Annotated in this window: 63 protein-coding genes, 1 tRNA gene and 1 pseudogene; 43 read left to right on the top strand and 22 right to left on the bottom strand. The window is 74.5% G+C overall.

Annotation, left to right across the window (positions count from 1 at the left end):
- The 14 genes from IF61_RS0124115 to IF61_RS0124050 all read left to right on the top strand — a co-directional run.
- A partial coding sequence (locus IF61_RS0124115; RefSeq protein WP_030368610.1) for a bifunctional ornithine acetyltransferase/N-acetylglutamate synthase occupies nt 1–216 on the top strand: 216 nt, incomplete at its 5' end.
- Complete coding sequence (gene argB, locus IF61_RS0124110) at nt 213–1,103, top strand: acetylglutamate kinase (RefSeq protein WP_030368609.1); 891 nt, start codon at nt 213–215, stop codon at nt 1,101–1,103. The genes IF61_RS0124115 and argB, both read left to right, overlap by 4 nt.
- Nucleotides 1,100–2,317, top strand: coding sequence for an acetylornithine transaminase (locus IF61_RS0124105; protein WP_030368608.1), 1,218 nt, complete (start codon nt 1,100–1,102; stop codon nt 2,315–2,317). The genes argB and IF61_RS0124105 overlap by 4 nt, the downstream gene beginning before the upstream one ends.
- A gap of 82 nt (nt 2,318–2,399) precedes the next feature.
- On the top strand, nt 2,400–3,845 hold the full coding sequence (locus IF61_RS0124100) for a lysine N(6)-hydroxylase/L-ornithine N(5)-oxygenase family protein (RefSeq protein ID WP_078660445.1): 1,446 nt from the start codon (nt 2,400–2,402) through the stop codon (nt 3,843–3,845).
- Between the two features lie 445 nt (nt 3,846–4,290).
- Nucleotides 4,291–4,527, top strand: coding sequence for a phosphopantetheine-binding protein (locus IF61_RS0124095; RefSeq protein WP_030368606.1), 237 nt, complete (start codon nt 4,291–4,293; stop codon nt 4,525–4,527).
- Between the two features lie 50 nt (nt 4,528–4,577).
- Complete coding sequence (locus IF61_RS0124090; RefSeq protein WP_030368605.1) at nt 4,578–5,555, top strand: ABC transporter substrate-binding protein; 978 nt, start codon at nt 4,578–4,580, stop codon at nt 5,553–5,555.
- Between the two features lie 67 nt (nt 5,556–5,622).
- Nucleotides 5,623–18,945: a non-ribosomal peptide synthetase gene (locus tag IF61_RS33510; protein WP_052392979.1), complete on the top strand. Its 13,323-nt coding sequence runs from the start codon at nt 5,623–5,625 to the stop codon at nt 18,943–18,945.
- Between the two features lie 410 nt (nt 18,946–19,355).
- Nucleotides 19,356–29,015, top strand: a complete 9,660-nt coding sequence (locus tag IF61_RS0124080) for a non-ribosomal peptide synthetase (protein ID WP_052392978.1) — start codon at nt 19,356–19,358, stop codon at nt 29,013–29,015.
- Between the two features lie 36 nt (nt 29,016–29,051).
- Nucleotides 29,052–29,264, top strand: a complete 213-nt coding sequence (locus IF61_RS0124075) for an MbtH family protein (RefSeq protein ID WP_030368602.1) — start codon at nt 29,052–29,054, stop codon at nt 29,262–29,264.
- A gap of 103 nt (nt 29,265–29,367) precedes the next feature.
- Nucleotides 29,368–31,296 carry an ABC transporter ATP-binding protein gene (locus IF61_RS0124070; RefSeq protein ID WP_052392977.1) on the top strand — a complete coding sequence of 643 codons (1,929 nt, stop codon included), beginning with the start codon at nt 29,368–29,370 and terminating at the stop codon, nt 31,294–31,296.
- Nucleotides 31,289–33,001 carry an ABC transporter ATP-binding protein gene (locus IF61_RS0124065; RefSeq protein ID WP_030368600.1) on the top strand — a complete coding sequence of 571 codons (1,713 nt, stop codon included), beginning with the start codon at nt 31,289–31,291 and terminating at the stop codon, nt 32,999–33,001. The genes IF61_RS0124070 and IF61_RS0124065 overlap by 8 nt, the downstream gene beginning before the upstream one ends.
- A gap of 144 nt (nt 33,002–33,145) precedes the next feature.
- A complete protein-coding gene (locus tag IF61_RS0124060; protein ID WP_030368599.1) occupies nt 33,146–33,973 on the top strand; it encodes a siderophore-interacting protein in 828 nt (275 codons plus the stop codon).
- Nucleotides 33,970–35,058, top strand: a complete 1,089-nt coding sequence (locus IF61_RS0124055; protein WP_397945260.1) for a FecCD family ABC transporter permease — start codon at nt 33,970–33,972, stop codon at nt 35,056–35,058. Before IF61_RS0124060 ends, IF61_RS0124055 begins: the two co-directional genes overlap by 4 nt.
- Nucleotides 35,055–36,176 carry a FecCD family ABC transporter permease gene (locus tag IF61_RS0124050; RefSeq protein WP_030368597.1) on the top strand — a complete coding sequence of 374 codons (1,122 nt, stop codon included), beginning with the start codon at nt 35,055–35,057 and terminating at the stop codon, nt 36,174–36,176. The genes IF61_RS0124055 and IF61_RS0124050 overlap by 4 nt, the downstream gene beginning before the upstream one ends.
- Here the strand turns inward: IF61_RS0124050 and IF61_RS0124045 are convergent.
- Nucleotides 36,128–36,733 carry a GNAT family N-acetyltransferase gene (locus IF61_RS0124045; protein ID WP_078660444.1) on the bottom strand — a complete coding sequence of 202 codons (606 nt, stop codon included), beginning with the start codon at nt 36,731–36,733 and terminating at the stop codon, nt 36,128–36,130. The two genes, IF61_RS0124050 and IF61_RS0124045, sit on opposite strands and share 49 nt — an antisense overlap.
- A 154-nt stretch (nt 36,734–36,887) precedes the next feature.
- On the opposite strand from IF61_RS0124045, the gene IF61_RS32605 reads away from it, so the two are divergent.
- Nucleotides 36,888–37,067 carry a hypothetical protein gene (locus IF61_RS32605; protein WP_043190420.1) on the top strand — a complete coding sequence of 60 codons (180 nt, stop codon included), beginning with the start codon at nt 36,888–36,890 and terminating at the stop codon, nt 37,065–37,067.
- Nucleotides 37,068–37,114: 47 nt separating this feature from the next.
- Here the strand turns inward: IF61_RS32605 and IF61_RS0124035 are convergent, their stop codons facing one another.
- A complete protein-coding gene (locus tag IF61_RS0124035; RefSeq protein ID WP_397945271.1) occupies nt 37,115–37,636 on the bottom strand; it encodes a DUF6624 domain-containing protein in 522 nt (173 codons plus the stop codon).
- 220 nt (nt 37,637–37,856) lie between these two features.
- Here IF61_RS0124035 and IF61_RS32600 point away from each other — a divergent pair, with 220 nt between their 5' ends.
- The 3 genes from IF61_RS32600 (at nt 37,857) to IF61_RS34485 (ending at nt 39,856) form a co-directional block, all read left to right on the top strand.
- Nucleotides 37,857–38,741: a DUF2127 domain-containing protein gene (locus IF61_RS32600; RefSeq protein ID WP_052392976.1), complete on the top strand. Its 885-nt coding sequence runs from the start codon at nt 37,857–37,859 to the stop codon at nt 38,739–38,741.
- Nucleotides 38,738–39,544 (top strand): maleylpyruvate isomerase family mycothiol-dependent enzyme, encoded by an 807-nt coding sequence (locus IF61_RS0124025; protein WP_030368593.1) that lies wholly within the window; start codon nt 38,738–38,740, stop codon nt 39,542–39,544. Before IF61_RS32600 ends, IF61_RS0124025 begins: the two co-directional genes overlap by 4 nt.
- Nucleotides 39,545–39,688: 144 nt before the next feature.
- Nucleotides 39,689–39,856, top strand: coding sequence for a CsbD family protein (locus IF61_RS34485; RefSeq protein ID WP_078660443.1), 168 nt, complete (start codon nt 39,689–39,691; stop codon nt 39,854–39,856).
- Nucleotides 39,857–40,175: 319 nt separating this feature from the next.
- Here IF61_RS34485 and IF61_RS0124015 read toward each other — a convergent pair whose 3' ends face one another.
- On the bottom strand, nt 40,176–42,806 hold the full coding sequence (locus IF61_RS0124015; RefSeq protein WP_030368592.1) for a SpoIIE family protein phosphatase: 2,631 nt from the start codon (nt 42,804–42,806) through the stop codon (nt 40,176–40,178).
- 331 nt (nt 42,807–43,137) lie between these two features.
- Here IF61_RS0124015 and IF61_RS0124010 point away from each other — a divergent pair, with 331 nt between their 5' ends.
- The gene (locus IF61_RS0124010) at nt 43,138–44,592 is read left to right on the top strand and encodes an MFS transporter (RefSeq protein ID WP_052392975.1); all 1,455 of its coding nucleotides are present in this window, start codon (nt 43,138–43,140) and stop codon (nt 44,590–44,592) included.
- On the opposite strand, the gene IF61_RS0124005 is transcribed toward IF61_RS0124010, so the two are convergent.
- Entirely contained in the window at nt 44,546–45,331 is a 786-nt protein-coding gene (locus IF61_RS0124005; protein WP_030368590.1) for an enoyl-CoA hydratase/isomerase family protein, read from the bottom strand. The two genes, IF61_RS0124010 and IF61_RS0124005, sit on opposite strands and share 47 nt — an antisense overlap.
- Nucleotides 45,332–45,539: 208 nt before the next feature.
- Here IF61_RS0124005 and fabG point away from each other — a divergent pair, with 208 nt between their 5' ends.
- From fabG to IF61_RS0123960, 9 genes are all read left to right on the top strand, one after another.
- Nucleotides 45,540–46,361 carry a 3-oxoacyl-ACP reductase FabG gene (gene fabG, locus IF61_RS0124000; protein ID WP_078660440.1) on the top strand — a complete coding sequence of 274 codons (822 nt, stop codon included), beginning with the start codon at nt 45,540–45,542 and terminating at the stop codon, nt 46,359–46,361.
- A gap of 122 nt (nt 46,362–46,483) precedes the next feature.
- Nucleotides 46,484–46,735 carry an acyl carrier protein gene (locus tag IF61_RS0123995; RefSeq protein ID WP_030368588.1) on the top strand — a complete coding sequence of 84 codons (252 nt, stop codon included), beginning with the start codon at nt 46,484–46,486 and terminating at the stop codon, nt 46,733–46,735.
- The gene (locus tag IF61_RS0123990; RefSeq protein WP_030368587.1) at nt 46,735–47,958 is read left to right on the top strand and encodes a beta-ketoacyl-[acyl-carrier-protein] synthase family protein; all 1,224 of its coding nucleotides are present in this window, start codon (nt 46,735–46,737) and stop codon (nt 47,956–47,958) included. The genes IF61_RS0123995 and IF61_RS0123990 overlap by 1 nt, the downstream gene beginning before the upstream one ends.
- Nucleotides 47,955–48,797 (top strand): SDR family oxidoreductase, encoded by an 843-nt coding sequence (locus tag IF61_RS0123985; RefSeq protein WP_052392972.1) that lies wholly within the window; start codon nt 47,955–47,957, stop codon nt 48,795–48,797. Before IF61_RS0123990 ends, IF61_RS0123985 begins: the two co-directional genes overlap by 4 nt.
- Nucleotides 48,794–50,002 (top strand): AfsA-related hotdog domain-containing protein, encoded by a 1,209-nt coding sequence (locus IF61_RS0123980; protein WP_030368585.1) that lies wholly within the window; start codon nt 48,794–48,796, stop codon nt 50,000–50,002. The genes IF61_RS0123985 and IF61_RS0123980 overlap by 4 nt, the downstream gene beginning before the upstream one ends.
- Nucleotides 49,999–51,000, top strand: a complete 1,002-nt coding sequence (locus IF61_RS0123975) for a 3-oxoacyl-ACP synthase III family protein (RefSeq protein ID WP_078660439.1) — start codon at nt 49,999–50,001, stop codon at nt 50,998–51,000. The genes IF61_RS0123980 and IF61_RS0123975 overlap by 4 nt, the downstream gene beginning before the upstream one ends.
- Nucleotides 50,988–52,493: a coproporphyrinogen-III oxidase family protein gene (locus tag IF61_RS0123970; protein ID WP_078660438.1), complete on the top strand. Its 1,506-nt coding sequence runs from the start codon at nt 50,988–50,990 to the stop codon at nt 52,491–52,493. Before IF61_RS0123975 ends, IF61_RS0123970 begins: the two co-directional genes overlap by 13 nt.
- Nucleotides 52,494–52,498: 5 nt before the next feature.
- On the top strand, nt 52,499–53,407 hold the full coding sequence (locus IF61_RS0123965; protein WP_043190444.1) for an alpha/beta hydrolase family protein: 909 nt from the start codon (nt 52,499–52,501) through the stop codon (nt 53,405–53,407).
- A gap of 16 nt (nt 53,408–53,423) precedes the next feature.
- Nucleotides 53,424–54,755, top strand: a complete 1,332-nt coding sequence (locus IF61_RS0123960) for an FAD-dependent oxidoreductase (protein WP_052392971.1) — start codon at nt 53,424–53,426, stop codon at nt 54,753–54,755.
- Here the strand turns inward: IF61_RS0123960 and IF61_RS0123955 are convergent.
- The 3 genes from IF61_RS0123955 to IF61_RS0123945 form a co-directional block, all read right to left on the bottom strand.
- On the bottom strand, nt 54,727–55,386 hold the full coding sequence (locus IF61_RS0123955; protein WP_052392970.1) for a 4'-phosphopantetheinyl transferase family protein: 660 nt from the start codon (nt 55,384–55,386) through the stop codon (nt 54,727–54,729). The genes IF61_RS0123960 and IF61_RS0123955 overlap by 29 nt on opposite strands.
- Nucleotides 55,387–55,406: 20 nt before the next feature.
- A complete protein-coding gene (locus IF61_RS0123950) occupies nt 55,407–57,464 on the bottom strand; it encodes a phosphocholine-specific phospholipase C (protein WP_030368579.1) in 2,058 nt (685 codons plus the stop codon).
- A 737-nt stretch (nt 57,465–58,201) separates the two neighbouring features.
- Nucleotides 58,202–59,170 carry a CapA family protein gene (locus tag IF61_RS0123945; RefSeq protein ID WP_030368578.1) on the bottom strand — a complete coding sequence of 323 codons (969 nt, stop codon included), beginning with the start codon at nt 59,168–59,170 and terminating at the stop codon, nt 58,202–58,204.
- Nucleotides 59,171–59,282: 112 nt separating this feature from the next.
- On the opposite strand from IF61_RS0123945, the gene polX reads away from it, so the two are divergent.
- From polX to IF61_RS0123925, 4 genes are all read left to right on the top strand, one after another.
- Nucleotides 59,283–61,016 carry a DNA polymerase/3'-5' exonuclease PolX gene (gene polX / locus IF61_RS0123940; RefSeq protein WP_030368577.1) on the top strand — a complete coding sequence of 578 codons (1,734 nt, stop codon included), beginning with the start codon at nt 59,283–59,285 and terminating at the stop codon, nt 61,014–61,016.
- A 168-nt stretch (nt 61,017–61,184) separates the two neighbouring features.
- A complete protein-coding gene (locus IF61_RS0123935) occupies nt 61,185–62,606 on the top strand; it encodes a condensation domain-containing protein (RefSeq protein ID WP_052392969.1) in 1,422 nt (473 codons plus the stop codon).
- Nucleotides 62,603–63,010 (top strand): septal ring lytic transglycosylase RlpA family protein, encoded by a 408-nt coding sequence (locus tag IF61_RS0123930; protein ID WP_245684591.1) that lies wholly within the window; start codon nt 62,603–62,605, stop codon nt 63,008–63,010. Before IF61_RS0123935 ends, IF61_RS0123930 begins: the two co-directional genes overlap by 4 nt.
- Before the next feature lie 10 nt (nt 63,011–63,020).
- Nucleotides 63,021–63,094: transfer RNA gene (locus tag IF61_RS0123925), tRNA-Lys, on the top strand.
- A 59-nt stretch (nt 63,095–63,153) separates the two neighbouring features.
- Here IF61_RS0123925 and IF61_RS0123920 read toward each other — a convergent pair.
- On the bottom strand, nt 63,154–64,140 hold the full coding sequence (locus IF61_RS0123920) for a trypsin-like serine peptidase (RefSeq protein WP_030368574.1): 987 nt from the start codon (nt 64,138–64,140) through the stop codon (nt 63,154–63,156).
- Between the two features lie 308 nt (nt 64,141–64,448).
- Here IF61_RS0123920 and IF61_RS0123915 point away from each other — a divergent pair, with 308 nt between their 5' ends.
- Together IF61_RS0123915 and IF61_RS0123910 are read left to right on the top strand one after the other, a co-directional pair.
- Nucleotides 64,449–66,356 carry an ABC transporter ATP-binding protein gene (locus IF61_RS0123915; RefSeq protein WP_043190414.1) on the top strand — a complete coding sequence of 636 codons (1,908 nt, stop codon included), beginning with the start codon at nt 64,449–64,451 and terminating at the stop codon, nt 66,354–66,356.
- A gap of 62 nt (nt 66,357–66,418) precedes the next feature.
- Nucleotides 66,419–67,630 (top strand): serine hydrolase domain-containing protein, encoded by a 1,212-nt coding sequence (locus tag IF61_RS0123910; protein ID WP_211264927.1) that lies wholly within the window; start codon nt 66,419–66,421, stop codon nt 67,628–67,630.
- A 36-nt stretch (nt 67,631–67,666) separates the two neighbouring features.
- Here the strand turns inward: IF61_RS0123910 and IF61_RS0123905 are convergent, their stop codons facing one another.
- The 3 genes from IF61_RS0123905 to IF61_RS0123895 form a co-directional block, all read right to left on the bottom strand.
- Nucleotides 67,667–68,218, bottom strand: a complete 552-nt coding sequence (locus IF61_RS0123905) for a TerD family protein (RefSeq protein WP_030368571.1) — start codon at nt 68,216–68,218, stop codon at nt 67,667–67,669.
- A 92-nt stretch (nt 68,219–68,310) separates the two neighbouring features.
- Nucleotides 68,311–70,632, bottom strand: a complete 2,322-nt coding sequence (locus IF61_RS0123900) for an MMPL family transporter (RefSeq protein WP_052392968.1) — start codon at nt 70,630–70,632, stop codon at nt 68,311–68,313.
- Nucleotides 70,626–78,209: a type I polyketide synthase gene (locus tag IF61_RS0123895; protein WP_043190412.1), complete on the bottom strand. Its 7,584-nt coding sequence runs from the start codon at nt 78,207–78,209 to the stop codon at nt 70,626–70,628. The genes IF61_RS0123900 and IF61_RS0123895 overlap by 7 nt, the downstream gene beginning before the upstream one ends.
- Nucleotides 78,210–78,414: 205 nt before the next feature.
- Between IF61_RS0123895 and IF61_RS0123890 the strand changes: the two genes are divergently transcribed.
- Entirely contained in the window at nt 78,415–78,810 is a 396-nt protein-coding gene (locus tag IF61_RS0123890; RefSeq protein ID WP_030368568.1) for a rodlin, read from the top strand.
- A gap of 7 nt (nt 78,811–78,817) precedes the next feature.
- Here the strand turns inward: IF61_RS0123890 and IF61_RS0123885 are convergent, their stop codons facing one another.
- The 10 genes from IF61_RS0123885 to IF61_RS0123830 form a co-directional block, all read right to left on the bottom strand.
- On the bottom strand, nt 78,818–79,192 hold the full coding sequence (locus tag IF61_RS0123885) for a hypothetical protein (protein WP_030368567.1): 375 nt from the start codon (nt 79,190–79,192) through the stop codon (nt 78,818–78,820).
- Entirely contained in the window at nt 79,189–79,674 is a 486-nt protein-coding gene (locus IF61_RS32595) for a roadblock/LC7 domain-containing protein (protein WP_052392967.1), read from the bottom strand. Before IF61_RS32595 ends, IF61_RS0123885 begins: the two co-directional genes overlap by 4 nt.
- 44 nt (nt 79,675–79,718) lie before the next feature.
- Entirely contained in the window at nt 79,719–80,534 is an 816-nt protein-coding gene (locus IF61_RS0123875; RefSeq protein ID WP_245684590.1) for a transcriptional regulator, read from the bottom strand.
- Nucleotides 80,531–80,914, bottom strand: coding sequence for a hypothetical protein (locus IF61_RS0123870; RefSeq protein WP_030368564.1), 384 nt, complete (start codon nt 80,912–80,914; stop codon nt 80,531–80,533). The genes IF61_RS0123875 and IF61_RS0123870 overlap by 4 nt, the downstream gene beginning before the upstream one ends.
- Before the next feature lie 229 nt (nt 80,915–81,143).
- On the bottom strand, nt 81,144–82,757 hold the full coding sequence (locus IF61_RS0123865; RefSeq protein WP_030368563.1) for a M4 family metallopeptidase: 1,614 nt from the start codon (nt 82,755–82,757) through the stop codon (nt 81,144–81,146).
- A 229-nt stretch (nt 82,758–82,986) separates the two neighbouring features.
- Nucleotides 82,987–83,217 carry a Fe-S cluster assembly protein IscX gene (iscX, locus tag IF61_RS0123860; RefSeq protein WP_052392966.1) on the bottom strand — a complete coding sequence of 77 codons (231 nt, stop codon included), beginning with the start codon at nt 83,215–83,217 and terminating at the stop codon, nt 82,987–82,989.
- Nucleotides 83,204–84,487 (bottom strand): MFS transporter, encoded by a 1,284-nt coding sequence (locus IF61_RS35980; protein ID WP_030368561.1) that lies wholly within the window; start codon nt 84,485–84,487, stop codon nt 83,204–83,206. Before IF61_RS35980 ends, iscX begins: the two co-directional genes overlap by 14 nt.
- Before the next feature lie 8 nt (nt 84,488–84,495).
- The gene (gene lanKC / locus IF61_RS0123850) at nt 84,496–87,051 is read right to left on the bottom strand and encodes a class III lanthionine synthetase LanKC (RefSeq protein WP_052392965.1); all 2,556 of its coding nucleotides are present in this window, start codon (nt 87,049–87,051) and stop codon (nt 84,496–84,498) included.
- 377 nt (nt 87,052–87,428) lie between these two features.
- A complete protein-coding gene (lanKC, locus tag IF61_RS0123835) occupies nt 87,429–90,050 on the bottom strand; it encodes a class III lanthionine synthetase LanKC (protein ID WP_052392964.1) in 2,622 nt (873 codons plus the stop codon).
- A 105-nt stretch (nt 90,051–90,155) separates the two neighbouring features.
- Nucleotides 90,156–91,229, bottom strand: a complete 1,074-nt coding sequence (locus IF61_RS0123830) for a radical SAM protein (protein WP_078660435.1) — start codon at nt 91,227–91,229, stop codon at nt 90,156–90,158.
- A 441-nt stretch (nt 91,230–91,670) separates the two neighbouring features.
- Between IF61_RS0123830 and IF61_RS0123825 the strand changes: the two genes are divergently transcribed.
- From IF61_RS0123825 to IF61_RS0123810, 4 genes are all read left to right on the top strand, one after another.
- Nucleotides 91,671–93,518, top strand: a complete 1,848-nt coding sequence (locus IF61_RS0123825) for a sensor histidine kinase (protein ID WP_030368557.1) — start codon at nt 91,671–91,673, stop codon at nt 93,516–93,518.
- Nucleotides 93,511–94,191, top strand: coding sequence for a response regulator (locus IF61_RS0123820; RefSeq protein WP_245684589.1), 681 nt, complete (start codon nt 93,511–93,513; stop codon nt 94,189–94,191). The genes IF61_RS0123825 and IF61_RS0123820 overlap by 8 nt, the downstream gene beginning before the upstream one ends.
- A gap of 143 nt (nt 94,192–94,334) precedes the next feature.
- Nucleotides 94,335–95,423 carry a M4 family metallopeptidase gene (locus IF61_RS0123815; RefSeq protein WP_052392962.1) on the top strand — a complete coding sequence of 363 codons (1,089 nt, stop codon included), beginning with the start codon at nt 94,335–94,337 and terminating at the stop codon, nt 95,421–95,423.
- 113 nt (nt 95,424–95,536) lie between these two features.
- A complete protein-coding gene (locus tag IF61_RS0123810) occupies nt 95,537–97,615 on the top strand; it encodes a nuclease-related domain-containing DEAD/DEAH box helicase (RefSeq protein ID WP_030368554.1) in 2,079 nt (692 codons plus the stop codon).
- Nucleotides 97,616–97,634: 19 nt separating this feature from the next.
- On the opposite strand, the gene dhaK is transcribed toward IF61_RS0123810, so the two are convergent.
- Entirely contained in the window at nt 97,635–98,627 is a 993-nt protein-coding gene (dhaK, locus tag IF61_RS0123805; RefSeq protein ID WP_030368553.1) for a dihydroxyacetone kinase subunit DhaK, read from the bottom strand.
- A gap of 422 nt (nt 98,628–99,049) precedes the next feature.
- Between dhaK and IF61_RS0123800 the strand changes: the two genes are divergently transcribed.
- The 4 genes and pseudogenes from IF61_RS0123800 to IF61_RS33505 form a co-directional block, all read left to right on the top strand.
- Nucleotides 99,050–99,994: a hypothetical protein gene (locus tag IF61_RS0123800; RefSeq protein ID WP_030368552.1), complete on the top strand. Its 945-nt coding sequence runs from the start codon at nt 99,050–99,052 to the stop codon at nt 99,992–99,994.
- Nucleotides 99,939–100,130: pseudogene (locus tag IF61_RS35975) on the top strand (phage tail sheath family protein); the annotation flags it as partial. The gene IF61_RS0123800 and the pseudogene IF61_RS35975, both read left to right, overlap by 56 nt.
- Before the next feature lie 26 nt (nt 100,131–100,156).
- On the top strand, nt 100,157–100,597 hold the full coding sequence (locus tag IF61_RS0123790) for a phage tail protein (RefSeq protein ID WP_030368551.1): 441 nt from the start codon (nt 100,157–100,159) through the stop codon (nt 100,595–100,597).
- A 36-nt stretch (nt 100,598–100,633) separates the two neighbouring features.
- A partial coding sequence (locus IF61_RS33505; protein WP_211264926.1) for a phage tail sheath family protein occupies nt 100,634–101,698 on the top strand: 1,065 nt, incomplete at its 3' end.

The following is a 101,698-nucleotide window of genomic DNA, read 5'->3' as shown; positions in this document are numbered from 1 at the left end:
TCCGCGGCTTTCGACCCCGACAAGCTCAACGTGGCCATCAACGGCGTCTGGGTCTGCCGCAACGGCTCCGTCGGCGACGACCGCGACCTCGTCGACATGAGCCCCCGCGAAGTGCACATCGTCGCCGACCTCGCGGCCGGCACCCGGACGGCGACCGTCCGGACCAACGACCTCACCGCCGACTACGTCCACGAGAACAGCGCGTACTCCTCATGAACAGCAAAGCCCGTACCGTCATCGAAGCGCTGCCCTGGCTCCGGCGCTTCCACGGCAAGACCGTCGTCATCAAGTTCGGCGGCAACGCCATGGTCGACGAGGACCTCAAGGCCGCCTTCGCCCAGGACGTCGTCTCCCTGCGGTACGCGGGGCTGCGCCCCGTGGTCGTGCACGGCGGCGGCCCGCAGATCAGTGCCCAGCTGGACCGGCTGGGTATCGCGTCGGAGTTCAAGGCCGGCCTGCGCGTCACCACGCCCGAGGCCATGGACGTCGTCCGCATGGTCCTCGCCGGGCAGGTGCAGCGCGAACTCGTGGGCCTGATCAACCGTCACGGGCCGTTCGCCGTCGGGCTGACGGGCGAGGACGCCCACACCATGACCGCCGTGCGGAGGATGGCCGAGGTGGACGGCGAGCCCGTGGACATCGGGCTGGTCGGCGACATCGTGGCGGTGGATCCGGAGACCGTGGAGGCGCTGCTCGGCTGCGGCCGCATCCCCGTCGTCTCGCCCGTCGCGCGCGGTGCCGGCGGCGAGATCTACAACATCAACGCCGACCTGGCCGCGGCCGCCCTCGCCGAGGCGTTGCGCGCCGAGAAGCTGATCGTCCTCACCGACGTCGAGGGTCTGTACGCGGACTGGCCGCACAGCACGGACGTCATCCACAGTCTGACCGTAAGTCAGCTGCAGGCGCTGCTGCCGGGTCTGGCGAGCGGCATGGTGCCGAAGATGGAGGGCTGCCTGCGGGCGGTCCGCGCGGGCGTGGGAACGGCGCACGTCCTGGACGGGCGGGTCCCCCACTCCCTGCTGCTGGAGGTCTTCACGGGCGGGGGCGTCGGCACGGCCGTCGTCCCGGACCCGGCCGTGGTCCCGGAGCGGGTGCCCGCATGAGCGCACGACAGGACCCGGCACCGGCCGGACGCGGCGGCGTCGCGCTGAGGGAACGCTGGCGGGGCGCGCTGATGGACACGTACGGCACGCCTCCGCTGGCGCTGGTGCGCGGCGAAGGGGCGACGGTCCAGGACGCGGACGGCCGGACGTACCTCGACCTCGTCGGCGGCATCGCCGTCAACGCCCTCGGCCACGGGCACCCCGCGGTCGTCCGGGCGGTCTCGGAGCAGATCGCCGCCCTCGGGCACGTGTCCAACCTCTACGCGGCCGAGCCGCCCGTACGGCTGGCCGAGCGGCTGCTGGAACTGTCCGGCCGCGACGGGCGGGTGTTCTTCTCCAACTCGGGCGCGGAGGCCGTCGAAGCGGCCTTCAAGATCGCGCGACGGACCGGGCGCACCCGGATGGTGGCCGCGGCCGGCGGGTTCCACGGCCGCACGATGGGGGCGCTGGCCCTCACCGGCCAGCCCGCCAAGCAGGACCCCTTCCTGCCCCTGCCCGGCGAGGTGACGCACGTGCCGTACGGGGACGTGGCGGCGCTGCGGGCCGCGGTGGACGAGCGGACGGCCGCGGTCGTCCTGGAACCCGTACAGGGCGAGAACGGCGTGGTGCCCGCGCCACCGGGCTATCTGCGGGCGGCCCGGGAGATCACCGGAGCCGCCGGGGCTCTGCTCGTTCTGGACGAGGTCCAGACGGGCATCGGGAGGACCGGGCACTGGTTCGCCCACCAGGCCGCGGGGGTGGAACCGGACGTCGTGACCCTCGCGAAGGGGCTCGGCGGCGGACTGCCCATCGGGGCCACGGTGGCCTTCGGGCGCGCCGCCGGGCTGCTGACGCCGGGTCAGCACGGCTCCACGTTCGGGGGCAACCCGGTGGCGTGCGCGGCGGCCCTGGCCGTCCTCGCGACGATCGAGGCCGACGGCCTGCTGGGGCACGTCCTGCGCGTGGGGGAGCGGCTGCGGGCCGGCATCGGGGCCACGGGCCATCCGCTGCTGCGCGAGGTGCGGGGAGCGGGGCTGCTGCTGGGCGTGGTCCTCACCGCGCCGGTGGCCGCGCGTGCGCAGCAAGCCGCGCTGGAGGCGGGCTTCCTGGTGAACGCGGCGGCCCCGGACGTGCTGCGGCTCGCTCCTCCGCTCATTCTGAGCGAGGAGCAAGTCGACGCGTTCGCGGGGGAGTTGCCGCGCATCCTGGACGCCGCCGGAACTGACGGAACTTGACAGTCCACCTGGCTGAAAAGTTAGGTTAGGCTAACCTAAGCATTCACGTTCTTGGGCTGTCCGCAGCCACGAAAGGATGAGCATGTCGGTACGGCGCGGGGACTCCGCACACACGGGGTGCGGCCCCATCGAGGACCTGGTCGGCATAGGCTTCGGCCCCGCCAACCTGGCCCTCGCCATCGCGATCGACGACCACAACCGCCGTAACCCCGGCAGCGGGATCCACGCGGGATTCCTGGAGCGCCAGGAGAGCTTCGGCTGGCACCGCGGCATGCTCATCGAGGGCGCCACCATGCAGGTGTCCTTCCTCAAGGACCTCGTCACCATGCGGGACCCCGGCAGCCGCTTCTCCTTCCTGCACTACCTGCAGGAGCACGGCCGGCTCGCCGACTTCATCAACCAGAAGACGTTCTTCCCCACGCGGGTCGAGTTCCACGACTACTTCGACTGGTGCGCCGCCGAGTTCGCCTCCGCCGTGGACTACGGCCGGGCCGCCGTCGCCCTGCACCCCGTACGGGACGACGACGGGGTCACGGAGTACCTGGACGTCGTCTCCCGCGCCGTGCACGACGTCGCCGACGAGAGCGTCCGCCGCACGCGCAACGTCGTCCTCGGCACCGGCCTGACCCCGCGCCTCCCCGACGGCGTCACCGCCGGCCCGCACGTGTGGCACAACCGCGACCTGCTCTTCCGCGCGGCCGGGCTCACCGGCACGCCGCACCGCCGCTTCGTCGTCGTCGGCGCCGGCCAGTCCGCCGCCGAGAGCGCCGAATACCTCCACCGCACCTTCCCCGGCGCCGAGGTCTGCGCCGTCTTCTCGCGCTACGGCTACAGCCCCGCCGACGACAGCCCCTACGCCAACCGCATCTTCGACCCCGCCGCCGTCGACCACTTCTACGACGCGCCCGAGGACGTCAAGCAGGCCCTCCTCGGCTACCACGCCAACACCAACTACTCCGTGGTCGACGGAGAACTGATCGAACAGCTCTACCGCACCGCGTACCAGGAGAAGGTCCAGGGCCGCGAGCGGCTGCGCATCCTCAACACCAGCCGGCTCACCGCCGTCGAGGACATCCCTGGTGGGGCCCGGGCCGTGATCCGCTCCCTCGCCACGGGCGAGGACCTCACCCTCGACTGCGACGCCGTCGTCCTCGCCACCGGCTACCGGCCCGCCGACCCGGGCGAACTCCTCGGCGACCTCGCCGGAGAATGCCTGACGGACGGTCAAGGGCGGCTCCGCATCGACCGCGACCACCGCGTCCTGACCACCGGGCGCGTCCGCGCCGGCATCTACCTCCAGGGCGGCGGCACCGAGCACACGCACGGCATCACCTCGACCCTGCTGTCCACGCTCGCGGTCCGCTCGGGGCAGATCTGCGACTCGCTGGTCCTGGGCCGCACCGAGCGGGACGTCCTCGCGGACGGCGGTGCGGGGGTCCTGGCGGACGGCGGTGCCGGTGTCCCGGCGGACGAGGGTTCCCGGGCGGCCGGGGCGTCCGCCGACGAATTGGCAGTCCAAGTCGGCTGAGGCGCGGGACCGGAGCGGCTCGTGGGGGGGCGGCCCGGCATGGCGGGGCCGTCCCCCATCCGGCCCCGCCGATCCGGGCGGCCCGGCCGCGGCATCCGCCTCCGCCGCAACGGTGATCAGCCTGTGCGGCGCGGACCGGCGGTGCCGGACAGGCCAGTGCGGGTCGGAAACCGCCGGGATCCGCCGTCGTGGTCGCGCGCCGCTGCGACGGAGGGACCGCCGGGGCGGCGCCGAAGCACCTGCCCGCCCGCCTGCGCCCGGGGTCGGCCCGGAGCTCCGGGCGCCGACCACGGCCGCCGCCACGACCGCCCCGCCCATCCGCGCTGAACCGGCTCGCGCCACCCCGACCGCCCTAGGCCCTGCCCGACCCGTACCCCCTCCGCGAAGCCGCCCGTACGCCCGCCGTCCCTCTTCCTGTCTTCCTGTCTCTCCCGAAGGGATCCCCATGCCCTCCCCGTCCCTCTCCCTCGACTCCGTTCGTCTCGACGTCGCCGCCGTGCTCGGCGAGGAGCCCGCCGACGTGTCCGTCGACGAGAACCTGCAGGACCTCGGCCTCGACTCCATCCGCGTCATGACCCTCGTCGAGCGGTGGCGCGCCGCCGGCAACCGCGTCGAGTTCGCCGAACTCATCGAGGCGACCCCCACCATCCGCGGCTGGCACGCGCACCTGACCGCCGCCTGAACCACACCCACCCGCCCCCTTCACCCACCGCACCACCCCCGAGGAGAGCCATGAACACCCGTGCCGCCCGCGGCCGTACCGCCGCCGCACTCGCCGGCGCCACCGCACTGCTGACCCTGACCGCGTGCGGCGGGAACGGCTCGGGCGGCTCCGAGGCCGCGGGCGGCAAGGGCGCCGGGGGCCGGGTGATCGAGGCGAGCAACGGCAAGGTCACCGTGCCCGCCGGCGCCAAGCGCATCGTCAGCATCTCCTACGCCACGGGCGCGCTCCTCGACCTCGGCGTCGAGCCCGTCGGCACCAGCGCCATCGACGAGAACAACCCCATGGAGCTGCTGCCCTCGCAGACCGAGCGGGCCAAGAAGATCACCTCGATCGGCTCGGGCATCGAGACCAACATCGAGAAGGTCGCCTCCCTCAAGCCCGACCTGATCGTCGTCGAGGGCGCCGCCGCCTTCGACTGGAACGTCAAGAAGCTCGAAGGCATCGCGCCCACGCTCTACTTCGGCATCAAGACCCCCGTCGACCTGCTCAACGCACAGGAGAAGATCGCCCGGGCCGTCGGCAAGGAGGACGTCTTCACCAAGCTGAAGACCGACTACCGGCAGAAGGCCGACCAGATCAAGAACACGTACAAGGACAAGCTCAAGAACGTGAACTGGGCCGTCGCCTCCTCCTACGGCAACGGCGAGTTCATCGTCGACACCCGCACGTCGTGGGTGGGCCGCGTCCTCGCCGATGCCGGCGCCAAGTTCGCCAAGGCGTCCGACGACGGCAAGGAGCACGAGGTGACGTACTCCCAGGAGAAGACCGATGTCCTGTCGGACGCCGACGTGATCCTCGTGCCGCGCATGTTCGCCACCGGTGAGGTGCCCAAGGAGGTCAAGGAGCTCCAGGACAAGCCCTCCTGGAAGCTGCTGAAGGCATCCAAGGACAACCACGTCCTGCCGGTCACCTACGCCACCACCGACCGCTACGGCACGTCCCTCGACGTCCTCGGCCAGATCGAGAAGATCCTCAAGGGCCTGTAGCCCGGCCGTCCGCAGCCACTCCCACCGCACTCCCTCCCCGTACCACGAACGACCCGGAAGGCCCGGCATGTCAGAGGTGACCAGCGACGCAGGACGGATCCTGGAGCTCACGCGAGCCCAGGAGGGAGTGCTGGCGGCGCAGCGGATCGACCCCGGCAACCCCAGTTACAACGTCGGCCAGTACGTGGAACTCCGGGGCGCGGTGGACGCCGACGCCCTGGAGGAAGCCCTGCGGCGCACCCTCGCCGAGGCCGACGGCCTGCACGTCCGGCTCGCCGGGCACGACGGCCGCACCGTGCTCCGCCCGGTCCCCTTCGACGCCGCGGCCTGGCACCTGCCCCGCCTCGACACCACCGGAGCCGCGTCGCCGGTCGACGCGGCCGTCGCCCTCGTCCGCGACCAGCTCGCCTGCCCGCCGCGCCTGGAGCCCACCGAAGGCTCCGGCGCGGCCCCGGCCCTGACCGGCTCCCTGCTGGTCACCGTTGCCCCCGGCCACCACCTGTGGTTCCAGTACTTCCACCACCTCGTCGTCGACGGCTACAGCGTCGCCCTCTTCACCCGCCGCGTCGCCGCCGTCTACACCGCCCTCGTCCGCGGCGAGGACGTGCCCGCCTCGCCGTTCGAGCCCGCGGCCCGGCTGGCCGACGCCGACGCCGCGTACCTCGCCTCCGGCAAGCCCGGCACGGACCGCGCCTACTGGACCGAACGGCACACCGGCCGCCCCCGCGGCACCGGCCTGACCGAGCAGACCGCGCAGGCCTCCCGGACCTCCCTGCGCTACCGCACGAGCCTCGGCGCCGAGCGCTCCGCCGCCGTCCTGGCCTGCGCGTCCGCCGTCCGCGGCACCTGGGCCGAGGCCGCCACCGCCGCCGTGGCCGGCTACCTGCACCGCATGACCGGCACCACCGACGCCGTCCTCGGCATGCACTTCATGGCCCGCAGCGCGCCCGGCACCATGCGCGTCCCCGGCATGGCCGTCAACGTGCTGCCCGTCCGCCTCTCCGTCCAGGGCACGGACACCTTCCCGGACCTGATCCGGCGTGCCGCGGGCGAGCTCAAGGACGCCCGCCGCCACCAGCACTACCGCGGCGAGGACATCCGGCGCGACCTCGGCCTCGTCGGCAGCGACGACCGGCTCCACGGGCCGATGCTCAACCTCAAGCCCTTCGACCTCGACCTCGACTTCGCCGGCGTCCCCGGGCACACCGTCAACCTCGCCTCCGGGCCCGTCGAGGACCTGTCCGTGTCGGTCAGCAAGAGCCCCGACGACGTCCTCCACCTCGAATTCGACGCCAACCCCGCCCTGTACGACGCCGCCGCGCTCGCCGCGCACGCCGAGCGGTGCACCGACCTCATGGGCCGGCTCGCCGCCGACCCGGAGCTCACCCTCGGCCAGGCGCAGCTCCTCGCCGACGGCGAGCGCGAGGACGTCCTGCGCACCTGGAACGCCACCGGCCGCGACGTCGCCCCCGCCACCCTGCCCGGCCTCATCGCCGAACGGGCCGCGGCCACGCCCGATGCCACCGCCGTCGTCTTCGAGGACGAGCACCTCACCTACCGCGAACTCGACGCGCGGGCCGGCGCGCTGGCCCGTAGGCTCACCGCCGCCGGCGCGGGCCGGGACACCGTCGTCGCCGTCGCCGTGCCGCGCTCCGCCGGGCTCATGGTCGCCCTCCTCGGCGTCCTCAAGTCCGGCTCCGCCTACCTGCCGCTGGACACCGGCTACCCGGCCGAGCGGCTCGCCACCATGGTCGAGGACGCGGCCCCGGTGCGGGTCGTCACCGTGCCCGCCGTGCTCGGCAGCCTGCCGCAGGCCGCCCGGGACGCGGCGCTCCTGCTGGACGACGCGAGCGGTGACGTCGCCGGCGCCGAGGCCACCGCCCCCGCCCCCGACGACCCCGCCTACGTCATCTTCACCTCCGGCTCCACCGGCCGCCCCAAGGGCGTCGTCGTCACCCACCGCGCCATCGTCAACCGCCTCGCCTGGATGCAGCACGCCCACCGGCTGCGCCCGGACGACCGCGTCCTGCAGAAGACGCCCGCCAGCTTCGACGTCTCCGTCTGGGAGTTCTTCTGGGCGCTGTGCGAGGGCGCCACCGTCGTCCTCGCCCGCCCCGAAGGCCACAAAGACGCCGCCTACCTGGCCCGCCTCGTCGCCGAACAGCGCGTCACCACCCTCCACTTCGTGCCGTCCATGCTCCGCGCCTTCCTGGAGGAGCCCACGGTCGCCGAGGCCTGCGCCGGGCTGCGGCGGGTCTTCTGTTCCGGCGAGGCCCTGCCCGGCGATGTCGTCGACCGCTGGTACGCGGCGCTGCCGGCCGTGCCCCTGCACAACCTGTACGGGCCGACCGAGGCCGCCGTCGACGTCACGTACCACCGGACCGAGGCCGGCTCCGGCGTCGTACCGATCGGGCGGCCGGTGTGGAACACGCGCCTGTACGTGCTGGACGCGGCGCTGCGGCCCGTGCCGGTGGGCGTGCCGGGCGAGCTGTACCTGGCCGGTGACCAGCTCGCCCGCGGCTACCTCGGCCGCCCCGGCCTGACCGCCTCCCGCTTCGTCGCCAGCCCCCACGACGGCGACGGCGCGCGCATGTACCGCACCGGCGACCTCGTCCGGTGGGCCCCCGGCGGCGTCGTCGAATACCTGGGCCGCACCGACGACCAGGTCAAGGTGCGGGGCTTCCGCATCGAACTCGGCGAGATCGAGGCCGCGCTGGAGGCCCTGCCCGGCGTCGCCCAGGCCGCCGTCACCGCCCGCGAGACCACGCCCGGCGGGCCGCGCCGCCTCGTCGGCTACGCCGTTCCCGCCGCGGGCGCCGCCCCCGACGCCGAGGAGCTGCGCACCGGGCTGGCCGCGACGCTGCCCGAGCACATGGTCCCGCCCGTGGTCGTCCTCCTGGACGCCCTGCCGCTGAGCCTCAACGGCAAGCTCGACCGCAAGGCCCTGCCCGAGCCCGCCCCCGCGGCCGCCACGGCCTCGCGGGCGCCGCGCACGGAGGCCGAGCGGGTGCTCGCCGCGCTCGTCGCCGACATCCTCGGCCTGGACGCCGCCGGCCCCGACGACAACTTCTTCTCCCTCGGCGGCGACAGCATCTCCGCCATCCAGCTCGGCAGCCGCGCCCGCCAGGCCGGCTGGGGCATCACGCCCCGCGTGGTCTTCGAGCGCAAGACGATCGCCGCGGTGGCGGCGGTCGCCGAACGCCTCGGTGGCGGTGCCGCCGCCGACCTCCGCGAGGACGCGGAGGGCATGCTGCCGCCCACGCCCATCACGGAGTGGCTCCGCGAACGCGGCGGCCCGATCCGCGGCTTCGCCCAGACCACGGCCGTCACGGTCCCGGCCGACCTCGACCCGGACCGCCTCGCGGCGGCCCTCGCCGCCCTGACACGGCATCATGACGCGCTCCGGCTGCGGCTGATACCGGGCGGCGCCCAGGGCACCGAAGGGGCGCAGGAGGCCCGCGATACCCGTGGCCCGGGCGCACCGGCCACCGTCGGCGGCGGTCCGGCGTCGACCGACGGCCGGTCCGGTGCCGGTACGGAGCCCGCCTCCGCGGGCGATGCCGCCGCACTCCGCGGTCCGGCGCCGGAGCCGTCCGCTGCCGCCCACCCCGGCACAGGCCCCTTCGGCGGCATCCGTGACGGAGTTGCCGCCGGGCCGGAATCCGCCGCACGCGGTGACCTCACCTGGGCGCCGCCCGGTGCTGATCGCGCGCATGCCGGCTCCTCCGGGGGCCGCCGTGGCCGGGCCGTCGCCGACCCGCAGCCCGCCCCGTTCGCTGCCGACCGCACCGGCTCCGGTGGCTACGGCGGCTTCGACGGCGCCTCGGACGCCGGGGACTGGGCCGCCGAGATCTTCCCCGCTGCCTCCGTGCCGCAGCCTGCCCCATTCGCTGCCGATCGCACCGACTCCGGCGGCTACGGCGGCTTCGACCGCGCCCCCGGTGACGCCACGCGCCGCGCCGGCCTTGTCGGCGCGCCCGCCGCGGGCCTCCCCGCGGCAGCCGGTCGTGAGTACGACGCTGCCGACGGGTTCCAGCCCGTCGCCCCCGGCACGGGTTCCCGCGGCTTCGGCGGCGCCCCCGGCGCCGGCGACTGGGCCACCGAGATCCTCCCCGCCGGCGCCCGCCCCGCCGTCACCCTCCACCGCGCCGACCTCACCCGTACGGCCGTCGGCGGCATCGACGCCGCCGTCGACCGCGAGCGCCGCGCCGCCGCCGGCCGGCTCGACCCCGCCGCCGGGGCCGTCCTCGCCGCCACCTGGTGCGACCTGGGCCCCGGCACCCCCGGGCGGCTCGTGCTCGCCGTGCACCACCTCGCCGTCGACGGCGTCTCGTGGCGCATCCTGCTGCCCGACCTGCGCGCCGCCTACGAAGGCCGCGAGCTCGCCCCCGCCGGCACCCCGCTGCGCCGCTGGGCCCGCGGTCTGAACGCCGCCGCCACCAGCGACGCCGTCCGCGCCCAGCTGCCGCTCTGGCGGGAGATCCTCGCCCCGGGGGCGGGGCCCCTGCTCGGGGAGCGGGCCGTCGACCCGGCCCGGGACACCGCCGCCACGAGCCGCACCCTCCGCCTCACCCTGCCCGCCGAGCGCACCGCGCCGCTCCTCGACCGCGTGCCCGCCACCCGGCGCGCGGGCGTCGACCACGTGCTGCTCACCGGGCTCGCCCTCGCCTTCGCGGGCCGCCGGCGCGACCTGCTGATCCGCATGGAGGGCCACGGCCGCCAGGACCACCTGGTGCCCGGCGCCGACACCGCCCGCACCGTCGGCTGGCTCACCAGCGAGTTCCCCGTACGCCTGGACCTCGACGGCATCGGCGAGGATCCGGTCCGGGCCCTCGCCCGCGTCAAGGAGCAGCTGCGGTCGCTGCCCGACGACGGCACCGGCTACGGCCTGCTGCGCCACCTCGACCCCGAGGCGCGCGCCGGGCTCGCGGGCGCCCCCGCCCCGCAGCTGCTCTTCAACTATCTCGGCCGGTTCACGTCCGACGACAGCCTCTGGAGCGCCGCCGGTGACGCCATCGCGGCGACCGCGGACCCCGCCATGCCCGCCCTCCACGCCCTGGAGATCGGCGCGTTCGTCCACGACCGGCCCGCGGGCCCCGAGCTCACCGCCGTCCTGACCTGGCCGGAGGGCGTCCTCACCGAAGACGCCGTGCGCGACGTCGCGGACCGCTGGTTCCGCGCCCTCGACAACCTGACCGCCCACGCCGCGCGCCCCGGCGCCGGCGGGCTCACCCCTTCCGACGTGCCGCTCGCCGGCCTCGGCCAGGACGCCCTCGACCGCCTCCAGGCCGCGCGCCCCGGCACTGAGGACGCCCTGCCGCTCTCCCCGCTCCAGGACGGGCTCCTCTTCCACTCCCTCTACGAGACCGCCGCCGACGACCTGTACACCTCCGTCACCGGCCTGGACCTCACCGGCCCGCTCGACGAGGCCGCCCTGCGCCGCGCCGTCGACGCCGTCGTGGCCCGCCACCCCGCCCTGCGCGCCGGCTTCGACCACACGAGCGCCGACCGCCCCCTGCAGACGATCGCCGGCCGGGCCGGCGTCCCCTGGACCGTGCACGACCTCACCGGCACCCCGGCCGACGCCCTCGACGCGGCCGTCGACGCCGCCGAGACTGCCGAGGCCACCGCGCCCTTCGACCTCACCCGGCCGCCCCTCCTGCGCTGCGCCCTGCTGCGCCTGGGCGACGAGCGGCACCGCCTCGTCCTGACCCGCCATCACATCGTGATGGACGGCTGGTCCACGCCCGTCGTGCTGCGCGAGATCATCAGCGCGTACGCGGCCGGCGGCGACGCCTCCGCCCTGCCGCCCGCCGCCTCGTACGCCGACCACCTCGCCTGGCTGGCCCGCCAGGACGAGACGGCGCACGCCGCCGCCTGGGCCGGAGCCCTGGACGGCCTGACGGCGCCCACCCTGCTCGCCGGGACCCTGGCCCACGAGGCCACGGCCGGGACGGGCGCCCGCGCCGGCGAGGTGGACCTGCCGCTGCCCGCGGACACCGTCACCGCCCTCACCGGGCTCGCCCGCAGCCACGGCCTGACCCTCAACACCCTCGTGCAGGGCGCCTGGGCCGTCCTGCTGAGCCGCCTCACCGGCCGCACGGACGTCGTCTTCGGCGCAACCGTCTCCGGCCGCCCCGCCGACGTGCCCGGCGTCGAGTCGATCGTCGGCCTGTTCAGCAACACCGTCCCCGTCCGCTTCACCCTGGACGAGGACGAGACCGTAGCCGCCGCACTGGCCCGCCTCCAGGAACAGCAGGCGCGGCTCCTCGACCACCAGTACGCGGGCCTCGCCGGCATCCAGGCCCGGGCCGGGCTCGGCACGCTCTTCGACACCCTCCTCGTCTTCGAGAACTACCCCGTCGACCCCGACGAGCTCACCGCCCCCGACCCCGCGGGCCGCCCCGGCCGCCTGCGCGTCACCGGCATCGGCAACCGCGGCGCCACCCACTACCCGCTGACCGTCCTCACCCTCCCCGGCGACGCGCCGCGCATCACCGTCGAGTACCGCCCGGACACCTTCACCGCCGACCGGGCCGCCGACCTCGGCCACCGCCTGCTGCGCCTGCTCGCCGCCATGGCCGCCCGCCCCGAGGCCGGCATCGGCTCCCTCGACATCCTGGACCCGGCCGAGCGCCGCACCCTCCTGCACACCTGGAACGCCACCGCACGCGACGTGCCCGAAGGCACCGTTGTCGACGCCTTCGAAGCCCGGGCGGCCGCGACCCCCGGCGACACCGCCGTCGTCTGCGGCGCCACGCGCTGGAGCTACGCCGAACTCGACGCCCGCGCCGACGTGTTCGCACGCCGCCTCGCCGCCCTCGGCGCGGGCCCGGACACGGTCGTGGCCCTGGCCCTGCCCCGCTCGGCCGACCTCGTCGCCGCCGTCCTCGGCACCCTGAAGGCAGGCGCCGCCTACCTGCCCGTGGACCTCGACCACCCCGCCGAGCGCGTCGCCCTCATGCTGGAGGACGCCGCCCCCCTCGCCGTCCTGACGACCCGTCCGGCCGCCGGGCTCCTGCCGGCCCTGACCGGCGACGGCCTCACGACGCTGTACGCGGAGGACGCCGCGGACGACACGGCGGACGTCACGCCGGCGCGGCCCGCCCCCGGCGACCTCGCCTACGTCATCTTCACCTCCGGCTCCACCGGCCGCCCCAAGGGCGTCCAGGTGCCCCACCGCGGCCTGGTCAACATGCTCGACCACCACCGCTCCACCGTCTTCGCCCGCGCCGTCGAGGCCGCCGGCGGCCGCCGCCTGCGCGCCGCGCACACCGCCTCGTTCTCCTTCGACTCCTCCTGGGAACAGCTCCTGTGGCTCATCTGCGGCCACGAACTCCACGTCTACGACGAGGAGCTGCGCCGCGACCCGCAGGCCCTGGCCGCCCGGCTGCGCGCCGACCGCATCGACACCCTCGACGTCACCCCGTCCTTCGGCCGGCAACTCGTCGAATGCGGCCTGCTGGACGACAGCGGCGACGGCCACCGCCCCATCCTCTTCCTCCTCGGCGGCGAAGCCGTCGACGACGCCCTCTGGACGCGGATCCGCGAGACCGAAGGCGTCATCGGCCACAACTTCTACGGCCCCACCGAGTACACCGTCGACACCCTCGGCGCGGCCCTCGACGACAGCCCCTCCCCGTCCGTGGGCCGGCCCATCGCCAACACCCGCGTCCACGTCCTCGACGCCCGCCTGCGGCCCGTACCCGCCGGCGTGCCCGGCGAACTGTACATCGCCGGCCCCGGCCTGGCCCGCGGCTACGGCAACCGGCCCGCGCTGACCGCCTCCCGCTTCGTCGCCGACCCGTTCTCCGGCAGCGGCGAGCGCATGTACCGCACCGGCGACGTCGTCCGGTGGCGCGCCGACGGCACCCTGGACTACCTCGGCCGCGACGACGACCAGGTCAAGATCCGCGGCTTCCGCGTCGAGGCCGGCGAGGTCGAGGCGGCCCTCACCGCCCTGGAGACCGTCTCCGCCGCCGCCGTCCTGGCCGGCGCGACCGACACGGGCGTCAAGCGCCTCGTCGCCTACGTCGTCCCCGCGCCCGGCGCCGTCGCCGACCCCGCCGCGCTGCGGGCCGCGCTCGCCGCGCACCTGCCCGAGTACATGGTCCCGTCCGCCGTCGTCGTCCTCGCCGCCCTGCCCCTCAACGTCAACGGCAAGCTCGACCGGCAGGCCCTCCCCGAGCCCGGCGCCGCCGACTTCGCCGGCACCGGCGGACGCGCCCCGCGCGACGAGCGCGAGGCCCTGGTGTGCGGCGCCTTCGCCGGCGTCCTCGGCCTGCCGGCCGTCGGCGCCGACGACGACTTCTTCGCTCTCGGCGGCCACTCCCTGCTCGCCACCCGCCTCGCCGGCCGCATCCGCACCGCCCTGCAGGCCGACGTCACGGTCCGCGACCTGTTCGAGGCCCGCACCCCGGCCGCCCTCGCACGACGGCTGCAGGACACCGGCCCCGGCCGCTCCGGCCCCGCCGCCCGCCCGCGCCCGCAGTCCCCGCAGGAGCTGCCGCTGTCGCCCGCCCAGGCCCGGCTGTGGTTCCTCCACCAGCTCGAAGGCCCCTCCATCGCCTACACCATCCCCTGCTCGCTGCGCATCGACGGCACCCTCGACACCGAGGCCCTCCGCTCGGCCTTCGCCGACGTCGTCGCCCGCCACGAGGCCCTACGCACGGTCTTCCCCGACACCGACGGCCGCCCGTACCAGAAGATCCTCGCCCCCGAAGACGTCCATGTCCCCTTCTCCGTAAGGGATGTGACGCCGGAGCAGCTGGACGACGCCGTCGCCGGGGCCGGCGCGTACGCCTTCGACCTCGCCGCCGAACCGCCCGTCCGCGCCACGCTCCTGAGCAGCGGCTCCGGCACCCACGTCCTGTGCGTCGCCCTCCACCACATCGCCGGCGACGAATGGTCCGAAGGCGTACTGCTGCGCGATCTCGACACCGCCTACGCGGCCCGCCGCCGCGGCGAGGCGCCCGCATGGGCCCCGCTGCCCCTGCAGTTCGCCGACCACACCCTCTGGCAGCGCCACATGCTCGCCGACCCCGCCGGCGGCGACCGCCTCACCGCGTACTGGACCGAGCGCCTCGCCGGCCTGCCCGACGAGCTGCGCCTGCCCGCCGACCGGCCCCGCCCGGCCGAGCCGAGCGGCCGCGGCGGCGCCGTCCGCCTGCGCCTGCCCGGCACCCTGCACGAGGCCCTGCGCGGCTACGCGCACCGCACCGGCGCCACCCCCTTCATGATCACCCAGGCGGCCAGTGCCCTCCTGCTCGGCGCCCTCGCCGCCACGGACGACGTGGCCCTCGGCACGCCGGTCGCCGGCCGCTCCGACGAGGCCGTCGAGAACGTCGTCGGCTTCTTCGTCAACACCCTGGTCGTGCGCCATGACCTGCGCGCTCCCGAGGGCGGCGCCGCGCTCACCTTCGACCGGCTGGTGGAGCGGGCCCGGGAGACCGTGCTCGGCGCGCTCGCCCACCAGGACCTGCCATTCGACCGCCTGGTCGAGATCGTGAGCCCCGAGCGCTCGCTCGGCCGCCACCCCCTGTTCCAGGTCATGGTCCAGCACCGCAAGGAGGCCGCAGGCCTGGACCGCCTCCTCGGAGCCCGCACCGGGCTCCTGCCCGACCCGCTGCACGCCGCCCGCTTCGACCTCGCCTTCACCTTCGTGGAGTCCGCCGACGGCACGCACACCGACCTGACGGTCATTCACGCCCAGGACCTGTACGACCGCGAGACCGCTGGCCTGCTCGGCGACCGCCTCCTGCACGTCCTCGGCCAGGCCCTCGCCGCACCCGGCCGGCCCGTGGACCGCATCGAGGTGATGAGCCCGGGCGAGAGCCGGGCCTTGGCGGGGGAGTGGAACGCCACCGGGCGCGCGGTGCCGGCCGGCACGCTCGTCACCCGCTTCGCCGACCGCCTGGCCGCCGCGCCCGAGGCCACCGCCGTCGTCTATGAGGGCCGTGCCCTCACCTACCGCGAACTCGACGCCCTCGCCGGGCGCCTGGCGCGCACGCTGGCCGCCGCCGGCGCGGGACCGGACCGCGTCGTGGCCGTCGCCGTGCCGCGCTCGGCCGAGCTGATGGTGTCCCTGCTGGCCGTGCTGAAGTCCGGCGCGGCTTACCTGCCGCTGGATCTCGACTACCCGGCCGAGCGGCTCGCGTACATGATCGAGGACGCGGCGCCGGTGTGCGTGGTCACGGTCACGGCCGAGGCGGGACGCCTCCCGGCGACGGGTGGAGTCCCGGTGGTCCTCGTGAACGAGGTGGCGGATCCCGCCTCGCAGGCCCCTGCTCCGCTGCCTGCGGCCGGAGCTGACAGCGACGCGTTCGCGGCCGGGGACCCCGGTGCGCAGGGCGCCCGGCAGGGCACCGCGCCGCTGCCTGCAGCCGGGTCCGACAGCGCCACGTGCTTCGTGGGCGAATCCGGCGGGCAGCAGGGTGCCCTGGCCGCCGCTGCCCCGCTGCCCGCAGCCGGATCCGGCCACGCCGCGTACGTCATCTACACCTCGGGTTCCACGGGCCGTCCGAAGGGCGTGGTGGTCACGCATGAGGCGGTCGTCAACCGTCTGGACTGGATGCGGGAGACGTACGGCATCGACGCGGGCGATCGGATCCTGCAGAAGACTCCGGCGAGTTTCGATGTCTCGGTGTGGGAGTTCTTCCTGCCGTTGGTCAGTGGCGCGGCTGTGGTGCTGGCTCGGCCGGGTGGTCACCGTGAGCCGGACCATCTCGCGGATCTGGCCGCTCGCTCGGGCATTACGACCGCGCATTTCGTGCCGTCGATGTTGACCGCGTTCTCGGCGGCTGCCGAGGAGGACGAGGCTATCCGTACGGGTTTCGCCGGTGTCCGTCGTGTCTTCTGCTCCGGCGAGGCGCTTCCCGCCGCGGCTGTGGACCGGTTCGCCGCGCTCTGGCCGCACATCGAGCTGCACAACCTCTACGGGCCGACCGAAGCCGCCGTCGACGTCACGTACCACCGGACGGAGCCCGGCGCGGACATCGTCCCCATCGGCCGACCGGTGTGGAACACCCGCCTGCACGTGCTGGACGCGGCCCTGCGCCCCGTACCCGTGGGCGTGCCGGGCGAGCTCTACCTCGCCGGTGTTCAGCTGGCCCGCGGTTACCTGAATCGCCCGGGGCTGACCGCCTCCCGCTTCGTGGCCGATCCGTTCTCCGGCAGTGGTGCGCGCATGTACCGCACCGGTGACCTCGTGCGCCGCCGCGCGGACGGTGCCGTGGAATACCTCGGCCGCACCGACGACCAGGTCAAGGTCCGCGGGTTCCGCATCGAACTCGGCGAGATCGAGGCCGTGCTGACCGCCCTGCCCGGCGTGGCTCAGGCCGCCGTCACCGCCCGCCCGCTCGTGCCCGGCGGTGTCCCGCAGCTCGTCGCCTACGCCGTCCCCGCCCCGGGCGCCGCCCCCGGCCCGCAGGAGCTGCGCGAGGCCCTGGCCGGGCGGCTGCCCGGGCACATGGTGCCCGCCGCCGTCACCCTGCTGGACGCGCTGCCGCTGAGCGTCAACGGCAAGCTCGACCGCAAGGCGCTCCCCGAACCGGCCCGCGCCGCCGCCCGCCCCGCCGCACCCGCCCCGGACCGCCGGGACAGCCCGGCCGCGGCCATGGCCGCGGTGTTCGCCGAGATCCTCGGCCTCCCGGACGTCGGCGAGGACGACAACTTCTTCGCCCTCGGCGGCGACAGCATTGTCTCCATCCAGCTCGTCAGCACCGCCCGCAAGGCCGGCTTCACCATCGCCGCCAAGGACGTCTTCCAGCACCCCACACCGGCCGCCCTGGCCGCCGCGGGCCGCCGAGAAGACCAGGAACCCGCCGAGGCCCCGGCGGCTCCCGCGGCCGTCGAGGACGGCGAGCTGCCGCCGCTGCCCGTCGTGCACTGGCTGCGCGAACGCGGCGGCCCCGTCGACCGGTTCAACCAGTCGGTCCTCCTCACCGTCCCCGCCGGACTGCGGCCCGAGCCGCTCCGGGAGGCCCTCGCCGACCTCGCCCGCAACCACCCCGCCCTGCGGCTCCGCCTGGACCGGACCGGCGGCCTGTGGACCCAGGAGATCCTGCCCTCCGCCGAGGCGCCCGCCGTCACCGACCCGGCGACCCTGCGCCGCGCCGACATCACCGGCCTGGACGCGACCGCCCTGCACGACCTGCTCACCAAGGAGGCCGACGCCTCCGCCGCCGCCCTCGCCCCGGACCGCGGCATCGTCCTGCGCGCCCTGTGGTGCGACGCGGGCCCCGGCGCCGGCGGAAGGCTGCTGCTCACCGTCCATCACCTGGCCGTCGACGGCGTCTCCTGGCGCATCCTCGTCCCGGAGCTCGCCGACGCCTACGCCGCCCGCGCCGCGGGCCGCGCACCCGCCCTCGAACCCGAGATGACCGGGCTGCGCGCCTGGGCATCGCAGCTGCTGCAGCACGCCCACACCCGTGCCCGTACCGCCGAAGCCGCCTACTGGCGCACCGCGCTCGCCGGGCCGCAGGCCCCGCTCTCCCGCACCGCCGCCGACCCGCGCCGCGATTCCACGGCGACCCTGCGCACCCTGCGGATGACCCTGCCCGCCGACCGCACCGAGCCCCTGCTGTCCGCCGTGCCGCAGGCCTACTCCGCCGGCGTCGACGACGTCCTGCTGGCCGGGCTGGCCCTGGCCGCCGCCGACGTCCGCAGCACCGCCGACCCCGCCCTGCCCGCCGCGCACACCGGCGCCCTGCAGATCGACCTGGAGGGCCACGGGCGCGGCGGCAGCGACACGGGCGGCCTCGCGCCGGACCTGTCGCGCACCGTCGGCTGGTTCACCACCGTCCACCCCGTCCGCCTGGACGTCAGCGGCGTGGACCTCGCCGACGCCCTGGCCGGCGGCCGGGAGGCCGGGGCCGCCCTCAAGCAGGTCAAGGAACAGCTACGGGCCGCCCCCGACCGCGGCCTCGGGTACGGGCTCCTGCGCCACCTCAACGCGCAGACGGCGCCCGCCCTGGCCGCCCTCCCCGGCTCGCAGCTGCTGTTCAACTACCGCGGCCGCACCGACCACGGCGCCGCGGCCGGGTCCCGCGCCTGGGCCCTCGCCCCGGACGCGGAACGGGCCGCGGTTGCCGAGGGCGCCGCCCCCGACGCCGCCATGCCCGTCCCGTACCCGCTGGAGATCGACGCCGTCGTCCGCTCCGGCGCGGCCGGGCGGCCCGAGCTGGCCGTCGAATGGAGCTGGCCGCAGGCCCTGTTCACCGAGGAGCAGGTCGCCGCCCTGGCCACGCGCTGGTTCGACGCCCTCGACGCGCTCGCCCGGCACGCGGCCGCGCCCGACGCGGGCGGCATCACGCCCTCGGACGTACGCCTCGTCTCCCTCGACCAGGCCCGCATCGACCGCCTGGAATCCCGTCTGCGGAGGCGGCGGTGACTGCCCACGACCTGGCCGGCGGCGGTCCGGACCAAGAGGGCCTGGTCCGTGACCGCTCGGCCGACGACCATCCGGCCGACGACCGCCCGGCCGGGGGCCGCGCCGCCTGCGACGGTCCGGTCCTGGGGCGTCCAGGCCGCGACGGCCGTGCCCAGGACGGCCCGGCCGGCCAGGCACCGGTTCACGACTGCCCGGCCCAGGGCCATGCCGTCTACGACGGTCGTGCTCAGGACTGCCTGGCTGACGGTGCCCGGCCGACGACCGCCCGGCCGAGGGCCGCGCCGCCAACGACAGTCCGGCCCGCGGCCGCTCCGGCCACCACGGCCCTCCCCAGGACCGGCCGCCGACGAGGCACCGGCCCACCCGCCTCCCCGCCCATCACTCCTCGACCGAGAGCCGAGAGCGCCACCATGACTGACGTAACCGACCTGACCCCGGCAGACGACCCCGGCGCCGGATCCGCGCTCGAGGACGTCTACCCCCTGTCCTCCCTCCAGGAGGGCCTGCTCTTCCACGCCGTCTACGACGACGGCTCCCGCGACGTCTACGTCGTCCAGTCCCACCTCGACCTCACCGGCCCCCTCGCCACGGCCGACCTCGCCGCCGCGGCCGACGCCCTGCTGCGCCGGCACGCCAACCTGCGCGCCGGCTTCTGGTACGACGACGGCGAGGACCCCGTCCAGTTCGTGCAGCGCCAGGTCGGCACCCCCCTGCGCGAACTCGACCTCACATCGCTCGCCGCCGACCCGGCGGCCCGCGACGAGGCCGTCCGTGCCGCCATGGACGAGGACTGGCACCACCGCTTCGACCTCGCCGAACCGCCGCTCCTGCGGCTGACCCTGCTGCGTCTCGGCCCGGACACCGCCCGGCTCGTCGTCACCTGTCACCACCTGCTCCTCGACGGCTGGTCCATGCCGATCCTCGTGCGGGAGCTGCTCACCCTCGTCGGTTCCCGCGGCGACCTCGCCGTGCTGCCGCCCGTCCGCCCCTACCGCGACCACCTCGAACTGCTCGCGGGCCGGAACGCCGACGCCGCACGGCGCGCCTGGGCCGCCGCCCTCGACGGCATCACCGAGGCCCACCCCGTCGCCCCGGGGGCAGCCCTCGGCACCGCGGCCGAACCGGCGGACGCCGAGGCCGAGGCCGGCCCGGAGCTGACGGCCGCCCTCACCGCCGCGGCCCGCGCCCGGGGCCTGACGCTCGGCAACGTCCTGCACACGCTGTGGGGCGTCCTCGTGGGCTCCCTCACCGGCGCCTCCGACGTCGTCAGCGGCACCACCGTCTCGGGCCGCCCCGCGGACCTGCCCGGCGCCGACACCATGGTCGGCCTGTTCATCAACACCCTCCCGGTCCGCGTCCGCCTGGCACCCGGCGCGACGCTCGCCGCCACCGCCGCGGCCGTCCAGGCCGAGCAGGCCGCCCTGATGGACCACCAGCACCTCGGCCTGGGCGCCGTCCAGCGCCTGACCCCCGTCGAAGGGCCCCTCTTCGACACCCTGCTGGTCGTGGAGAACTACGCCGGCAGCGACGACGTCTCCGGCACCCTCGGCGCGGCCGCGGCCACCGGCGGCCTGCAGGTCACCGGCCTCGGCGCCCGCGACGCCACCCACTACCCGCTGACCATGCGCGTCCTGCCCGGCGGCGACACCCTGCGCCTGGAGCTCGGCTACCGCACGGACGTCTTCGACCGCGCGGCCGCCGAGCGCATCACCCACCGCTTCCTGCACCTCCTCACCCTCTTCGCCGAGGCACCCGAGACCCCGCTGGCCCGCCTCGGCCTGCTGCTCCCGGACGAGAGCCGGGCGCTGGCGGGCGAGTGGAACGCCACGGAACGGGCCGTGCCCGGTGGCACGCTCGTCACGCGGTTCGCGGAGCGGCTGGCAGCCACGCCGGACGCGACGGCGGTGGTCTACGAGAACCATGAGCTCACGTACCGTCAACTCGACGAGCTGTCGGACGCCCTCGCCGGCGAGCTGGCCGCCGCCGGTGCCGGCCCGGACCGGATCGTCGCCGTGGCCGTGCCCCGCTCGGCCGAGCTGATGGTCTCCCTGCTGGCCGTGCTCAAGTCCGGCGCCGCCTACCTGCCGCTGGACCTCGACCACCCCGCCGAGCGCCTCTCCGGGATGGCCGCCGACGCCGCACCCGTGTGCGTGGTGACCGTGGAGGCCGAGCGGGACCGGCTCTCCTGGCTCCCGGACGTGCCCGTCCTCCTCGCTGACGCCCCCCGCGCCGCCGACGCGCCGCCCGTACCGGCAGCCGCTGGCCCGCAGCACGCCGCCTACGTCATTTACACCTCCGGCTCCACCGGCCGCCCGAAGGGCGTCGTCGTCACCCACGAGGCGGTCGTCAACCGTCTGGACTGGATGCGGGAGGCGTACGGCTTCGGGCCGGCGGACCGGATCTTGCAGAAGACCCCGGCGAGCTTCGATGTGTCTGTCTGGGAGTTCTTCCTGCCGCTGGTCAGCGGTGCCGCCGTGGTCCTCGCCCGGCCGGGCGGCCACCGTGAGCCCGACCACCTGGCGGAGCTGACCGTGCGTTCGGGCATCACCGCCGCGCACTTTGTGCCGTCCATGCTCACGGCGTTCACCGCGGCGGCTGAGCAGGACGAGGCGATCCGTACAGGCTTCGGCGGCGTCCGTCGTGTCTTCTGCTCCGGTGAGGCGCTTCCCGCTGCGGCTGTGGACCGGTTCGCCGCGCTCTGGCCGCACATCGAGCTGCACAACCTGTACGGGCCGACCGAAGCCGCCGTCGACGTCACGTACCACCGGACGGAGCCCGGCGCGGACATCGTCCCCATCGGCCGGCCGGTGTGGAACACCCGCCTGCACGTGCTGGACGCGGCCCTGCGCCCCGTACCCGTGGGCGTGCCGGGCGAGCTCTACCTCGCCGGCGTCCAGCTGGCCCGCGGTTACCTGAACCGCCCGGGGCTGACCGCCTCCCGCTTCGTGGCCGACCCGTACGGTCCCGCCGGCACGCGGATCTACCGCACCGGCGACCTCGTGCGCCGCCGCGCGGACGGTGCCGTGGAATACCTCGGCCGTACCGACGACCAGGTCAAGGTCCGCGGGTTCCGCATCGAACTCGGCGAGATCGAGGCCGTCCTCGCCGCCCACCCGGCCGTCGGGCACACCGCCGTCCTGGTCCGCACCACCCCCGCCGGCGCCCAGCACGTCGTCGCCTACGTCGTCCCCGCCCCCGGCGCCGCCGCGGACCCCGAGGCGCTGCGCGCCGCGTGCGCGGCCCGCCTGCCCGACTACATGGTCCCGTCCGCCTTCGTGACCCTCGACGCCCTCCCCCTCGGCGTCAACGGCAAGCTTGACCGCGCCTCCCTGCCCGACGACCTCCCGGACGCCGCCGCGCCCGCCGCCGGCCGCGAACCGGCCACCCCGGCCGAGGCGGCGCTGTGCGCCCTCTTCGCCGAGGTCCTCGGACTCCCCGGCGCCGGCGTCCACGACGACTTCTTCCGGCTCGGCGGCGACAGCATCGTCTCCATCCGCCTCGTCGGCGCCGCACGCACCGCGGGCCTCGCCCTCAGCCCGCGCGACGTCTTCGAAGCACGCACTCCCGCCGCCCTGGCCGAGCGCGCCGGCCGCGCGCCCGCCGGCGACACCACCGGCCCCGTGGCCGCAGCCGAACTGCCCGCGCCCACCGAACAGGACCTGGCGGCCGTCCGCGCCGCCGCCCCCGAAACCACCGCGGTCTGGCCGCTCTCCCCGCTCCAGCAGGGCCTGCTCTTCGAAGCCCTCTACGACGAGGACGCCCTCGACGTCCACACCTCCCGCGACGTCGTCACCCTGCGCCGCCCCGTCCCCGCGGACACCCTGCGCACCGCGGTCACCGCCGTCCTCGACCGTCACCCCAACCTGCGCGCCGGCTTCCTCCACGAAGGACTCGACCGCCCCGTCCAGTTCATCCCGGCCACCACGAAGGTCCCCGTCACCGAGACCGACCTGCGCGCCCTCACGCCCGAGGCCGCCGGCGCCGAACTGCGCCGCCTGCAGGACGCCGAGGCCCGCACCCGCTTCGACCTCGCCGCCCCGCCCCTGGTGCGCCTGGCCTCCGTCCTCACCCCCGACGGCCGCCAGCACGTCCTCGTCACCCACCACATGCTGCTGTGGGACGGCTGGTCCACCGGCCTGTTCCTCCAGGAGCTCCTGGCCTGCTGCCACGCCCTGGCGACCACCGGCACCCCGCCGCGGCCGGGACCGGACGAGAAGCGGCCCCTGGCCTACCGCGACTTCCTCGCCTGGCTCCACACCCAGGACACCGCCGCCGGCGAAGACGCCTGGCGCTCGGCCCTGGCGGGCGTCGACGAGCCCACGCTCATCGCCCCGCAGGCCCGCGAGCGGGCCGCCCTGCTGCCCGAGCAGCACGTCACCGAGCTGACCGCCGGCCTGACTTCCCGCCTCACCGGCTACGCGAGGACCCACGGCCTGACGCTCAACACCGTCCTCTCGGGCGTCTGGAGCCTGCTCCTCGCCGGCCTGACGGGCCGCCAGGACGTCGTCTTCGGCACCACCGTCTCCGGCCGCCCGGCGGAGCTGACGGGCATCGACCGGACCATCGGCATGTTCCTCAACACCGTTCCCGTCCGGGCCCGGCTCGACCGGAACGAGACGGTCGTCGCGTACCTGACCCGCCTCCAGGACGAGCAGGCGGCGCTCCTGCCGCACCACCAGCTCAGCCTGGGCGCCATCCAGCGCGCCGCCGGGGCGGGCCGCCTCTTCGACACGCTCCAGGTCCTGCGCAACACGCCCGTCGACCAGGACGAGCGCGACCGCATCGGGCAGGCCCTCGGCGTGGACGACGTCACCGACGTGGACGCCACCCATTTCCCGCTGATCTTCGCGGCCAACCCGGGCGAACGCATCGGCTTCGAATGGAAGTTCCGCCCCGACGCCTTCGACCGCGCGACGGTCGAGGAGCACGCGGGCCGCCTCGTCGCCCTCCTGGAACAGATCACCGCCGACCCCGGCGTCCTCGTCCGCCGCCTCGACGTGCTGACGGAGCCGGAGCGCGGCGCGGTGCTGGGGGAGTGGGCGGAGACGGCGCGCGAGCTGCCGGACGCCTCGGTCGCCGACCTGCTGGCGGAGCGGGCGGCGTCCGTGCCGGACGCGGTGGCGCTGGTGGCGGGCGAGCGCACGTGGACGTTCGCCGAACTGGACGCCCAGGTGAACCGCCTGGCCCGGCTGTTCCTCGCCCGCGGCGCCGGACCGGACCGGGTGGTGGCGCTGGGCCTGCCGCGCTCGCTGGACATGGTGGCCGCGCTCTTCGCCGTCCTGCGGGCCGGGGCCGCTTATCTGCCGCTGGAGCTGGACTATCCGGTGGACCGGCTGGCTTACATGGTCGAGGAGACCGCTCCGGTCGTCCTCATCACGGACTCCTCCGTACGCGACCGCATGCCGGACGTCGACGGCGTTCCCCGCGTGGAGCTGGACGACCCCGCGGTCGCCGCCGAGCTGGCCGGGCTGTCCGGCGGGCCGGTGGACGCGCGCGTCGACCTCGACGCCGCCGCGTACGTGATCTTCACGTCCGGCTCGACGGGCCGCCCCAAGGGTGTCGTCACGCCCTACCGAGGCCTGACCAACATGCAGCTCAACCACCGAGAGGCGATCTTTAACCCGGTAGTGGAGGCGGCCGGTGGCCGTCGGCTGCGGATCGCGCACACGGTCTCGTTCTCCTTCGACATGTCGTGGGAGGAGCTGCTGTGGCTGGTGGAAGGACATGAGGTCCACGTCCTGGACGAGTCGTTGCGCCGGGATGCCGAGGGACTGGCGGCGTACTGCGCCGAGCAGGCGGTCGACGTCATCAACGTGACGCCGTCGTACGCCCAGGCACTCGTCGAGTGCGGCCTGCTCGACGAGGGACGGCACCGCCCGGTGCTCGTGCTGCTCGGCGGCGAGGCCGTCCCCGAGGCTCTGTGGACGCGCCTGAAGGAGACGCCGGGCCTCATGGGCTACAACCTCTACGGTCCGACCGAGTACACCATCAACACCCTTGGTGGCGGCACGCTCGACAGCGACACCGCGACCGTCGGCCGCCCCATCTGGAACACCCGGGCGCACGTCCTGGACGCGTGGCTGCGCCCGGTCCCGGTCGGCGTCCCGGGCGAGCTGTACGTGTCCGGTGTCGGCTTGGCGCGCGGCTATCTGAACCGGCCGGGCCTGTCGGCGGGCCGCTTCGTCGCGGACCCGTTCGGCGAGCCCGGCGCCCGCATGTACCGCACGGGCGACGTCGTGCGGTGGCGCCGGGACGGGCTGCTGGACTTCCTGGGCCGGGCCGACGACCAGGTGAAGATCCGTGGTTACCGCGTCGAGCCGGGTGAGATCGAGGACGCGCTGACGGGGCATTCGTCGGTCGCCCAGGCCGCGGTGGTGGTCCGCGAGGACGCCCCGGGCGTCAAGCGCCTCGCCGCCTACCTCGTACCCGCAGGCGCGGGCGGCATCGATACAGCCGCTGTCCGCCGCTCGCTGGCGGGGACGCTGCCCGAGTACATGGTCCCGTCGGCCTTCGTCGTCCTGGACGCACTGCCGCTGACCGTCAACGGCAAGCTCGACCGCAAGGCCCTCCCCGCACCGGACCCCGCCGGCACGGGAGGCGGCCGCGCGCCCGCGACCCCCCGGGAAGAGCAGCTGTGCGCCCTGTTCGGCGAGGTGCTCGGAACCGGCCCCGTAGGCCCCGACGACCACTTCCTCGACCTCGGCGGCCACTCGCTGCTGGCCACCCGCCTCGTCAGCCGCATCCGCACGGCCCTCGGCACCGGCCTCGCCGTCCGTGACCTCTTCGAGGCCCCGACCCCGGCCGCGCTCGCCGAGCGCACCGCGGGCGAGGTGCACGAACGGCCCGCGCTCGTACGCCGCGAGCGCCCCGCCGAGCTGCCGCTCTCGCATGCCCAGCGCCGCATGTGGTTCCTGCAGAACCTCGACGGTTCGGGCGCCACCTACAACGTCCCCCTCGTCGTCCGCGTGAGCGGCGCGCTCGACCTGGACGCGCTGCGGCACGCCGTGGCCGACGTGACCGGCCGCCACGAGAGCCTGCGCACCGTCGTGGCCGAGCACGAGGGCCGCGTCGTCCAGCGCGTCCTCGACGCGCCGGACCCCGCCGCCGCGCTGCACGTCGCCGCCACCACGGAGGCGACGCTGCAGGCCGACGTGGAGGGCGCCGTCCGCCACGGCTTCGATCTCTCGTGCGAACTGCCCCTGCGCGTCACCGTGCTGGAGATCGGCCCCGGGGACCACGTCCTGGTGCTGCTCTTCCACCACATCGCCGGCGACGAGTGGTCGATGCTGCCGTTCGTCGACGACATCACCACGGCGTACACCCGCCGTGCGGAAGGCGCTGCCCCCGACTGGCAGCCGCTGCCCGTGCAGTACGCGGACTACGCGCTGTGGCAGCGCGACCTGCTGGGCGACCCCGCGGACGAGCACAGCCTGCACAGCCGCCAGGCGGCGTACTGGAAGCAGGCGCTGGCGGGCCTCCCGGAGGAGCTCGCCCTGCCCACCGACCGCCCACGGACACCGGCGACCGGGACCGGGCTGCGGGGCGCCACCGTACGGGCCCAGGTGCCGCCGGCCGTCTACCGCGGGCTGCGCGACGCCGCCGCGGCCACGGGCACGACCACGTTCATGGTCCTGCAGGCGGCCGTCGCCACCCTGCTGCACCGGCTCGGCGCGGGCGACGACATCCCCCTCGGCGCGCCGGTCGCGGGCCGCGCGGACGCCGCCCTCGACGGGCTCGTCGGGTTCTTCGTCAACACCCTCGTGCTGCGCAACGACCTGTCGGGCGACCCCGCGTTCACCGAGCTCCTCGGCCGGGTCCGGGAGCACGACCTGGCGGCCTTCGCCCACCAGGACCTGCCCTTCGACAGCCTCGTCGAGGCCGTCAACCCGCCGCGCGTCCCCGGCCGCCACCCGCTGTTCCAGGTGATGCTCGGGTACCGCAACAGCGACGGCGAGGCCCGCCGGCTCCTCGGGCTGGAGAGCCGCGTCCTCCCCTTCGAGCTGGGCGCCGTGAAGTTCGAGCTCGACTTCAACTTCGAGGAGACCCCCTCCGCCGACGAGCTCGACATCGCCTTCGAGTACGCGGCCGACCTGTACGACCGCTCCACCGCCGAGTCCCTCGTCGAGCGCCTCCTCTCCCTCCTCGCCCAGGTGGCCGAGGACCCGGCCCGCCGCATCGGCTCCCTCGACGTGCTCACGCGGGAGGAGCGGGGCGCGGTGCTGGGGGAGTGGGCGGAGACGGCGCGCGAGCTGCCGGACGCCTCGGTCGCCGGCCTGCTGGCCGAACAGGCCGCCCGTACGCCGGAGGCGGTGGCGCTGGTGGCGGGAGACCGGGTGTGGTCGTTCGCCGAGCTGGACGCACGGGTGAATCGTTTCGCCCGGCTGCTGCTGGCCCGCGGCGCCGGCCCGGAGCGCGTGGTGGCCCTCGGACTGCCGCGCTCGCTGGACATGGTGGCCGCCCTCTTCGCCGTCCTGCGCACCGGGGCCGCTTATCTGCCGCTGGAGCTGGACTACCCGGTGGACCGGCTGGCCTACATGGTCGAGGAGACCCGGCCGGTCGTCCTGCTCACGGACTCCACGGCCCGCGACCGCATGCCGGACGTCGACGGCGTCCCGCGCGTGGAGCTCGACGATCCCGCGGTCGCCGCCGAACTGGCCGGCCTGCCCGACGGCCCGGCGGGCGCGCGGGTGGAGCTCGACGCCGCCGCGTACGTCATCTTCACGTCCGGTTCCACGGGCCGCCCCAAGGGCGTGGTCACGCCCTACCGCGGCCTGACCAACATGCTCCTGAACCACCGCGAGGCGATCTTCAACCCCGTCGTGGAATCCGCCGGTGGCCGTCGGCTGCGGATCGCGCACACGGTGTCGTTCTCCTTCGACATGTCGTGGGAGGAGCTGCTGTGGCTGGTGGAAGGACATGAGGTGCATGTCCTGGACGAGTCGCTGCGGCGCGACGCGGAGGGCCTGGCGGCGTACTGCGCCGAACAGGCCGTGGACGTCATCAACGTGACGCCGTCGTACGCCCAGGCGCTCGTCGAGTGCGGCCTGCTGGACGAGAACCGTCACCGTCCCGTACTGGTCCTCCTCGGTGGCGAGGCCGTCCCCGAGTCACTCTGGACGCGGCTCCGCGAGACGCCGGGCCTCATGGGCTACAACCTCTACGGTCCGACCGAGTACACCATCAACACCCTGGGCGGCGGCACGCTCGACAGCGACACCGCGACCGTCGGCCGCCCCATCTGGAACACCCGGGCCTACGTGCTCGACGCGCGGCTGTGCCCGGTGCCCGTCGGGGTCCCCGGCGAGCTGTACGTGTCCGGTGTCGGCCTGGCGCGCGGCTACCTCGACCGTCCGGGCCTGACCGCGGGCCGCTTCCTCGCCGACCCCTTCGGCGCGGCATTCGGCGAGCCCGGCGCCCGCATGTACCGCACGGGCGATGTCGTGCGGTGGCGCCGGGACGGCCTGCTGGACTTCCTGGGCCGGGCCGACGACCAGGTGAAGATCCGCGGCTACCGCGTCGAGCCGGGCGAGATCGAGGACGCCCTGACTGCCCTGCCCCCGGTCGCCCAGGCCACCGTCGTGGTCCGCGAGGACACCCCCGGCGTCAAGCGCCTCGCCGCCTACCTCGTACCCGCGTCCGCGGGCGGCATTGATACAGCCGCCGTACGGCGTTCACTGGCCACGTCCTTGCCCGAATACATGATCCCGTCGGCGTTCGTCGTCCTGGACGCGCTGCCGCTGACCGTCAACGGCAAGCTCGACCGCAAGGCCCTCCCCGCACCGACCGCGGCCGACATGGCCGCCGGCGGCACGGGCCGCGCCCCGCGCGACGTGGCGGAGAAGACGCTCTGCGACGTCTTCGCCGACGTGCTCGGACTGCCCGAGGTCACGGTCGACGACGGCTTCTTCGAACTCGGCGGCCACTCGCTGCTGGCGATGACCCTCGTGCTGCGCATCCGCGAGGCCTTCGGCACCGGCGAGGCCGGCCCGGGCATCGCCGACCTGCTGGCGGGGCCGACCGTCGCGGAACTCGCGGCCCGCCTCCGGGCATCCGCACCCGAAGCTTCCTGACCCACCATCAATTCACCGCAAAAGGAGCACATCACCATGAGCAACACCACCAACCCCTTCGAGGACAACGACGCCCGCTACTTCGTCCTCCTCAACGCCGAGAACCAGCACTCGCTGTGGCCCGCCTTCGCCGAAGTCCCCGACGGCTGGACCACCGTCCACGGCGAGGACTCCCTGCAGGGCTGCACCGACTACGTCGACGCCCACTGGACCGACATGCGGCCGGCGAGCCTCGTCGCCCGGTCCTGACCGGACCCCTCCCGAACACCCGCCGCCGCGGGCCCGGACCGGGCACCCGCCCGGTCCGCCCCGCGCGGCCGAGCCGACCTGCTGAGAGCGGATACCTGACGTCGTGAGCACCCAACACGCCAAGCCGGAGCACCACCCCGGCCCCGACGACGGGCCCCCGGGCCCGCCGCCCGCCGAGGACATCCTGGAGGAAGCCGGGGCCGAGGACGCCGCGGAGGCGGCGGAGCCGGGCCCGCGGGATCTCTCGCCCGAGCGGCGCGCGCGGGCCCGCGCCCTGCTGCGCGGCGCCCTGCGGCCGCACTGGGCGACGGTCGGCGCGGCCATGGCCGCCGCCGGCGTCCGGCAGGTCGCCTTCCTCGCCGTGCCGTGGTGCATCCAGAAGGCGCTGGACGACGGCGTCACGGCCAAGGACGGCCACGCGCTGCTGGGGTGGGCGGCCGCCGCGCTCGTCGCCGCCGCCGTCCAGTTCGCCGGGCTGTACGGCTGGCAGTACTGGGCCGGTTCCGCCGACGCCAAGGTGGGCGCTGACCTGCGCTCCCGGCTGCTGCGGCACCTGGCCGGCCTGGACCGCGCCGCGCTCGCCTCACGCGGCCACGGCGACCTGGCCATGCGCGCCGGCCGGGACACCGACCTGGTGCGCGAGTGGGTGCACGGCCTGGCCATCTGGGTCGTGCTGGGCACCACCTTCGTAGGCGTCCTGACCGGCATGGGCGTGCTCGACCTGTCGCTGCTGCTGGTGACGCTGGGGATGCTGCCGTTCCTGGTCTGGGTCAACCTGTACTTCCCGCGCCGCTTCGGCGCGGCCAGCGGCGCGCTGGCCGAGGCGCACGGCGTCCGCGCCGAGGCCGTCGCGGACCTGCTCCAGCTCGGCACCGGCCTCCGCGGCACGGGTGGCCACCGGCCGCTGGTGGACCGGCACGCCGCGGCCAGCGCCGTCGTCACCGACCGGACGGTCAAGGCGGCCCGGATCGAGGCGTCCTGGGCGTCCGTCGCGCCGTTCGTGCCGCGCATGGCCGTGGCGATCGGCGTGGGCGCCGGCGGGCTCGCGGTCCTCGACGGCCGGCTGACCGTCGGCGGCCTGGTCGCCTTCACGTCCTGGATGGCGAGCATCACCCTCGCCACCCGCGTCCTGGTCGACCGGCTCCTCGCCCGCGGGCAGGCCGACGTGGCCGCCGCCCGCATCGACGAGGCGCTGTCCATCGAGGCCGCCGTCACCGACCCCGCCGAGCCGGTCGCCCTCACCGCGGGCGGCGACCTGGAGCTGTCGGGCGTGAGCGCGGTGCGCGACGGCGTGACCGTCCTCGCGCCGCTCGACCTGACCGTCCGTGCGGGCGAGTTCGTCGCGGTCGACGGTGCCACCGGCTCCGGCAAGAGCACGCTGCTGCGGCTGCCCGTCCGGCTCGACGACCCGGACACGGGCACCGTCCGCTACGGCGGCACCGACCTGCGCGACGCCGCCCTCGACGACATCCGCCGGCGGATCGCCTACGTCGCCCAGCGGCCGATGCTGCTGTCCGGAACCGTCGCCGAGAACCTGCGGCTCGGCCGCGACCTGCCCGACGAGGCCCTGCGCGAGGCCTGCCGGACGGCCGGCATCCACGAGCAGATCGCCGCCATGCCCGACGGCTACGACACCGAGCTCGGCGAGAGCGGTACCGCCCTGTCGGGCGGTCAGGTCCAGCGGCTCGCCATCGCCCGGGCGTTGCTCGGCGACCCGGAGGTGCTGATCCTGGACGACTCGACGTCCGCCCTGGACACCACGACGGAGCGGGCGGTCCTGGACCGCCTGCGCACGTGGGCCGCGGGCCGCACGATTGTCTTCGCCACGCACCGCACGGCGGTACTGGAAGCGGCGGACCGCGTGGTGACACTGACGGCCGCGGGGCGCGGGGGTGACACCGGCGATGCCGGCGTCACCGGCAAGGACACCGCCCCGGCCGACGCCGGCTCCGCCGTCTCCGAGGCCGGAGCCGCGCCCGCCCCCGCCCCTGTATCTATCCCCGCTCCCACCCCGGAGGGCCCCCGTGGCTGAGCCGGTCCTGCTCAACGAGCAGCCCGATGAGCGGCGCGTGTTGCGCCGGGCCGCTCCCTACCTGCGCCCGCACCGGCGGGCCCTCGTCGTCGCCGTCGTGGTCGGGCTGGCCGACTCCGCCGCGCTCGTGGCCGTCGCCCCGCTGATCGGGCGGGCGACGGACGCGCTGCTGGCCGACGACCGCGGCGGGCTGCTGGCCGCCGCCGCGGTCCTCGTCCTCCTGGCCGTCCTCCAGCTGGGCCTGGCCCGCGCCGGTGAGCTGCTGCTGGCGAAGGCCGGCGAGAACGTGGTGCGCGGCCTGCGCGAGAAGTGCGTGGAGAACCTGGCGTCGGCGCCGCTGCGGTTCCTGGAGTCGCACCGCACGGGCGACCTGCTGCGCCGTACGACGGGCGAGGTGGCCGCGCTGGCCTCGTTCGTGCGCATGCACCTGCGCAACCTGGTGTCGGCGACGGCGACGCTCCTGTTCACGCTCGTCGTGCTCTTCGGCTACTCGTGGCAGCTCGCGCTGGTGCAGCTCGCCGTGTTCGTGCCGCTGACGCTGCTGGTGATGCGCTGGTTCCAGCGGTCCGCGCCGCGCGCGTTCGGCGGGAAGGCGGCGGCGGAGGCGACGGTCGCGGCGACGTTCACCGAGACGCTGAACGTGCGGGAGGCGCTGCAGAGCGCCCGCGGCCTGCCCGGGTGGCTGCGCCGCTTCGACCGGGAGAACACCGCGGCCGTGGGCGCGGCGCGGCGGGCGGTCCGGGTGGAGAACCGCATCGACCTGGTGGGCCTGATCGAGGGGTTGGCGCTGGTCGTGCTGCTGCTGGTGGGCGGCTGGTCCGTCTCGCGCGGGGCGATGGGCGTCGGCACGGTCGTGGTGTTCGTCCTGGCGAGCCGTAACCTCTTCGACTCGTTCGCGGACATCTCGCAGCTCGTCGGCGAGGTGCAGACGGCGCGTACGGGCCTGGCCCGGCTGCTGGACCTGCTGGCGGCCACCGACCGGGCGGCGGACGAGGAGCCCCGGAAGGGGGGCCCCGCCACAGAGTTGCCCCTGCGCGGAGAACTCGGCTGCGAAGGTCTCGGCTACGCCTACCGCGACGGTACGGAGGTGCTGCGCGGCGTCTCGCTGAGCTTCCCGGTGGGTGACCGCAGCGGCGTGGTCGGCGAGACCGGCTCGGGCAAAACGACGCTGTCGAAGCTGCTGTGCGGCCTCTACGCGCCGGACCGGGGCGTGGTGCGGTTCGCGGGCGTCGACCTGCGGGACATCCCGGAGGCGGAGCTGCGCCGGCGCGTGGTGCTGGTGCCGCAGGAGGTCCGCATGGTGACCGGCACGGTGGCGGCCAACCTGGAGCTGGTGCACAGCGCTCCGGGCCGTGCCGCCATGGAGCGGGCCGTCGCCGAACTGGGCCTGGAGGACTGGCTCCGCGACCTCGGCGGCCTCGACGCCGAGGTGGGCGTGCGCGGCTCCCGGCTGTCGGCGGGGGAGCGGCAGATCGTCGGGCTGCTGCGGGCCGCGCTGGCCGATCCCGCGGTGCTCGTCCTGGACGAGGCGACCGCGGACATCGACCCGGTGACGGCGGGCCGGCTGGAGCACGCGCTGGACGGGATGCGCGGCGACCGCACGATCGTCGTGGTCGCGCACCGGCCGGCGACCATCGCCCGGCTGCCGCGGGTGATCGCGCTGGACGGGGGCCGGGTGGCCGGAACGATGGCCAATACACAATGAGTTAGGTTAGGGTTGCCTAAGTTCGGTTCGGGGCGTGTTCTCCGGCCGTCCACGTGAAGCCCGGTGGCCCCCGCGCGCCCGCGCGGGGGCCACCGCGACGCGGTGCCGGTCCCGCGGCACGCCCCGGCCAGATTGGGATGATCGATGACCATTGAGACGCTCCCGCCGCGCATGCGCATCGTCCGCCACCCCCTCAAATACCGCCTGCTGGAGGTGCGCAGGGTCGACCGCATCACCCCCTCCACGGTCCGGGTGACGTTCGCCGGCCCGGCGCTGGAGGGGTTCTGCGAACAGGCGCCGACCGACCACGTGAAGCTCTGCTTCGCCGAGTCCGGTGCCGAGCTGCCCGTCGAGCCGGTCATCCGCGACGACACCTGGATGGACGCCCCCGTGGAGCCCATCACCCGTGACTACACCGTCCGTCACTACCGCCCCGAAGCGCAGGAGCTGGACGTCGACATGGTCCTGCACGGCGACGGCGTGGGCTCCGCGTGGGCCGCGCGCGCGGAGCCGGGCATGCGGCTGGGCGTCCTCGGCCCGCGCGGCTCCGAGATCCTCCCGATGGTCCACGACTGGTACCTGCTGGCCGCCGAGGAGACCGCCCTGCCCGCGCTCGGCCGCTGGCTGGAGATGCTGCCCGCCGGCGCCCGCGTCCTCGCCTTCGCCGAAGTGCCCGGCCCGGAGGACGAGCAGGAGTTCACCACCGCCGCCGACTGCACCCTGACCTGGCTGCACCGCGGGGACACCCCGCCCGGCACGAGCGACCTGCTGGAGCGGGCCGTCCGCGCCGCCGGACTGCCCGCCGGCGGGCTCGGCTACGCCTGGATCGCCGGCGAGGCCACCACCCTCAAGCCCATCCGCCGCTACCTGCGCCGCGACCTCGGCATGGCCAAGGAGCAGGTGGACATCGACGGTTACTGGAAGCGCGGCGTGGAGAACCACGACCACCACTCGGACGAAGAGCACGCGTGAGCACCACTGCCGCTCCCACCACCACCGACGGCCCCCGCCCCGTGCAGAACGCCGGAGGCGAGGGGCCGCCCCCGGCCCGCCGCGCTCAGCACGCGCGGCGGGCCGCCGGGCTGCTCGCCTGCACCGCCCTCGTCGCCGTCCTCGCCGTGCTGAGCACCGGCATCGGCGCCAAGACGATCCCGCCCGGCGACGTCCTGCACGCCCTCCTGCACCACGACCCCGGCAACGACGACTGGATCGTCGTCCGCACCTCCCGGCTGCCGCGCAGCCTCCTGGCCATCGGCGTCGGCATCGCCCTCGGCCTGTCCGGCGCCCTCATGCAGGCCCTCACGCGCAACCCGCTCGCCGACCCCGGCCTGCTCGGCGTCAACGCCGGCGCCGCGGCCGCCGTCGCGGGCGCCACGGCCCTCCTCGACCTCGGCAGCTTCAACGCCTACGTGTGGTGCGCGCTGCTGGGCGCGGCCGTCGCCGCGGCGGCCGTCCACCTGCTCGGCACCCGCGGCCGGTCCCGGGCCACGCCCGTACGGCTCGCGCTCGCGGGCACGGCCGTCACCGCCGTCCTCACCGCGGTCGTCAACGGCCTGATCCTGCTCGACCCGCTCGCCCTCAACCGCTTCCGGTTCTGGCAGATCGGCACCCTCGGCGCCGCCGACGGCGCCCTCGCCCGCCAGGTGCTGCCGTTCCTGGCCGCCGGCGCCCTGCTGGCCGCCCTGCTGGCCCGGCCGCTCAACGCCCTGGCCCTCGGCGACGACACCGCCCGCGCGCTCGGCGCCCACCCGGGCCGCACGCAGTTCGCGACCATGGCGGCGATCACCCTGCTGTGCGGGGCCGCCACCGCCGCCGTCGGCCCGATCGCCTTCGTCGGCCTGGCCGTTCCGCACGTGGCCCGCCTGATCGCCGGCCCCGACCAGCGGTGGGTCCTGCCCTACAGCGCCGTCCTCGCGGCCGCCCTGCTGCTGGCCTCCGACATCCTCGGCCGCGTCGTGCTGCGCCCGCAGGAGCTGGAGGCCGGCGTCGTCACCGCGTTCCTCGGAGCGCCCCTGTTCATCGCACTCGTCCGCCGCAAGAGGATCAGCGAACTGTGACCAGCCGTACCCCCCTTGCGCGCCCCGGCCGGGCGGAGCGGCCGGCCGGGCCCCCGCGGGCCACGCGCCTGCGCACCCTGCGCCTCGCCCTGCCCGGCCGCCCCGGCCGTCCCGCGCTTTCCCTGCGCTGGGACCCGCGCGCCGCCGCCGTCTGCGCCGCCCTGCTCCTGGCCGCGGCCGCGACCGGCGTGTGGACGCTGACCACCGGCGACTTCCGCATCCCCGCCCCCGACGTCCTGCGCGTCCTCGCCGGCGACGGCAACCCCGCGTACACGTACATCGTCGAAGAGCTGCGGCTGCCCCGGCTGCTGACGGCCCTGCTGACGGGCGCCGCGCTCGGCCTGTCCGGGGCGCTCTTCCAGAGCGTCGCCCGCAACCCCCTCGGCAGCCCCGACGTCATCGGCTTCACCGTCGGCTCCGCCACCGGCGCCCTCGTCGCCGTCCTCGTGCTGAGCGCGGGCGCGGTCTCGGTCGCCGCCGGGTCGGTCGTCGGCTGCGCGGTCACCAGCGCCGCCGTCTATCTGCTCGCGTGGCGGCGCGGCGCATCCGCGTTCCGGCTCGTCCTCGTCGGCATCGGGGTGAGCGCCCTGCTCTCCTCGGCGAACGCCTACCTGATCGCCAAGGCGTCGTTCACCGACGCGCAGAGCGCGCAGGTCTGGCTCACCGGCAGCCTCAACGGCCGCGGCTGGGAGCACGTGTCGACGATGACGGCGGCGCTCGCGGTCCTCGGCCCCGCCGCCCTGTTCCTCGCCCGGCCGCTGCGCATGCTGGAGATGGGCGAGGACACGGCGTCGGCGCTGGGCGTACGGGTCGAGCGGGCCAAGGCCTGGGCGCTCGTCACGGGCGTGGGACTGACCGCGCTCGCCACCGCGGTCGCGGGCCCCGTCCCGTTCGTGGCCCTCGTGGCCCCGCAGGTCGCGCGCCGGCTCACCCGCTCCCCGGGTCCGGGCCTCCTGCCGTCCGCCGCGCTGGGCGCCTTGGTGCTCGCGGTCAGCGACATCACCGCGCAGCGGATGCTGGCCCCCACGCAGCTTCCCGTGGGGGTCCTGACCGGGGTCGTGGGCGGCTGCTACCTGGTGTATGTGCTCGCGCGGCAGTGGCGCGCAGGCCAGGGCTGAACGGGGGCGCTCCCCTCGGAGAGCGCCGCCCCGGGCAGGGGGCGGGCGAAGACGCGGGAGCCGCGGGAGGGATCCAGGGCCGCCACCCACGTGCGCGGTGCCCGCGAGGAGTCGGTCTCGCGGAAGCCGCTGCGGAGGAAGGCCTCGCCGTCGCCGGTCGTCGCCGCGAACACCTCGGTCACCGACCGGTCGGAGGCGTGGAGGAGCAGCGCCGTCAGCAGCCGCGAGCCGACGCCGCGGCGCTGGCGGTCGGGCCGCACGCAGAAGTTGTGCAGCACGCCCGCCGTCCCGGTGGCCGACAGGCGGTCGCCGGGGAAGGCCCGCAGGGCCACGCACCCTTCGAGGGTTCCGTGGGCGTCCTCCGCCACGAAGAACTCGGCGAACCGGGCCGCGTAGACGTGCGGTGTGCGGCGGCGCAGCGCACCGGTCCGCATGAAGGGTTCCGACAGGGCGTGGAGCCCGGGCGCGTCGGCGGCCCGTGCTCTTCGTACGCCGCCCGGCGCCGGGAGGACCGGACGGCCCTCTCCCGTACGGACCGTCAGCGGACCCAGCCTCATAGAGGGCTCCCGGTTCTCACGTTCACCTGCAGAAAGTGAGGTAAGCCTAACCTAACTAAATCTTGGTTTCGGGGGAGGGTGTGGCTGGTTTAGCCGGGAGAAGTCCGGGCACCCGACGGGTTCCAGCCACTCCGACCCTCAGGAGGCACGAACGATGGACCGGGGAAGCAGCAAGCACGGCGCCAAGCGGGACGACGAGCTGAAGAAGGAAGTGGAAGAGCTGACCCGCTCGGGCCGGCCCACCCGGACCGAGGAGTGGCGCGACGCGGAACCCCTGACGCCCGAGGAGCCGGCGGAGGAGCCCGGCACGCAGACGCGCCGGGAGCGCCCGTAGGCGCCACAGGACCTCGGTCACCGCGCAAGCACCGCCCGGCGCGCCGGTCACGAGAACCGGGCGACGTACTCCGCGTACGGCTCGATGCCGGCCTCCGCGCGCAGCTCGTCCACGCGCCCGGGCTCCCGGCAGGGCCACGGCACGGGCGCGCCGTCCTTCACCCCGGCGATCTGCGTGCCGCAGACCTGCTCGTACCCGTCGTTGACCAGCACGCGGTCGCGCAGGAACGCCAGCTCGCGCGCCCCGGCCGCACCCCGCGCCACCGCCTCCTCCAGCAGGCCCAGCGCCCGCCGCTGCACGTCGAGCTGCCGGTCGGCGTGCTGGGCGACCAGCCAGGCGGCGCGGGCCGCGTCCTCGCCGACGAGCTCCGCCGCCGGCCAGCCGAACTCGTCCATGATCCGGGCCAGCCGGTCGCCGTGCCGGGCCGTCAGGCGCCGCCAGGCCAGCTGCTCGGCCGGGTCCTCGCTGTGCGCGCCGGGCGCGGCGCGGTGATCCGCTTCCGCCATGCCGGTGAGCTCCGCCGCCAGTGCGTCCAGAGTTTCCCGCGCGGGCCTGCCGTCGTGTGTCACGTCCACTCCCAAGGTGATGGTGCCGGGGTCCCCACCACCGTAGGGGCGCGGATCGAGACGAAGATCATCCCGGCGGATGGTGACAGGCCCGCCCGGGTACAGGGATACTGAATACACCCCCTGAATCCCGGCCCCGTGCGGCCCGACCGGCCATACTCGTGCCCTGGAGCGGCCCGCACGGCCGCGGCGGCCGAGCCGGTTGCGGAGGGACGGTGGGCGCGTGAGCGACGGGCCGGGACTGACGGCCGCTCCGGGCGCGCGCCCCGAACGCCGCCGCATCCGGTACGAACTCCTCGAATGCGCCCTGCACGGCCACCGCCTGGTCGGCACGGACGCCGCGGCCGTACGCCCCGCCGACGCCCTGCTCGTGCGCGAGGACGCCGGCGGCCTGCGCTGGCACCGGTGCCTGCGCTGCGACGCCTGGCTGGCTCTGCCGCCGCCCGCCCGGCCCGCGCGGGACACGCCCCCGGAGCGTGCGGCCGTCGAGCTGCCCCTGCGCGGCCGCCCGTTGCGCGACCGCTACGTCCTGCGCCTGATCGCCCTCGACCGCATGCTGCACTGCGTGGTCCTGGCCGTGCTCGCCGTCGCCGTCTTCGTCTTCGCCCGCGAGCGGGAGCGGCTCAGGGGCCCCTTCTACCGCTTCGCCGACGCCCTGCAGAACGGCGTCGGCGGCCCCACCGGCGCCCACGGCCGCGGCCTGCTCGGCGAAGCCGAACGGGCCTTCGCCGCCCACGGCCGCACCCTGTGGGTCATCGGCGCCGTCGTCGCCGCGTACGCGGTCCTCGAAGGCGTGGAGGCCGTCGGCCTGTGGCGGGCGCGCCGGTGGGCCGAGTACCTCACCTTCGTCGCGACGTCCGTGCTCCTCGTCCCCGAGGTCTACGAACTCACCGGCCACGTCAGCGCCTTGAAGGTCCTCACCCTCGTCATCAACCTCGCCGTCGTGGTGTACCTGCTCGTCGCCAAGCGCCTGTTCGGGCTGCGCGGGGGCGGCCGGGCCGAGGCCGACGTCCGCGCGCACGACAGCGGCTGGGAGGCCCTGGAACGGGTCCACCCCGGCCCCGGCGGCGGCAGCGCTCCGGCGCCGGACCGTACCGTGGCCCCATGAGTACCCTGAGCTTCGACCGCTGCTGCGCCGAAATCACCGCGCAGACCGATCTGTTGAGGTCGCACGTCAAGGGCGCCGACATGCGGGCCCGCGTGCCCTCCTGCCCCGGCTGGAACCTCGGCCAGCTGCTGCGCCACATCGGCGGCACCCACCGCTGGGCCGAGGAGACCGTCCGCACCAGGGCCACCGGGCCCGTCGCCGACGACCCCGTCAGCGACGCCGCCCTCGCCCGTTACACCGACGAGGACGGCGCCTTCCTCGACGCGTGGCTCGCCGAGGGTGCCGCCCGGCTGTCCGGGACGCTGCGCGCGGCCGGCCCCGGTGCGGAGGTCTGGTCGCCCTCCGAGGAGCGCTCAGCGGCCTTCTGGGCCCGCCGCATGACGCACGAGACGGCCGTCCACCGGGCCGACGCCGCGCTGACCGCCCGCGCGGACTACCGGCTGGACGAGGAGGTCGCCCTCGACGCGCTCGACGAATGGATGACGTTCGCCTCGTACGCCGAGGCCGCCGAGACCCCGCCGGGCGGCCCCGCCCTGCTCGGGCCCGGCCGCACGCTCCACTTCCACGCCACCGGCCCCGCGGGCACGACCGCGGGGGAGTGGCTGGTCGACCTCACCGGCGACACCGCTCGCTGGAGCCGCGCCCACGCCAAGGCCTCCGTCGCCGTGTGCGGCTCGCCGACCGACCTCGTGCTGTTCGTCTACCGGCGCCCCACGCCCAGCGGCACCGGCGGCGTCGAGATCCTCGGCGACGAGCCCCTGCTCGACCTGTGGCTGGAGCGCTCGGGGTTCTGGCTGAAGTGAGGGGCTCCGTACGGGCGGGGGCCGGACGGCGGCACCGCCTGTACTGCGCGCGGGTCCGGCTCTGCGGTTGCGGGCCCGGGGCACCGGCCGGAGGGTGGATTCCGGCAGAACCCCCTTTATCGCACACGCAAGGGAGTCCCCGACATGGGCAAGGGCAAAGCGAAGGCGAAGCAGGTCAAGGGCAAGCTCAAGGAGACCGCCGGCAGGGCGGCCGACGACAAGCGGTTGGAGGCGGAGGGCCGGGCCGAGAAGCTGACGGGCAAGGTGCAGGAGTCCGCCGAGAAGGCCAAGAAGTCGCTGGGCGGGCGATAGCCCCCCCTCGCGCCAGGCCGGCGCCGGGCCCCGTGCAGGGGCCCGGCGCCGGCCTCGCTGCGTCCGCGGGCGCAGCCCTCGGCGCGCGCAACATCCAACTCGCCCCAGGCCTACGGAACTTGGGTTCACCGCATTCCCCGATCGGCTGAACCCGGCCCCCCGCCGCGCATGCCCCGCCCGCCGGGGGTAGTCACGACGCCATGTGGAAGCGATTCTGTGTCCGTGTGTCCGGCGTCGTGGCCGGAGTGTTCCTCGCCTTCTTCCCCGCGGGGACGGCCCACCCGGTCGAACCCGCCCGGGCCGGCCTGTTCCCGCCGCATCACGGCAACGGCTGTTCCGCCCAGATGACCTTGCCCTCCGGGGTGTACCGCGTGCCCCACCGCTCCGCCAGCTGAGCGACGAGGAACAGGCCCCGGCCGCCCTCGTCCTCCGCCGCGGCGTAGCGCAGGTGCGGCGACGTGCTGCTGCCGTCGGCGACCTCGCAGATCAGGGCGCGGTCGCGCAGCAGGCGGACGCGGACCGGCCCCGAGGCGTGGCGGATGGCGTTGGTGATGAGCTCGCTGAGGATCAGCTCGGTGGTGAACGCGGCCTCGTCCATGCCCCAGTCGGACAGCTGCTGCGTGACGTCGGCGCGGGCGCGCGAGACGACCGCGGGGTCGGAGGGCAGCTCCCACTCGGCCGACCGGTCGGCCGGGAGGCGGCAGGTGCGGGCGACGAGGAGGGCGATGTCGTCCCGCTGCCGGGCCGGCAGCAGCGCGCTGATCACCGCGTCGCAGGTCTCCTCGGGCGTCCGGCCGGGACGGGCCAGCGTGTCGCGGAGGATCGCGAGGCCGGCGTCGATGTCCCGCTTGCGGTCCTCGACGAGGCCGTCGGTGTAGAGCGCGAGGCTGCTGCCCTCGGCCAGCTGCAGTTCCCCGGCCTCGAAGGGCAGCCCGCCGAGGCCGAGCGGCGGCCCGGCGGGGAGCTCGGGGAACTCGACCGAGCCGTCGGGGTGCACGAGCGCCGGCAGGGGGTGCCCGGCCCGGGCCATGGCGCACACGCCCGTGGCCGGGTCGTAGATCGCGTACAGGCAGGTGGCGCCGGCGATCGGGGCCTCCTCGTCCAGGCCCGCGGATTCCTGGTCGATGCGGCCGACGAGCTCGTCGAGGTGCCCGAGGAGCTCGTCCGGCGGCAGGTCCAGGGAGGAGAAGTTCTGCACGGCCGTACGGAGCCGGCCCATCGTGGCGGCGGCGTGCAGGCCGTGGCCGACGACGTCGCCGACGACCATGGCGACGCGCGCCCCGGGCAGCGGGATGACGTCGAACCAGTCGCCGCCCACCCCCGCCTGGGCCGGCAGGTAGCGGTAGGCGATGTCGAGGGCGTTCTGCTCGGGCAGGCCGCGCGGCAGCAGGCTGTGCTGCAGCGTGACCGCCATGGCGTGCTCGCGCGTGAAGCGCCGGGCGTTGTCGATGCACACCGCGGCCCGCGCCGCCAGCTCCTCGGCCAGGGACAGGTCGTCCTCCTCGAAGGTGTCGCTGCTCTGCGCCCGCCAGAAGTTGGCGATGCCCATCAGCACGCCGCGCGCCTTGAGCGGCACGGTGATCAGGGAGTGGAAGCCGTAGTCCAGTATTTCCTGCGTCCGCTCGACGTCCTGGGTGCGCCAGCCCGCGGACGCCGCGAGGTCCGGCACGAGGATGGCCTTCCCGCTGACGAAGCCGGTGGCCTGGGGCGTGGGCGCGGCGAACCGGTGCACCTCGCCCGCCCGGTACAGCGGGTGGTCGTCGGGGGTGCCGCTGAGTGCCACGCGGCGCAGCTCGGGCGCCTCGCTGCCCGCCCCCAGCATGCGGGGCTCGTCGCCGCGCAGGACGGGCTCGGCGAGGTCGACGGTGGCGTAGTCGGCGAACCGGGGGGAGGACACCTGGGTGAGCTCCTCGGCGGTGCGCTGGACGTCGAGCGTCGTGCCGATGGCCACGCTCGCGTCGTACAGCAGCTTGAGCCGTTCGCGGGCCGCCTCGGCCCGTCCCGCGAGCGCGCGCAGTTCGGTGGAGTCGCGCAGGGTGGCCACGCTGCCGGGCGGGCCGCCCCGGCGGTCCGTGGGCCGGTTGTTCACCGCGAGCAGCCGGTCCCCGACGGGCAGCACCTCGTCGTTGGCGACGCGCCGGGACGCCAGCAGCTCCGCCATCCGGGGGTCGATGCCGAGCCCGGTGACCGGCCGCCCCTCCACGTCCGGCGGCAGGTCCAGGAGCCGGCGCGCCTCGTCGTTGGCGAGCAGGACCCGGCCGTCGCCGCCGACGATGACGACGCCCTCCCGCACCGCGTGCAGGACCGCGTCGTGGTGTTCGTACATCCGGGTCATCTCGGACGGGCCGAGGCCGTGCGTCTGGCGGCGCAGCCGCCTGCTGACGAGGGCCGCGCCGCCCGTGGCCAGGGCGAGCGCGGCACCGCCGGCGGCGAGGACGAGCGGCAGCTGCCGGTCGACGGCGCTGCTCACCGAGCTGACCTTCAGCCCGGACGAGACGAGGCCGACGACGTTGCCGTGGTCGTCCTCCACGGGGACCACGGCCTGCACCTCCTCGCCGAGGGGGCCGTGGACGCTCTCGATGGTGACGTGCCCGGCCTGCGAGGGCGCGATGGTGCCGATGAACTGCTTGCCGATGAGCTCGGGCCGGGGGTGGGTGTACCGCACCCCGTTCCGGTCGGTCACGACGATGAAGTCGACGCCCGCCTCCTTGCGGGCGGCCTCCGTCAGCGGCTGGAGCACCTTGCTGGGGTCCGGGCCGCGCAGCGTGTCGACCAGGCCGGGGCTGTGGGCGAACGTCTGTGCGGCGGCGAGCGATCGGTCGCGCGCCGCCTGGAACCTGTCACTCCGCGCCTGGAGCACCAGCGTGACCACCGCGGCGACGACGAGCAGCAGGACGATCAGCAGCTGCAGCAGGAACATCTGACCGGCGACACTGCGGCTGCGCGCCATCGACCGGAGACCTCCGGCCGACGGCACCCGTGAGCCGTGGTGCGACTGCTCCGGCTCACGCCTGCTGTCTCGGCGCCGACCGGTGAACCTGCGGCCCGAGGGCCCCGAGGAGCGGTCCCGGATTCGGGCCATATCCCATGTCTACCCCGCCCTCTTCCGCGGCGCGAACGGGAAGCACCCGCCGTCACGCTCGGTAGCGGCGCTGCGCCCGGTGATCCGCGGGCCGCACACGTGTCCTTGTCCGGCCCGCCCGGAGCGGCATACAGTGTCCGGGCTCCACCAGGGGTCCGAGTCCCAGGCCTGTGCCCGACGTCCCGTTGGTGAGGTCCTCGTGAGCAGCCGACCGCCCTTACGCCGCAGGTCCGTCACCGCCGTCACCCTGGTCGGGGCGTTCATGGCGTTCCTCGACGCGACGATCGTCAACATCGCGGTCCCCGACATGGAGACCTCCTTCCCGCGCAACTCCCTGGGCGACCTCTCCTGGGTCCTCAACGGCTACAACATCGCCTTCGCCGCCTTCCTCGTCCCCTTCGGGCGGCTCGCCGACCGCTGGGGCCGCAAGCGCTCCTTCCTGCTCGGCCTCGTCCTGTTCACCGCGGCCTCGGGGCTGTGCGCCCTCGCCGGGAACGTGCCGCTGCTCGTGGCGGCGCGGGTCCTGCAGGCGACGGGCGGCGCCCTGCTCGTCCCGACGTCGCTGGCGCTGCTCCTGGAGGTCTTCCCCGCGGCCCGCCGGGCCGCCGCCGTCGCCGCGTACGGGGCGGCCTCGGCGGTCGCCGCCGGGATCGGCCCGTCCGTGGGCGGGGTGCTCGTCGCCCTCCGGGGCTGGGAGCTGGTGTTCCTGGTCAACCTGCCGCTGGGCGTCGTGACGGCCGTGGCCGGATGGCGGGTGCTGACCGAGAGCCGCGAGCCCCGCGGCCTGCCGCTGCCCGACCTGCCCGGGGCCGGCCTCCTCGGCGTCGCCGTCGGGGCCCTGGCCCTCGCCGCGGTCAAGGGCCAGGACTGGGGCTGGGGGACGCGCGCCACACTCGGCACCCTGGCGCTGGCCGCCGCGGCGCTGCTCGCGGTGGCCCTGCGCTCCGCGCGCCACGCCGCCCCGGTCGTCGACCCGGCACTGCTGCGGCTGCGGTCCTTCTCCGTGGCCAACGCGGCGTCCCTGATCTTCGCTATCGCGTTCTTCGCGACGCTGCTGTGCAACGTCCTCTACCTGACGGCGGTGTGGGACTACTCCACGCTGCGGGCAGGCCTCGCCGTCACGCCCGCGCCGATCGCCGCGTCCCTGGTGGCCCTGCCCGCCGAGCGGCTGGCCCGCCGCTTCGGGGCCCGTGCCGTGTGCGTCGCCGGGATGCTGGTGTTCGCGGCCGGCGCCTGCCTGTACGGGACATGGATCGGGCCGCACCCCGACTTCGCCGGCGCGTGGCTGCCCGTCAGCGCGCTCACCGGGATCGGGGCCGGGGCGAGCCTGCCCGGCCTGGGCGCGGCGGCGCTCGCCGACGTCCCTCCGGCCCGGTTCGCCGTGGGCACCGCCGCCAACTCGGCGGCCCGCCAGACCGGCGCCGTGCTCGGGGTCGCGCTGCTGGTCGCGGCCGTCGGCACGCCCGCACCGGACGCCCTGGGCCACGCCCTGCAGCGGGGCTGGCTCCTCGCCGCCGCGTGCACGGTGCCGGCGATCCTCCTGACCCTCTGCCTCCCGGGCGGCACCGGCCGGGCCGGCCGCGCTCCCGCCGCCGCGGGGGAGGAGGTCAGCGCCCCTGGAAGCGCGGCCACTCTCCGTCGAGCAGAGCCGTGATCCCGTGCCGCATGTCCTGCGAGGCGACGCCCTCCGCGAAGTCCCTCCGCTCCAGCTCCAGATGCTCGGCCAGCCCCGTCGACAGGCTCCGGTCGAGCAGCCGTTTGGCGCTGCGGACGGCGTGCGGCGCGGCGTCCGCCAGCTGCCGCAGGCGCGCCAGCCCCGCCCCGAGAAGCTCCTCCGGCTCCACCACCGCACTCACGACGCCCTCGCGCTGCGCCCGGGCGGCCCGTAGCACCGGCTGCTCCAGCAGGAGCTCCAGTGCGCGCGGATAGCCGACCACCCGGGGCAGGAACCACGCCATTCCCGCGTCGGTGGACGCGCCGATCGCCCCGTACGCGAAGTGGAACGACGCGCGCCGCGAGGCCAGCCGGAGGTCGCAGGCGAGGGCGAGCGAGAAACCGGCCCCCGCCGCCTGGCCGTTCACGGCGGCCAGCACGGGGCAGCCGATGGACCGTACGGTGAGCACGACCTCCGAGAGCAGCGACGTCAGACGATCGCCGTAGGCGGCGGCGTCGAAGGAGTCGCCCGACAGGGCCCGGTGGTACGCGCGGACGTCCCCGCCGAGCGAGAACGCCTTACCGGCTCCGGTGATCAGCACCCCGCGCAGTGCGGTTTGCGCCGCCAACTCGCGCAATGCGGAACGCAGGTCCGTGAGCAGCTCGGCATTCATGGAATTACCCGTCGCGGGGCGGTTCAGGGTCAGCAGGGCGATCCCGTCCTGCGTTTGCACTTGCACGCAGGGCGGTTCCACTCGTCCGGTACATGTCGAATCCACCGGCTCGGCGGCCGAATTCTCCTTCATGGAGGCGAGGTTAGACACGACACCTGTAACCGACAACCAGTCAAGAACGACTAGTGACTTTCCAAGATCACCGTTCTAAGGTCCGGACAAGCAGCGACCGCGAGGTCCCGGCGAACAGCGCTGCCCGCTACGGGGGAAATGCATGTCGCGCAACGCTCAGCCCTGTCCGGAAACACCGACCGAGCACCACCCCGCCTCCCGCCCCGCCGGCTCGGCCTTGGTGACGGGGGCCTCCCGCGGCATCGGCGCCGCGATCGCCCGCACCCTGGCCGCCGACGGCTGGCCGGTCACCCTCTGCTACCGGCAGGACCGGGCGGCGGCCGAGGAGGTCGTGGCGGCGATCGAGCAGGCGGGCGGCACGGCCCTCGCCGTCCGCGCCGACGTCACCGACCCCGACGCCGTCGAAGCGCTGTTCACGGCGGCCGAGGCCCGCCACGGCCCGGTCCTCGTCCTCGTCAACAACGCCGGCATCCGCGCCGACCAGGTCTTCGCGGCCATGGAGGAGGCCGACTGGCAGCCGGTGCTGGACACCAACCTCGGCGCCGTCTACCGCACCACGCGCCGGGCCCTGCCCGGCATGACGAGGGCGCGCTTCGGGCGCATCGTCAACATCGGCTCCGTGCTCGGCCGGCAGTCCCTGCCCGGCGTGGCCAACTACGCCGCCGCCAAGGCGGGGCTCGAAGGGCTCACCCGGTCCGTCGCGATCGAGACCGCACGGCGCGGCATCACCGTCAACGCCGTCGCACCGGGCCTCGTCGACACCGGGCTCGTCCGCGACGTCGAGTACCTCAGACGCTCCGCGCGCACCGCGATCCCCCTGCGCAGGGCCGCCCGCCCCGCCGAAATCGCGGCCTGCGTCCGCTTCCTGGCCTCACCCGAGGCCGGATACGTCACCGGCACCACCCTGACGGCCGACGGCGGGCTCTCTGCGGCGGCGTTCGTCCCGCAACCGCCCCACGGCTGATTCCAGCGTTCCGTTCCCCGCGTTCCGTTCCGTTCTCCTTTCCCGCCACCCTTTCTCCCCACCCCTTTTCCTTTACCCGACCGGCCTACTTGCCCGCGCGACAGCGAATCGGAGAGTTCCGCATGACCACTGTGCCCGACCGCGCTTCCCTGACGGCATTCGTCACCGAGTCACTGGCCGATTTCGGCGCGGAAGCGGACCTCATCACACCGGACGCCACTTTCGAGGATCTGGAGATCGACTCCCTCGACCTCGTGGAACTCGGCCAGGCCGTGAAACGGCGTTTCGGCATACAGGTGCGCCCCAAGGACATGGACGGCGTCAAGACCGTCGGAGAAGCCCTCGACGTCATCTGCCGCACCGCGGGGATCTGATGGCCGCTCGCGCTGTGGCCGTCACCGGTGCGGGCGCGGTCACCTCCCTCGGCACCGGCACCGGCCCGCTCCACCGGCGGGCCGTGGCCGGCGAGAGCGCGTTCACCCGAGGCGAGGGCCGCTGCACGGACTTCGACCCGGCGCCCGCGCTCTCCCGGCGCGAGGCGCGCCGGACCGACCGGTTCTGCCAGTTCGCCCTGGTCGCCGCCGCGGAAGCGCTGGCCGGGGCCGGCTGGGACGGCCGTCTCCCGTACGAGCCCGAGCGCGTGGCCTGCCTCGTCGGCTCGGGCGTCGGCGGCCTCGCCACCTTCGAGACGCAAGCGACCGTCCTGGCCGCCGACGGCCCCGAGGCCGTCTCCCCGCTCATGGTCCCGATGATGATGGCCAACGCGGCGGCCGCCCAGATCGCCCTGCGCCACGGCCTGCGCGGCGAGAGCCACTGCGTGATCTCCGCCTGCTCCGCCGGCGCCCAGGCCATCGGCGCGGGGCTGCGCCTGATCCGGTCCGGCGAGGCGGACGCGGCCGTGGTGGGCGGCGCCGAGGCCGCCACTTCGCCCATCGTCCGCGCCGCGTTCCTCAACGCCGGCGCCCTCTCGCCGACCGGCACCTCCGTGCCCTTCGACCGCGACCGCGACGGCTTCCGGCTGGGCGAAGGCGCCGGCATCCTCGTCCTGGAGGACGCCGAGGCGGCCCGCGAGCGCGGCGCACCGGTCCTCGCCGAACTCGCCGGCTACGCGGCCGGCACCGACGCCCACCACCTCACGGCACCCGACCCGGCCGGCGAGAGCGCCGCACGGGCCGTCCGCCGCGCCCTCGCCGACGCCGGCATCACCCCCGCGGACCTGCACTACATCAACGCGCACGGCACCGGCACCGTCCTCAACGACCGCGCGGAGGCGGTGGCCCTCCGACGGAGCCTCGGCGACGCCCTCGCGAGCATTCCGCTCTCCTCCACCAAGTCGTCCGTCGGCCACCTGCTGGGCGCGGCCGGCGCCGTGGAGGCGGTCGCCACCGTCATGGCCCTGCACCACCGGACCGCACCACCGACCGTCGGCCTGCGCGACCCCGACCCGGAGCTCGGCGCACTCGACCACGTCACCACCGCCCGCCCCCTCACGGCGAACGGGCGGGGCCCGCTCACCGCGCTGTCCACCTCCTTCGGCTTCGGCGGCCACAACGCCGTCCTCGTCCTGCGGGCGGCCCCCGACGGGAGGGCCGCGTGATACAGCTCTCCGGCCGGCGCTACGTGGTCACGGGCGTCCTCACCGGCGACTCCATCGCCTGGCACATCGCCAGGGAACTCCAGCTGGCCGGCGCCGACGTGCTGCTGACGGGCCACGGACGCAGCCGCCGGATCACCGAACTCGCCGCCGCCGACCTGCCCGAGCCGGCCGAGGTCCTGGAGCTCGACGCGACACGGCCCGGCGACTTCACCGCCCTCGCCGCGGCGGTGGAGGAGCGCTGGCCCGCGCTCGACGGCGCCGTCCACGCCATCGCGGCCGCCCCGCCCGGCGCGCTCGGCGGCGCCTTCCTCACCACCCCGCCCGAGAGCGCCGAACTGGCCTTCCGCACCAGCGCGGTCTCCCTCCACGCCCTGGTCACCGCACTGGCCCCGCTCCTGCGGCGCGGGGCCGGGGGCGGCAGCGTCGTCGGCCTCGACTTCGACGGCTCCCGCGCCTGGCCCGGCTACGACTGGATGGGCGTGGCCAAGGCCGCCCTGGAGTCCGTGTGCCGCTACCTCGCCCTCTACCTCGGCGAGCAGGGAACCCGCGTCAACCTCGTGGCGACCGGGCCCGCCGACACCGTCTCCGGGCGCGGCGTCGCCACCTTCGACGCACTCGACGCCCACTGGTCCCGCAACGCGCCCCTGGGCTGGGACAGCGCCACGGCCGCGGCCGAAGTGGTGCCGGGCCCGGTGCTCTTCCTGCTCTCCGGGCTGGCCCGCGGCATCACCGGCGAAGTGCTCCACGCCGACGGCGGGATGCGGGCCGCCGGGACGGGCCTGCCGGCCACGGCGGGCGGGGCGGTCGCCGACGGGCTGAGGGGAGGCGAGAAAAGGTGAACTCCAGGACGGTGAACTCCGGCGCGGCGGGCGCCGGCCCGGCGGTCTCCAGCACGGTGGGAGCCGGCATGGCGGACTCCGGCGCGGCGGACCCCGGCACGGCCGGCGCCTTCGACGCCGATGCGGCCGGTCCCCGTACCGCCGACGCCGCGAGCGCCCGCACCGGCGCCCCGTACGACACCGCCCCCGCCCTGACCGCCGACCGGACCGTCCACCGCCGCCTCGTCCACAAGCGCGCCGTCGAACAGGTCCTGACCACGGCCGTCGCAAAGACCGGCGGGCGGCTCCTCGGCACGGCCCAGTTGCCCCGGCTGCACCGCCACTACAACGACACCTGTGCCCCGTACTACGACCTCCTCCTCATCGGTGAGGCGGCACGCCAGACGGTCGAGGCCATCGTCCACGAACTCCTCGGCGTGCCCCTCGACGCCCGGTTCGTGATCAGTGATCTGGGGATCGCCCTCACCGGCCTGGACGCGGTGCGCACCGGACCTGCCCCTGCCGACCTGCACGTGGAGCTGGAGCCCGGCCGGTTGCGCCGCCGCCGCGACGGCTCCGTACGCAGCCTGCGCGGCAGCGCGGCCTGCCGCATCGGCAGCCGGGAGGCGGCCCGCTTCACCGGCACGCTGCTCTTCCTCGCGGGGGAGTCCTACGAGGACTTGCGCGCGGGCAGCGCCACCTCGCCGCCCGCGGACGCCCGGACCGCGCCGCCGCGCTGCCACCCCTCCGCCGTGGGCCGCACCGACCCCCGCAACGTCGTCATCGGCGGCCTGCGCACCGAACGGCTCGAAGGCGGCGAGAAGCCCGGAGAGAGCGAAACCGTCGCCGACATCGTGGCCGACCCGCAGGACCCCGTCTTCTACGACCACGCACTCGACCACTTGCCCGGCATGCTGCTGATGGAGGCGGCCCGGCAGACCGCCCTGGCCGCCTGGGCGCGCACCCGTGCCGTACCGGCCGGCGCCCTCCTCGCGACCGCCTGCCGCGCACGCTTCCTGGCCTTCGCCGAGCAGTCCGCATCCGTCCGCTGCCGGGCCCGCCCCACCGGGACCGCCGTCACGGGAACGGTCGCCGTCACGGTGGAACAGCGCGGAGAACCCGTAGCCGAACTGGAGATCACGGTCGAGTCCGTACCGGAGGCGGACCGTCCCGGCCGCGAGGCCCGCGCGCCCACGCCCACCGCGCCGCCCGGGGGTGCACGATGACCACCGCCACGATCGCCGGCGTCGGCGCGGCCCTTCCCGCCACCGTCCTCGGCAACGACCACTTCACCCCCCTCGGCACCTCGCACGAGTGGATCGTCAAACGCACCGGCATCCACACCCGCCACTGGCTGGGCCCGGGCGAATCGCTGGCCGGCCTCGCCGAGCAGGCCTGCCGGGAGGCGCTCGCCGACGCCGGACGCGACGCCCGCGAGGTCGACCACGTGGTGGTCTCCACCGTCACCCCCGACCGCATCACCCCGGGCATCGCCCCCGGACTCGCCACCCGGCTCGGCGCCCCCCACCCGCCCGCGATGGACCTCAACGCCGCCTGCGCCGGCTTCCTCTACGCCCTCGACCACGCCTGCGCGCAGATCGAGTCCGGCCGGGCCCGCTGCGTCCTGGTGTGCGCGGCCGAGGCGCTCTCCCGCATCACCGACACCACCGACCGCTCCACCGCCGTCCTCTTCGGCGACGCCGCGGGCGCCGTCGTCGTCACCCCCGCCGGGCCGGGCGACGGCGAGCGGCCCAGCTTCCGGCTCGGCTCGGACGGCCGCCACGAGGACCTGCTGTACGCCGACCTGACCGACCGCCTGCTGCGCATGAGCGGCCGCGAGGTCTACGAGTTCGCCGTCGCCACCATGGTCGAGCAGACCCGCGCCGTACTCACCGGCTGCGGCCTCTCCCTCGCCGACGTCGGGCTCTTCATCGGCCACCAGGCGAACGCACGGATCCTGCGGGCCGTCGCCGCGGAACTCGGCGTCCCCCCGTCCCGCACCGAGATCAGCATCGAGAACGTGGGCAACACCTCGTCGGCGTCCATCCCCTTCGCCCTGCGGCAGGCCAGGAACCGCGGCCGGCTGCGCCCCGGCGACCGGATCGTGATGGCGGCGTTCGGCGCCGGCTTCGTCTGGGGAGCGGGCGTCATCCGCTGGCAGGCGGCGACCCGAGCACACCCCGAGCACGCACTCCACGAGCAGGAGGAACCATGTCACCGGTGACCGCGCACCCGGAGCCGTACTACCTGGGGGAGCGCCCCTCGCGGCCCGTCCCCTTCGACGGCGTCATGACCGTCTCGCACTACATCATGCCGAACTTCGCCACGATGGACTGGCACCAGGTCCCCCGCGAGAAGGTCGTCGAGAACATCCGCAGCCTGAACGACCCGGGCGGCAACCTGAACGACCGGATCATGATGTACATCCACGTGCCCTACTGCAAGTCGTTCTGCCACTACTGCAACTTCAACCGCTACCACTACCCGAAGCAGGACTCCGAGCGGCTGGAGCGCTACACCGACTACCTCATCAAGGAGATCGACTGGTACATGCGCCGGCCGTACGTGCAGGCGCGCGAGTTCACCGCGATCTACATAGGCGGCGGCAGCCCCTCTACCCTCCCGGTCTCCGCCGTCGAGCGGCTGAGCGCCCACCTCCGCAAGGTCGTCCCGAACTTCGACACCATCGAGAAGTCCTTCACCGGCGAGCCCCGCACCCTGCGCCGCCCCGGGCTCCTCGACGTCCTCAAGGACCACGGCTGGGACCGCATCACCTTCGGCATCGAGACCCTCGACGCCAAGATCCACCGCAAGATCGGCCGCCTGGACACCCGCGACGACGTCGACGCCGTCTTCAACCGCATGCGCGACCTCGGCTACCGGGCCGACACCTGCGTCGACATGATGTACGACCTGCCCGGCCAGAGCCTGGAGGGCTTCCAGAGCGAGCTCGCCGAGCTCCTCGACTGCTACGACCCCGCCGAGATCGACCTGTTCACCACCATCTACCTGCCCTACCGCCCCCTGCACAAGCTCATCATGGACGGCAGGGTCGAACAGCCCGGCAGCCCCTGGCAGCTGCTCGCCATGCGCGAGCACCTCTACGACACGCTCAGCGCCGCCGGCTACCACAACACCATCGCCGAGACCTGGTCCAAGAGCCCCGAACGCTCCCAGTACCAGACCGCGCACTGCGCCCGGCAGGACATCATCGGCGTCGGCTGCGCCGCCCGCGGCAACCTCCGGGACATGGTGTCGATCAACCCCGAGAAGGTCGACCAGTGGCAGGCCAACGTCGACGAACAGGGCGCCTCCACCGAGACCCTGCAGTCCATCGGCCACGACGGCGTCCTCGACCGGATCATGGTGATGTTCCCCCGCTACAAGTCCCTCGACAAGGCACTGCTCAGCAGCCACGCCGAACGGGTCGGCGAAGCCGCCTTCGCCCGCGTGCGGAACGTCATCGACGGACACCTGGCGGCCGGCGTCATCGACGAGCACGATGACCGGTACACCGTCAACAAGCTCGGCGTCATCTGGCACGGCAACCTCCAGACCGACTATCTGCGCCACACCCTGAACACCAAGGGCGAGGTGCTGATGAACCACCTCACCGAGGCCCGCGCGGACTTCGACAACGAGGACCGCTTCGAGGCGACGCCCGAGACCGTCTACATCAAGGAACACGACGCCGAGTACCCGAGGCTGATGAAGTAGTGCCCATGACACAGCCCCCCGAGCCACCGCCGGTCCTCGCCCGGATCGAGCCCGCGGAGGGCGTCACCCTCGTCGCCCGCGTCCTGCGACGCCCGGAACCGGGCCGGCCGGTGGCCGTGGTCCTGCCCGCCATGGGCGCCGCCGCCCGCTTCTACCTGCCGTTCGCCCGCGCCCTGCACAAGGAGGGCCTCACGGTGGTCACGACCGACCTGCGCGGGCAGGGCGAGGCGACCCCGGCGGTGGCCCGGGGCGCGCGGTTCGGCTACCGCGAGCTGGCCGAGGAGGACCTGCCGGCCCTCGTCGCGGCCGTCCGCGCAGCCCTCCCGGGCCGCCCCCTCGTCCTCGTCGGCCACAGCCTCGGCGGGCAGCTGGCCCTGCTGTACGCGGCGGCCGGACGCGAACCCGTCGACGCGGTCGTCCTGGTCGCCGCCGGATCCGTCTGGTACCGCAGCTTCGGCGGCCTGCGCGGGCTGCGCAACCTCGCCGCCGGCCAGCTGTTCGCCGCCCTGGCCACCGCCCTCGGCTACTGGCCCGGCGAGCGGTTCGGCTTCGGCGGCACACAAGCCACCGGCGTCATGCGCGACTGGGCCCGGCAGGGCCGCACCGGCCGCTACCGCATCACCGGCAGCACCACCGACTACGAACAGGCGCTCGGCCGGCTCGGGCTGCCGCTGCTCGCCATCGGCGTGGACAACGACACCCTCGCCCCGCCCGGCTCGCGCGAACACCTGCTGTCCAAGGCCCCGCGCGCCGCACTCGACCGCTGGCAGTACACGACGGACGCCGCCGGCGGGAAGCACATCGACCACTTCCGCTGGGTCCGCCACAACGCGGCACTGTGCGCACACCTCGCCCAGTGGGTGCTGAAGGCCACCGCCGCACCACCGGAAAAGGACGGGCCGCACGATGCCTGACGAAAGGAGCGCCCCCATGCCCGCAGAGCCCGGCTCCCCCCGCGTGATCGTCGTGGGCGGCGGCTGGTCGGGCATCGCCGCCGCCTGGAACCTGCACCGCGCCGGCGCCCGCCCCCTCCTCCTCGACGAACAGCCCGTCCTGGGCGGCCGCTCCGCAGCGGCCCCGCTCGGCTCCCGCAGCGTGACCCTCGGCGGCAAGAACATCGGCCGCAAGTACGCCTCCTTCCGCGCGTTCGCCGCCGCGATGGGCGCCCGCGACGCCGACTGGGAGCACTTCGGCATCAACTCCTCCCGGATCGAGAACGGCCGCGTCCGCACCGTCGACAGCACCAGCCGGGCCGCGAGCCTGGCCGGGCTGCTGTCCGGCGTCCCCCTCCGCGACCTGGCCAGGATCCTGCGCCTCGCCCGCTACGTCCGCAGCGACCGCGCCAACGCCTTCCTCGCCGGCCCCGAGTTCGAACGCCTGGCCGCCCGCACCGGCGACCCCGCCCTCTCGGCGTACTTCGGACCCGTCCTGCAGGAGAGGCTGCTGCGCCCCGCCGTCGTCCGCATGAACGGCGCCGAGCCCGACGAGACCCATCTGGGCACCTTCGGCACCAACCTCGGCATGCTCCTCGACAGCTTCGACCAGCTCACCGGCGGCTTCGACGGCATCCTCGGCCGCTTCGCCGACACCGTGGAGACCCGCACCCGCACCCGCGTCACCGCACTCGCCGTCGAGGACGGCCGCGTCACCGGCGTCCGCACCGCCACCGGCGGCGAGCCCCCGGAACTCGCCGCCGACGCGGTCGTCCTCGCGCTGCCCGCCCCCGCGGCCGCGGCGCTGCTGCACCCGCACCACCGGCAGCTCGCCCGGCTGCTGGGCCGCGTACGGTACTTCCCCGTCACCGTCGTCGTCGCCGCGTACGACCGGCCGGTCTTCGACGAGCGCGTCCGCGCCCTGACCTTCCCGCCCGGCAGCCCCCTGAGCAACGCGGGCGCGTACGGGGTGGGGGACCGGCACCTCGTCCGGTACACCTTCAGCGGCCGGGCGGCCCGCGCCCTGCCTCACGACGAGGACGGTCTGACCGACCGCGCAGAGAAGGAGCTCGGCGCCCACGTCGACCTCTCCGCGCCACGCCGCACGGCCGCCGTCTCCGCCCGCTGGGAGCACGGCCTGTGCGCCTACTCCGCGTTCCACGCAACGACGCTCACGGCCGTCGCCGAACTCGCGAAGGACCTGCGGGGACTGGCCCTGACCGGCGACTACGTACGGGGCGCGTCCGTCGAAGCGTGCTTCCGGGGCGCGTACGCGTGCACGGACGACCTCGTCCGCACGCTCATGCCCCTCCCGCGGCCCCCGGCCTGATGTCCACGCGGGCGGCGGGCGCCCTGCAGGCCACCGCCGCCCGGTAGCCGTCCGGCGCCTCCAGATCGCGCACCGTCCACAGCCCCACCGGGCCCAGCGCGGCGGGCAGCGCCAGGACCGCCGGCTCGCCGGGCCGTGCTCCCGGGCCGGTCACGACCTCGGCGAGAGAGCCCGGGAAACCACGCCCCCAGGCCTTCAGCACGGCCTCCTTACGGGTCCACAGCCGGGCGAACTCATCCGCCTCCCGCCCCGGCTCCGTGCCGCTCCAGGAGGCGGACTCCGAGGGCGCCAGGCACTCCTCGGCGAGCTCCCGCAGATGCGGCCGGGGGACGACGCGCTCCACGTCGACGCCCACCGGGCCGCCCGCGCACACGGCCAGCACCACCACGCCGCCCGAGTGGCTGTAACTCACGTACAGGCCGGGGTCGTGGGCGAGCCGCGGCTTCCCGGCCCGGCTCCGCTCCCACCGCACCCGCGCGGGAGGGGCCTGGAGCCGCTCGGCGAGCCGGCCGCGGACCCACGCCCGGGCCTCGGCGCGCAGCTGCCGCTTGCCGGCCGTGTCCCGGGGGACGTCCGCGCCGGCGCGTAGGCCCACGGCCCACACCGTGACGAGCACACCGCGCGACTCCACCCCGCCCCTTCCTTGTCCTCCTACGCCACGCGGATCGCGGGGTCGCTCACCCCGGTCCCGCCGGTCTCGACGTGCCCGGCGAAGCGGCGCAGGAACGTGCCGTCCGTGTCGGACACGACGGTCAGGTCGTACCAGCGCTTGCTGCGGCGCAGGTCCACAGCATGGACCAGCCGCCCGCCCGCGGGCACCCGGAACGTCTCCTTCTTCCCGCCGTAGGCGTCGGTGACGGTCAGGTTGCAGGTGCTGCCGCCCGCGTTCGTCATCGTCAGCGTGATCCCGCCGGTGCGGGCGTCGTGACGGGCGGTCACCTCCGGACCCGCCGCCTTGCCCGGCCCGCGGAAGGTGCGCAGGAAGCCGTTCGGGCCGAACACGGACAGGTCGTACGTGCCCTTGGAGTAGGCGGTGTTCCACGTGTCCGAGAGCTGCTTGCCGGCCCCGGTCGTGTACGTCCACGGGCCGTCCGTCCGGTTGCCGGAGGTGACGGTGAAGCACACGCCCGCCCGGTCACCGCCGCCGAAGGTGAGCGTGAAGCGCCCGGTGGAGGGGGTCGCGGAGCCGTCCACCAGCGGCGCGTACGGCAGCGGGCGGGTGGGCCGCGAGCCCTTCTCCTGCGCGGGCAGGGAGGGGCCCGCGGGCGGCTTCGGCACGTAGTCGGGGTGCCGCTTGCGGTCCGGCGGCTCGTAGGCCGCGGTGTCCGGCAGGGAGGCCGGGTGCGTGTCGCGGAGCCCGAAGTCGAAGGCCGAGGTGAGGTCGCCGCAGATCGCACGGCGCCACGGCGAGATGTTGGGCTCGCTCACCCCGAAGCGCCGCTCCATGAAGCGGATGACCGAGGTGTGGTCGAAGACCTCCGAGCACACGAAGCCGCCGGTGCTCCACGGGGAGACCACGAGCATGGGCACGCGCTGCCCCAGCCCGTAGGGGCCCGCGCCGTAGCGGGCGTTGCCGCCGAAGACGTCGAGCGAGGCGTCGGCGGTGGAGAGGCCCCGGCCGGCGTCGGCGGGCGGGAACGGCGGCAGGACGTGGTCGAAGTAGCCGTCGTTCTCGTCGTACGTGATGAACAGGGCGGTCCTGCTCCACACCTCGGGGTTCGAGGTGAGGGCGTCCAGGACCTGCGCGATGTACCAGGCTCCGTAGTTGACCGGCCAGTTCGGGTGCTCGGAGAAGGCCTCCGGGGCGGCGATCCAGGAGACCTGCGGCAGCTTGCCGGCCTTGACGTCCGCCTTGAGGAGGTCGAAGTAGCCGCCGCCCTTCTTCACGTTCGTGCCGGTGCGCGCCTTCTCGTAGAGGGGCTCACCGGGCTTGGCGTTGCGGAAGTTGTTGAAGTAGAGGAGCGAGTTGTCGCCGTAGTTGCCGCGGTACGCGTCCTCGATCCAGCCCCAGGAGCCCGCCTTGTCCAGGCCGTCGCCCTCGTCCTGGTAGATCTTCCACGAGACGCCGGCCTTCTCCAGCCGCTCCGGGTACGTGGCCCAGTCGTAGCCCGCCTCCTCGTTGCCGAGGACGGGGCCGCCGCCCTTGCCGTCGTTGCCGGTGTGCCCCGTCCACAGGTAGTAGCGGTTGGGGTCGGTGGCGCCGATGAACGAGCAGTGGTAGGCGTCGCACACGGTGAACGCGTCGGCGAGCGCGTAGTGGAACGGGATGTCCTTGCGCGTCAGGTAGGCCATCGTCCCGGTGCCCTTGGCGGGCAGCCACTGGTCGTACCGGCCCTGGTTCCAGGCCTTGTGGCCGCCCTGCCAGTCGTGGTTGAGGCCCGCGATGAACTGCATGCCGAGGTTCTCGGCGTCCGGGTGGTAGGGGAGCACCTCCTTGGACCCGTCCGACTGGTGCCACACCGGCTTGCCGCTGGGCAGGGACACCGGGCGCGGGTCGCCGAAGCCGCGCACGCCCTTCAGCGTGCCGAAGTAGTGGTCGAAGGAACGGTTCTCCTGCATCAGGACGACGATGTGCTCGACGTCCTGGATCGTGCCCGCACGGCGGCGGGCGGGGATGGCCGCGGCGCGGTCGATGCTGCTCGACAGGGCCGCGTAGCCCGCGGTCGCGCCGGCGATCTGGAGGAACCGCCGCCGGTTGAGTTCAGGCATGGGTGTGAGGACCTCTTGGGAGTCGGGGACTGGAGCCGGGTGCTCCAAGAGCAGCGAGTGCCGGGGACGGGGCCGTGTCGTCGGTGTGACGGAGGGCGGTACGCGAGGCGAACGTAGCGGACGGGCCGTGAGAAGGGGAGCCCCGGGGCCTACCGGCCCGGGTCCGGAGAGGGGGAGCCCTTGGGACGTACGGCTCGGGCGCGGAGAAGGGGTGCGCCTCTCGGGGTGTGCCGGCCCGGGTCCGGAGAGGGGGAGCCCTCGGGATGTACGGCTCGGGCGCGGAGAAGGGGTGCGCCTCTCGGGGTGTGCCGGCCCGGGTCCGGAGACGGGGAGCCCTTGGGACGTACGGCTCGGGCGCGGAGAAGGGGTGCGCCTCTCGGGGTGTGCCGGCCCGGGCCTGGAGAAGGGTCGGCCCTCGGGGCGTATCGGCCCGGTCGCGTCCGTCGGCTGCCGTCCGGCCCGGCCGGACCTGCGCACCGGGGTGACGACTGGCCGCCGTGACGGCTCGTCACCACGACGGTGAAGGTCCGGCGGAATCCGCGGACGGCCGGTACACGCACCGGCACCCGGACCGGCGTTGTCGTGTGCCGGGCGGCCTCAGAGCCGGCGGTTGCCCGTCGGCTACCGTCCGACCTGGTCGGACTGGCGCCACGGCGGTGACGTAGGAGGGCGCTGCCGGCGGCGGAAGCAGCCGCTCTGCCGGGCCCGTACGGGGCCGGTCCGGGGGCGGCTCGCCGCTATGCCTCCGGCGGCCGGCTCCACTCCACCACGAGGCGGCCGTCCGCCTCCGTCACCTCCGTGCCGAAGGCGGCGCAGGCCCGGCGGAACCTGTGGGCGATCCACGCGGCCTCCGCCGCGTCCGCGAGCCGTGTGCGGCAGAAGTCGAGCGCCAGCGGCACGGCCTCCACGCGGGCGGGGCGGGTGCCGTCGAAAGTGACGAGGAAGAGCAGGCCCAGGTCGTTGCGGAGGTCGTCGTCCGTCGCGTAGTCGTCGACGAAGTCACCGAGGTCGTAGAGCACCCGGTCCGCGACGCCGTGGAAGACGTGCGCGGAGTGCCCCGCGACGAGCGTGGCGCCCGCGGCCAGGAACTCCTGCGCGGCCCGGCGGATGTACGCGGCGGGCCCGCGGGTCATGTTCGGGCCCCAGTGCGGGGTGACGAGCGTGACGTCCGTGGCGAGGCCCGTGACGGTCCGCAGCAGCCAGACCGGGGCGCCGGCCTCCAGGTCCGCGTGGGCGACGCCCGGCCGGTCCGGGCCCGCGGCGAAGTCGCGCGGGTGGTCGGTGACCCCGATGACGCCCAGCCGCAGGCCGCCGCGCTCGACGACCGCCGGCTGCCGCGCGGCCTCCTCGTCCCGGCCGGCCCCCGTCCAGGCGATCCCGGCGTCGGCCAGATGGCGGACGGTGTCGAGCAGGGCCTCGGGGCCGTAGTCCAGGGCGTGGTTGTTGGCCAGGTTCACACAGGTCACGCCGAGGTGCTGCAGGGCGCGCACGGCCACGGGCGGCGCCCGGAAGAAGAACGGCTTGAACGGGTCCCGCCGGCGCTCGCCGCGCGCGGAGACCGCGCACTCCAGGTTGAGGACGAAGGCGTCGGCCTCGTGCGCGACGGCCACCACGCCGTCGGCGAACAGGCTCTCGGGCGGGTCGGTGGCCAGCCTCCCGGCGACCTCCCGGCCCAGCATGGTGTCTCCCGCGAGTGCGAGTTTCATGGTTCAACCACCTCCCCCGCGCGGGTTCTGTCCTGCTCCATCTCTCATTGTAGGAATGGTGGGATTTCCTGAGGAATGTGTGGAGTGTGGTCCCACGGGGAACAGCAGTCCCATGGCCCGGCCCAACGAAGAGGTCGAGGCGCTGCTGCAGGAGTACGCCGACCTCGTCACCATCAGCGGCGGCGACGCCTACAAGGCGCGCGCCTACGAGAAGGCCGCCCGCGCGATCGGCGGCCACCACGCCGACGTCTCCCGCCTCGACCTCAAGGGCCTCCTCGCCATCCCGGGCGTCGGCAAGTCGATCGCCGAGAAGGTCCTCGAATACCTGCGGACCGGCCACCTCGCCATGGTCGAGGAGGCCCGGGCGGTCATCCCCGCCGGCGTGCGCGAACTGATCGCCATCCCCATGCTCGGCCCCAAGAAGGCCATGCTCCTCCACGAGGAACTGCACATCTCCTCCGTCGACCAGCTCCTCGACGCCGTCCACGACCACAGGCTCCGCGACCTCAAGGGCTTCGGCGCCCGCACCGAGGAGAACATCCTGCACGGCATCGCCCTGCTGCAGCAGGCCGGCGGCCGCATCCTGATCGACGCCGCCATGGACGTCGCCGAACAGATCACCGGCGAGCTCTCCGGCGTGGCCGGGTGCGAGCGGTGCGCGTACGCGGGCTCGCTGCGCCGGATGCGCGAGACGATCGGCGACGTCGACATCCTCGTCGCCGCCGGTCGCTCCGCCCCGCTGATGGAGGCCTTCACCGAGCTGCCGGTCACCGCCGAGGTCATCGCCCACGGCGAGAAGAAGACCTCCATCCGCACGACCAAGGGCCTGCAGGTCGACCTGCGCGTCCTGCCGCCGGACGCCTGGGGGGCGGGCCTGCTGTACTTCACCGGCTCCAAGGCCCACAACATCCGCGTCCGGGAGCTCGCCGTCCGCCACAAGTACAAGCTCTCCGAGTACGGCCTCTTCCACGTCAAGAGCGGCAAGAAGATCGTCTCGGCGACCGAGGAGGAGGTCTACGCCCGTCTGGGCCTGCCCTGGATCCCGCCCACCCTGCGGGAGGACCGCGGCGAGATCGCGGCCGGGCTGCGCGACGAGCTGCCCGAGCTGGTGACCGAGGACGACATCCGCGGCGACCTGCACACCCATACCGACCTCACCGACGGCGTCGCACCGCTGGAGGCCATGGTGGCCGCGGCCGCCGGGCGCGGGTACTCCTACTACGCCGTCACGGACCACGCCCCGAACCTGTACATGCAGCGCATGACGGACGCCAAGGTCCTCGCCCAGCGGGAGCAGGTCAGGGCCCTGGACGGCAAGCACCGGCGGATGCGGCTGCTGCACGGCACGGAGCTGAACATCGGCCCCGGCGGCGACCTGGACTGGCCGGACGAGTTCCTGGCCGGCTTCGACCTGTGCGTGGCGTCGGTGCACTCGCACTTCAACCAGAGCCGCGACGAGCTGACCCGCCGGCTGATCCGCGCCTGCGAGAACCCGCACGTGGCGATCATCGGCCACCCCACGACCCGTCAGATCGGCAAGCGCCCCGGCATCGACGCCGACTTCGACGCGGTCTTCGGGGCCTGCGCCCGCACCGGCACGGCCCTGGAGATCAACTCCCACCCGCAGCGGCTGGACCTGTGCGACGAGGACGTCCTGCGGGCCAAGCGGTACGGCGTGAAGTTCGCGGTCAGCACGGACGCCCACTCGGTGACCCACCTGCCGTACATGCGCTACGGCGTGGGCACGGCCCAGCGCGGCTGGCTGACCAAGGACGACGTCATCAACACCTGGCCCCTGCAGAAGCTCCGGCGCTTCCTGCGGCCCGCAGGCGCGAAGGGCGGATGACCCTCGCGGTGACGATCAGGGTGCGGCGACCGCGAGCGCCGTGACGCTCCGCCCGATCACGTCCGGCTCCAGCGCATTCCCGGTTCGCCCGCGTTTCCTCGGCTGCGCCCGCTCGTTGATCCCACATTGAGCCATCCCGGGGGCATGCGAACGGAGAGCACCGTGCGAATGACCGACATCCAGCGATGCGAGGTCCGGCCCGGCCGGCTCGTGGAGTGGACGCTGCACCGGACGGCCGTCGAGGCCGCGCTGGAGCTGCCGGACGACAGCCGTCCGCCCGCGTACGTGCAGGAGTCCCACGTGCGGACGGCGCGATCGGTACGCCAGGACGGCCTGTTCGTGCCGACCTGGCTCGGCACGGCCTTCGACATCCCGGGCGACGTCGATCTCGACGTCCTCCAAGTCGCGCTGCGGGCCTGGACACTTCGCCACGAGACGCTGCGCAGCGGCTTCCGCTGGGCCGGCGACGAGATGCGGCGCTTCACGCTGGACGCCGGCGCCGTCGTGCTGCACCGCGAGGACGTCGGCCACTTCTCCGACGCGGAGACGCTGACGCGGTACCTGCAGGATCGCTTCGACACCGCGGCCGACGCGCTCAGCTGGCCGAACTTCATCTTCGCGGCCGTCGTCCGGGACGACGGCACCAGCGTCTACATGGCCTTCGACCACAGCAACGTCGACTCGTACTCGATCCAGCGCATCACCGCCGAGATCCACGAGCTCTACGCCGCCGCCCTCGCGGGGCGGGCCGTGGACGCGGCGCCGGCCGCCAGCTACGTCGACTTCTGCGCGACCGAGCGCACGGACGCCGACCGGATCGACGACACGCACGCGGTCGTGGCCCGCTGGCGGGAGTTCATCGCCCGGTGCGACGGGAAGCTGCCGAACTTCCCCGTCGACCTCGGCCTCGACCCCGAAGGGCCGCTGCCGACCCAGAAGTTCCTGCGCGAGATGCTCGTGGACGACGCGGACGCGGCCGCCTTCGAGGCGTACTGCCGTCCGTACGGCGGAAGCCTGGTGGGCGTCCTCGCGGCCGTCGGCCTCATCGTGCGCGAGATCGGGGGAGTGCAGGTGTACCGCACGGTCGTGCCGTTCCACACCAGGGTGAAGTCCCAGTGGTCGGACTCGGTGGGCTGGTACGTGGGCGGCGCGCCGATCGAGGTTCCCGTGGCGCGGGCGGCGGACTTCGACGGCGCGCTGGAGATGGTCCGTGCCGCGCTGCGGGAGAACAGGCTGCTGGCGCGGATGCCCATCGCCCGCGTCCTGCACCTGCTGGGCTCCGACTTCCGGCCCACGTCCCCGGACCTGTACTCGATCGTGTCGTTCGTCGACGCGCGCGGCATCCCGGGGTCGGAGCGGTGGCAGGACCTCAAGGCGTACGGGCTGATCCGGGTGTCTTACGGTGACCAGGTCTGCGCGTGGATCACCAGGCTCCACGAGGGCCTGCAGTTCGCCGCCCGCTATCCGGACACCGAGGTCGCCTACAAGAACATGCGGCTGTGCGTCGAGCGGTTGCGGGAGTTCATCGTCGCCGTGGCACGGCAGGAACTGGTCACCTGTGCCCCGGCCACCGGAGCGCAGGCCCCGTGACGCGTCCCCGGACGCCCGGCCGCACCACGGCCGTCGTCGCGCTGGCCGCGGCCCTGACCCCTGCCGCGGCCCTGCCGGCCCGTGCCGGCGGCGACGGCCTCCCGCGCAGCTGCCTCGCGTCGTGGTACGGCGCACCGGAGGAGCAGCTCGACGGCTGGCCCACGGCCAGCGGCGAGCCGTTCGACCCGGAGGCGATGACGGCCGCGAGCCGCGACCTGCCGTTCGGCACCCGCGTGCGCGTCACGAACGCCGGGACGGGCGATTCGGTCATGGTGCGGATCAACGACAGGGGGCCGCGTGACGCGCGCCGCTGCATCGATCTGACCCGGGGCGCGTTCGGTGAGATCGCCGCCCTCGACGCGGGACTCGTACGGGTGAATCTGACTCCGTCACTCGTACGGTAGTATTTCTTTTGCGCCGCTAGCTCAGTTGGTTAGAGCGGCTGACTCTTAATCAGCAGGTCCGGGGTTCGAGTCCCTGGTGGCGCACTGGAGGAAGAGGCCCCCGCCGTCCGGCGGGGGCCTCTTCCGCTGTCCGGGCGCACCGGTCAGCTCGTCTGCGCCTGCTCGTAGAGGGCCTTGGCCTCGTCGCCGAAGTACGGACCGAACATCGTGTTCGGCAGGAACGTGTACCCGAAGCTGTTCACCGACGCCTGCAGGCCGGTGCCGGTGGCCTCGTCGAACGACGCGAACCAGGGCCCGCCGCTGGAGCCGCCGGTCATGTTGCAGCTCAGCCCGTGGTCCTTGGTGAGCAGGAAGTCCTTGGTGGAGTTCCCGCTGCAGTGGATGAGCTTCGTGCCGTCGTACGGGGACGCCGCGGGGAACCCGAAGGCGTACATGGGCTTGTTGTAGTCGCCGTTGAACTGCAGGCCCTGACCGCCCACGGCCTCGCCGAGCCGCTTGCCGCCGAGCGGGGCGACGACCGCGGCGCCGATGTCGTAGTTCATGTCCTCACTGGCCGTCCACTGGGGCGTGGCGAGCGTCTTGGCGGCCGTCCAGGTGCCGTAGGGCGTCTGCCCGTCGTGGTAGCCGGGGACGAAGGTCCAGTTGGTGTGCCAGTTCCCCTGGTACTTGACGCAGTGCCCGGCCGTGATCACGGTGCTGCCGTTGCTGCTGGTGACGGCGTCGCCCGAGCAGGAGGCGTTGCGGCCCTGCATCGTGAAGAACACCCGGCCCGAGGTCTTCGTGACGGCGCCTCCGCCGGTCCACGGCCCGCCCTGCTGGGGGAAGGACGCGAGGGCGCCGGCTGCCGGGGCGGTGGCGGCGACCGTGCGGACCTCGCCCCGGGCGGCCGGAGCGGAGAGCGCGCCGGGGGTCACGGCGGGCAGGTCGAGCGGCGCGGCCGCGCGCATCCGCTCGGGGGTCCAGTAGTCGCTGACGGCCTGCCGGTCGGCCGGCGCGGCGGCCGCGGTGTGCACGGCGGGCGCCGCGGCCCGGCCCGGGGCGGTTCCGGCCGCCGCGGCCTGCGTGCCCGCGGTGACCAGGGCGCAGGCGGCCAGCAGCACACCTGCGGTCGTGCGTCGGGATCGTCTCACGCGTACTCCTTCCACGCGTCCTTCCTTCTGTGCGCACTCCTGCACGCACGTCCTTCTGTGGTGCGGACACGGCGAGTCGGTGGCGAGCGGGCTGAGCGGGGGTGCGTGGGGCAGGGTGCCACGAGAGCCCAACTATTGACAGGGGCGCGTCAAGGGTGGGGTGTTCGCTTGACGTGACGGCCAGTCAGAAGGGCCACGTTCGAGTGGAATAAGGGTGTTCACCCGTATCGCGTCCACGCCATGCGTCATCGTGCAGACGATCACCGTCCGGAACCAGCCGTCACTACCCGCAACCAGGGGGATTCACGTTGTCCGCCGAGACCACCGAGACCACCGAGGTACACGAGGAATTACGCTTCCGCTCCCCGACCCTGACCGCCTTCCAGAAGAGCCCGCTCACCGCCCGCGCGATGGGCCGGCGCCTGCCCCGGCTCGTCCGCAAGGCGCTGGGCCTCGCCTGGCGCGTGGACAGACGCGCCGTCCTCACCCTCCTCGCCTGCCAGCTGCTCTCCGGCGCCTTCGAGGCCTTCGGCCTCCTCGCCACCAGCAGCACCATCACCGCCCTCATCACCTCGGGCCACATGCAGGACCGGCTCGTGGACGCCCTGCCCTCCATCGGCCTCCTCGCCGGCGCCGCCGGAACCCGGGCCCTGCTCGCCATCGCCGTCAGCAACATCTCCAGCCGGCTCGCCCCCCGGATCTCCCGCGAGGCCGAGCTGCAGATGCTGGACGCGGCGATCAACGCCGAGCTCGCGGCCTACGACCACCCCGGCTTCAACGACAAGCGCGAGGCCGCGGACCGCGGCGCCGACGTCGCCCAGGACCTGCTGACCGAGTCCCAGGACCTCATGGCCTGCCTCGCCTCGCTCGTCGCCGCGGCCGGCGTGGTCACGCTCCTGCACCCGCTCCTGCTGCCGCTCCTGCTGCTGGCCACCCTCCCGCAAGGCATCGCGAGCGTGAAGGCCGCCCGGGTCCACTACCAGACCTCCCGCGCCCTCAGCGCGGACCGCCGGGTGCTCAGCCACCTGCGCTGGCACGTCACCGACAAGGTCTTCGCCGACCAGCTGCGCTCGGGCACCATGGCCGGATTCCTCCTCGGCCGCTACCGCTCGATCGGCGACCGCATCCACACCGCCACCGACCGGGCCGTCCACCAGGGCGCCCGGTACGCCCTCGCCGGCGCCGTGGCCGGCGGGATCGCCTCCGGCCTGGTGTGGGCGGCGCTCGCCCTCCTGCTCGGCACGGGCCGCATGTCGCTCGCCTCGGCCGGCACCGCGGTCTTCGCCCTGCGCTCGGTCGGCTCGTCCCTGCGGGGCATGGTCGGCTACGGCGCGCGCCTCTTCCGCACCGGCCTCTACCTCGACGACTGGGCCGAGTTCATCGACGAGGCCGGCGGCCACCGGATGCAGCGCGGCGCCCTCGCCCCCGCGGCGCCCCGGGCCGTCCGGGCCGAGTCCCTCACCTTCTGCTACCCCGGCTCGGACCGCCCGGCGCTGCAGGACGTCAGCCTGGAAGTGCGGCGCGGCGAGGTCCTGGCCCTGGTGGGGGAGAACGGCTCGGGCAAGACCACCCTCAGCAAGCTCCTGACCGGGCTCTACCTGCCCACCGGCGGCAAAGTCACCTGGGACGGCACCGGCACGGGCGAGTTCGACCCGCAGGCCCTGTGGCGGCAGACCGCCGTCGTCCCGCAGGACTTCGCCCACTGGCCCCTGTCCGCCCGCGACAACATCACCCTCGGGCAGGCGCACGAAGGGGACGGCGTCGTCCTCGAAGCGGCCGCGCACGCCGGTGCCGACGAAGTCGTCAAGGAGCTCCGCAGCGGGCTCGACACCCTCCTCGCCCGCGAGTGGTTCGGCGGGGTGGAGCTCTCCGGCGGCCAGTGGCAGCGCATCGCCATCGCCCGCGCCTTCTACCGCCCCGCCGGCCTGCTCGTCATGGACGAGCCCACCAGCGCCCTGGACGCCCGGGCCGAGCACCGCATCTTCGCGGGGCTGCGCAAGGTCGCCCAGGAGCGGGCCGTCGTCCTCGTCACCCACCGCCTGGCCAACGTGGCCGTCGCCGACCGCATCGTGGTCCTCGACCGCGGACGGGTCATCCAGCAGGGCACCTTCGCCGAGCTGGTCGAGGCCCCCGGCCTCTTCCGGGAGCTGTGGTCCCTGCAGTCCGACCGCGGCGTCCCCGCGGCCCACGAGAAGGCGGGCCCCGCCGTGTGCTGACCGCCCCGCACCGCTTCCGTACCCGCACCGGAATCTGCCGACCCCGTACAGGGAGGGCTGTCATGACGAAGCGTCCGCCGAGGAGGGTCCGTGCGGCGAGAGCCGCACTGGCCGCGCTGCTGACCGCCGCCGCGATGGCAGGGGCCGCGCTGGCGACTCCCGCTCCGGCAGGCGCCGCCATCCATGCCCTCCCCTCCGGGCCTGCCGCGCCCGGCGGCGGGCACGAGCGCACCCGGGCCGCCATGGACGCCGCCGTCAAGGCGGGCGTTCCCGGCGTCATCGCCCTCGCCCGCGGCCCGCACGGCACCTGGCACGGCACCGCCGGCGTCGCCGACCTGCACACCAAGCGCCCCAGGCTGCCCGGGGAGCACTTCCGCGCCGGCAGCATCGTCAAGCCCTTCGTCTCGACCGTCCTCCTCCAACTGGAGGCCGAGCACCGGCTCACGCTCGACGACACCGTCGAGAAGTGGCTGCCGGGCCTGGTCCGCGGGCACGGCAACGACGGCCGCAGGATCACCCTGCGCCAGCTCCTCAACCACACCAGCGGGCTCCACGACTACACCGGAGACCCCGAAGTCCTGCGGAACCTCACCACCACCGCGTTCCTGCAGCATCGCTACGACAGCTGGACGCCCGAGCAGATCGTGCGGACCGCGACGGCCCACGCCCCGGACTTCCCGCCCGGCACCCGCTACTCCTACAGTCCCACCGGCTACGTCCTCGCCGCCCTCGTGATGGAGAAGGCGACCGGCCGGTCCTACGAGGAGGAGGTGGAGCGCCGCATCATCGCGCCGCTCGGCCTGCGCTCCACCCGCCTGCCGCGCCACGAGCGCACGCTCCCGGCCCCCGCCGGACGCAGCTACAGCTGGTTCTCCGACGACCCGGACCGCAGGATGCACGACGTCACCGACCTCGACCCGTCGCTGATCCGGGGCACCGGCGACCTGATCACCACCCCCGCCGACCTCGACCGCTTCCTCACCGCCCTGCTGCGGGGCAGGCTGCTGCCGCCGGCCCAGCAGCGAGAGCTCAAGACGACCGTCCCCGACGGCGAGGAGCCGGGCGTGGCATACGGGCTCGGGCTGTTCCACTTCACGCTCTGCGGCACGGAACTGTGGGGCCACACCGGCTTCTTCACCGGCACCCAGAGCGTCGCTTACGTCACAGCGGACACCCGGCGTAGCCTCGTCTACAACTTCAACACCGACACCCTGGGCGACACCAGCGCAGCCGGTGACGTGATCAAGGCGGAGTTCTGCCCGGCCGCGAAGTAGCCGGGCAGGACTCCTGGATCCGGGCAGAACCCAGGGTCACGCGCCGCCCATCACCGCGGCGAACGTCCCCGGATCCGCGTCGAACCCCCGGACGGCGCGGTGGCACTCCCACACGCCCCTGCTGTCGCGCACGAACTCCACCACCGTCGCCGCCGTGGCCCCGGCGACACCGGCGAAGTCGTCCACGACCAGCTCGGTGTACCCCTCCACGACCCGCACCCCGGTGTTCGGCACGTCCCCGAAGGTCTTGTGCCCGCCGTTCTGCTGGATGGCCACCCCCACGACGACGCGGACGTACGAGGACGAGAGCCGGTCGAGCTCCAGCGTCATCACCTCGTCGGCGCCGAAGCCCTCGCCGGTGCGGCTGTCGCGGTTGAGGTTGATGGTGCCGTCGGGCGACAGCCGGCGGTCGAAGTGCACGAGATAGGCGGCCTTTCCGCGCGGATCCTCCGCGCTGTAGGTCCCGGCGATGATGTCGAGGTCGTTGTCGGGCATGCCCCGTGGGCTCGGATCCCACTTCAGCGACACCTGCACCTTGCCCAGCCCCTTGCTGAGGCTGCCGCTCGTCTCCTTGTTGAGTCCGCTCACCGGACGTCCCCTCCCGTTCCTTCGTCCTCGTGCCCCTCCACCTTGCCGCCGGAACGGTCCGTGCCGCTACCCCGGGTGAGGAGGCGCCGCGGTCAGGGGAGTTCGCCGTCGGGGGAGGCGCCGACGGCGCGGACGCCGGAAGGCGACGGCTCCGGCCGTACGGCGCGCGCGCCGCGCCGGGGCAGGGCCGGCAGCCACCAGTTGGCGCGGCCGGCCAGCCGCATCACGGCGGGCACGAGGAGCGGGCGGATCGCCACCGTGTCCAGGACGACCGACAGGGCGGTCGTGACGGCGAGGAGCTTCACGAGGGCGACCTCGGCCGTGGCCAGGGCGAGCAGGACGACCAGGACGAGGGCGGCGGAGGCGGTGAACAGCGGGCCCGCCGCCTGGAGACCCGCGGCCGTGGCCCGTACGGTGTCGCCGGTGCGGGCGTGGGCCTCGCTGATCCGGGCCAGCAGCAGGATCTCGTAGTCCAGGGACAGCCCGAAGGCGAGGCAGAACGTGATCACGGGTACGACGACGCTGATCGTGCCCGTGGTGGTGAAGTCGCCGACCAGCCACTTCAGGTGGCCCTGCTGGAAGACGAACACCATGGCGCCGAACGTCGCCGTCAGGCTGAGGAGGTTGACCACGAGCGCCTTCAGTGGCAGGAACACGCTCCGGGTGAACGCGAGGAGCAGCAGGAACGTGGCGGCGGCCATCGCTCCGAGGGCCCACGGCAGCCGCTGCGCGAGCACGTCGCGGGCGTCCTGGAACTGTGCCGTCGGCCCCCCGGCGAGCACCGGGGCGGGTGCCCGGGCCGCCTTCAGCCGGTCGACGAGCGCGGCGGACTCCGGGGCGTAGGGGCCGGTCGAGCCGCTGACCGCGAGCCAGGTGCCGGCGGGCGAGGTGAAGGTGCGCAAGGCCGGGCAGCCCGGCAGGGCGCCGGGCGCGGGGGCCGCCTCGGCCGCGCAGGCGAGCGGGATGTCCTGTCCCCGGACGTACGAGCCGGTCGCGGTCCGCACGGCCAGGACGCCCGGGAGGTCCGACAGCCGCCGGGCGTACGCGTCGAGCTCCGTGACCCGGCCGCGGCCGTCGGGCCGCCATCCCGGCAGGACCACCTCGACGGGGTTGCGCAGTTGCGGGAAGCCGTCGCGCAGCTCCTGGGTGGCCAGGACCTCGGGGGCGCCGCGGGGCAGCACCCGGTCGTCGCTGAAGCCGAAGGCGACCTGGCGGAAGGGGAGCGCGAGGACGAGCAGGGCCCCGGTGGTGACGGCCGTGACCAGGAGCGGACGGCGCATCACCCGCAGGGCCAGCCGCCGCCAGCCGTTCCGTGCCCGGCCGGGCGGGCGGCGCCACCGCGCGAACAGGTCGCCCCGGCCGATCGCCCGGGGGAAGCAGGACAGCGCGGCCGGGACGAGCAGCAGGGCCGCGGCGGCCGCGAGCAGCACCACACTGGCCCCGGCGCAGGCCATCGAGCGCAGGATGTACAGCGGGAACAGCAGGAGGCCGAGCAGGCAGAGCGCCACGGCCGCGGCCGAGACGACCACGATCCGCCCGGCCGTGCGGACCGCGGCCCGCACGGCCTCCTCCGGGGGCCGCCCCGCGGCGATCTCCTCGCGGTAGCGCGCCACCAGATAGAGGCTGTAGTCGATGGCGAGCGCGAGACCCACCGCGGCCGTGATGTTCAGCGCGAACGTCGACACCTCCGTCACGGCGGTCAGGACGCGCAGCACGGCCAGCGTGCCGGCCACCGCGACCGCGCCCACGGCGAGCGGCAGGCAGGCCGCGGCGGCGCTCCCGAAGACGAACAGCAGGAGCAGCAAGGTGGCGGGGACGGCGAGGAGTTCGGTCCGCAGCAGGTCGCGTTCGCTGTAGTGCTCCAGCGCCCGGTCGAGGACGGCGTGCCCGGTGACCTGCACCCGCAGGGGAGGGCGGGGTGCGGTGGCGGCCGGCAGCAGGTGCTCGACGGCCGCCCGTGTGCTCCGCCCGCCGCCCTCCAGGCGCACCGACACGAGCGCGGTGCGGGCGTCGGCCGAGCGCAGCGCGACGTCGTCCACACTGCTGCCGCCGGCTCCTGGCGTACGGCACGCGCCGCGCGTGACGGGCCCGGTCCAGTAGGAGTCCACGCCGGTGACCCCGGGCTCGCGGCACAGGCGGCCGACGAGGGCGAGGCCCGCCGCGCGGGCGCCGGGCGCGTCGACCGAGTCCGGGGCGCGGGCCAGCAGGACGACGTCGGGCGCGCCCGCGTGGAACCGGCCGGTCAGCAGGGCCTCGGCGCGGGCCGAGGGCGAGCCGGGCGCCGTCCAGCCGCCGCCCGCCAGCCGGGCCGCGACTCCTTGGCCGAGCAGCCCGCAGGCCACGGCGGCCAGCGCGGCCAGGACGAGGACCGTGCGGCACCGGCGCGCGGCGAAGCGGGCCAGGGACGTCAGCACGGCGGTGCCTGTTCCGCCGGGTCCGCGGCGGGACCGGGCTGCGCGGGGACCTCCGGGAGGGACGTGGCAGGACCGGCCGCCGGGGGCTGCGGGCCGGCGGCGCCCGCGCCGGGGCCCAGCCGCAGGTGGACGACGCGCGCGATGTCGGCGGCCGTGCCGCCGCCGCGCATCAGCTCCATGGGCGGCACCCGGACGTCGAAGCGCCGGTGCAGCGTGGCGAGGAACTCGGCGGCCATGAGGGAGTCCACGCCGTACTCCTCGATGCGCCGGCCCGGGTCGATCCGCGCCGGGTCGAGGTGGAGGACGTCGGCGAGGATCCGCACCAGCTGGCCGGTGATCGTGCGCAGCGCGTCCGCGGGCGGCATCGCCGCCAGGGCCTGGACGATCTCCGCATGAGTGCGGCCCGTCTCCTCGTCGGGCTCGGGCACGAGCTGCTCGTACCGGGGCGTGGCGAGCGCCGGCAGACAGGCGCGCAGCCGCGCCCAGTTGTACCGGCCCACGCCCGCGACCTCCGTGCCGTCGCTCAGCAGCACGCCGGCCGCGTCGAACACCTCGCGCGGGGAGAGCGCCTCCAGGCCGCCGCTCTCCATGGCGGGGGCGAGGCCGTGGCGGGCCACGTAGCCGGTGCCGCCGAGGGCCCCCCAGCCCACGGCCAGGCCCGGCTCGCCGTCCCGCCGGCGCCGGCGGACCAGCGCTTCGAGGAACAGGTTGCCCGCGGCGTAGGGGGCCTGGGTGACCTGCCCGACGCGTGCGGCGACGGAGGAGAACACCAGGAACAGCTCCAGGTCCTCCCGGCCGCGCGTGAGCGCGTCGAGCACGGCACCGCCGGCGGCCTTGGGGGCCAGGACGGCACGGAAGCGGTCGTCGGTGAGCTCGTCCAGCGGGGCGTCGTCGAGGTGCATCGCGCAGTGCACCACGCCGCGCAGCCGGTGCCCGCCCGCGTCGATCTCTTCCACGACCCGCCGCATGGACGGCAGGTCGGCGACGTCCGCCGCGTGGGGCGCGGCGTGCACGCCGCGCTGTTCCAGCTCCGCGAGCAGCGCCTCGCAGCCCGGGGTCCGCGCCCCCCTGCGCCCGACGAGGGCCAGCCGGCGCGCGCCGTGGTCGGCGAGCCAGTGCGCGGTGGCCGCGCCGTAGCCGCCGAGGCCTCCGGTGACGAGGTACGTGGCGTCGGGGTCGAAGCGCGGGGCACGGGGCCGGGGTTCGACCAGGACGGGCTCGTCGAGCGGGTCGAAGGAGACGACGACCTTGCCGGTGTGCCGGGAGTGCTGGAGGAGCCGGAAGGCGTCCTCGGCGCGGGCGGCGGGGAAGGCCGTGTGCGGCAGCGGCCGGTAGTCCCCCGCCCGGATGCGCTCCCCGACCTCGGCGAACAGCCGGGCCGCCCGCTGCGGGTCGGCCAGCAGGGCGAGGAGATTGACGCCGAAGAACGCGAGGTCGCGCTCGAAGGGGCGCAGCAGCAGCCGGTTGTTCTCCAGGATGTCGCGCTTGCCGAGCTCGACGAAGCGGCCGCCCGGCCGGAGCAGCTCCAGGCTGCGGGAGACGGCCTCGCCCGCGAGGGAGTTGAGGACGACGTCGACGCCGCGCCCGCCGGTGAGCTCTCGCACCCGGGACGCGAAGGCGAGGCTGCGCGAGTCCAGGACGTGCTCGACGCCCAGGGCGCGCAGCAGGTCGCGTTTGGCGGGGCTGCCGGCGGTGGCGATGACCTGTGCCCCCCGCAGGCGCGCGTACTGCAGCGCCGCGAGGCCCACGCCCCCCGCTCCGCCGTGCACGAGCACGGTCTCCCCGGCCGACAGCCCGGCCTGCCACCCCAGGCCGTAGTGGACGGTCAGGAACACCGCGGGCAGGGTGGCCGCCTCGGCGAAGCCCATCGTGCCGGGCATCCGGGCCACGGCGTCCGCGGCGGTGACCACGTGCGAGGCCAGGCAGCCCGAGCCGCTGGCGAACACCCGCTCGCCCACGGCGAATCCCCTGACGCCCGGTCCGACGGCCGCGACCGTCCCCGCGCACTCCAGCCCGTACACCGCCTCGAAGCGCCCGTCGGCGGAGTCCTCGCCGGCCATGGCCCCGGTGGCCAGGACCACGTCGCGGTAGTTCAGCCCCGCCGCCCGCACGGCGACCAGGACCTGCCCGGGGCCCGGTGCCGGCCGCTGCGCCTCCACCCAGGCCGGCCGGAAGGACAGCCCCGGTTCGCGGACCTCCAGGGCGAACGCGCCGACCGCGGAGGAGGGCACGAGGGGCCGGGGGAAGTCCCGGTCGCGCGGGACGAACCGGCCGCCGCAGCGCGTCAGGACGACCTCGGTCTCCTCCGACGGGGCGAGGAGCTCCCGGGCGAGGCGGTCGGCGTCGGCCGCGTTGTCACCGCTGCGCTCCAGGGACACCCGGCGCGTCGTCAGCGCCGCCTGCTCGTTGCCCAGGCACTGCGCCACGCCCCACGCGGCGGCATCGGCAGGACTAAGGAGATCGGCCCCGGGGGATACGGGCTCCGGCAGGGCCCCGCAGGGCCGCGTCACGAGCCACAGCGAGACGCTCCCGCCGCCCGTCAGCCGCCCGCACGCCACGGCCAGGGCGCGCAGCACGGCGCTGCGGCGTGTCGTCCGTTCCACCACGTCGCCGGTGCCGGCAGGGGCGAGTACCAGCACGATCACCGTCTCCCGGGACAGCAGCGCGGCCCACGCGGCGGGTTCCTCACCGGCGACGGTGGTGTGCACCTCCGCGGCGTCGGCCGCGTGCAGCAGGCCCGCCGTAGCCCCCACCAGCCCGTTCTCCTCCGGGGTCTCGGCCGCCAGGACCCAGTCGGTGCCGATGCCCGCCGCGGGCAGCGCCGGGGCCCGCACCGGCAGGTCGGCGCGGGCGGCCAGGAGCACCGAGAAGTCCTCCCGGGCCGGCTCGGCGTCGTCACCGGTCCGCACGGCGCCCGTGAAGCCGCACCGTTCCAGCAGCGCGGTCCACTCCTCGCGGCCGAGCAGCGGGGAGCGGGGCCGCAGCCCGGTGTCCGTGCGGTTCCAGAAGCTCTCCAGCGTGCCGAAGAACGGCAGCAGGAGCAGCGGGTCGTGGCTCTCCAGCACCAGCAGCCGGCCGCCCGGGGCGGTCAGCGACGCCACCCGGTGCACGGCCGCCTCCAGATCCCGGCTCGCGTGCAGGGAGTTCGCCGCGACCACCAGGTCGAAACCGCCGGCGGGCAGGTCCTGTCCCGCCGGGTCGGCGTCGGCGTCGAAGGTGCGGTAGTCCACGAAGTCGTACGGGGCGAAGCGCTGCCGGGCCCGCGCGAAGAACGACGGCGACACGTCCGTGAAGACGTAGCGGGTGCGGTCGGCCGGCAGCAGCGGCAGCAGGGCCGCGGTGAAACCGCCGGTTCCCGCGCCGACCTCCAGCACCCGCAGCGGCCTGTCGGCCGGCAGCGCGGCCACGATCTCCTGCACCAGCGCCTGCGCGACGCGGTTGTGGAAGCGCAGCACCGGCGCCACGTCGTAGAACCGTTCCAGGGGCGAGGCGGCGCCCTCGGCCCCCAGCAGGTCCAGCGGGTCGCGCGCCCCTCTCAGGACCTCGCCGAGGTGCAGGAACTGGCGTACGAGCAGGCTCAGTTCGGTGGAGTACGCGGGCTGCTCCCGCAGCGCCTCGCGCAGCATGCCGATCGCGCACCGGGGCTCTTCCTGCCGCAGCCAGCGGCCGTCCGGCTCCTGCCGCGCCAGCCCGTACTCCGTCATCGCGGCCAGCATCAGCTCCATCGCCTGCCGGTGCCTCGGCAGCATCCCGCCCGCGACCAGGTCGCCCACCGTGAACGAGCCGGACCCCTCCGGCAGGAGACCGCCGAGCGCGGCGGCGTAGGCGTGGGCCGCCGCCTCCTGCACCCCGGCGGCGAAGCGCGGGTAGCCGGCCGAGCGCCAGTCGCGGCGCAGGGCCAGGATCCGGCCCGCCGCCCGCTCGGCGAGCTGCCGCGGCGCCGGCCCGGGAAGGGGCTCCTGCGGGCCGCCGGGCCGCGGGGCGGCGCGCAGCACCGTCTCCTGGCGGGTCACCGGCGTGCGCCGCACCCCGGCCAGGCGCCGCATGCGGCACCCCCGGAGCTCCACGGCGACCGTGCCGTCCGTGTCGGTGAGGGCGATGTCCCAGCACACCTCCGTCGCCGTCCGGCCGCGCTCGCGCACATGGACCGCGCCCTCGGCCGCCGGAGCGCGCCAGACGCGGACCGCGTCCATCGCCGCCGGCAGGTACGTGTGCCCCGCGAGGATCTCGTCGTCCAGCAGCGGCGCTCCGGCCTGCACCGCCCCGTCGAGCAGGGCCGGGCTGAGCTCCAGCCCCTCCAGGGGGCCGTGGTCGCCGTAGGCCGCGACGACCTCGCCCTCGCCCACCCACAGCTCCGTCAGCACCCGGAACGACGGCCCGTAGCCGAGCCCGGCCTCACCGACCCGCTGGTAGTGCTCCTCACCGCTCACCCGGCGGCCGCAGCGGGCCCGCGCACCGGCCAGGTCCGCCGGCGCCGGGGGCCGGCCCCACCGGGCCCGCACACGCCCGCGCGCGTGCCGGCTCTGCCCCGTGGTCTGGTCGTCCGTGCTGCTGATCAGCACCACCCCGTCCTCGGGGTCGAACGACACCTGCGTGTGCACCGTGCCCGGCTCCCCCCACGGTACGAACAGCGGGCGCACGAACTCCAGGTGGTCGGCCTCCACCGCGGTGTCCAGCACCCGGCGGCCCGCCGCCAGCGCCATCTCCACGTACGCCGTAGCGGGCATCACCACGGACCCGCCGAGCCGGTGGTCGGCGGCCCACGGCAGCCGGGCCGGCTCGACCGCGCCGTGCCACACGGGCAGCGGGGCCGGCATGCGCTCACCCAGCAGCGGGTGCTCCGTGCGGCCGTCCCCGCTGCTGCGCACCCACGACTCCGGCCCGCCGCTCCAGTGCCGTTCGCGCTGCCAGGGGTAGGCCGGCAGGGACGCCACCCTGCCCGGACGCGGGAAGAGCGCGTCCCAGTCGGCCCGGGCCCCGGCCGCGAGCAGTCCGGCCACCGCGGTGCGCATCGCCCGCACGCCGTCGTCGCCCTTGCGCAGCGTACGTGCCACCGCCCGCGGCCCGGGTGCCGGATGACCGGCGGTGATGCGGCGCAGGTAGCTTTGCAGGACCGGCTGCGGGCCGATCTCCAGGAAGATGTCGGCGCCCTGCTCCAGGGCCCCCTCGACGGCGTCGGAGAACAGCACCGGCTCGCGGACGTTGCGCCACCAGTAGTCCGCGTCCAGCTCGGGCCCCTCCAGCGGCTTGCCCGTGACGGTGGACAGCAGCGGCACCAGCACGGGGGAGGGGCTCAGCCCGTCGAGGGCGGCGTGCAGAGGAGCGCGCAGCGGGTCCATGGCCGCGCTGTGGAACGCGTGGTCCAGGTCGAGCTCCGCGCACACCACGCCCCGCCCCGCCAGGTCGCCCAGCAGCCGGTACAACTGCTTCTGCGGCCCCGCGACCGTCACGTCCCGGCGGGAGTTGACCCCCGCCACCTCCAGCCCCGGATACCCGGCCAGCAACTCCCCGGCCTGCTCGCGGGACATGCCCACGGCCGCCATCCGCCCACAGCCCGCCAGCGGCGCCTGCGCACGGCTGCGCTCGGCGATCACCCAGGCCGCCTCGGCGAGCCCGAGCGCCCCGGCCGCGTGCGCGGCCGCCACCTCGCCGACGCTGTGGCCCAGCACGGCCGACGGCGTGATGCCGTGGGCGCGGAGCACGGCCACCAGACCGGTCTGCAGCGCGAACAGCAGCGGCTGGGCCACTTCCGTGGCCCGCAGGCGCTCGGGCGACGCCTCGGCGAGCTCCTTGACCACCGACCACCCCACGTGCGGCGCGAGCTCCTCGTCCACGGCCTCGACCGCCGACCGGAAGACGGGATCCGCCAGCAGGTCGGCCCCCATGCCCGCCCACTGGGCCCCGTTGCCGCAGAAAGCGAACGCGATCCGGCCGTGCCGGACCGCCTCCCCGGTGACGGCTTCCACGGCCGGCACCGCCGCCGGTGACTGAGGGGGCAGCGCGGCGCGCGGGGCGAGCCGCGCCAGCGCCTGCGCGGCCTCCCGCGGGCCGCCCGCCAGCACCGCCGCGCGCAACGGGTGCATCCCGCGGCGCGCGCAACTGGTGTGCGCGAGATCGTAGAAGTCGTCCGGCCTCGCCCGCGCCAGCTGCTCCGCGGCCCGCGCCGCCGCCTGCGCCAGCGCCTCGGGCGTCCGCGCGGAGACCAGGAACGGCAGCGTCCGCGCACGGGTCCCCGCCCGCCGGGCGCGCGGCGGGGGCGGCGGCGCGGCCGCGACCACCGCGTGGGCGTTCGTGCCCCCGAACCCGAACGAGTTGACGCCCACCACCGGCCGCCCCGCGTCGCCGTCGACCGGCCGCGCCTCCGTGGCCGGAGCCAGCCCCAGGCCCGCGAAGTCGATGGCAGGACTGAGCGGCAGGGCGTGCAGCGTGGCCGGGATCCTGCGGTGCCGCAGCACCAGGAGCGCCTTGAACAGCCCGGCCATCCCCGAAGCCGGCTCCAGGTGACCCAGGTTGGACTTGACCGACCCCACCGGCAGCGCCCCCCGCCGGCGCCGCGTCCCCAGCGCCCGGCCGACGGCCTCGCACTCGGCCGGGTCCCCGGCGGAGGTCCCGGTCCCGTGCGCCTCCAGGTAGACCACCTCGTCGGGGTCCACGCCCGCCTGCGCGTACACCGACGTCAACAGGGCTTCCTGGGCCTGCGGGTTCGGCAGCGAAAGCCCCGCCGTCCGGCCGTCGCTGCCCACCGCCGTCGCCAGGATCACCCCGTGGATCCGGTCCCCGTCGGCCAGGGCGTCCCGCAGCAGCTTCAGGACCACGACCCCGCCGCCCTCCGCCCGCACGTAGCCGTCGGCCGCCGCCGAGAACGCCGCGCACCTCCCGCGCGGCGACAGCATCGACGCCTGGGAGAACCCGACGAACGGGTAAGGGCTGAGCAGGACGTTGACGCCCGCCGACACGGCCGTGCGGCTGGTGCCCTCGCGCAGCGTGCGGCAGGCCCGGTCCAGCGCCACCAGCGCCGAGGAGCACGCGGTGTCGACGGCCATGCTCGGGCCGCGCAGGTCGAAGGCGTACGAGACCCGGTTCGCCGCGATCGACGCCGCGCCGCCCGCCATGGTGTAGGCGTCGACGCCCTCGATCCGCAGCATCTGCTGCGCGCCGTAGGAGGTGTCGGAGATCCCCACGAACACGGCGGTGTCCGAACCGGCCAGCGCCGCCGGGTCGATCGCGGCGTCGTCGAGGGCCTCGGCCGTCAGCTCCAGCAACAGCCGCTGCTGGGGGTCCATCTGCGCCGCTTCCCTGGGCGAGATGCCGAAGTAGCCGGCGTCGAAGCCCGCGATGTCGTCCAGGAACCCGCCCGCCGCCGTACGGCTCTTGCCGGGGCGCGGCGCCGACGGGTCCACGAAGCGGGCCGTCTCGAACCGGTCCTCCGGCACCCGCGTGATCAGGTCCCGGCCCTGCTCCAGGGCCTCCCACAGCGCCGCCAGGTCGCCGATGCCGCCGGGCAGCCGGCAGGCCGCCCCGACGACGGCCACGGCCCGGTCGTTCTCCGCCGAGTCCTCTGAGCCCTCCGGATGCACGCGTACGACCTTTCCTGGCGGACCGGGTTCCTGGGGCGAACCCGCACGGTTGGTGACGCACCGCATCTTGTCGGTGACGCATGGTGCGTGCAAGCGGCCCGCCGGGCCGAGGTCGAATGGGTGACAAGCCGGAACATTTACGGCATCGGGGAGTTAGTCACTGCGCGTTCCCCAGGGAACCGCGGACCCATGGAAAGGTACTGGAGTGCTCAAGAAGGTGATGGCCGCAACGGCCTTGACGGCCTCCGCCGCCGGCGTGATCGCCGGTCCCGCCGCGGCCGCCGGCGACGGCCGCGGCGTGGCCAACGCCAACGGTGCGGTGACCAACTCCGGCGCGACGCTCACCGGCGGCCGCATGAGCCCGCAGATGACCGCGGTCCAGGACACGCTCAACGACCTGTGCATCGGCGTCGGCAAGCTCGGCGTGCAGTCGCTCCTGCTGCTCATCAACGTCGGCGTCCAGGACCTTCCGGTGCTCACGTCGCAGGAACAGCAGCAGTGCACCAGAGGATCGGTCACCGGCAACGGCAACAACCCGCTGTCGCACCTCGCGGAGCGCATCTCCCTGCTGGACCACAACGGGAGCGGCAACCACCGTTAGCCGGAGGTCAGACCTCCAGTTCCGTCTCTATCCGCTTCAGCTGGTGGCGCGCCATCGCAAGGTTGGCGCGCCGCGAGTCCAGCACCAGGTAGAGGAAGAGGCCGCTGCCGCCGCGGCCGGTCAGCAGCCGGATCAGGTGGTACTGCCCGCCCAGGGTGATGAGGATGTCCTCGATGGCGTCCTGGATGTTCAGCATCTCCATCGTCCGCAGCTTCGCCCGGACCACGTCCGTGTTGCCCGCCGCGGCCACGTTGAGGTCGAGCGTCTGGGACCCGCCGAGCGTGCCCAGCGCCATGCCGCTGCCGTAGTCGACGAGCGCCACGCCGAGGGCACCCTCGATCGAGCCCATCGCGTCCTTGAGGGCGGTTTCGGTGTTCGTCATGAAGAGGCTCCGTTGTCGTTGTTGTTGCCGGGTCGGTGACCGGGACGTGAGGGCAGGGGCGCCCGGGAGGGCGGAGGCGGGGGCGGGACGGGGGCCCGTTCCCGGCGGTCGGCGGGCCCGCCGGTCAGCGGGGCGATCCGCGCCCCGGCCCGGCGGGCCTCCAGGTTCAGCCGGCCGACGTTGGCGTCGGCCGTGGCCAGGAGCGTGAGCACGCACGAGGGCCCGGCCGCGTACGTCGCGACGTAGCCGTGCTCGCCGCTGACGAGCAGTTCGCGGAAGCCGCCGTGGCCCACGGCGTCCGTCAGCCGCGCGCCGACCCCGAGCGCCGCCGCGGTCAGCGCGGCCACGCCGTCCGGCTCCATGCCGGCGACCAGGTGCGCGATCACCAGCCCGTCCGTGCTGGCCACCATCGCCCCGGTCAGGTGCGGAACCCGGGCCCGTAACCCCTGGAGCTCGGCGAGCACCTCGGGTGCGGCGGTCATCGGCTGTCTCCTTCCGGCGAACGGTCTGAAAGCGCGCCTCACCGTCACAGGGCCTCCAGGGCGTCGCGGATCCGGTAGAGCAGGGAGAGCTCCAAAGCCGCGGGAGGCGGCGGCCCGGGAGCGGCCGGGGCGTCCGCACAGGGCGTGCGGACGAGGCCGGCGGCGGCCAGCCGCCGCACGTCGAAGAGGGTCGCGAAGGCCGAACGCCCGAGGGCCCGCGCGATCTGCACGGGGGTGCGGACGCCGTCGGCGGCCGCCAGCACCGCCCGCCGCCCGCCCGCCCCGGCCGGGCCGGCCCGCTCACCGCCGCAGGTGCGCACCACGGGCGCGGCGTCCACCTCCGGCCGCGGCCAGGCCCGCTCCAGCAGCCGCCGCCTGCGGACGACCTCCCGCCGCAGCAGCGGTACGGGGACGGGGCGGATGGGGCCCAGCCAGTGCCGGGCCTCGCCGAGGAAGCGGTCGGGGGCGCGCTGGGCCGGGTCGAGTGGGGAGAGGACGAAGTAGGCCGCGTCGAACAGGGCGCTCAGGTGGCACAGTTCCAGCTCGCCGCGGCTCAGCCGGCCGCGCTCGACGAGGAGGCTGCCCGCCCGGTAGCCGGGCCCGCCCTCGGCGACCGCCTCCTCCCACGCCTGCGGCGACAGCCGCCCCCGGGCGGTCAGCCGCCGGCCCAGGTCGGGCACGGCGGGGCTCTCGGCGTGCACCACGGCGCCGTCGGCGAGGTAGAGCGCGCCGGCGCAGCCGTGCAGGGCGCCGGTGGCCCGCTCGGAGGCGAGCCGGTCCAGAGTGCGTCCGGCCGTCTCCGCCGGGGCGGCGGGGGACGCGGCGGGGGATATCGGGCCGGCCGGGCCGGGGGCCGTCATGCCAGGACCAGCCTCTCCGTGAGGCCCTTGAGCCGGAACAGGGCGACGGCCAGATTCGCCTCGGCGCGGTCCAGCCACAGATAGAGGAAGACGCTGCTGTCGAAGTCCGTCTCCACGAAACGGACGAGGTGGTAGCTGCCGCGCGCGGTGACGATCAGGTCCTCGACGGGGCCGGTCCGCGCCGTGGCCCCGGTGAACGCGCTGTTCTCGAAGGCGAGCCGGGCCAGCTCCGCGGTGTCGGCGGCCGCGCTCTCGTGGTCGCGCCCGGGGCCCTCGCCCGCCTCGCCCAGCGCGAGCCCGCTCGTCCAGTCCACGAGGCTCGCGCCCCGCGCCCCCGGGATGGTCATGGCCTCGGCCAGGCACCCGTCGATACCGGTCACACGATCCTCTCCAGCCCCCCGTGCCCGATTACCAGCGGCGTGTCCGCTGCGACGGAAGGTAATCGAAGACAGAGCTGTGGGGGGAGAGTTTTGGCATTTTCTCTCGGCACATGTGAGGGCCGGTGTATGGCGGGATCCGGACGGTGCGCGGGGGCGGTCCGGGGACGCCGGGGGGCCCGCCCCCTGTGGAGGTGGGGGCGGGCCCGGGAGGGCATCCGGGGATGCCGGTCTACTTGACGTTCACGGCGCTCCAGGCCGCTCCGACCGCCTTGTACTCGGTGCTCGTGGTGCCGTACAGGGCGCCCGCGGCCGACAGCGTCGCGGTGCGCGCGGCCTTGTAGTTGGTGTTGGACGTCATGTACGTGGAGAGGGCCTTGTACCAGATCTTGACGGCCTTGTCCCGGCCGATTCCGGTGACCTTGGAGCCGTCGGCCGTCGGGCTGTCGTACTGCACGCCGTTGATCGTCTTCTTGCCGCTGCCCTCGGACAGCAGGTAGAAGAAGTGGTTGGCGACGCCCGAGGAGTAGTGGACGTCCTTGCCGCCCACGCCGCTGGACCAGTTGTCGGCGGAGTTGCCGTCCTTCGACGGCTTGTCCATGTAGCGCAGCGGCTTGCCGGTGCCGAAGATGTCGATCTTCTCGCCGATGAGGTAGTCGCCGACGTCGGAGGAGTTATTGGCGTAGAACTCCACCGCGGTGCCGAAGATGTCCGACGTGGCCTCGTTGAGGCCGCCCGACTCGCCGCTGTAGACCAGCTTCGCGGTCGCGGCGGTGACGCCGTGGCTCATCTCGTGGCCCGCGACGTCGATGGCCGTGAGCGGCTTGCGGTTGCCCTGCCCGTCGCCGTAGGTCATGCAGAAGCACGAGTCGTTCCAGAACGCGTTGACGTAGCTGTTGCCGTAGTGGGCGCGGGAGTAGGCGCCCTTGCCGTCGTTGCGGATGCCGTTGCGGCCGAGGAAGTTCTTGTAGAAGTCCCAGGTGACGGCCGCGCCGTAGTGCGCGTCGACGCCGGCGGTCTGGCGGCCGCCGCCCCACTTGTCGGTCGCGTTGGTGAAGAGCGTGCCCGTGCCGGACGTGCCCTGGTTGAGGTCGTACGTCTTGTGGCCGCCGCGCGCGCCGTCGTTGAGCTGGTAGCTGCTGCCGCTCTTGGTCGTGGTGAGCGGCACGGTGCCGCTGTACTGGCTGGTGCCGGTGCCCGTCTCGATCGCCTCGTAGCGGTAGAGCTCGGCGCCGGTGGCGGCGTCGGTGACGACGTGCAGCTCGCTCGGCGTGCCGTCGGGCTGGAAGCCCTCGACCACGGTCTCGTAGGCGAGGACGGGTGTGCCGGAGGCGGCCCAGACGACCTTGCGCGGGGTGCCGGCGGAGGGCTGCGCGGTGTGCGCCGAGGAGGCGGCCGACAGCGCGGTCTTCGCCGCGGCCGCCGCGGGCTGCCGCGCGTCGGTCGAGGCGACGGCGACGGTCGCCTCGGTGGCCTTGGTGACGGTGGTGCGGCCGGCCTGGTCCCGGTGGACGACGAGGTCGCCGCCGAGGACCGGGAGGCCGTCGTAGGTGCGTTCGTAGCGGGTGTGGACGGTGCCGTCCGCGTCCTTGATCACGTCACGGACGACCAGCTTCTCCTTGGCGCCGAGGCCGATGCGCCCGGCAGTGGCGCCCGCCTGGTCCTGAGCGGCGCGTATCTCGGAGGCCCGCTGGTCGGGGCTGAGCTGGACCGCCGTGGCGTCCGGGCCGCGCTCGGCCTGGGCACCGGCCACGCCGGTCTGCACGGCGACGGCGCACAGGGCGGCGGAGGCGAGGAGGGCGGTGGTGCGTACGGTGTGGCTGCGGGGGGTGGTGAAGCGTCTCAACTCTGTCTCCTAGCAGGGACGCCGGGCCGCGGCCCGGCGAGGGATCGGACATCCCAGGGCGGACTGCCCGTTGATGCAGGAGTGAATCGAGAGGATGGTGCCAGCTCCCGCCAAAAGTTGACAGGTGCGCAACAAGAATCTGGCGCGGAGTTTTCCGACGATGTCCGGTTCGGAGCTGTCGGTGCCTCCGGTGCCGGAGGTAGGCCGGAGGCACCCGCTCCGGGAAGGGTCAGCCCTTTCTGCCGCTCCCGTTGCTCGTGTCGCCTCCGTCGCATCTGTCGCTCCAGGCGAGTTGTATGGACTCCAGGATGCGTACGTTGTAGCGGGCCGGGTCGTCGCTGAAGCCCTCCAGCCCGATCACCAGGTCCCGGACCTCCGGGAACTCGACGGAGAGCGGCTTGCGGTGCGGGTGCTTCGCGGCGAGTTGCGCCGCTATCTGCTGGATGTCAGTCCATCGCATGGGCCCGAGTGTGTCCTACACCGTTCGAACGGTCCAGAGCGTCGGCGGAGGCGAACGCGGCCTCCCGGGGCGACGCGGCGGCCAGCAGCGCGAGGGCCGACCCGAAGCACAAGAAGAGGATCCAGCCCGGCAGTTCGTCCAGGAACAGCCCGGTCAGCGACGAGCCCAGCGGGGGAGTGGCCATGAACAGCAGCCCGATCGCGCTGTTCGTCCTGCCCTGCAGCCGGGCCGGCGTGCGCAGCAGCCGCGCGACCGTCAGCACGGAACCGGCGACGGCCACGGCCAGCGCGCACCCCGCCAGCAGGACGGCCAGCACCAGCGCGCTCGCCGTCAGCGCCATCGCACCGACGAGCAGCGCGCACAGCACGCCGGTCACGAGCAGCACCCCGGACGGGGAGAGCAGCCTGCCCGCGCGCGGCGCGAGGACCACCCCGGCCATCGCCCCCACCGCCGACATCGCGGTGAGCATCCCGACCGAGCCGCCCGACGCCCCCTCGCGCGCGGCGGTCACCACGATCGCCAGGTACACCCCGTCGAAGACGAAGTTCTGCGCCGAGGCGATCAACGTCAGCCTGCGCAGCACGCGCTCGCCCCACAGGAAGGCGATCCCCGTGGTGAACGACCGCCACCAGCCCTCGCCTCCCGCCCCGTCCGGCAGGTGCGTGCGCGTCCGGGTACGGAGCGCTCGGACGCACGCGGCGGAGACCGCGTAGGACGCGCTGTCCAGCCAGAACGGCCAGCTCGGCGACGCCTCGAACAGCACGCCCCCGACGACCGGCCCGAGCAGGAACGCGAGCTGGCCCCGCACCTGGTTGACGGCCAGCGCGGTGGCCAGCCTGCTCTCCGGCACGACCTCCCGGACCGCCGGCAGCACCGCCGCGTTGAACGGCGCCGCGAGGAAGCCCAGCACGACGCCCGCGGCCAGGAGCACCGGCAGCGCCGCGAAGCCGGCGAGGACCGCGGCGGCCAGGGCCGCGCTCGCCGCCGCCCTGCCGGTCTCGCACACCAGCAGGACCCTGCGGCGGTCGAAGCGGTCGGCGACCGGGCCCGCCGGAAGGCACGCGAGCGCCAGCGCCCCCGTCCAGACCGCCTCCACCAGCCCTACGCGCAGCGGCGAGTGCGTGATCTGCAGGACGAGCAGGGGGAGCGCGACGGCCGAGGCGCCCGAGCCCAGCAGGGAGAGGCCCTGGCCGGCGCACAGGAGCTGGAAGTCCCGGTTCCGGCGGAGGCTGCCGGGCGGGGCCGCGCGCCTGCGGGACCCGTGCTTCACGGCAGCGCTCACGGCGAAGCCGGCGGCGAGGACGGTGACAGGAAGGGCAGCGGCGCGTGCGGCATCCCGGCCGGGCCGCCGCGGAGCGCGGTGTGCACCGCCAGCAGCACCCCCGCACCGCCGGTCGCGAGGTCCATGGAGAGCCGCAGCAGCCCGTCCGTCGCGAAGGCCCGCCGGCCCTTGAACCGTACGCAGTGGAGGCCCAGGCCCCGCAGGTGTGCAGCCGGTGCGGGACCTGGGCCGGCCAGGTGGGCGAGGCCGTACAGCAGCCCCGCCTGTCCGTCCAGGAGTCCGGGGGAGAGCAGGAGTTCGGTGCCGAGGCTGTCGCGCATCCGGTCGCGCAGCAGCGCGAAGTGGGCGTCCTCGCGGTGCCGCACGTACGCGTCGAGGGCGAGGGCGATCCCGGCGCTGCCGCGGTCGAGCGTCGACAGCCACCGCTGCCCGTCCTTGACGTGGAGCCGCCCCTCCCCGGGCGCTCCGCACCGGCCGAGGTCCCTGGCCAGCGCGGTCTCCGCGTGCCGCAGCCAGGAGGCCTCGCCCGTCGCCGCGTACAGCCGCGTGAAGAGCAGCGCGGGCCCCGACCAGCCGTGCGTGAGCCCGACGGCGTCCGCCTTGCCGGCGAGCCGCTCCGTACCGGCGAGCGCGTCCGCCAGCCGGCCGGCGAGCCGCTCGGCTGTGGCTGCGTCCCCGAAGTGCAGCCGGGCCAGGCCGATTCCGGCCAGCCCGCCGAACAGCCCGGCGCCGCAGCCCCGCAGGTCGATGCCGTCGAGGCGGGCGAGCGCCTCGCGCGCCTCTTCGGGCCGGCCCAGTTCGTCCAGGACGTACGCGATGCCGGCGAGCCCGTCGTACAGCCCGGGGCGCGGCCAGGGCGTCCGCCCGGCGGCCCGCACCAGCCACTCGACGTGGTCGCCGAACTCCTCGTAGCCCGCGCGCCCGGTGACGTACAGGGCGTGCAGCACGCCGGCCGCGCCGAACGCCAGGGACGCGCCCTGCCCGTCGAATTGCCGCACGTCCCCCGGGAACAGCCGGTCCGGCCGCTCCGGCGTCGCGCTGAGCAGGATCCCCTCGCAGAGGGAGTCCAGCGCGGCCCGTCCGTCGGCCGTGCACTCCTCCGGCCAGCGGGAGCCGTCCGGCGGGTCGTCCGCGGCGGATCCGCCCGCGGGCGGCGCGAGTCCGGCGCGCAGGCGCGCGGCGTAGCCGGGCGGGAGGGGGAACCGCCGCTCCGCCCACCCGGCCAGCTGGACGTGCTTCTCCCGGTCGAAGCGCAGGAGCGGCGTCAGCGGGCAGAACAGCGCGAGGGCCACGGCGGCGAGGGCGTACGTGTCGACCGCGGTACCCGACCGGGCCCACGCGGCGGTGAAGCCCGGCGTCCCCAGGGCGGGCCGGGACTCCCCGTCGCCCTCGGGGAACGCCGTCTCGAAGTCGACCAGGCAGACGCTGCCGTCGGGGCGCACGATGACGTTGCCCGGCTGCAGGTCCCCGAAGACGACGCCCCGCAGGTGCAGTTCGGCCACGGCCTTCTCGATCCGCCCGAGGATCTCGCAGGCCCAGCGCGCGTAGGCGGCGACCTCGTCCTCGCCCGGCCCGTGCCGGAAGAGCGGGTGGCGCCGCCCGACCGCCTCCTGCAGGGGCTCGCCCTCGACCAGCTCCTCGACGAGGAAGTGGTGCTCCCAGTGGCGCGTCCGCGCGTACACCCGGGGCACGCAGCCGAGGCCGGCCAGCCGCTGCAGCACCGCGTGCTCGCGGTCCAGGCGGGCGACGGCGTCCGCGCCGCTGTCGTCCAGGCCGGCGTGCGGCCGGGCCTCGCGGAGCACGACGCGCCGCCCGGAGCTCTTGTCCGTGGCGCGGTACACCCCGCCGCCGTTGGAGAAGTGCAGGGCCTTCTCCACCCGGTAGGGGAAGCCGCCGGGCGTGCCGGCCTTGGCCGCCCGGATGCGGGCGGCGATGAAGGCGGGCACCTCCACCCACGGCGGCACCCGGAAGGAGGTGCCCCGCACATCGGGCACGAGCCCGCCGCCGGGCCCCTCGACCGCCGGCACGTACTCGCCCTCGGGCGAGAAGCAGTACGCCAGGCTGAAGCCGCCGTGCCGCACGTACAGCGGGCCGTCGTCCCAGCGCAGGTCGCTCAGGATGTACGGGCCCTCCACGCCGCGCAGCAGCGCCGACAGATCCGTCAGGGTCCGCTCCAGCTCCCGCTCGTCCGCGGGATAGACGGTGACCAGCTTCCCGCCGGCGGAGCGCGGCCCCTGCTTGCTGTCGACCTGCTTGTGGACGGCGGGGCTGCGCAGGAACTTGAAGCAGATGCCGCGTTCGGTGCAGTGGTCCCAGACGGTGTCGATCACGTGCTCCGCGCGGGCGGGCGTCGCGGAGGCGTGGATCTTCCAGCCCTGCCGCGGCAGGACGGCGTCCGGGCGGTGGAAGCCGACCCAGCCGCCGCGCTCGGACCGCAGCCACCCCGGGGGCGGCGGCCCGTCCGCACGCGCGAAGCGCTCCCCGGCGTCGTCGATGCGGTCGAGCGTGTCCGCGAAGCAGGGATCCGCGGCGAGATGACCCTGAGCGAGCATGCGACCTTCTCCTCCCGGTGGGCCCTGGTTCGTGTGGTGTGCCGGTGCCTTCTCCCGCCTGCCGGCCGCGGGCAGCCCGCGGCCGGCAGTCCTTACGGGCGAGCGCTGCTGTCAGCGGTGCGTCAGGCGGCGCCGCGGGCGCTCTCGTAGCTGTTGGCGCAGGGCCACACGGAAGGGGTCTCCTCCTCCAGCTCCTGCAGCTCCAGGATCTCCGACATGTTCTTCACCTCCTCCCGGCGGGGTTTCCGGCCACGGCCGGGCGTCCGCACGGCCCGTCAGGCCATGCCGAGCGTGCTGTGCGAGCTGTTGGCGCAGGGCCACAGGGCAGGGCTCTCCTCCTCCAGCTCCTGCAGGTCCAGGATCTCCGCCATCTGAAATCACCTCCGCTCTTCGGCTCGTCGGGGCAACGGCCGCGGGTCGAGGTACGGCAGGACGGGACCCCGCCCCGCCGCGGCGTCCCCCTCGAACGCGGAGCCCAGGGCCAGGAGCACGCCCGCCGACCCGGTGGCCAGGTCCGCCGACAGGCGCAGCATCCGGAAGCCCGGGAACGCGAGGTGCCCGCGGTAGGAGTGCGCGTACCAGGCCAGGCGGCGGACCTGGGTGCGGACGGCCGCACCGGGCCGGCCCCCGTGACCGTCCAGTGCGGCCAGCGTGGCGATCGCACCCGCCCGCCCCCGCAGCAGCCCGGCGTTGCGCACGTACAGTGCCCGGCACGTGTCCCGGACGGCGGCGAGCGTCGCCGCCCCGGCGCCCCCGGGCCGGTGCCGCAGCAGGCCTTGCAGCGGGAACGCGAGCCCGCTGCTCCCGCCGTGCAGGTACGGCAGGTGGTGCGTGCCGTCGAACAGGGTGAGGGCGCCGTCCTTCCCGACGGTGCACCGGTCGATGTCGTGCCCCACCGCGCGGTCGGCGAGATCGAGCCAGCGGGCCTCGCCCGTCTCCTCGTACAGGTGCAGGAAGAGCAGGGCGATGCCGGCGGCCCCGTGCAGCAGCCCGCAGGGCGGGGGCACGCCGGGCCGGGCGGTGAGCGGCCCGGTCGTGACGAGCGCGGCGAGTTCGCCGGCGGTGCGCAGCGCGTCCTCGTGGAGCGCGGCGTCCCCGGTGATCCGCGCGAACCGCAGCAGGTTCAGGGCGATGCCCGCCTTGCCGCCGGCGAGGTCCGGGCGGATCACGCGGGCCTCGGCGGGGCGGCAGCGGGCGAGGACGGCGAGGGCCTCGTCCCGGCGGCCGAGCAGGTCGAGGACCAGCGCGACGCCGTGCAGCCCGTCGTACAGGCCCGGCCGCGCATCGGTGTCGCGTGCCGCGGCTGCCACCAGCCACGCGACGTAGGCGTCCGGCACGCCGGCCCCCACGCGGTGCAGGGCGTAGAGGACCCCGGCCGCGCCGTGGCCGAACGCGTGGCCGCCGAGGGAGTCCGGGCCGGCCGGCGTGGCGGGGAAGAGCCGGTCCTCGCGCTCCGGGGTGGCCATGGCGTGGATGCCGGCGACCAGGGAGTCCCGGACGGCGGGCCAGTCGAGGTCCTCCGCGGCGAGCATCGCGGCGTGGTCCTCCTCCCGGGCCGCCCCGTACGCCGCGGGCTTGGGCAGCAGGCCCGCGAGCCGCCTGCCGCCGAAGCCCGCGGGCAGCGGGTACAGCTCCTCGGCGGTCGCGGTGAGGACGCGCAGGGTCGCCGGGCTGCGGTGCGGGACGGGCAGGAGCAGCCACAGGCGCAGGGCGTCGAGCAGGTACGCGGTGGCGTCCGCGCCCCGGAGGCCGGGCGGTGCCGTGAAGCCCTCCTCGCCCAGGGCCGGGGCCCGGTCGTCCTCCAGGTCCGTGGCCGTCGCAAGAGCGGTCAGGGCGACGCGCCCGTCGGGGCGCAGGAGCACGTCGTCCGGGTTGAGCTCGCCGAGGCGCACGCCCCGGGCGTGGAGTTCGCGGAGCGCGCCGGCGATCCGGGCCACGACGGCCAGGGACCGGTCCGCGTACGAGGCGGCCTCCTCGGCCGCCCGCGCCTCGGAGGTCAGCGGGAAGGCGGCGGCCGCGGCTTCGGCCAGGCTGCGGCCCTCGAAGTGCTCCAGGACGAGGAAGTGGTGCCCGGCCCGCACGTGGTGGCCGAGGACGCGCGGCACGCAGTCCAGCCCGGCCAGCCGGCCGAGGACCGCGCGCTCCCGGTCCAGGCGGGTGACGGCGTCGTCGCCGCGTTGGTCGAGGCCGGTGTGGGGGCGGGCCTCGCGCAGGACGACGCGGGTGCCGGTGGCGCGGTCCTCGGCCAGGTAGGTGCCGCCGCCGGTGGTGGCCTTCAGCGCCCGCCGCACGCGGCAGGGGAGCGGCTCGTCCGGAACGGCGTGCAGCGCCTCCAGGTCCGGGCGCAGGAACTCCGGCAGGGCGACCCAGTCCGGGCAGCGGAAGACCGGGCGGCGGTTCTCGGGGACGAGCGTGCCGTCGGGGCGCTCCAGCGCGGGCACCAGGCGCGGCTCGTCCCCGGCCCCGTACGCGGCGGGCCGCTCGGGACACCGCAGCGCGCCGGAGGAGCCGTACCGCACGTACAGCGGCCCGGCCCGGTGGCGCAGACCGCCCGGGACGTACGGGCCCGGGAGCCCGTCCAGCAGCGCGCCGAGTTCGTTGAGCGTCTGCGCGAGCTGCGTCTCGCCGGCGGGGTGGAGCGTCATCAGGTCGCCGCACGTGAGCCGGTCGGCGTGCTCGCCGGCCAGCGCACGGGCCGCGTCGAGGCTGCGGACGACGTCGAAGGGGACGCCCCGCGGGACGCAGAAGCCCCGGACGATCTCCGCGGCGCGTGCCACGTACGGGAGTGCCACGGAGACGTGGATCCGCCAGCCCTGCGCGGGCACGCGCACCGTTCGCGGCCGCAGCGCGACCCACCAGCCGCGGTCCGTACGGTCCCAGCCCGCCGGCGGTTCGCCGAGGGCCGCGGAAAGCCTTCCGGCCGTGTCGGCGAGCCGCTCGGGGAATTCGAAGAAGTCCGGGTCGGCCCGGTAGAAACGGTCGTAGTCCTTGAGCGTCATCAAGACGGGCCCCTCCTTTCGGGACTTCGAGGCTTCGGGACTTCGGGATGTCGGGGCTTCGGAAGTCTTAGGTCTCTCCGGGGTCTGCGGAATGCGGCCCGGAATTCAGCCGGCCACGGAATCGGTCGCTTCGGCGAATTCCGGGGGATTCGTACGGACCGAGCGCCGGCCGATCCTCAGCAGGTCTTCCGGGGAGGCGAAGCGGAGGTCCATGCGCCGGACCGCCTCCGCCCAGGTCCGCATGGAGCGCACCGAGGACAGGGTCTCCACGACGAACGGGTCGCGGAGCCGTTCCAGGGTGCGCTCCCACAGCAGCGCCGCGGGCTCCTCCAGCAGGCTGCCGACCGTTCCCTCGTAGACGGGGATCCCGCGCACCCTGCCGTCCGGCTCCACCTGCATCACCAGGGTGTCGGCGCGGCGCGCCACCCGCTCGGGGTGCATGACGAGGTTGAAGTTGTCCGTGGTGAAGACGGAGACGGACGGGGGAGCGAGCTCGCGCAGCCGGGCCCGCAGCCCGTCGCTGGTCAGTTGCTCCACCTGGGCGTCGCCGAGGAGTTCGCGGCGGCAGAATTCCGGGCGGCTGGCGAGCCCTTCGGGAACGGCGGAATTGAAGGCGAGGGTGTTCAGATGAGGAAAGCGGTGCGCGATGCCGGCGGCGAAGTCCTCCAGCTGCCCGAAATTACTGCGGATCACCACGCAGTCGATGCCGAAGCGCAGCCGCCCCCGGCCGGCGGCCGCGCGCTCCCCGGCCACCTCGTCCAGCAGGGCCAGCGCGGCCATCACCCGGCGGAAGGAGCCGGCCCGGCCCCGGATGCGGTCGTGCACCTCGGGCGTCGCGCCGTCGAGGCTGACGATCACCTCGTCGAAGTGGCCCGCGAGCCGTTCGGCGAGGGGCCGGTTCATCACCCAGCCGCTGGTGTTGACGGACGTCCTCACGCCGGCGTCACGGAGCCGCGCCGCGACCTCGAAGAGTCCCCGGACGACGAGCGGTTCGCCGCCGGACAGGGCGACGACCCGCGGTCCCAGGGAGATCAGGGCGTCGGCCACGCGGAGCAGGTCCGGCGGGCCGAGCTGCCGGGACGGGCGCCGCCCCGACTCCGAGTAGCAGTGCGAGCAGCGCAGGGGACAGGCGTAGGTGGTGTCCCAGACGATCACTTCTGGACCGGAGGAAGGACTCATGGCAGCCACCGTCCCGTTCTCGGAGATCCCGCGGAGGAACCCGCCGATTCCCGGACGGGCCCGTTCGAATTCCCTGATGCGATGTCACGAGTCTGCTGCCCGGCGGCTTTCCGGGGCACCCGGCCGCCCCCCAATCCGCATGGAGGTTCTCCGCCATGCACGACGGTGGATTTCCTCTCTGGACGTCTCCGGCGGCGGCCCGGGACAATGTCCCCTATGGCAGCGGCCAGAAACCGGGGGATGCACATCGTCGCGGTGTGCGGCGGAGTGTGCATGCTCTGGGCGACACTCATCGGCACCACCCAGTTGCAGAACAGGTATACGCTGCCGTGGATCCTGGGTTCCGTTCTCCCGTGCTATTTCGCGGGTTTGTTCACATGGTGGCACGCGCCGACAAGTCCGGTCGCAAAACGACTTCTGCTGATCGGCACCTGGCTCTCGGTGTCCATTGCGATCCGCTACAGCACCACTTTGCTGATCCGGGCCTTCGACTGGAACCTCCGCCCCACGCCCCACGCCCTGCAGCTGCCCGCGGAGTACGGCCTCCAGGTCCTCAGCCAGATCTGCGACCTGACGGTCGGCATCCTGGTCGTCCGGCTGCTCGCCCTGCTGCCCGACGGCAGGTACGCCTTCCCGTGGGAGCGCCGCGTCCTCGGCGCCCTCTGGGGCCTGCTGGCCCTGCCCGCCCTGCTGCCGCTGACCGGGATGACCCAGCTCACCGTCCACTACGTTGTCTTCTACTACCCCGAGGCGTGGCTGCCCGGTCTCGGCGCCGTCCTCCTCGTGCTGCGCTGCCTGCGCGCCCCCGCGGCCGGCCGCCGCGACATCGCCGCCCTCCTGCCCTTCGCCGTCCCCGGCGCGCTCCTCCTCCTGGCCCGGGCCGCCTCCCGGCTCTTCCGCACCTGGCAGGGCGAGCAGGGCGTGCTCTACTTCGCCGGCGCCGTCCTGGGTGCCCTGCCCTACGTGGTGATCTCCCTGGCCATCGTCTACGCCGCCTTCCGTCACCGGCTCCTCGGCGTCGACCTCGTCATCCGCCGCTCGGCCGTCTACGGCTCCCTGTGGCTCATCATCAACAGCTGGTACCTCGGGATGGCGCTGACGCTCGGGCTCACCGCCGGGCAGTACCTCCCGGTGGGCCTGTCCCTGCTCGTCGCCGTCGTCGCCACGGCCCTCTTCCAGCCACTGCGCGCCCGGCTCAACGCCCTCGCCGAGCGCCGCGTCTTCGGCAAGCGCCTCAGCCGGTTCGAGCTCCTCGTCCAGTTCGGCACCACCCTGGAGCACGCCTACGACCTCGACCGGCTCGCGCCCCGGCTCGCGACCGGCCTGCACGAGGGCCTGAACCTGCAGTGGGTACGCGTCCGGCTCGGCGGCGACGGCCTGCCCGTCTCCCTGGGGGAGGCCGGGGCACGGCCCCCCGGCGCCGGCGGGCGGCCCGGCCCGCCCCTCGGGGAATTCCCCCTCCTCTACGGCGAGGACGTGCTGGGCATCATCGAGTACGGCCCGAAGGCCGAGGGCCGCTGCACCCCCGAGGACCACGACATCGGCGAGACCCTGGCCCGCTCGGCCGCCCTCGCCGTGCACAATGTCCGTCTCGCCGCCGAGCTCTGCGCCCGCGTCGAGGAGGTCCAGCGCCAGGCGGCCGAGCTCGACGCCTCCCGCGCCCGCATCGTCCACGCCCAGGACACCGAGCGCCGCCGCATCGAACGCCGCCTCCACGACGGCATCCAGCAGGAGCTCGTCGCCCTCGTCGCCAAACTGGCCCTCGCCCGCAGCTGCCTGCGCCGCGGCGGCGACATCGACGCCGCCCTGACCGAGATGCAGGACGACGCCTACCGCGTCATCGACGAGCTGCGCGAGCTCGCCCACGGCATCCACCCGCCGATCCTCACCGACCAGGGCCTCGTGGCCGCCGTGACCTCCTGCGCCCGCCGCATGCCCATCCCCGTCACCGTCCACAGCGAGGAGACCCTCGGCGGGGTGCGGTTCGCCCTCGACGTCGAAGAGTCCGCCTTCTACCTGGTCTCCGAGGCCCTCACCAACGTGCTCAAGCACGCCGCGGCCACGCACGTCACCATCCGCATGGCCCGCGGCGGCGGCCGGCTCCTGGTGGAGGTCCGCGACGACGGCGCCGGATTCCCCACCGAGACCACCCGCGGCTCCGGCCTCACCGGCATGCGCGACCGCATCGAGGCGGTGGGCGGCGAGCTCGCCATCGTCAGCGGCCCCGGCACCGGCACCGTCATCCGCGCCCGGCTCCTGGAGCGAGTGAGGGAGGAGACCCGTGCCTGACCCCCTGCGCGTCGTCATCGCCGAGGACCACTACCTGGTCCGCGAGGGCACCCGCCGGCTGCTGGAGGACACCGGCCAGGCCGACGTCGTCGCGGCGGTCGGGACGGCCGGCGAGCTCCTCGACGCCGTCGGCCGGCTCCGCCCCGACGTCGTCATCGCCGACATCCGCATGCCGCCCGGCCACCACACCGAGGGCATCGCGGCCGCCCACGCCATCCGCGCCGGCCACCCCGGCATCGGCGTCGTCGTGCTCTCGCAGCACGCCAACGAGAACTACGCCTTCGACCTCTTCCGGCGCGGCACCGACGGCCTCGCCTACCTCCTCAAGGAGCGCATCGGCGAGGTCGACGAACTGCTGCGCGCCCTGCGCGAGGTGGCCGCCGGCCGCTCCGTCGTCGACCCGCGCATCGTGGAGGTGCTGATGGGCAGCCACGCCCGCGCCGCCGACGCCCCGCTGTCCCGGCTCACCCGCAGGGAGCTCGACGTCCTGCGGCACATGGCGGAGGGCAAGACCAACCGCGCGATCGCGGAGTCGCTGCGGCTGTCCGAGTCGACCATCGAGAAGCACGTCAACTCCACCTTCGCCAAGCTCGGGCTCGCCGAGATACCGCAACTGCACCGGCGGGTGAGCGCCGTGCTGGCGTACCTGCGGCACGCGCCGGACGGGACCTGACGGGACCTGACGGGACCTGACGGGCAGGTTGTCGGGATCCTGACAAGCGGGCCATTCCGGTGGCACCCTCGTTCCTGCCCCACGGTTCCGCGTCCGTACGGCAAGGACTGCCCGCCGCCGCAGCCGAAGAAGGTGCCGCCGCCATGCCTCGCACACCCCGGAAGCCGTTCGCCCTCGCCGTGTCCGCCGCCGTCCTCGTCCTCGCCGGGCTGCAGGCCGGCCCCGCGCACGCCCGCCCCGCCGGCGAGCCCGCCACCGGCAAGGGCTGCGGCGGCAGCACCGTCGGCGAGGTCACCCTCGACACCACGCACAACACCACCACCGGCCGGTACGAGCTCGACGACGCCGAGCGCGGCCATCACCGGACGTACGACGCGAACGGCTCGACCACCGGCAACGGCAGCCTCTTCACCGACGCCGACAACGACTGGTGCGACGGCGGCAGACAGACCGACGGCGTCGCGGCCCACTACATCGCCGCCGTCGTCCGGGACTACTACCTGAACACCCACGGCCGCAAGGGCATCTACGGCGACGGCCGCGGGTCCTGCAGCCGCGTCCACTACGGCAACCACTACGCCAACGCCTTCTGGGACGCCGTCAGCGGCTGCATGACGTACGGCGACGGAGCGGGCGGCGGGCGGCCGGTCGTCACCATCGAGACCGGCGCGCACGAGATGACCCACGGCGTCACCTCGGCCACCGCGGGCCTGGAGTACAGCGGCGAGGCGGGCGGCCTCAACGAGGCGACCAGCACGATCTTCGCCGCGGCCGCCGAGTTCTCCGCCCGCAACCCGCTCGACCCCGGCGACTATCTCACCGGCGAGCGGACCGACATCAACGGCACCACCGCCCGCGGCTGGATGGACAAGCCCTCCAAGGACGGCGCCTCCAAGGACTACTGGTACCCGGGCATCGGCAACGTCGACGTCCACTACTCCAGCGGCCCCGCAAACCACTTCTTCTACCTGCTCGCCGAGGGCAGCGGCGCCAAGGACATCAACGGCGTCCGCTACGACAGCCCCACCTACGACGGCACGCCCGTCAAGGGCATCGGCCTGTCCGCCGCCGAGAAGATCTGGTACCGCGCCCTGACGGTCCACATGACCGCGCGCACGAACTACGCGGCGGCGCGCGCAGCGACCCTGCGCGCGGCGGGGGACCTGTACGGGGCCGGCAGCGGCCAGTACGCGGCGGTCGCGGCCGCGTGGGCGGCTGTCAACGTCAAGTAAAGGGTGAGGGTTGAGGAAGAAAGACGGGGGAGACGGGCCGTCCCGACCCCTCGCCATCCCTTTGAGTTATATGATCATCACTCTACGTCCGGGGGTGGCGGAGGGGGGCGCGCATGGGCGCGGGGGGATCGGCGTGGAAGCGGGCGCAGGAGGCCCGGCAGTACGAGCGTGAACTGCGCGAACAGCTCAGGGCGGCCCAGTGGGAAGTCCGCAACTGGGAAGCCGCGAGCGAAGGCGAACGCCAGGTCGCCGCAAAGCTCCAGGTGCTCACCCGGCGCGGCTGGCGGCTGCTCCTCGACCGCCGCTGGCCCGGCACCCGCGCGGCCAACGTCGACATGCTGCTCGTCGGCCCCGGCGGCGTCTTCGTCATCGACGTCAAGAACTGGCGGCACGCCCCCGGGACGGCCGGCGGTCACCTCACGGCCGGCGGGCGCACCCACGACGGCGAGATCGGCAAACTGCTCCGGATGACGCGCACCGCCGAGAACGCCGTCACCGCCCTGAACCTGTCACCCGTGGCCGTCCAGCCGCTGATGGTCTTCGCCGGCCGGTCCGTGAACGCCGCGCTCGGCACCGTACGGCTGCTGGGGGAGCGCGAGGTGACCCCGGCCCTCGTCGCCGAGCGGACCCGCCTCCGCCCGGCCGACGTGCGGGCCGTCGCCGACCACCTGGAACGCGCCTTCCCCGCCTACGAGAGCACCGCCGCGCCCGCCCGGCCCGCACCCGCACAGCCCCCGGCCCCGGCCGCGCCCGACGACGCGCTCTTCGACGCCGAGGGCATCCGGAACGCGGCCCTGGAAGCCGCCCGCAGCGCCCCGATCGAGCAGTGGATGACGTTCCTCCACCCCGGCCAGCTCGCCCTCGTCCGCCGCAACTGGTCCGGCCCGGCCCGCGTCAGCGGCCCCGCGGGCACCGGCAAGACGGTCGTGGCCCTGCACCGCGCCGCCCACCTCGCCCAGCGCACCTCGGGGCGGATCCTCTACGTCACCTTCGCCAACAACCTGCCCCGCGTGCAGGGCACGTTCCTGAAGACCATGGCCCCGGCCGTCGCCGACCGGGTCGAGTTCAGCAGCCTGCACGCGTGGGCCGGGCAGTTCCTCCGCGGCCGGGGCATCGCGAGCCGGCTCGACGGCGGCAAAGCGGAGGACGCCTTCAGCCGGGCCTGGACCCACCACGGCCGCGACACGGTGCTCGCCGCCCTCGACCCGGCCCCCGGCTACTGGCGCGAGGAGATCGACTACGTCGTCAAGGGCCGGGGCATCACGGACTTCGAGGAGTACGCGACGCTGCGCCGCGTGCGCCGCCGCACCCACCTGCGCCGCCCGCACCGGCAAGCGGTGTGGGCGCTGTACGAGGAGTATGAGCGCAACCTCGCCGCGAAGGGCGTGCACGACTTCAACGACATCCTCGCCCTCGCGCTCGACGAGGCCCTCGCCCACCCCGGCAGCAGCCCGTACACCTCGGTCGTCGTCGACGAGGTGCAGGACCTCACCCTCGTCGGCGTCCGCCTGCTGCACGCCCTCGTCGGCGACGCGGACAACGGCCTGCTGCTCGTCGGGGACGGCCAGCAGACCGTCTACCCGGGCGGCTTCCGGCTCTCCGACGCGGGCGTCGACGTGCGCGGCGACCGCGGGCAGGTGCTGCGCACGAACTACCGCAACGCCAAGGCCGTCCTGGAGGCCGCCCTCGCCGTGGTCGCCCAGGACTCCTTCGACGACATCGACGGCACCCCCACGGCAGGGCGCCGCGACGTCGACCTCACCTGCGGCGACGGCCGCGTCACCAAGGTCGCCGCGGCGACCCTCGCCGAGCACGACGCGGCCCTCCTCGCCGCCCTGCACGCCCTGGGCCCCGGCGCGTGGCCCGACACGGCGGTGCTTTGCCGCACCGGCACGGAGCGGGAACGCTACCGGAGACTGCTCACCCGTGCCGGCATACCCGCGATCACCCTGGAGCAGTACGACGGCCGCCCGGTGCCCGGCGTGAAGCTCGGCAGCTACCACCGGGCCAAGGGGCTGGAGTTCAAGCACGTACACCTGCCCGACCACGACGCCCCGGCCGCGGCCGGACAGGGCGACGGCACCGACGACGGCGTCGCCCGCGAGCGCCGCGAACTCCACCGCAGTCAGCTCTTCGTCGCCATGACCCGGGCGCGCGACACGCTGTGGCTGGGGACGGTGAGCCGCCCGTAAGGGGGCTGGCCCGAGGCGGTCAACGGCCCCAGCGCAGGCCCGGCGTCTGCACCGGAGCGTCCCACAGCCGCAGGATCTCCTCGTCCGCCCCGCACAGGGTCACCGAGGCGCCCGCCATGTCGAGGGAGGTCACGTAATTGCCCACGAGCGTCCGCGCGACCGGCACGCCCCGCTCGCGCAGCACCCGGTGCACCTCGGCCGTGAACCCGTACAGCTCCAGCAACGGCGTCCCGCCCGCGCCGTTGACCAGCAGCAGCACCGGCCCGCCCGGCCGCAGGTCCGCCAGGACCGCGTCCACGGCGAAGTCCGCGATCTCGCCGGACGTCATCATCGCCCGCCGCTCCCGGCCCGGCTCCCCGTGGATGCCCACGCCCAGCTCCAGCTCCCCGGCGGGCAGGTCGAACGTCGGGCTGCCCTTGGCGGGCGTGGTGCACGCGGCGAGCGCCACGCCGAAGCTCCGCGACGCCTCGTTCACCCGGCGCGCGAGCGCCTCCACCCGCTCCAGCGGCGCCCCCTCCTCGGCCGCCGCACCCGCGATCTTCTCCACGAACAGCGTGGCACCGGTGCCGCGCCGGCCCGCCGTGAAGGTGCTGTCGGTCACCGCGACGTCGTCGTTGACCAGCACGCTGGCCACCTGGACGCCCTCGTCCTCGGCGAGCTCCGCGGCCATGTTGAAGTTGAGGACGTCACCCGTGTAGTTCTTCACGACGAACAGCACGCCCTTGCCGCTGTCCACGGCGGCCGCGGCTCGCACCATCTGATCCGGCACGGGAGAGGTGAACACCTCGCCGGGACACGCGGCGTCGAGCATCCCGTACCCCACGAACCCCCCGTGCAACGGCTCGTGCCCCGACCCGCCCCCGGACACGAGCCCCACCTTCCCGGCCACCGGCGCGTCCCGCCGCACGACGACGCGGTGCTCCACATCGACATTGAGCTCCGGATGCGCCGCGGCCATCCCGCGCAGGGCATCGGGGACGACGGACTCGGGAACGTTGATCAACATTTTCATGCGGGTCTCCTCGGAAGTTGCGAGAACGGGGCCGATGACTGCGGTTTTCGCAGGTCGTCGGTGGTGGACAAGCAATCGGTCTTGGCGGTCTCCAGCGGCCTCGGACGGACTCCGGCGGTACTGATACTGATCAAATGCTGACTGTACTGACGAGGCATAAGTTTCTGTCGGCTCTCGGGTCCGGGAACGATATCGAGGCAGGTGGCGGCCGGAAGCGGAGGTCTTCCTCGGCGGGGTGCGAGGGTGATTCCGCTACGTCATCTGTCGTAGCTTCCTCCGTTTGCATGCGCGTACCCCGCGGGAGTGGTTGGCTGAAGGGTCGCATTCCCGATGAGAGGGGCAAACCGGGCATGGTTTCAGGTCCGTTGGCACCCGGAGTGTTCATCAAGGAGCGTTCAAGCGGAGTTCGGACCATCGTCGGGGTGGGGACGTCCACCCCCGCATTCCTCGGCTACACCGTGCGCGGCCCACAGACGCCCACGCCGCCGGTACGGATCAACAGCTGGTCCGAGTTCGTGGACACGTTCCACTTCCGCTCCCCGATGGGGGCGGAGGAGTTGGGGCGGGAGCTGGACAGGCTGTCCGGGGCCGTCGCCGAGGGCACTGCGGAGCTCGAGCGCCTGGAAGCGGACCTCGAGGAGAAGGCCACCACGGGTGATACCCCCGTCCTCACCCAGGAAGAAATCACCGTCCTCGCCCGGGTACAGGCCGCCGACTGGGCCGGCGATGCCGTCAGCGGGGAGGAGAGGCAAGCGGCCGAAGCCGCGGCGGAGAAGGTCACGGAAGCAGAAGAGCTTGCCGGGCCGTACGGGCTCTGGATCGCGGCCGGGAACGAACTGGCGAGCCTCAAGCGGCGTGAGGGCGAGCTGACTGTCCTCGCCGGATACTTCGAGCAGTCCGGAAAGATCCAGCTGCCCGAAGCGGTCTACGGTTTCTTCGCCAACGGAGGAACATCCTGCTACGTCCTCCGGCTCGACCCCGACAAGCCCCTCGCAGGCGAAGTCGACGGCAACGCCGACCAACGCACCGGCCTGGCCGGACTCAAGACGGTACCGGACGTGACCATGGTCGCCGTCCCGGACGTATGGCGCGAGGACATGACGCCGGAGACCGCCGCCGCCATCATGGGCAAGGTGGTCGGCCACTGCGTGACCATGCGCAACCGGCTCGCCCTCCTCGAACCACCGCCCGGCACCGCACCAGCCGGTGTGCCGCAATTCCTCGAGAAACTGGCGGGCCCGGACGGAGACGACGCGGCGTTCACAGCGCTGTACTACCCCTGGGTCAACGTGCCCGGCGTGGACGGCATCCCGCGCGGGTGCGCTGCTCGGTCGTACGCCCGACGAGGCTTTCTATGTGATCTGTGACCGTACGAACAACACCTCGTCGACGATCGACGCCGGTCAGGTGATCTGCGACATCGGTGTCGCGCCGGTGCGTCCCGCCGAGTTCGTCCACTTCACCATCACCCAGATCGCCGGCCAGCCCGGCGCCGACAGCTGACGCCCGGAATCCAGGAGGCAACGCACGTGTTGACCGGTGACACCTTCAGCAGCAGCACCTTCGCCATCGAACTGGGCAAGTTCCAGGTCGAGACGGTCCAGGACGTGTCCGGACTGACCCTGGAACAGGACGTCGTCGAAGTCCGGCAGGTGTCCGCGACAGGCGAGTTGATCGTGCGCAAACAGCCGGGTGCGCGCAAGACCGGTGAGATCACGATCACCCGGGGCATGGACAAGAGCACCGCGTTCACCGACTGGATCAAGGCCACCTTGGTCAACGCCGACCTCGACAGCGCCCGGCAGAACATCACCATCGCCCTGAAGGACGCACAGAAGCAGACCGTCCGCCGCATCCACCTCTCCAACGCCTGGGCATCCCGCTGGGAAGGCCCCCAGCTCGGTGCGGCCAACTCCGGGCACGCGACGGAACAAGTGACGATCACCTACGAGGACATCACCGTCGAATAGCCCGGATCCGAAACAGCCGAGAGGGGATCGACAGCGATGACGACGAAGCCTCCGGGTGTCTACGTCACGGAGAAGTCCAGCGGCGTACGCATGATCGTCGGAGTGGGCACCTCCACCCCGGCCTTCCTCGGATACACCACCACACCGACCGACACGCCCACTGAGACGGGGACCCCTCCGTTCACACCGGACGAACGCAAGATCCCCCAGCCGATCCGCGGCTGGCAGGAGTTCGCCGACCGCTACAGCATTGCAGCGCTGGGGAAGGAGCTGGCGGCTCTCCTGAAGAAGGAAACGCAGGCGGCCGGGGACCTCAAGAGGATCCAGGTACTCCAGCGATGCTTCATCCTCGCGGAGGCGGTCTACGGGTTCTTCGCCAATGGCGGCACGTCCTGTTATGTCGTCGGTTTCCTGAATCCGGACGCGCCCGTGGCGGAGTCCGGCCTCGGCGGAGACGCGGAGGCCCGCACGGGACTCGGCGGCCTGGAGACGGTGCCGGAAGTGACCATGGTCGCCGTGCCCAGTCTCTGGGACATGACCGTCGCGGCCACCGACACCAAGGAGCCGCCGGACCCGAATCTGCCGAACGGAAAGTCGCTCATCGGCAAGGTCGTCGCCCACTGCACCGCCCAGCGCAACCGTCTGGCGGTGGTCGACGCGCCGCCCAAGCTGCTCGTGGAGCCACTCAAGGCGTTCGTCGGCGACTCGTCGGACTCGGACGACGCCGCGTTCACGGCCCTGTACTACCCCTGGGTGAAGGTGCCCGGTGTGGACGGTGTTCCGCGCACGGTGCCGCCGTCCGGCCATCTGGCCGGTGTGTGGGCCCGTACGGATGCCGAGCGCGGCGTCTTCAAGGCCCCGGCCAACCAGAACCTGCGTGGCGTGCTCGACCTCCCCGTCCTGCTGAGCGACGACCAGAACGGCGAACTGAACGACAGGGGCGTCAACTGCCTGCGGGTCTTCCCCGGCCGGGGTCTGCTGGTGTGGGGTGCTCGTACGCGGTCCAGTAGTCGTGACTGGCGTTATCTCAATGTGCGTCGTCTGGTGTCGTTCCTGTCGGATTCCATCCGTCAGTCCTCGACCTGGGCTGTCTTCGAGCCC

Origin of the sequence: Streptomyces roseoverticillatus, assembly GCF_000719265.1 — a bacterium.
Classification (GTDB): Bacteria; Actinomycetota; Actinomycetes; order Streptomycetales; family Streptomycetaceae; genus Streptomyces; species Streptomyces roseoverticillatus.
The sequence above is the reverse complement of the archived record's forward strand: the minus strand, read 5'-3'. Positions and strand labels throughout refer to the sequence as shown.

Bases quoted from the DNA above. Each gene is read 5' to 3' on its own strand.
- polX (WP_030368577.1), top strand. From the start codon at position 59,283: ATGGCCCGGCCCAACGAAGAGGTCGAGGCGCTGCTGCAGGAGTACGCC.
- IF61_RS0124100 (WP_078660445.1), top strand. From the start codon at position 2,400: ATGTCGGTACGGCGCGGGGACTCCGCACACACGGGGTGCGGCCCCATC.
- IF61_RS0123935 (WP_052392969.1), top strand. From the start codon at position 61,185: ATGACCGACATCCAGCGATGCGAGGTCCGGCCCGGCCGGCTCGTGGAG.
- dhaK (WP_030368553.1), bottom strand. From the start codon at position 98,627: ATGAAAATGTTGATCAACGTTCCCGAGTCCGTCGTCCCCGATGCCCTG.
- IF61_RS0123990 (WP_030368587.1), top strand. From the start codon at position 46,735: ATGGCCGCTCGCGCTGTGGCCGTCACCGGTGCGGGCGCGGTCACCTCC.
- IF61_RS0124090 (WP_030368605.1), top strand. From the start codon at position 4,578: ATGAACACCCGTGCCGCCCGCGGCCGTACCGCCGCCGCACTCGCCGGC.
- iscX (WP_052392966.1), bottom strand. From the start codon at position 83,217: ATGCGATGGACTGACATCCAGCAGATAGCGGCGCAACTCGCCGCGAAG.
- fabG (WP_078660440.1), top strand. From the start codon at position 45,540: ATGTCGCGCAACGCTCAGCCCTGTCCGGAAACACCGACCGAGCACCAC.
- IF61_RS0123995 (WP_030368588.1), top strand. From the start codon at position 46,484: ATGACCACTGTGCCCGACCGCGCTTCCCTGACGGCATTCGTCACCGAG.
- IF61_RS0123810 (WP_030368554.1), top strand. From the start codon at position 95,537: ATGGGCGCGGGGGGATCGGCGTGGAAGCGGGCGCAGGAGGCCCGGCAG.
- IF61_RS0123965 (WP_043190444.1), top strand. From the start codon at position 52,499: ATGACACAGCCCCCCGAGCCACCGCCGGTCCTCGCCCGGATCGAGCCC.
- IF61_RS0124075 (WP_030368602.1), top strand. From the start codon at position 29,052: ATGAGCAACACCACCAACCCCTTCGAGGACAACGACGCCCGCTACTTC.
- IF61_RS0123875 (WP_245684590.1), bottom strand. From the start codon at position 80,534: ATGACGGCCCCCGGCCCGGCCGGCCCGATATCCCCCGCCGCGTCCCCC.
- IF61_RS0124080 (WP_052392978.1), top strand. From the start codon at position 19,356: ATGACTGACGTAACCGACCTGACCCCGGCAGACGACCCCGGCGCCGGA.
- IF61_RS0123975 (WP_078660439.1), top strand. From the start codon at position 49,999: ATGACCACCGCCACGATCGCCGGCGTCGGCGCGGCCCTTCCCGCCACC.
- IF61_RS0123950 (WP_030368579.1), bottom strand. From the start codon at position 57,464: ATGCCTGAACTCAACCGGCGGCGGTTCCTCCAGATCGCCGGCGCGACC.
- lanKC (WP_052392965.1), bottom strand. From the start codon at position 87,051: ATGCTCGCTCAGGGTCATCTCGCCGCGGATCCCTGCTTCGCGGACACG.
- IF61_RS0123970 (WP_078660438.1), top strand. From the start codon at position 50,988: ATGTCACCGGTGACCGCGCACCCGGAGCCGTACTACCTGGGGGAGCGC.
- IF61_RS0123945 (WP_030368578.1), bottom strand. From the start codon at position 59,170: ATGAAACTCGCACTCGCGGGAGACACCATGCTGGGCCGGGAGGTCGCC.
- IF61_RS0124025 (WP_030368593.1), top strand. From the start codon at position 38,738: ATGAGTACCCTGAGCTTCGACCGCTGCTGCGCCGAAATCACCGCGCAG.
- IF61_RS0123830 (WP_078660435.1), bottom strand. From the start codon at position 91,229: ATGAGTCCTTCCTCCGGTCCAGAAGTGATCGTCTGGGACACCACCTAC.
- IF61_RS33510 (WP_052392979.1), top strand. From the start codon at position 5,623: ATGTCAGAGGTGACCAGCGACGCAGGACGGATCCTGGAGCTCACGCGA.
- IF61_RS0124015 (WP_030368592.1), bottom strand. From the start codon at position 42,806: ATGGCGCGCAGCCGCAGTGTCGCCGGTCAGATGTTCCTGCTGCAGCTG.
- IF61_RS32605 (WP_043190420.1), top strand. From the start codon at position 36,888: ATGGACCGGGGAAGCAGCAAGCACGGCGCCAAGCGGGACGACGAGCTG.
- IF61_RS0124045 (WP_078660444.1), bottom strand. From the start codon at position 36,733: ATGAGGCTGGGTCCGCTGACGGTCCGTACGGGAGAGGGCCGTCCGGTC.
- IF61_RS0123960 (WP_052392971.1), top strand. From the start codon at position 53,424: ATGCCCGCAGAGCCCGGCTCCCCCCGCGTGATCGTCGTGGGCGGCGGC.
- IF61_RS0124105 (WP_030368608.1), top strand. From the start codon at position 1,100: ATGAGCGCACGACAGGACCCGGCACCGGCCGGACGCGGCGGCGTCGCG.
- IF61_RS34485 (WP_078660443.1), top strand. From the start codon at position 39,689: ATGGGCAAGGGCAAAGCGAAGGCGAAGCAGGTCAAGGGCAAGCTCAAG.
- IF61_RS0123910 (WP_211264927.1), top strand. From the start codon at position 66,419: ATGACGAAGCGTCCGCCGAGGAGGGTCCGTGCGGCGAGAGCCGCACTG.
- argB (WP_030368609.1), top strand. From the start codon at position 213: ATGAACAGCAAAGCCCGTACCGTCATCGAAGCGCTGCCCTGGCTCCGG.
- lanKC (WP_052392964.1), bottom strand. From the start codon at position 90,050: ATGACGCTCAAGGACTACGACCGTTTCTACCGGGCCGACCCGGACTTC.
- IF61_RS0124060 (WP_030368599.1), top strand. From the start codon at position 33,146: ATGACCATTGAGACGCTCCCGCCGCGCATGCGCATCGTCCGCCACCCC.
- IF61_RS0124095 (WP_030368606.1), top strand. From the start codon at position 4,291: ATGCCCTCCCCGTCCCTCTCCCTCGACTCCGTTCGTCTCGACGTCGCC.
- IF61_RS0123815 (WP_052392962.1), top strand. From the start codon at position 94,335: ATGCCTCGCACACCCCGGAAGCCGTTCGCCCTCGCCGTGTCCGCCGCC.
- IF61_RS32595 (WP_052392967.1), bottom strand. From the start codon at position 79,674: ATGACCGCCGCACCCGAGGTGCTCGCCGAGCTCCAGGGGTTACGGGCC.
- IF61_RS0123885 (WP_030368567.1), bottom strand. From the start codon at position 79,192: ATGACGAACACCGAAACCGCCCTCAAGGACGCGATGGGCTCGATCGAG.